The 113781-nt window shown below is 70.1% G+C and carries 101 protein-coding genes, 4 tRNA genes and 3 pseudogenes; 58 read left to right on the top strand and 50 right to left on the bottom strand.

All coding sequences use genetic code 11. The annotated features are described in order from the left end of the window. Positions 1-401: 401 nt before the first annotated feature. Positions 402-917 carry a GNAT family N-acetyltransferase gene (locus ACFY12_RS12960; RefSeq protein WP_390715840.1) on the bottom strand — a complete coding sequence of 172 codons (516 nt, stop codon included), beginning with the start codon at positions 915-917 and terminating at the stop codon, positions 402-404. Between the two features lie 317 nt (positions 918-1234). Between ACFY12_RS12960 and ACFY12_RS12955 the strand changes: the two genes are divergently transcribed. The 3 genes and pseudogenes from ACFY12_RS12955 to ACFY12_RS12945 all read left to right on the top strand — a co-directional run bounded on the left by ACFY12_RS12955 (position 1235) and on the right by ACFY12_RS12945 (position 3400). Further along, positions 1235-2587, top strand: coding sequence for a helix-turn-helix domain-containing protein (locus ACFY12_RS12955; protein WP_390715839.1), 1353 nt, complete (start codon positions 1235-1237; stop codon positions 2585-2587). A 43-nt stretch (positions 2588-2630) separates the two neighbouring features. Further along, positions 2631-2813, top strand: a pseudogene (locus tag ACFY12_RS12950) (flavoprotein); the annotation flags it as partial. 83 nt (positions 2814-2896) lie between these two features. Next, positions 2897-3400, top strand: coding sequence for a hypothetical protein (locus tag ACFY12_RS12945; protein WP_390715838.1), 504 nt, complete (start codon positions 2897-2899; stop codon positions 3398-3400). Positions 3401-3846: 446 nt separating this feature from the next. On the opposite strand, the gene ACFY12_RS12940 is transcribed toward ACFY12_RS12945, so the two are convergent. From ACFY12_RS12940 to ACFY12_RS12905, 8 genes and pseudogenes are all read right to left on the bottom strand, one after another. Next, positions 3847-4449 carry a DUF2867 domain-containing protein gene (locus tag ACFY12_RS12940; RefSeq protein WP_390716262.1) on the bottom strand — a complete coding sequence of 201 codons (603 nt, stop codon included), beginning with the start codon at positions 4447-4449 and terminating at the stop codon, positions 3847-3849. 1309 nt (positions 4450-5758) lie between these two features. Then, complete coding sequence (locus ACFY12_RS12935; RefSeq protein WP_390715837.1) at positions 5759-6337, bottom strand: hypothetical protein; 579 nt, start codon at positions 6335-6337, stop codon at positions 5759-5761. 156 nt (positions 6338-6493) lie between these two features. After that, positions 6494-7090: a hypothetical protein gene (locus ACFY12_RS12930; protein WP_390715836.1), complete on the bottom strand. Its 597-nt coding sequence runs from the start codon at positions 7088-7090 to the stop codon at positions 6494-6496. Between the two features lie 128 nt (positions 7091-7218). Continuing rightward, positions 7219-7419 (bottom strand): annotated as a pseudogene (locus ACFY12_RS12925) (IS630 family transposase); the annotation flags it as partial. Positions 7420-7492: 73 nt separating this feature from the next. Beyond that, positions 7493-8219: pseudogene (locus tag ACFY12_RS12920) on the bottom strand (dienelactone hydrolase family protein). 286 nt (positions 8220-8505) lie between these two features. Beyond that, on the bottom strand, positions 8506-8916 hold the full coding sequence (locus ACFY12_RS12915; protein ID WP_390715835.1) for a DUF3995 domain-containing protein: 411 nt from the start codon (positions 8914-8916) through the stop codon (positions 8506-8508). Positions 8917-9160: 244 nt separating this feature from the next. Next, positions 9161-9802 (bottom strand): GNAT family N-acetyltransferase, encoded by a 642-nt coding sequence (locus tag ACFY12_RS12910; protein ID WP_390715834.1) that lies wholly within the window; start codon positions 9800-9802, stop codon positions 9161-9163. Positions 9803-10862: 1060 nt separating this feature from the next. Continuing rightward, positions 10863-11618, bottom strand: coding sequence for a helix-turn-helix domain-containing protein (locus ACFY12_RS12905; RefSeq protein ID WP_390715833.1), 756 nt, complete (start codon positions 11616-11618; stop codon positions 10863-10865). Between the two features lie 222 nt (positions 11619-11840). Between ACFY12_RS12905 and ACFY12_RS12900 the strand changes: the two genes are divergently transcribed. Together ACFY12_RS12900 and ACFY12_RS12895 are read left to right on the top strand one after the other, a co-directional pair. Then, a complete protein-coding gene (locus ACFY12_RS12900) occupies positions 11841-12509 on the top strand; it encodes a DUF4097 family beta strand repeat-containing protein (RefSeq protein ID WP_390715832.1) in 669 nt (222 codons plus the stop codon). Between the two features lie 128 nt (positions 12510-12637). Next, positions 12638-13777, top strand: a complete 1140-nt coding sequence (locus ACFY12_RS12895; RefSeq protein ID WP_390715831.1) for a serine hydrolase domain-containing protein — start codon at positions 12638-12640, stop codon at positions 13775-13777. Positions 13778-15318: 1541 nt separating this feature from the next. Here ACFY12_RS12895 and ACFY12_RS12890 read toward each other — a convergent pair. From ACFY12_RS12890 to ACFY12_RS12870, 5 genes are all read right to left on the bottom strand, one after another. Next, a complete protein-coding gene (locus tag ACFY12_RS12890; protein WP_390715830.1) occupies positions 15319-16272 on the bottom strand; it encodes an ornithine cyclodeaminase family protein in 954 nt (317 codons plus the stop codon). Then, positions 16269-17402 carry an aminotransferase class I/II-fold pyridoxal phosphate-dependent enzyme gene (locus ACFY12_RS12885; protein WP_390715829.1) on the bottom strand — a complete coding sequence of 378 codons (1134 nt, stop codon included), beginning with the start codon at positions 17400-17402 and terminating at the stop codon, positions 16269-16271. The genes ACFY12_RS12890 and ACFY12_RS12885 overlap by 4 nt, the downstream gene beginning before the upstream one ends. A 5-nt stretch (positions 17403-17407) precedes the next feature. Continuing rightward, entirely contained in the window at positions 17408-18052 is a 645-nt protein-coding gene (locus tag ACFY12_RS12880; protein ID WP_390715828.1) for a transcriptional regulator, read from the bottom strand. A gap of 256 nt (positions 18053-18308) precedes the next feature. Then, positions 18309-18956, bottom strand: coding sequence for a response regulator (locus tag ACFY12_RS12875; protein ID WP_390715827.1), 648 nt, complete (start codon positions 18954-18956; stop codon positions 18309-18311). Further along, positions 18953-20092: a sensor histidine kinase gene (locus ACFY12_RS12870; protein WP_390715826.1), complete on the bottom strand. Its 1140-nt coding sequence runs from the start codon at positions 20090-20092 to the stop codon at positions 18953-18955. The genes ACFY12_RS12875 and ACFY12_RS12870 overlap by 4 nt, the downstream gene beginning before the upstream one ends. A gap of 133 nt (positions 20093-20225) precedes the next feature. On the opposite strand from ACFY12_RS12870, the gene ACFY12_RS12865 reads away from it, so the two are divergent. The 4 genes from ACFY12_RS12865 to ACFY12_RS12850 all read left to right on the top strand — a co-directional run bounded on the left by ACFY12_RS12865 (position 20226) and on the right by ACFY12_RS12850 (position 22980). Beyond that, the gene (locus ACFY12_RS12865) at positions 20226-20957 is read left to right on the top strand and encodes a class I SAM-dependent methyltransferase (protein WP_390715825.1); all 732 of its coding nucleotides are present in this window, start codon (positions 20226-20228) and stop codon (positions 20955-20957) included. Further along, positions 20954-21703 carry a DedA family protein gene (locus ACFY12_RS12860; RefSeq protein ID WP_390715824.1) on the top strand — a complete coding sequence of 250 codons (750 nt, stop codon included), beginning with the start codon at positions 20954-20956 and terminating at the stop codon, positions 21701-21703. Before ACFY12_RS12865 ends, ACFY12_RS12860 begins: the two co-directional genes overlap by 4 nt. Before the next feature lie 163 nt (positions 21704-21866). Continuing rightward, positions 21867-22631 carry a DUF2306 domain-containing protein gene (locus tag ACFY12_RS12855; RefSeq protein ID WP_390715823.1) on the top strand — a complete coding sequence of 255 codons (765 nt, stop codon included), beginning with the start codon at positions 21867-21869 and terminating at the stop codon, positions 22629-22631. Beyond that, positions 22558-22980 (top strand): TetR/AcrR family transcriptional regulator, encoded by a 423-nt coding sequence (locus ACFY12_RS12850; protein ID WP_390716261.1) that lies wholly within the window; start codon positions 22558-22560, stop codon positions 22978-22980. The genes ACFY12_RS12855 and ACFY12_RS12850 overlap by 74 nt, the downstream gene beginning before the upstream one ends. Here ACFY12_RS12850 and ACFY12_RS12845 read toward each other — a convergent pair. From ACFY12_RS12845 to ACFY12_RS12825, 5 genes are all read right to left on the bottom strand, one after another. After that, complete coding sequence (locus ACFY12_RS12845) at positions 22977-23999, bottom strand: protein-L-isoaspartate O-methyltransferase (protein WP_390715822.1); 1023 nt, start codon at positions 23997-23999, stop codon at positions 22977-22979. The two genes, ACFY12_RS12850 and ACFY12_RS12845, sit on opposite strands and share 4 nt — an antisense overlap. Next, complete coding sequence (locus ACFY12_RS12840; protein ID WP_390716260.1) at positions 23996-24490, bottom strand: lasso peptide biosynthesis B2 protein; 495 nt, start codon at positions 24488-24490, stop codon at positions 23996-23998. Before ACFY12_RS12840 ends, ACFY12_RS12845 begins: the two co-directional genes overlap by 4 nt. 5 nt (positions 24491-24495) lie before the next feature. After that, positions 24496-24786, bottom strand: coding sequence for a PqqD family peptide modification chaperone (locus ACFY12_RS12835; RefSeq protein ID WP_390715821.1), 291 nt, complete (start codon positions 24784-24786; stop codon positions 24496-24498). Next, the gene (locus ACFY12_RS12830; protein WP_390716259.1) at positions 24770-26608 is read right to left on the bottom strand and encodes an albusnodin/ikarugamycin family macrolactam cyclase; all 1839 of its coding nucleotides are present in this window, start codon (positions 26606-26608) and stop codon (positions 24770-24772) included. Before ACFY12_RS12830 ends, ACFY12_RS12835 begins: the two co-directional genes overlap by 17 nt. A gap of 164 nt (positions 26609-26772) precedes the next feature. After that, positions 26773-26892 (bottom strand): lasso RiPP family leader peptide-containing protein, encoded by a 120-nt coding sequence (locus tag ACFY12_RS12825; protein ID WP_390715820.1) that lies wholly within the window; start codon positions 26890-26892, stop codon positions 26773-26775. Positions 26893-27034: 142 nt separating this feature from the next. Between ACFY12_RS12825 and ACFY12_RS12820 the strand changes: the two genes are divergently transcribed. Further along, positions 27035-28309, top strand: coding sequence for a tetratricopeptide repeat protein (locus tag ACFY12_RS12820; RefSeq protein ID WP_390715819.1), 1275 nt, complete (start codon positions 27035-27037; stop codon positions 28307-28309). Positions 28310-28408: 99 nt separating this feature from the next. On the opposite strand, the gene ACFY12_RS12815 is transcribed toward ACFY12_RS12820, so the two are convergent. From ACFY12_RS12815 to ACFY12_RS12800, 4 genes are all read right to left on the bottom strand, one after another. Then, entirely contained in the window at positions 28409-30118 is a 1710-nt protein-coding gene (locus tag ACFY12_RS12815) for a relaxase/mobilization nuclease domain-containing protein (RefSeq protein ID WP_390715818.1), read from the bottom strand. Then, positions 30118-30804 carry a MobC family plasmid mobilization relaxosome protein gene (locus ACFY12_RS12810; RefSeq protein WP_390715817.1) on the bottom strand — a complete coding sequence of 229 codons (687 nt, stop codon included), beginning with the start codon at positions 30802-30804 and terminating at the stop codon, positions 30118-30120. Before ACFY12_RS12810 ends, ACFY12_RS12815 begins: the two co-directional genes overlap by 1 nt. 101 nt (positions 30805-30905) lie before the next feature. Then, on the bottom strand, positions 30906-31838 hold the full coding sequence (locus ACFY12_RS12805) for a DUF2637 domain-containing protein (RefSeq protein ID WP_390715816.1): 933 nt from the start codon (positions 31836-31838) through the stop codon (positions 30906-30908). Positions 31839-32136: 298 nt separating this feature from the next. Further along, entirely contained in the window at positions 32137-33690 is a 1554-nt protein-coding gene (locus ACFY12_RS12800; protein WP_390715815.1) for a DnaB-like helicase N-terminal domain-containing protein, read from the bottom strand. A gap of 298 nt (positions 33691-33988) precedes the next feature. Between ACFY12_RS12800 and ACFY12_RS12795 the strand changes: the two genes are divergently transcribed. The 3 genes from ACFY12_RS12795 to ACFY12_RS12785 all read left to right on the top strand — a co-directional run bounded on the left by ACFY12_RS12795 (position 33989) and on the right by ACFY12_RS12785 (position 36183). Beyond that, positions 33989-34651 carry a helix-turn-helix domain-containing protein gene (locus ACFY12_RS12795; RefSeq protein ID WP_390715814.1) on the top strand — a complete coding sequence of 221 codons (663 nt, stop codon included), beginning with the start codon at positions 33989-33991 and terminating at the stop codon, positions 34649-34651. 132 nt (positions 34652-34783) lie between these two features. Then, positions 34784-35026, top strand: coding sequence for a helix-turn-helix domain-containing protein (locus ACFY12_RS12790; RefSeq protein WP_390715813.1), 243 nt, complete (start codon positions 34784-34786; stop codon positions 35024-35026). Next, a complete protein-coding gene (locus tag ACFY12_RS12785; RefSeq protein WP_390715812.1) occupies positions 35026-36183 on the top strand; it encodes a tyrosine-type recombinase/integrase in 1158 nt (385 codons plus the stop codon). Before ACFY12_RS12790 ends, ACFY12_RS12785 begins: the two co-directional genes overlap by 1 nt. Before the next feature lie 404 nt (positions 36184-36587). Here the strand turns inward: ACFY12_RS12785 and ACFY12_RS12780 are convergent. Further along, a tRNA-Gly gene (locus tag ACFY12_RS12780) sits at positions 36588-36661 on the bottom strand. A 300-nt stretch (positions 36662-36961) separates the two neighbouring features. Between ACFY12_RS12780 and ACFY12_RS12775 the strand changes: the two genes are divergently transcribed. The 4 genes from ACFY12_RS12775 (at position 36962) to ACFY12_RS12760 (ending at position 40369) form a co-directional block, all read left to right on the top strand. Further along, positions 36962-37159 (top strand): hypothetical protein, encoded by a 198-nt coding sequence (locus ACFY12_RS12775; RefSeq protein WP_390715811.1) that lies wholly within the window; start codon positions 36962-36964, stop codon positions 37157-37159. 172 nt (positions 37160-37331) lie between these two features. Beyond that, complete coding sequence (gene dcd / locus ACFY12_RS12770; RefSeq protein ID WP_390715810.1) at positions 37332-37907, top strand: dCTP deaminase; 576 nt, start codon at positions 37332-37334, stop codon at positions 37905-37907. A 133-nt stretch (positions 37908-38040) separates the two neighbouring features. Further along, positions 38041-38538, top strand: coding sequence for a phosphoribosyltransferase (locus tag ACFY12_RS12765; protein ID WP_066928737.1), 498 nt, complete (start codon positions 38041-38043; stop codon positions 38536-38538). A gap of 247 nt (positions 38539-38785) precedes the next feature. Next, the gene (locus tag ACFY12_RS12760; protein WP_390715809.1) at positions 38786-40369 is read left to right on the top strand and encodes a ricin-type beta-trefoil lectin domain protein; all 1584 of its coding nucleotides are present in this window, start codon (positions 38786-38788) and stop codon (positions 40367-40369) included. A 224-nt stretch (positions 40370-40593) separates the two neighbouring features. Here the strand turns inward: ACFY12_RS12760 and ACFY12_RS12755 are convergent, their stop codons facing one another. Beyond that, positions 40594-41616: a Yip1 family protein gene (locus ACFY12_RS12755; RefSeq protein ID WP_390715808.1), complete on the bottom strand. Its 1023-nt coding sequence runs from the start codon at positions 41614-41616 to the stop codon at positions 40594-40596. Between the two features lie 100 nt (positions 41617-41716). Next, entirely contained in the window at positions 41717-44008 is a 2292-nt protein-coding gene (locus tag ACFY12_RS12750) for a (Fe-S)-binding protein (protein WP_390715807.1), read from the bottom strand. A 298-nt stretch (positions 44009-44306) separates the two neighbouring features. Here ACFY12_RS12750 and dnaK point away from each other — a divergent pair, with 298 nt between their 5' ends. Genes dnaK through ACFY12_RS12730 form a run of 4 tightly spaced genes read left to right on the top strand, consistent with a single transcriptional unit; the run spans position 44307 to position 48509 of the window. Further along, the gene (dnaK, locus tag ACFY12_RS12745) at positions 44307-46175 is read left to right on the top strand and encodes a molecular chaperone DnaK (RefSeq protein ID WP_390715806.1); all 1869 of its coding nucleotides are present in this window, start codon (positions 44307-44309) and stop codon (positions 46173-46175) included. Continuing rightward, entirely contained in the window at positions 46172-46843 is a 672-nt protein-coding gene (gene grpE / locus ACFY12_RS12740; protein ID WP_390715805.1) for a nucleotide exchange factor GrpE, read from the top strand. The genes dnaK and grpE overlap by 4 nt, the downstream gene beginning before the upstream one ends. 45 nt (positions 46844-46888) lie before the next feature. Continuing rightward, a complete protein-coding gene (gene dnaJ / locus ACFY12_RS12735) occupies positions 46889-48052 on the top strand; it encodes a molecular chaperone DnaJ (protein ID WP_390715804.1) in 1164 nt (387 codons plus the stop codon). A gap of 1 nt (position 48053) precedes the next feature. Continuing rightward, positions 48054-48509 (top strand): heat shock protein transcriptional repressor HspR, encoded by a 456-nt coding sequence (locus tag ACFY12_RS12730; protein ID WP_390715803.1) that lies wholly within the window; start codon positions 48054-48056, stop codon positions 48507-48509. A 110-nt stretch (positions 48510-48619) separates the two neighbouring features. Here the strand turns inward: ACFY12_RS12730 and ACFY12_RS12725 are convergent, their stop codons facing one another. The 3 genes from ACFY12_RS12725 to ACFY12_RS12715 all read right to left on the bottom strand — a co-directional run bounded on the left by ACFY12_RS12725 (position 48620) and on the right by ACFY12_RS12715 (position 50174). Beyond that, a complete protein-coding gene (locus ACFY12_RS12725) occupies positions 48620-49024 on the bottom strand; it encodes a hypothetical protein (RefSeq protein WP_390715802.1) in 405 nt (134 codons plus the stop codon). A gap of 131 nt (positions 49025-49155) precedes the next feature. Beyond that, positions 49156-49560: a pyridoxamine 5'-phosphate oxidase family protein gene (locus tag ACFY12_RS12720; protein WP_390715801.1), complete on the bottom strand. Its 405-nt coding sequence runs from the start codon at positions 49558-49560 to the stop codon at positions 49156-49158. A 29-nt stretch (positions 49561-49589) separates the two neighbouring features. Continuing rightward, complete coding sequence (locus ACFY12_RS12715) at positions 49590-50174, bottom strand: Uma2 family endonuclease (RefSeq protein WP_390715800.1); 585 nt, start codon at positions 50172-50174, stop codon at positions 49590-49592. Between the two features lie 206 nt (positions 50175-50380). On the opposite strand from ACFY12_RS12715, the gene clpB reads away from it, so the two are divergent. Beyond that, positions 50381-53020 carry an ATP-dependent chaperone ClpB gene (gene clpB / locus ACFY12_RS12710; protein ID WP_390715799.1) on the top strand — a complete coding sequence of 880 codons (2640 nt, stop codon included), beginning with the start codon at positions 50381-50383 and terminating at the stop codon, positions 53018-53020. A gap of 152 nt (positions 53021-53172) precedes the next feature. Next, a complete protein-coding gene (locus ACFY12_RS12705; RefSeq protein ID WP_390715798.1) occupies positions 53173-53709 on the top strand; it encodes a YbjN domain-containing protein in 537 nt (178 codons plus the stop codon). Between the two features lie 166 nt (positions 53710-53875). On the opposite strand, the gene ACFY12_RS12700 is transcribed toward ACFY12_RS12705, so the two are convergent. Then, complete coding sequence (locus tag ACFY12_RS12700) at positions 53876-55060, bottom strand: pyridoxal phosphate-dependent aminotransferase (protein WP_390715797.1); 1185 nt, start codon at positions 55058-55060, stop codon at positions 53876-53878. Positions 55061-55240: 180 nt separating this feature from the next. On the opposite strand from ACFY12_RS12700, the gene ACFY12_RS12695 reads away from it, so the two are divergent. From ACFY12_RS12695 to ACFY12_RS12630, 14 genes are all read left to right on the top strand, one after another. After that, positions 55241-55594: a hypothetical protein gene (locus ACFY12_RS12695; RefSeq protein ID WP_390715796.1), complete on the top strand. Its 354-nt coding sequence runs from the start codon at positions 55241-55243 to the stop codon at positions 55592-55594. A 396-nt stretch (positions 55595-55990) separates the two neighbouring features. Further along, positions 55991-56512: a DUF2617 family protein gene (locus tag ACFY12_RS12690; protein ID WP_390715795.1), complete on the top strand. Its 522-nt coding sequence runs from the start codon at positions 55991-55993 to the stop codon at positions 56510-56512. A 350-nt stretch (positions 56513-56862) separates the two neighbouring features. Further along, on the top strand, positions 56863-58473 hold the full coding sequence (locus ACFY12_RS12685; RefSeq protein WP_390715794.1) for a polyamine aminopropyltransferase: 1611 nt from the start codon (positions 56863-56865) through the stop codon (positions 58471-58473). Positions 58474-58625: 152 nt separating this feature from the next. Then, on the top strand, positions 58626-59468 hold the full coding sequence (locus ACFY12_RS12680; RefSeq protein WP_390715793.1) for an SRPBCC domain-containing protein: 843 nt from the start codon (positions 58626-58628) through the stop codon (positions 59466-59468). A 169-nt stretch (positions 59469-59637) separates the two neighbouring features. Continuing rightward, positions 59638-60498 (top strand): aldose 1-epimerase, encoded by an 861-nt coding sequence (locus tag ACFY12_RS12675; RefSeq protein WP_390716258.1) that lies wholly within the window; start codon positions 59638-59640, stop codon positions 60496-60498. A 20-nt stretch (positions 60499-60518) separates the two neighbouring features. Beyond that, positions 60519-61061 carry an orotate phosphoribosyltransferase gene (gene pyrE / locus ACFY12_RS12670; RefSeq protein WP_390715792.1) on the top strand — a complete coding sequence of 181 codons (543 nt, stop codon included), beginning with the start codon at positions 60519-60521 and terminating at the stop codon, positions 61059-61061. A 217-nt stretch (positions 61062-61278) separates the two neighbouring features. Continuing rightward, complete coding sequence (fbaA, locus tag ACFY12_RS12665) at positions 61279-62301, top strand: class II fructose-bisphosphate aldolase (protein ID WP_390715791.1); 1023 nt, start codon at positions 61279-61281, stop codon at positions 62299-62301. Between the two features lie 107 nt (positions 62302-62408). Beyond that, a complete protein-coding gene (locus ACFY12_RS12660) occupies positions 62409-62822 on the top strand; it encodes a DUF3151 domain-containing protein (protein WP_390715790.1) in 414 nt (137 codons plus the stop codon). Positions 62823-63045: 223 nt separating this feature from the next. Continuing rightward, positions 63046-63918 carry a tryptophan 2,3-dioxygenase family protein gene (locus ACFY12_RS12655; RefSeq protein ID WP_390715789.1) on the top strand — a complete coding sequence of 291 codons (873 nt, stop codon included), beginning with the start codon at positions 63046-63048 and terminating at the stop codon, positions 63916-63918. Next, positions 63911-65227 carry a kynureninase gene (gene kynU / locus ACFY12_RS12650; RefSeq protein ID WP_390715788.1) on the top strand — a complete coding sequence of 439 codons (1317 nt, stop codon included), beginning with the start codon at positions 63911-63913 and terminating at the stop codon, positions 65225-65227. The genes ACFY12_RS12655 and kynU overlap by 8 nt, the downstream gene beginning before the upstream one ends. Then, complete coding sequence (locus ACFY12_RS12645; RefSeq protein WP_390715787.1) at positions 65224-66129, top strand: alpha/beta hydrolase family protein; 906 nt, start codon at positions 65224-65226, stop codon at positions 66127-66129. Before kynU ends, ACFY12_RS12645 begins: the two co-directional genes overlap by 4 nt. 178 nt (positions 66130-66307) lie before the next feature. Continuing rightward, positions 66308-67627, top strand: coding sequence for a sensor histidine kinase (locus ACFY12_RS12640; protein ID WP_390716257.1), 1320 nt, complete (start codon positions 66308-66310; stop codon positions 67625-67627). Continuing rightward, positions 67624-68280, top strand: a complete 657-nt coding sequence (locus ACFY12_RS12635) for a response regulator (RefSeq protein WP_390715786.1) — start codon at positions 67624-67626, stop codon at positions 68278-68280. Before ACFY12_RS12640 ends, ACFY12_RS12635 begins: the two co-directional genes overlap by 4 nt. Positions 68281-68453: 173 nt before the next feature. Continuing rightward, on the top strand, positions 68454-69032 hold the full coding sequence (locus ACFY12_RS12630; RefSeq protein ID WP_390715785.1) for a GbsR/MarR family transcriptional regulator: 579 nt from the start codon (positions 68454-68456) through the stop codon (positions 69030-69032). On the opposite strand, the gene ACFY12_RS12625 is transcribed toward ACFY12_RS12630, so the two are convergent. Next, complete coding sequence (locus ACFY12_RS12625; protein WP_390715784.1) at positions 69011-70246, bottom strand: hypothetical protein; 1236 nt, start codon at positions 70244-70246, stop codon at positions 69011-69013. The genes ACFY12_RS12630 and ACFY12_RS12625 overlap by 22 nt on opposite strands. Positions 70247-70483: 237 nt before the next feature. On the opposite strand from ACFY12_RS12625, the gene ACFY12_RS12620 reads away from it, so the two are divergent. Continuing rightward, complete coding sequence (locus ACFY12_RS12620) at positions 70484-71770, top strand: adenylosuccinate synthase (RefSeq protein WP_390715783.1); 1287 nt, start codon at positions 70484-70486, stop codon at positions 71768-71770. A 151-nt stretch (positions 71771-71921) separates the two neighbouring features. Here the strand turns inward: ACFY12_RS12620 and ACFY12_RS12615 are convergent, their stop codons facing one another. Then, positions 71922-73622: a serine/threonine-protein kinase gene (locus tag ACFY12_RS12615; RefSeq protein WP_390716256.1), complete on the bottom strand. Its 1701-nt coding sequence runs from the start codon at positions 73620-73622 to the stop codon at positions 71922-71924. 220 nt (positions 73623-73842) lie between these two features. On the opposite strand from ACFY12_RS12615, the gene ACFY12_RS12610 reads away from it, so the two are divergent. Beyond that, positions 73843-74415 carry a Uma2 family endonuclease gene (locus tag ACFY12_RS12610; protein ID WP_390715782.1) on the top strand — a complete coding sequence of 191 codons (573 nt, stop codon included), beginning with the start codon at positions 73843-73845 and terminating at the stop codon, positions 74413-74415. Positions 74416-74419: 4 nt separating this feature from the next. Here ACFY12_RS12610 and ACFY12_RS12605 read toward each other — a convergent pair whose 3' ends face one another. The 5 genes from ACFY12_RS12605 to ACFY12_RS12585 all read right to left on the bottom strand — a co-directional run bounded on the left by ACFY12_RS12605 (position 74420) and on the right by ACFY12_RS12585 (position 77590). After that, entirely contained in the window at positions 74420-74887 is a 468-nt protein-coding gene (locus ACFY12_RS12605; protein ID WP_390715781.1) for a hypothetical protein, read from the bottom strand. Between the two features lie 144 nt (positions 74888-75031). Next, the gene (locus tag ACFY12_RS12600) at positions 75032-75334 is read right to left on the bottom strand and encodes a hypothetical protein (RefSeq protein ID WP_390715780.1); all 303 of its coding nucleotides are present in this window, start codon (positions 75332-75334) and stop codon (positions 75032-75034) included. Between the two features lie 62 nt (positions 75335-75396). Beyond that, complete coding sequence (locus tag ACFY12_RS12595; RefSeq protein WP_390715779.1) at positions 75397-76230, bottom strand: helix-turn-helix domain-containing protein; 834 nt, start codon at positions 76228-76230, stop codon at positions 75397-75399. 315 nt (positions 76231-76545) lie between these two features. Next, on the bottom strand, positions 76546-76761 hold the full coding sequence (locus ACFY12_RS12590) for a DUF397 domain-containing protein (RefSeq protein WP_390715778.1): 216 nt from the start codon (positions 76759-76761) through the stop codon (positions 76546-76548). Then, positions 76751-77590, bottom strand: coding sequence for a helix-turn-helix domain-containing protein (locus tag ACFY12_RS12585; protein ID WP_390715777.1), 840 nt, complete (start codon positions 77588-77590; stop codon positions 76751-76753). The genes ACFY12_RS12590 and ACFY12_RS12585 overlap by 11 nt, the downstream gene beginning before the upstream one ends. 346 nt (positions 77591-77936) lie before the next feature. Here ACFY12_RS12585 and ACFY12_RS12580 point away from each other — a divergent pair, with 346 nt between their 5' ends. The 3 genes from ACFY12_RS12580 (at position 77937) to ACFY12_RS12570 (ending at position 79427) form a co-directional block, all read left to right on the top strand. Continuing rightward, positions 77937-78107, top strand: coding sequence for a hypothetical protein (locus ACFY12_RS12580; protein ID WP_390715776.1), 171 nt, complete (start codon positions 77937-77939; stop codon positions 78105-78107). Positions 78108-78127: 20 nt separating this feature from the next. Beyond that, positions 78128-78331: a hypothetical protein gene (locus ACFY12_RS12575; protein ID WP_390715775.1), complete on the top strand. Its 204-nt coding sequence runs from the start codon at positions 78128-78130 to the stop codon at positions 78329-78331. Positions 78332-79007: 676 nt separating this feature from the next. Further along, complete coding sequence (locus ACFY12_RS12570) at positions 79008-79427, top strand: hypothetical protein (protein ID WP_390715774.1); 420 nt, start codon at positions 79008-79010, stop codon at positions 79425-79427. A gap of 565 nt (positions 79428-79992) precedes the next feature. Here ACFY12_RS12570 and ACFY12_RS12565 read toward each other — a convergent pair. Next, a complete protein-coding gene (locus tag ACFY12_RS12565; protein ID WP_390715773.1) occupies positions 79993-80388 on the bottom strand; it encodes a hypothetical protein in 396 nt (131 codons plus the stop codon). Positions 80389-80526: 138 nt separating this feature from the next. Further along, positions 80527-83955: a hypothetical protein gene (locus ACFY12_RS12560; protein ID WP_390715772.1), complete on the bottom strand. Its 3429-nt coding sequence runs from the start codon at positions 83953-83955 to the stop codon at positions 80527-80529. A 449-nt stretch (positions 83956-84404) separates the two neighbouring features. Between ACFY12_RS12560 and ACFY12_RS12555 the strand changes: the two genes are divergently transcribed. The 5 genes from ACFY12_RS12555 (at position 84405) to ACFY12_RS12535 (ending at position 90330) form a co-directional block, all read left to right on the top strand. Continuing rightward, a complete protein-coding gene (locus ACFY12_RS12555; RefSeq protein ID WP_390715771.1) occupies positions 84405-84923 on the top strand; it encodes a hypothetical protein in 519 nt (172 codons plus the stop codon). 19 nt (positions 84924-84942) lie between these two features. Continuing rightward, positions 84943-87123: a trypsin-like serine protease gene (locus ACFY12_RS12550; RefSeq protein WP_390715770.1), complete on the top strand. Its 2181-nt coding sequence runs from the start codon at positions 84943-84945 to the stop codon at positions 87121-87123. A 182-nt stretch (positions 87124-87305) separates the two neighbouring features. Continuing rightward, positions 87306-88676, top strand: a complete 1371-nt coding sequence (locus tag ACFY12_RS12545; RefSeq protein ID WP_390715769.1) for an aspartate aminotransferase family protein — start codon at positions 87306-87308, stop codon at positions 88674-88676. A gap of 151 nt (positions 88677-88827) precedes the next feature. Then, positions 88828-89496: a GntR family transcriptional regulator gene (locus ACFY12_RS12540; RefSeq protein ID WP_390715768.1), complete on the top strand. Its 669-nt coding sequence runs from the start codon at positions 88828-88830 to the stop codon at positions 89494-89496. A gap of 183 nt (positions 89497-89679) precedes the next feature. After that, on the top strand, positions 89680-90330 hold the full coding sequence (locus ACFY12_RS12535) for a hypothetical protein (RefSeq protein WP_390715767.1): 651 nt from the start codon (positions 89680-89682) through the stop codon (positions 90328-90330). A 2-nt stretch (positions 90331-90332) separates the two neighbouring features. Here the strand turns inward: ACFY12_RS12535 and ACFY12_RS12530 are convergent, their stop codons facing one another. Then, positions 90333-91094: an SLATT domain-containing protein gene (locus ACFY12_RS12530; protein WP_390715766.1), complete on the bottom strand. Its 762-nt coding sequence runs from the start codon at positions 91092-91094 to the stop codon at positions 90333-90335. 507 nt (positions 91095-91601) lie between these two features. Between ACFY12_RS12530 and purD the strand changes: the two genes are divergently transcribed. From purD to ACFY12_RS12510, 4 genes are all read left to right on the top strand, one after another. Continuing rightward, positions 91602-92870 carry a phosphoribosylamine--glycine ligase gene (gene purD, locus ACFY12_RS12525; protein WP_390715765.1) on the top strand — a complete coding sequence of 423 codons (1269 nt, stop codon included), beginning with the start codon at positions 91602-91604 and terminating at the stop codon, positions 92868-92870. A 490-nt stretch (positions 92871-93360) separates the two neighbouring features. After that, positions 93361-95223 (top strand): hypothetical protein, encoded by a 1863-nt coding sequence (locus ACFY12_RS12520; RefSeq protein WP_390715764.1) that lies wholly within the window; start codon positions 93361-93363, stop codon positions 95221-95223. A 291-nt stretch (positions 95224-95514) separates the two neighbouring features. Next, on the top strand, positions 95515-96993 hold the full coding sequence (locus ACFY12_RS12515) for a N,N-dimethylformamidase beta subunit family domain-containing protein (protein ID WP_390715763.1): 1479 nt from the start codon (positions 95515-95517) through the stop codon (positions 96991-96993). A 310-nt stretch (positions 96994-97303) separates the two neighbouring features. After that, complete coding sequence (locus ACFY12_RS12510; RefSeq protein WP_390715762.1) at positions 97304-98203, top strand: phosphoribosylaminoimidazolesuccinocarboxamide synthase; 900 nt, start codon at positions 97304-97306, stop codon at positions 98201-98203. 54 nt (positions 98204-98257) lie between these two features. On the opposite strand, the gene ACFY12_RS12505 is transcribed toward ACFY12_RS12510, so the two are convergent. The 8 genes from ACFY12_RS12505 to ACFY12_RS12470 form a co-directional block, all read right to left on the bottom strand. Then, a tRNA-Gly gene (locus tag ACFY12_RS12505) sits at positions 98258-98330 on the bottom strand. A 53-nt stretch (positions 98331-98383) separates the two neighbouring features. Further along, entirely contained in the window at positions 98384-98986 is a 603-nt protein-coding gene (locus ACFY12_RS12500) for a response regulator (RefSeq protein WP_390716255.1), read from the bottom strand. A gap of 23 nt (positions 98987-99009) precedes the next feature. Next, positions 99010-100263, bottom strand: a complete 1254-nt coding sequence (locus ACFY12_RS12495; protein ID WP_390715761.1) for a histidine kinase — start codon at positions 100261-100263, stop codon at positions 99010-99012. A gap of 110 nt (positions 100264-100373) precedes the next feature. Then, positions 100374-101192, bottom strand: a complete 819-nt coding sequence (locus ACFY12_RS12490) for an ABC transporter permease (protein WP_390715760.1) — start codon at positions 101190-101192, stop codon at positions 100374-100376. 8 nt (positions 101193-101200) lie between these two features. Next, positions 101201-102265, bottom strand: coding sequence for an ABC transporter ATP-binding protein (locus ACFY12_RS12485; protein WP_390715759.1), 1065 nt, complete (start codon positions 102263-102265; stop codon positions 101201-101203). A gap of 159 nt (positions 102266-102424) precedes the next feature. Then, positions 102425-102497, bottom strand: a tRNA-Gly gene (locus tag ACFY12_RS12480). Positions 102498-102572: 75 nt separating this feature from the next. Next, positions 102573-102644: transfer RNA gene (locus ACFY12_RS12475), tRNA-Gly, on the bottom strand. 119 nt (positions 102645-102763) lie between these two features. After that, entirely contained in the window at positions 102764-103084 is a 321-nt protein-coding gene (locus tag ACFY12_RS12470) for an Lsr2 family protein (protein WP_390716254.1), read from the bottom strand. A gap of 298 nt (positions 103085-103382) precedes the next feature. Here ACFY12_RS12470 and purS point away from each other — a divergent pair, with 298 nt between their 5' ends. The 6 genes from purS to purM all read left to right on the top strand — a co-directional run bounded on the left by purS (position 103383) and on the right by purM (position 110347). Beyond that, a complete protein-coding gene (purS, locus tag ACFY12_RS12465; protein ID WP_390715758.1) occupies positions 103383-103646 on the top strand; it encodes a phosphoribosylformylglycinamidine synthase subunit PurS in 264 nt (87 codons plus the stop codon). Beyond that, the gene (purQ, locus tag ACFY12_RS12460) at positions 103643-104323 is read left to right on the top strand and encodes a phosphoribosylformylglycinamidine synthase subunit PurQ (RefSeq protein ID WP_390715757.1); all 681 of its coding nucleotides are present in this window, start codon (positions 103643-103645) and stop codon (positions 104321-104323) included. Before purS ends, purQ begins: the two co-directional genes overlap by 4 nt. Then, a complete protein-coding gene (purL, locus tag ACFY12_RS12455; RefSeq protein WP_390715756.1) occupies positions 104320-106587 on the top strand; it encodes a phosphoribosylformylglycinamidine synthase subunit PurL in 2268 nt (755 codons plus the stop codon). The genes purQ and purL overlap by 4 nt, the downstream gene beginning before the upstream one ends. Positions 106588-106853: 266 nt before the next feature. After that, the gene (locus ACFY12_RS12450; protein WP_390715755.1) at positions 106854-107432 is read left to right on the top strand and encodes a sterol carrier family protein; all 579 of its coding nucleotides are present in this window, start codon (positions 106854-106856) and stop codon (positions 107430-107432) included. 247 nt (positions 107433-107679) lie between these two features. After that, positions 107680-109239 carry an amidophosphoribosyltransferase gene (purF, locus tag ACFY12_RS12445; protein WP_390715754.1) on the top strand — a complete coding sequence of 520 codons (1560 nt, stop codon included), beginning with the start codon at positions 107680-107682 and terminating at the stop codon, positions 109237-109239. Positions 109240-109273: 34 nt separating this feature from the next. Continuing rightward, entirely contained in the window at positions 109274-110347 is a 1074-nt protein-coding gene (gene purM, locus ACFY12_RS12440; RefSeq protein WP_390715753.1) for a phosphoribosylformylglycinamidine cyclo-ligase, read from the top strand. A 207-nt stretch (positions 110348-110554) separates the two neighbouring features. Here the strand turns inward: purM and ACFY12_RS12435 are convergent, their stop codons facing one another. Continuing rightward, complete coding sequence (locus tag ACFY12_RS12435) at positions 110555-110809, bottom strand: DUF3073 domain-containing protein (protein WP_390715752.1); 255 nt, start codon at positions 110807-110809, stop codon at positions 110555-110557. Positions 110810-111230: 421 nt separating this feature from the next. Beyond that, the gene (locus ACFY12_RS12430; protein WP_390715751.1) at positions 111231-112388 is read right to left on the bottom strand and encodes a Leu/Phe/Val dehydrogenase; all 1158 of its coding nucleotides are present in this window, start codon (positions 112386-112388) and stop codon (positions 111231-111233) included. 236 nt (positions 112389-112624) lie between these two features. On the opposite strand from ACFY12_RS12430, the gene ACFY12_RS12425 reads away from it, so the two are divergent. After that, a complete protein-coding gene (locus tag ACFY12_RS12425; protein ID WP_390715750.1) occupies positions 112625-113461 on the top strand; it encodes a hypothetical protein in 837 nt (278 codons plus the stop codon). Positions 113462-113781: the final 320 nt, after the last annotated feature.

Genomic DNA, 113781 nt, shown 5'->3' with positions numbered 1-113781 from the left:
GACCACGGACCGGACTGTGCGATCCACGAAGCGAAGGAAGACTTCCGCGCACCACGAGGTGCCCATCGGCGGCATCTCCGATGGGCACCCCATGTGCGGCCCGGCCGCGATGGCTCGCTGGTTACCGGCCGCTCAACTACAAGATCGCTACGGACCTCGGGGAGCGCCAATCACCCTGGCGGGCAAGGGAGTCAGGGGGGAGCGGAGCCCTGAGGTGCGTCGAGCCTCAGGTGTCGACGAGAAGGCCGGCCCAGGGCGACGAGGTGCGGTGCGTCCACAGCCCACCGCTGCTCCTTGGCGTGCTGCGCAAGCTCGGCTTTCGCGGCCGTGCCCGGAGACGCGGGAGTGGGCGGCGAACCGCTTCCCACTCCCGCGCCTTCCCACTCCCGCGCCCTCAGGGATTACTGCCGGACCAGATCCGTCTTCGTGGCTCGGAACCGGGCCAGGTCGTCCTCGGAGGCAACCCGCTGGAAGCCGGCCTTCTCCAGCACTCGGACCGACGGCGGGTTGGACAGTTCCACGTTGGCGTACACCGTGTGAACGCCTGGCGCGGTGAGCGCGAATTCCGTCAGAGCCCGGGTGGCCTCGGGGGCGTAACCGCGTCCGCGACGGGTGGCCACGATTCCATAGCCGATTTCGAGTTCGCCGCCGGCAGGCGGCCAGAACAGACCGATAGAGCCGACCACCAGGCCGCTGTCGCGCTCGATGATCAGACGGTGACCGTACTCGCCGAGCCAACCGGCGTGCTCGGCGAAGAGGCCGACGACGAACTGGTCGCCTTCCGCGGGGAAGTCTTCGGCCCAGTGGGCGAGCCGGGTCCCGTGCAGTACGGCATCGGCCTCAGTGGTGGACCACGACCGCAGGATGAGGCGGTCGGTGAACAGATCTGCGTCGGTCGGTGCGAGGAAAGAAGACACGTGACACTCCTGGTCGTTGGTACGACCCGGACCACGCTCTAACAGTGCGCGGACCGGACAAGGGCATGCTGAAGACGGCCGACGGCAGCCATATTCATCAACCTCCCTTGCCGCATCGTGATCACGCGTCTCTCGCGCCAGGCGACGTTATCCACGACTCCATAGGCACGACAACTTCTTTTTCGCTGTCTCTCCCAGTCCGGCCATGCGGGCAGGCCGTCATGGAGGTTGCCGGTGCGCAACACGGCCCGCGACGCGTCCCGTCAGAGCCCAGCCGCAGAACTACCGGCCGAGGTCGCCCAACGCCGTTACCGCCCATGCATGACGCTCTCAACCGTCGCGACGCGGGAGCGATTGTTCGGCTCGTCCGCCGGGCGAGCGGTGTCACGCTGGCCGAGCTCGGTGAGGCCGTCGGCTACACCGCCGCATCCCTCTCACGGATGGAGCGTGGAAAGCAGCCGATGCGCGACGTCGCCCTGCTCAGACATGTTGCCGAGCTGTTGGACATCCCGCCGCACCTTCTGGGGCTCGCACCTCGACACGACAGATCGATGCCCGAGCCGAACGCCCTTCAGCGCCTGCCGGGTGCGACTAGGGTGAATCCAGTGCCGTCTGGCGAGGAGGGTGAAGATCCGGTGCGTCGACGCAATCTCCTGGCCGGCCTGGCAGGGGCCGCAACCGGGGCGGTCTTCGGCCCCGCTGCGGCCGCCGCTCAAGTGCCCGCGCGGCCCAGCCTGTCCGGCCTGGAAGACCTGCTGCTGCACAAGCAGCCGAAATCCCACCTTGGACCGGATCCCACCCCTGCCACGGTCGCCGCAGCGGTGGATTCCGCTCGCCGCGACTTCAGCACCTGCCGTTACGACGCAGTCGCCCGCGCCCTCCCCGCTCATATCGCGCTTGGCCAGGCGCTCAGCACTGCTGGGCACCCTGAACAGGCAGCGGCTGCCGTCGCCGCGCTGTACAGCGTCGCTGCCCGCCTGTGCATCAAGCTCGGCGAGGACGGGCTGGCCGCCGTCACCGCCGATCGCGCTCTGACGGCAGCTCTGCATGGTGCGGACGCGCTGACGGTTGCCGAGGCACGACGTATGGTCTCCAGCGCCTGGCGCCGCCAGGGGCACTACGCACGCGCCACCGACGTCGCCGTCACCGCCGCTCAGGAGATGGCTGTCTCCCGCGACGGGGGCGACACCGAACGCCTCTCTGTGCAGGGCAACCTGTACGCCACAGCTGCCTACACCGCCGCGAAACAGGGCGACCGGCATACCGCCCGCGCCCTGATCGCCGAGGCCGAAGGAACCGCCGGCCGACTCGGACACGACGCGCTCCTGCATGGCACCACCTTCGGGCCCAGCCAGGTGCTCCTGCACCAGATCTCGATCAGCTACCTTCTCGGCGACGCCGGACAGGCCATCGAGCACGCCCGCCGCGTCGACGTCACCCAGCTGCCGACCACCGAACGGCAGGCCCGCTATTGGATCGACGTTGCTCGGGCTTTCGATCAGTGGGGCAAGCCTGACCGCTGCTACCGCGCGTTGCTGGCTGCCGAACAAGCCGCTCCCCAGGAGGTGCGCCGCCGCTCGGTGCACACCATGACCTCCGGCCTTCTGCGACACGACCGCTCTCTCCCCGGCGTACGAGCCTTTGTTTCTCGCGTCGGTGCTGCCACCTGAAACCACGCTTGCATCACTTCAGCTGTTGACTGGGAGTCCCTGCGTGAGTGATCAGCCTGACCAGCAGACCAAGGAGCTGTTCCTGCACGTCGTCGAGTGCGCGTCCGGAATCGCCGGCGACGTCGGCAAGCTGATCACGGCTGCGCAGGAGGCGAACTGGGACGTGGGTGTCAGCGCCACCCCACAGGGCCTCGGCTTCATAGACACGACGGCGATCGAGGCGCAGGCCGATCGTACCAATCCGAAGACCGGTGGGGTCTTCGTGCGCCCATCAAGGTCAGTGCGCGCCGCATTCCCCTGGGAGATCTCGTGAGCAGCAGCAAACCGGCGTGGTCCGAGCGTGAGCTGCCGGCGTTCTTCAGGCAATGGCGCACTGACTGGAAGGACGAAGACCTCTCACCGGACAACTACCTTGACTTCGAGGGCGGCCTGCGTTTCGTCCTGGCCGCAGCCTGGCTGTTCTGCCCTGAGACGGTCGAGTACCGCGGCTGCGTGTTCCTCAAGGAGCACTTCAATCAGGGCGCTATCGACGACTGGTTCACGAACCTGGAGGGCGATCGGCGCCGTATCGAAGTTGTCGCCAATCACGTCGAGTTGTGGGCTACTTTCAGCAACACCCCTTTGATGGGTGACGATCAACTCGGGGAGGAACTGCCCCAACTCGCGCTGGCCCTAGGGGAGTGTTGGCAGGGAGTCCTGTCCGCGCGCTACCCCGACCGGGAGATCACCGTCGAGGTGAGCGACGAGGAGGACGGCTCCTACGGGCCGACTGTGACCTTCTGGACATCCCCGGCCACCTCGGCCTTCGGCTAGTACTACGGGTCGGTTCCTCCCGTGAACTGCTACGGGTCGCTTCCTCCTGTGAACTGCGCAGTCTCAGCGCGTGAGGACGCATCTCAGCACGTGAGGACGCACCGGGGCGGCGTAGACCTGGGGCTCCGTGTCCTGCCCCGCTGGCCTCGCGCGGCCGAGGTCAAGGTGGCCTCCATCGCCGCAGCTGCCCATAGTGCGGATCAGGTCATCACACGGTTCGTATCGACGCCGTCTCGCCGAGCGGCCGGTGTTCAGCGGGCGTTACAGCGGCCTCGCGGCAGATGCCCGCGCCTACCCGGTGGGCCGCGCCCTCGCCCCCGCGGCGCGGGTACCCCGCGAACCGCTGGTGTCCTCCCCTTCTGCGTCCCGTCTGTGTCCCGTCTGTGTCCCGTGTCCCGTGTCGGTGGGTGGGGCCCGTGGCCGTCATATGTCGCCCGCCGGAAGGGCTAGATCGCGGGTGAGGGGTCTTGGGGAGGGTTGGCACGCCACTCGGCTGCGATGCCTCGCATCAGCGGCGGGTACACGAGCAGGTGCCGGAACGGCGCGATCGCGGCCATGTAAGCCCGCCCGAACAGGCCGTTCGGCTTTACCAGCACGGCCATCTGGCCACGGTGGCCGCCGGCTCCGTCCGGGACCCAGCTCAGGTGCATCACCCCGTGCATGGTCCGGTTGCTCATCTCCGACGCCCACTCGTTGCCCGTCAGGTAGACCGAGCGGAAGGGCAGGTGGTCGAATTCCGGCCCGTACGGACCGTCGCGCAGATCGGCGGGCAGCCGGTCGCGCAGCGTCGGCACCCGGGAGCCGACGCCGGAGTCGGGGTTGTCCCAGCCGAGCAGCTTCCCCAGTTTCCAGCGGATCGCGAAGAGCGCGCGGGCGACCCAGGACGGGTTGTCCGCCGTGTCGCCGCCGGTGGTCTGCCGCACCAGGTGCGGGAAGTCGTCAGGGCCTCCCGGCGTCGGCAGCGCCCACACGTCGTAGAGGCGGAAGTCGTGCGCCATCTCGTGGATCAGCCAGGGGCGGGAGGTGTGCGCGGTGTTCGGGAGTTTCATTCGTGGACCTCCATCTGCTTGCTCAGTGATGTGTGACGACGAGGGTGTGTGCGTGCCGTGTCGGCGGGTGGGGACTTCGTGTTGGTCGGTCGCGGTGGCGCAGACGGGGCGGGTGCGTGCGGAGTAGGAGCGGGCTGCGGTGAGGAGGCCGAAGCCCAGGCCGCCGAATGCCATTCCGCCGAAGGCTGCCAGCCAGAGGGTGCCGGAGGGAGTGCCGCCCAGTGCCGGGTCGGGTTGCGGGGCCGGCACCACGCCGAGGGCGGCGAGCGGGGCGTAGAGCAGGAGGAAGGCGCCGTACACCGACAGGCCGAGTGCGGTCAGCCAGGCCGGGACGAGGGGGAGCAGTCGTGGTACTCGGCGCCCGGAGAGGAGCAGGGTCCAGCGAGGGAACACCTGTCCCCAGGGGTACATCAGCCCGGCCAGGAGGAAGAATCCGAGCTCGGCGGCCAGTACGGTCACATCGATGCCGACCTCGGCGAGCGCCTTGGACACCTCGGAGCCTCCGGAGTTCGACTCCTGCCACTTCTCGGCCGTGATGCCGAGTGCGTCACCGCCCAGCGTCCAGATGGTTTTGGCTCCGGCCCACGGGAGCACGCCACACATCAGCAGATAGGCCGTCCTCCTGGTGCGGCGGGTGGCGGTCGAGGCGCCGGGGTGGACGAGCGGGGCGTCGTGGCCGCCGGTGTGCCGGTGGCCGCAGCGGGGGCAGGCGTCGGCCAGTCGTCGGCGGTACGACAGACCGACGAGGACGAGGCACGAGGTGAGGGCCGTGCTCAGCAGCGCATGGGCCAGGCCGGTGGCGCTCTCCAGCCCCGAGCCGGTCACCAAGGGGACGAAATAGATGGGCAGGACGGTCATCCCCAGTGCGAAGACCGGGGTGGTCAGGATGAGCGCGCACACCACTGCCGTGCGGCCTGGTCGGCCGAGCTGTCGCCGGGTTGCCCAGCAGGCAGCCGCGGCGACGACGGCCAGAGAGGCCAGGATCAGCTGGGCGAGGGCTGCGTACGGGGCGGGCAGGGGGAAGGGGAGGGTGGTTCCGTTCCCGGCCCGGGCGGCCTCGGCGGCGGCGTACACCGTGCACCAGGCCATGGCGGCAGCAGGCGCCCACTCCGGCCACCGCCGAAACCACCGGGTCACCGGGTCACCGGGTCCACCGGGTCCACCGGCATGTCGGGGCAAGGACGACCGTGCGTCCTTGCGCCTCTGCGTCGTTGTGGGGAGGGCCACCGTGACCTCCGGCTCCATGGTCTCGATATTTCACGGGCTTGAGCGCGTCTCGTCGAACCGAGACAGACATCTGCGACCGCTGTCAGGGCGCTGAGCGGTGAACCCCGCTCTGGGCCGGTCGGCAGCGCCGGACGTAATAGGCGTAGGTCAGCGCCAGCACCATCGGCCCCCACAGCATCGCCGGGCTGATGGACAGCCTTGCCAGCAGCTCCCACCAGCCGTTGGAGTACCCCAGAGCATGGAACCCGGGCACGTGGAGCCAGGCGAGCAGTCCGCTGCCCCACAGTGCTGTGGCGGCCAACCCGCCGAGTGTGGCCGGGATGATCGCCGCGAGCGGCGGGATGCGTTTGCCCCCGATGACCGGAAGCCATCCGGGTGCGGTCTCGCCCCATCCCCGGACCAGGCCGAAGCAGAGCAGCGCCAAGGCCTCCGTCAGCACACTGAGTCCGAAGACATAGGGGACGCCCCAGGGCCACGGCATGGGTGACGCATTCGGATCGATCGTGCCCATGGTGAAGTTGAACGCGAAGGGCAGCCGCCACAGACAGTGCGGTAGCAGGACGAAGGGGATCGCATGGGCGGTGACGACCGCCCACCTGGGAACGGGGCGTTCGGTGTCGTGCGAAGCCGTGGCCGGGCGTTGCCCGTTGAGCGCTGTCATGAACCTCAGCGTCTTCGATCCCCGGAGCGGTGCCGTCGCTCCAGAGGCTGACATGCCTCCCCCAAGAGACGGAGCGCCTGTCAGCAGACGCGATCGTCACATGCCCTCGTACCTCTTCGATTTCGATGGCAACCGGCTCAGAGGGACGAAACAAGCTCAAGCTGCGGCAGGCAGGTCCTCCGCCGCGCGACGGCGCTTTGCGTACGCGACGGTCAGCACGGCCAGCAGCGGCCCCCAAAGGATCAGCGGTGTGTAGCAGACGTAGAACGAGACGGCTTCCCAGCCGCCGGCCTCGCTCGGGGAGTCGCCGGGCAGGTCGTCGCCTCGGATCGTGGTGCCCATGATCTGGGTGACGAGGGCCAGGACGGTCCACAGGAAGGTAAGGACCGTGGACCCGATGGCGGCCGGGATGACCGCCGCCTTCGTCGGGACCCGGCGGCCGCGCAGGAACGGTATCCAGCGCGGGAACACCTCGCCCCAACGGGCGATCAGCCCGATCGCGGTGAACGCGAGGACTTCGGAGAGGACCGACAGGAAGACGATGTACGCCCGTTCGCCGAACCCGATCCCGTCGTCGAACGCGGCCGGGAGCCGCCAGAGGCTGGAGGGCAGGACGGTGAACGGCACAGCGCAGGCGACGAGTTGCATCCGCCGGGACACTCCGGCGACGGGCTCGTGGGCCGCCCGCCATGCGGCGCGGAGTCGTCGGGGGCGGGCGGCTGCGGGCTCTTCGATCTGTAGGAGCGGTTGCATGTGCGATCCTCGGGTTCCGGTCAGCTGAGGGCTGGTTCGTTTGCTTATGAAGATCGTCGACAGTGGGGCGCCGTGAATCGCTCCGCAGGCTGAACTGGCTCCGCCGTAGGGCTGATGGAGCGGTGCGCCCGAAGGGTGACGGCGCTGGTGAACGTCACCTTGGCGATCTTCGCCACGCTCATGCCCTGGGCTGACAGCAGCAGCACCATCTGCGCCCGCCGCCAGGTCATCACCGACCCGGTGCCCCCGCGGACGATCCGCAGCAGCCGCCTGCCCTCATCGTCGTCGATCTTCCGCACCCACACCCGCACCCGCACCCGCTCGGCCATGCCGAACAGTCCGGACCGAGCGCGCCGGCCGGGAAGGAGTTCCGGGCCGGCGCGCCGAGTACGGGATCTCGTGTCAGCTCAGATGCCGGGCGAAGAACCGCAGCGAGCTGTCCACTTCGAACGACGGCACATCCCCGTGCTTGCCAGGGTTGGCGTGCAGCGTCTTCTCAGCCGAGGCCAGGGCGTCGAACAACGCCAGGCACTGGTCCCGCGGCACCATCTGATCGTCCCACTGGACCAGGAACTGCACCGGCACGGTGATCCGCCCGGCGTCCTCGGCCAGCCCGTGCACGCCGAGCAGGCCCAGCACCGCCGCGCGAATCCGTGGTTCTGCGGCGATAAGCGGGATGCCGAGCCCGCAGCCCATCGACATGCCGCAGTAGCCCACGGGGCCGACGCCGACCTGGTCGAGGCGCTGGACCGCGGTCAGGACCGCTTGCCAGTCCGCGACGGCCTGAGGGGCCAGATAGCTGTGCATTCCGGCGACCAGCGCGCCCGGATTCTCACCGGCGGCCATGCCGGCCCGCATCCCGGCCGCGATCCGGCCGAACTCCTCGTCCTTGGGCCGGTCTCCGTGGTTGGGCGCGTCGATCGCGACGACCGCGAAACCCTCGGCGGCGTAGCGGCGCGCGGGACACGATGCCGGGGGCCGTCTTGTGCTGCCCGCCACCGTGGCCCAGCAGAATCAGGGGACGAGTGCCGCAGGCGTCTTCCGGCGTCCACAGCACGCCGGGGATCTCGTCGAGGGTGAAGAACTGTTCGGTGACGCCGTCCGACGACGTCTGGGAGGTGAAGCGCATCAGCGTTCCAAGCCTTTCGGGATGCCTTGTGCGGGCGCTCCCTAGGCCATGCAAAGGAGGGAGCCCCGACTGGTCACAGCGTTGATCGGACTCACCTCCTCGAATGTGCAGTGGTGCACGGCGACGCCGAAAGTATCACGAACATCATCACCCGCACCTCGCCAGGGCGAACGCGGCCTGATGCGGCACCAGGGCGCTTCTGATGGCTCGGATCAGGAACCTCTTTCGAACCGACTGCCCGACAACGCAGCAGCGGGTGTGCCGGGAGGGACTTTCGATACACGCCCTAACGCCTGCTCGCGGCTACCGCGACAATTCCACTCAGGACGCCGAGTACCACACACAACGGTGAGTACAGGAAAGTGTTCAACCGCTGGAATTCGATGGCGGCTCCGGAGTTCATGAAGTATCCGCCCAGGCCACGGCCGAGCAGAACCACCGTCAGGCCGTACATACCCACCAGCCGCAGCCGGCCCGGGCCGATCCCCGGGATGGACTCATTGACCATAAGGGTGAGCACAGCGCCACCGATCAGTGCCAGACCCACCAGAACGGTGCTCGGTGCCGGCGGCATCTTGTCATCATCGACGCCGCCAATCGTCCTGGAAAACGTCACCGCATCGCTCATCGGCCAAGGGGAGAACGCCCAGATGAAGTGCAACAGGCCAATAGCCACGAGGGTAATCGTCAACGCCATGGGGACCACAGTGCGGACCATGCTCAGTGCTCCAATCCCGTACTCAGTGCTCCAATCCCGTGCCGACGCGTACGGATCCAGTATGGCAACGGCCCCCTTCTCCATGGCAGTTGACCCATCACGCGCGAGACCTATGCGGTCAGATGCAGTCAGCGCACCAGTACGGACACGCTCCAAGACTCCTATCCGGCCAAGGAAGGCATTCCCCGCGGCGTCTTCGGACCCTGACCTGCAGGAGACGACCCTAGGACGCGATGAGCAGTGCCTCCGCGCCCACCGGCCGGAATCCAGCTGCCTGGAAGGCGCGCACGCTGCGGGCGTTGCCTGCGGCCTGCTGTGACCAGACCGACTGCCCGGGAGGAACGAGGTGCCGGGCGGCAGTGGCCAGTGCCCGGCCCAGGCCCCGATGGCGTACGTCCTCGTCCACTTCGATCGCCGTCTCCCAACGGCCGGCCACGCCCCGGCCGAGGACGACCACTCCTCCGTCAGTGGCCCAGACGCGGACGTGGTCCCGGCGCTTGCGCGCCCGGTACACGCGCGGGTGGTTCGGGTCGGTGAGTTCTCGCAGCTCCAGCGGGGGGTCGCCGGGCAGGGAGCTCGCCACGGTGAGCAGGTCGATGGTGTCGGCCGACCGGCCCGTGCGGGCCAGGAACGAGGCCAGGAAGCGGGGGTTCATCGTGGCCGCCAGCTCGTCGCAGTCAAGGGACGCGAGCGTGCTGCGCACCCATTGCGGGTCCTCGTCGGTGAACACCACGGAATGTGCGGTGAACGCGATCACTCCGGCGTCGCGGTGGCTCGGCTGCGGTACCACGGTCGTGCCGCCGTCGGGCGGTGGAAAGTGCCCGTGTGTCACCGCGTCCAGAATGTCGGCCAACGTCTGGGACATGGACACTCCTCTCCTCTCCTTGGCCTCAGGCCAGTACGGGAACGTGGGCGGCCGGGCGTGGTGGCCGGGCGTGGGTGGCGGGTGGCCAGGTGCGGGTAACGGACGATGGAGCGGGCGACCTGTTCCCTGCCCCAGGCGACGCGGCTGTCGGCCAGAAGCCCATCGGTCCGGGGGCAACAAGGAGGGGACCCCACTTGGGCCACGTCGAGGTCGAGGCCCGGACCTGCCCTTTCCTTTCCTTTCCTTGACGTCGCGCGGCCTCCCTTTGATTCTCCAGTCCGCCTGATCTGCCCACATCAACTAGCGGGATGATCGCAGTCGGCCATACGGGGGAGGCGGCGCGGCCCTTCTCCATCGCCCAAGGGGACAGCGGTCGCGCGAGAATCCGCAGAAACCGGCTGTTCAAGTACCGCGGGCGACGCCCTGTTGCGCCGGACCTGGTCGGGTGGGTGAGGGCGAGTGGTGCGCCGCCGCTGAGCCGACCCCGGACCCCCGGCTGCCGTCGCTCGGGGGCGTCCGTCACCCTTCGGCAAGATCTGTACGCGCCTCGGCGCACGCCAATACCGTTGGCAGCCAGGTGGGTTGAGAAAAGTCGGCGTCACGAGGCGTCGATCCGAGGGCCGGTCGGCGGCCCTCAAGAGGTCTGGACAACAACCAAGGCCCAGGTCGCTGACCTGGGCCTTAACTATGGAGCGGGTGACGGGAATCGAACCCGCGCTCTGAGCTTGGGAATCAGGGGGCTTTTGGGTGCCGAAAGGCGGTCTGGCCAGCGAAGACGCCGTGGCTGGGACGGGCGTGCCGGGTTGAATCTCTGGCCCTTGCTGACCGCGGTTTACCGGTCTATCTGGCACGGCACTGGCACGGTGGGCGATGTGGCCCCGGAACGGAAGGATTCCCGCAGGGCCGGCTCGCTACGCGCCACGGGCACTGCTGCTGACGGTACGGGGATCGCTTGCGTGAAGGGATGCCGCGCCGAATGAGCATCGCCCGTTCGCGATGGGGCCGGCTCAGGTGGAAGGGTCCGGCGGGCACCACTGGCTGTGACCATCAAGACGACTGTCTATCCGCGATCTGAACGTGGCGTGGCGGTGCCGCCTGAGGTCGCTTCGGCTTTCGGGTGGAGGACGTCGCGGGCCTGCTCCGCGGCGCGGGTCATGCTCTCGTTGACGAAGTCGAGGAAGCGGGCGACGCCTTCGAGGCGGGCGGCAGCCGGGGTGTCGGGGCCGAGGATGCTGACGCCCTGCCGTGCGGTCTCGATGACCAGGGCGTTGGACCGGGCGCTGGCGATCATCCCCTGGTACCAGACGTCGTCGTCGACGATGTAGCGGTCGCGGCGGCGTTCGTCGCGTTCCCGGCGGACGAGGCCCTGGCGCTCGAGGAGCGTGATCGCTTTGGAGATGGACGCCGGGCTGACCTGGAGGCGCTGGACGAGTTCGGACGCGGTGAGGCTGCCCGCGTCGGTGGTGTAGAGGCAGGTCAGCACCCGGGACGTCATCTTGGGCAGGCCCGATTGCATGATGACGGTGGTGAGCGTCTCCTCGTACTCGCGCACGGCCTCGGCGTCGCGTCCGTCGGCCTGCACGGGCGCCTCCTGCCCCCGGGGCGCGGCCTGCCTGCGCCGGCGGGCGCGGCGTTCGGTGGCGCGGTGGGCCAGGTCGGCGCGGTAGGCGGTGGGGCCGCCGTTCCGCATGACCTCACGCGTGATCGTGGAGGTCGGACGGTCGAGCTGTCTGGCGATCTCCGCGTAAGCGAGGCCGTCGGCCAGCCCCAGCGCGATCTGCCGGCGTTCCTGCTGGGTGAGTCTGCCTCCCGGCATCGTGACCTCCTGCGTGCTCCTTGGTGCCTCCAACATAGCGTTCACTTTCAATCTATTGCAACGGCCTGCTTGGCTCTCGTTGCATTGAATCCGGGACTATTGCAACGATATTCCTGACTTCACCTGCGCTGATGGTGATTTGACGCATCAAAGTTGTTGCCGAGATTTGGAATGCAACGTAGCGTTTCTAGTATCCGAAACAACAAGTCGCAGGAGAACACGATGCAGAAGTTCGACACCCCCGCCCCGGTCTTAGCCGTGCTCGACATCCCCGCGGGACCCATCCGGTTCCTCGCCGCCGACCGAGCCGACACCACGGTCGAGGTCCTGCCCGCGGACGCCTCGAAGGGGCGCGATGTGAAGGCGGCGGAGCGGACCACGGTCGAGTACGGCGACGGCGTCCTGCGGATCGCGGCCTTGCCGACGGAGAACCGGATCCTCGGCAACCCCGGGTCCGTCAAGGTGACCGTCCAGCTGCCCGCCGGCTCCTGCATCGAGGCGAAGGCGGCCAGCGCCGCATTCCGGGGCTTCGGGCGGCTCGGCGACGTCGCCTTCGAGGGTGCGCACGGCTCGGTCAAGCTCGACGAGGCCGAAAGCGCCCGCCTCACCCTCGCCGCCGGCGACATCTCGGTCGGCCGCCTGGGCGGCCCTGCGGAGATCAGCACCCAGAAGGGCGACCTCCACATCGCCGAGGCCGTGCACGGCACGGTCGTGCTGCGCACCGAGGCCGGCGGGATCACGGTCGGCGCCGCCCGCGGAGTCTCCGCCTCCCTGGACGCCGGCACCGCCTACGGCCGGATCCACAACGCGCTCAAGAACACCGACGGCGCCGCCGGCCTGAACATCCACGCGACCACCGCCTACGGCGACATCACCGCCCGCAGCCTCTGACCGCAGCGCCACGGGCATCCCGCACAGCGAACGCAGCACGGCCACCGCCCTGACGCGCTCGCCCTCGGCGGCCGGCACGAACTCACCGCAACAGCCATCCACCCACGCAACCGACAAGGAGCACAGCCATGTCCCTTACCCTCACTGGGCAGGACCGCCCGGAACTGCAGAAGGCCATCGAGGAGATCGTCGATTCCGGCTTCGCCGGGGTGCAACTGCGCGTGCACGATGAGCAGGGCGAATGGGTCGGCAGCGCCGGAGTGCGCAAGCTGGGCGAGAACGCCAAGCCGCCGACCGACGGGCACTTCCGGATCGGCAGCACCACCAAGACCTTCACCGCGACCGTGGTGCTGCAACTGGTGGCCGAGGGCAAGATCGGGCTGGACAGCCCGGCGGATGACTACCTGCCCCGGTTCGGGCTGGACCGGCGGATCACGGTGCGGATGCTGCTGCAACACACCAGCGGGCTGTTCAACCACACCGGCGAGTACTACGAGGACGGGACGGTCGTGCCAGGGATCCCCTGGCAGGGCCAGGAATGGGTGGACAACCAGTTCCACACCTACCCGCCGGAGGAACTGGTACGGCTGGCGTTGTCCAAGTCGGCGCGGTTTGAGCCGGGGACGGACTGGAGCTACTCCAACACCAACTACGTGCTGGCCAAGTTGCTGGTCGAGGAGGTCACCGGCCGCTCGCTGGCCGAGGAGATGCGGCGGCTGATCCTGCGGCCGCTGGGACTGTCGGGCACCGTGGTGCCGGGCACCTCGCCGGAGATCCCCGATCCGCACACCCACGGCTACTACCGGTACGAGCACGCCGGCCAGTGGAAGGTGGTCGACGTCACCCGCTTCAACGTCTCCTGGGTCTCCGCCGCCGGTGACATGATCTCGACCACCGAGGACCTCCACACGTTCATCTCCGCGCTGATGAGCGGCAAGCTCCTGCCGGACTCGCTGCTGGCCGAGATGCGCACACCGCACCCCAAGAGCGGCGACCACCGCTACGGCCTGGGCCTGTTCCTGCAGGAGACGGACGGCGGCGGCACCATCTTCCACCACAACGGCGGCTTCGCTGGCTGGGCGGCACTGATGTACAGCACGCCCGACGGCAGTAAGACCCTCACCGCCTCCCTGACCACCGGGGACGCCGAGCTCGACTTCGCCGCCACGGCCGCGGCATTCCAGAAGGCGCATCAAAGGCTCGTCAAGGAGGTGTTCCGCAGCGGGCAGGCCGAGCGGGCTCACGAGGCGGCCGAGTCGGCTCAGTAGACGCGGCCGAGCATTCCGAACCGGGCCACGCCAAGCTCGCTGAGCTCGGCGTGGCCGGTCCACATGCGCGGACCCGCACGCGCCCGCGGCCAGCCCGGAGTCCGCCGAGCAGCTCAAGTCGCTGCTCGCCAAGGGGGCGCTCGTCGGCTGCACGTTCACCGTCGAGGACTGCCACGCGGCCGTCAAGGAGCTGTCCGCGGGGGGGGGGGGACCTTCCTCCAGGAGCCGCAGCCGAAGCCGTGGGGTATTTCCGCGACCTTCCGCGACGACTCCGGGACCTGTCACGAGCTCCTGCAGCCGCACAACTAGCGAACGCGCCGGCGGAGAGACCCCTGATCACCCCCGTGGGGTGGGCAAATGCAGCTCACACATTGCTGGCGACCGGGAGGTTGGCATCGCTCTCCCGGTCGCCGGCGCGGCATCCGCTCCCCGGCCTTCTTCTGCGGCCCCGCGGGACCAACCGCACCTCGGCCCGGTCGGCTGGCCGGCCTGCAGGCGCCATCGCCAGCCAACGCCGAAGCTCAGCCTCGCCGACTCAAGCGCCCCTCTGCCAACTGAGGTGTTCACTCACGCAGTTGGACCAGGCTTCGTTGTCTGGCTCAGCCGCGACAGCGATAGGGGGCGTTCGCAAGTGCATCGTTGCAGACCATTCAGCGGTGCGTGACGCAGGTCACATAAATTGCGTCTCGCGATTCGAGATGACGGCGGATCAAATCGCTCAGGAGGGTCTTGCGGATGCCAACTCGGTGCGTTAATCGGCCCCTTATGGCACGCATCTGGCACGCGGCCCGAAAATGGTCTAGACAACAACTAAGCCCCAGGTCGCTGACCTGGGGCTTTTGTATGGAGCGGGTGACGGGAATCGAACCCGCGCTCTGAGCTTGGGAATCAGGGGGGCTTTTGGTGTGTCGACGCAGGTCAGCGCAATGTTGCGCTGCCGGGTGCGGCCTTCTGAATGTGAAGTCTGTACCTCGGTTGCCCGTGACTGACCGTCTCTACTGGTGCGGCAGTGGTGTGAGGCGGACAAATGCCGCTGTGGCTCGGCTGCTGGGGGTTTCGTGTGGATCATCGAGCGGACCAGAGGAAGATGGGCGGTCTCCGGCGGTTCCCCGAGGGAATGAGCCGCTGTTCCTTGGAGGAACGCCTGTCGTGTTCCCTCAAGGAACGGGCCTTCGGCATCCCGTGTTGGCTGGCCTGGGTCGGCGTTCTGACGGCCTCAGCAACACCAGTCAGTCGCCGAACAGGCTGCCTTGGACGTACTGGACGACAAGCGCCTTCGGTCGGAACGGACCCAGCAGCATGAACGTCTTGGTGTGGGCCGCGATGTTGCCTGCGAAGAGGTGGACGGCACGGTCAGGGGTGAAGATCGAGGAGTGTCAGCGCTCTCGCAGTTTGTCCGCCGGCTTCCCCGTCGGCCAGCCAGCCGCGCAGGACGGTCAGGGACCGCGATTGGGGCTGTCGGCGAGGATCATTCCGGCCGCTGCGCTCCGTGCCGGCCCTGGGCTCCGCTGACAGTCACCGCCCCGTCCGGCTTTGGGCATTCAGGGCAGGAGTCGGCCGAGGACGGCTGAGGCGAGTGCCGCGTCGAGTGCTCCGATACCGGTGAGGTCGGCGGCGGTGATCGCGGTGTCCGGTCGGTCGACGGATGCTTTGAGGAGGAGGCCGGCCGGGATGTCGCTGTCGCGGGTGGTGGCGCCGGCGCGGACGGCGTGGCCGAAGTCGCCGTGGTCGAGGCACTGGGCGTGGTCGTCGGTGGCGATGAGCTCGGCGCGGTGGAAGAGCGCCGGTGGGAGCTCGTTCTTGTGCGGCATGTCCGTGCCGATGCCGGTCACGTGCGCTCCCTCGCGTACGTGGGCGGCGTTCAGGACGGGGGCTGTTGCCGGGGTTGTGGTGATGATGATGTCGGCGGTGGCCGCCTGTTGTGCCGAAGCGGGGCGGGCGGGCAGGCCGTGTGCGGTGAGGTCGTTGCACAGGGCGGCGGCTTTGTGCTGGTTGCGGCCGTGGACGAGCACCGTGCCGAGTGGGCGGAGTTTGGCCAGCCAGGTCGCCTGGAGGCGGGCCTGTTCGCCGGTGCCGTAGACGGCGAGGGTGGTGGCGTCGGGCCGGGCCATGACGTGGGTGATGAGCGCGCCCGCGGCGGCGGTGCGCCAGGCGGTCAGCAGGCCGCGGTCGTCCAGGAGCGCGCGGATCTGTCCCGTGTGGGCGCTGACGACGCAGACCAGGCCGTGGTTGGTCGGAAGGTCGAGGGCGGGGTTGCGGTAGAAGCCGGTGGCGATCTTGACGGTGAAGTCGGTGGTGCCGGTGATCCAGCCGGCTTTGACATGGCAGTCCCCGCCGGCTTCGGGGAAGTCCATGTGCAGCGGCGGCGGCACGCTGGTGCGGCCTTCCGCGTGAGCGATCAGGGCATCGCGGATGGTGTCGAGGACCAGTTGTGGGGCGACGGCTTTCTTGATGGCGGCCGGATCGAAGACGGGAAGGGCCATCTGCGGGCTCATCGGCGCGCTCGCATCCACTCGGCGAAGGCGGCCAGGCCCTCCTCCGGATCGCGGCGGCCGATGCCGATGCGGAACCGGTCGGTGGGGGTGGCAGTGAGTTCGGAGCTGTAGATGCTGGCGGGCAGCAGCAGGACGCCGGCTTCCTCCACCAGACGGGTGCAGAACTCCTCCACCCCGTCGGCGCCGAGGTAGCGGGGGTAGGCGACGCATCCGCCGTCCGGCGCCTGCCACTCGAAGTCCTCTGTGAACTCGGCGAAGAACTCCTCGAAGGCCGGCAGGTTGGCCGCGATCAGGGCCCGGTTGCGGGCCAGGATCGTGGTGCGGGCCTTCAGCGCGATGCGGGCCAGGACCTCGCTGGGCGCGGAGTTGCAGATGGTGGTGTAGTGCTTGGCCCGCTCCAGGCGCGAGCGCAACGCACGGTCGCGGCAGGTGATCCAGCCGATGCGCAGCCCGGGCAGGCCGAGCGACTTCGAGGTCACGTTCAGGGACAGTGCGCGCTCGGAGAGGTCGGCGGCCTGCGGCAGGGTGCGGGCGGGGTCGCGCTCGAGGCCGCGGTAGACCTCGTCGCTGAACAGGTGGATGCCGCGCTCGTCGCACAGGCGCGCCAGGGCAGTGAAGTCGGCGGTGTCGATGACCTTGCCGGTGGGGTTGTTGGGGAAGTTCACCGACACGACCCGGGTGTTGGGTTGGATGGCCGCCGCCACCTGGCCGAGGTCCAGGGCCCAGTCGTCGTCCGGGTCGAGGGCCACGCCGGTGACCTCGCACAGCGCCAGCGGCACGGTCTCGGCGGCCTGGTAGTTCGGGGTCACCACCACCGCGTGGTCGCCCGCGTCGAGCAGGACGTTCATCGCCAGGTAGAGGGCTTCCTCGGCGCCCGCGAAGCAGATGACGTCGTCGGCGTCGGCGTGCTCGTAGGTCTGCGCGATCACCTCGCGCAGGGCCGGATCGCCGAAGGTCTCGGTGTAGCCCAGGGACAGGTTCTCGAAGGCGTCGCGGTCCTTGTCGTCGGCCAGTGCGAGCAGATCGCTCAGTGCCATGGTCTGGACGTCGGAGGCGGTCAGGTGGTGGCGGGCGGTGAACTCCCAGCGGGAGAAGTACGTCTCCAGGCGGAAGTCGGGCAGCCGGGTCATGGTTGTCAGTCCTTTGCGCTTGATGCTCTGAGCTCGGCCATCAGGCCGTAGACGGTGGACCGGGACACCCGCAGCGCCCCGGCGACCACCGGCGCGGCGCGGCGCACCGCGAACACCCCGGCCTCCTCCAGCCGGCCGAGGACGGCCAAACGGTCTTGACGGGTCAGGCGTTCGACGGGGCGGCCCGTTTCGCGGACGTAAGCGCCGATCACCTGCTGGATCCGCTCGGACCAGTCCTGCTCGAACAGCGGCTCGGGGCGCTGCACGGTCGGCGCGCCGAAGGCGGACAGGACGGCGGCGGCCTGTTCCAGTGGCGTGCGGTCGAGATTGACGCACAACACGACCGACGGCCGGTCCTGCGCATCCCGCAGGACTGCGCTCACCGACGACAGTCGGCGGCCGTCCGCGAGCAGTTTCTCGTACGGGCCGTACACGTCCTGCGCCGACGGGTCGAGCTCGTCCAGCTCGCCGAGCAGCGACGGGTCCCCCGGGCCACGGGAGGACATCGGGTTCCAGATCTCCAGCACCCGATCGGTGTCCGGATCGTGCAGGACGACCTCGGCGTACGGACCGAGCAGCAGGGCGACGGCCTGGCACGCCGGCGCCCACATCCGCACCCGAGGGTCCCGGCCCACTTTCACATTCCCCATGCCTGGACTGTACGTCCAGCTTGGACACAAAGTCCAGACACCGTCGGCGCGGAGCACCCCTCGACGCGGGACGCTAGGCAGGGCGCGTCCGGCTCCGTATGGGTGTCGCACGACCAAGTCGGCGATGTTCCAGGCGACTTGGGGTTGCTGATCTCAGCTCTTCATCACCGACGACATCGAGTCGGGGCCCGACGGTTCGGTCGCGCTGGAGCACTGCGCGTCCCGCACAGCGACGACGACGGTGAGGACGTGTAACTCAGGCGAGATCGGCGTCGCGGGCCAGGAGGGCGGCTTGGACGCGGTTGGTGACGTCGAGGGTGGTGAGGATGCGGCTGACGTGGGCTTTGACGGTGGACTCGCGCATGTGGAGACGGGTGGCGATGTCGGCGTTGGTGTCGCCCTGGGCGAGCAGGGCCAGCACGTCGCGCTCGCGGGGAGTCAGGCCCTCCAGGCGGGTGCGCGCGGCGGTGCTCTGCGGGCGGGCGGCCTGGTGGTAGCGGTCGATGAGGCGGCGCGCGGCGCTGGGGTGGAGCATCGCCGAACCGGCGGCGACCAGGTGGACGGCGCGTAGGATCTCGGCCGGGTCGGTGTCTTTGAGCAGGAAGCCGTCGGCTCCGGCCGCCAGGGCGTTGTAGACGTATTCGTCGAGGTCGAAGGTGGTCAGGCTGATCACTTTCGGGGGGTCGGGCAGGGCGCGTAGCCGGGTGGTGGCGGTGATGCCGTCCATGCGGGGCATGCGGACGTCGACCAGGGCGACGTCGATGCGGTGTGCGGTGGCCAGTTCGATGGCGTGCAGGCCGTCGGATGCCTGGGCGACGACCTCGATGCTGTCGTCGCCGTCGAGCAGGTCAGCCAGTCCGAGGCGGACCAGGGCGTCGTCGTCGACGATCATGACGCGGATCATGCGCGGGAGCCGTTCTGCTCAGGGGCGGGCGGGTGCGGGATGCGGGCCGCCAGCCGCCAGGCGCCGGCCCCGTCGGCTCCGGCGGTCAGGTCACCGCCGAGGGCGGTGACCCGCTCCCGCAGTCCCACCAGGCCGAAGCCGGAGTCCACCACGCCCGTGGCCGGGGTACCGGGGGCGTTGGTGACCTCCACGAGGGTGGCGGGCGGACCGTAGTCGAGGCGGATGCGGACCGGTGCGCCCTGTGCGTGCTTGCGGGCGTTGGACAGGGCTTCCTGGACCATGTGGTAGACGGCGAGCCGGTGTGTGGTGGGGGCCCGCTCGGGACGTCCGTCCGTGTGGATCTCGACTTGCTGTCCGGCCTCGCGTGCCTGCTGGATGAGTTCGTCCACCTCACGTAGGACGGGTGGGGCAGGCGTGGTGTCGGGTTCGGTGTGGTGCAGGGCGCCGAGCACGTCGCGCAGGTCGGCCAGAGCGTCGGTGGAGGCGGTCCGCAACAGGGCCAGGCGGTCGGCGACCGTCTCGGGCAGGGTGTCGGCCTTGGTGGCAAGGACGCCGGTGTGCAGCGCGATCAGACTCAGGCGGTGGGCGAGCACGTCGTGCATCTCCGCGGCGATCTGGGACCGCTCGGCCGCCCGGGCGGCTTCCTCACGCAGCTCCCGCTCGATGCGCAGGTGTTCCACCTGGGCATTGAGCGCCTCCACCAGGCGTCGGTTGCTGCCCAGCCACAGCCCGCACACCACGGCCAGCAGCAGGAACAGCGGGGAGCCGTACGACTGAGTCATCTGGAGCGAGATCTTGGGATCCGTGAACTGGTTGGCGGCCAGCGCGATCACCCCGCACCCGACCGCGATCCAGGCACGGCGGCGCGCGGCGAGATCGGCAAGGGTGAGCAGCAGCAGCGGCAGCATCGACAGCCCCCACACCGCGGCCGCAGCCGTGACCAGTACAGGGGCGACGAACCACGGCACCCGTCGACCCAGCAGGGCCAGTCCGCACAGCGCGGCTGCTGCGCTGGGCACGCTCAGGAGAGTCCCGCCGGAGATGTAGGCGCCGTTCACCACGGCCAGCACGGTCAGCAGAGCCATCAGGATCGGCCGCCCGTACGCCAGCCACAGGGGCCGTTCTTTCCTGCTCATCTGCCGGATCCTAACTGCGCTGCGGACATCGGCTCCTTAGCCGACCCGCCACCCCGTCCCCCTACTTTCGTAGGGGGACGGGGTCGCACATCGGCGGACTCGCGGACGCTCGCCGCTTCCTAGCTTCGAAGCCATGGACGACTGGACCACCTCCCACGACCGTGTCCTCGCGCAGCGCCATGCCGAGGGCTGGATGTTCCTCATCGAGGCCGCCCGGGACATGCGCACCACCGGCGCCGTCGCGCCCAGCGGCAGGGCATTGGCCCGCGCGGCCACCGATCCCGTACGCCGCCAGGCACCGCGGCCCCTGACCGTCCTGGAGGCCGGGGCGGGCACCGGAGCCGTCACCCGTGCCCTCGTCCCGCTGATCACGCCCGGCAGCCGGCTCGATGTCGTCGACGCCAACCCGCGCTTCGCCGACCGGCTGCGCCACCTCGTGCACACCCACCCGCACCTGGCCGGCAAACCCGAGCAGGTCCGCGTTCACCAGCAGTACGTCGAGGAACTTGACACCGACTGCCGCTACGACGTGATCATCTCCGGCCTGCCGCTGACGAACTTCACCCCCGGTCAAGTCGAGACGATCATGGAGCGGTACATGGAGCTGCTCCACCCCGGCGGCACCCTGACCTACTTCGCTTACCTCGGTACCCGCCGGGCACGCACGCTCGTCTCCTCCCGCCGCGCAGCACGCCGCCACCAAGCCGTCGACGACGTCATGACCGGCTACCAGCGCCGATACGCCACCGGCTGCCGGACGGTGTGGGCCAACCTCCCCCCGGCCAAGGTGTGGCAGCTCCAGCGCCCCGCACAACCGGCCCCGGCGCCCCGTACGAGCCGCACTCTCCTGGGCGCCGGCCGATGACCGCCCTGGCCACCGCCCTCGGCGGCGTGCCCGACGCCGTCGGCTACCTGATCCTCACCGCCGCTGTCCTGGCGGAGTCCGTCCTGCTGATCGGCGCGTTCATCCCCACCCTCACCCTGATGCTGACCGCCGGCGCACTGGCCAGCACCGGGCAGCTGCACCTGCTCCTCGTCATCGCTGTTGCCGCCGGTGCGGTGGTGACCGGCGACTTCCTCGCCCACCGGACCGGACTCCAGCTGGGTACCCGTCTGCGTACCGCCGGCATCGGCCGCCGCATCCCCACCACCGCCTGGCGGCGCGCTGAGGAGCTCATGGCCCGGCGGGGCGGCCAGGCGGTGCTGATCGCACGGTTCGTCCCCGTGCTCCGCACCCTCACTCCTCACCTGGCCGGCGCCACCCGCCTGCCCTACCGGCGCATCGCCCCTTACAGCGCGCTCGCCGCTCCCGTGTGGGCCGCAGCCGAAGCAAGCGCCGGCTACACGGCCGCCGCCTCCCTGCAACCCGTACTCACCTTCGGTGCCCCTGTCGTTGCCGGTCTGCTCGGCGTGGCCGCCGCGGTGGCGCTGTGGTGGAGGGCGCGCGGGAAAGCCGGGAGTGAGAGGGACGTCAAGCCGGCTACCTCCTTCGCCACATCGCCCCGGGGCATGTCTTCCGCCGGCAACACCAGCTCGACGCCCACACCAGCGGGCAACCAGGCCAACTCGACACCATGGCCAACCTGGCCCACCCCCTCCCCATCCCCGTGATCTGCGAACTCCCCGGCGTACCAGGACAGGACGAACCCCTCCCTTTGGCCGGGCTGCACGGGCGATCAGCCCGGCCAATGCTCCCGAGCACGCACTCCCCAATCTCGACAGCACCCAGATCGATCGTTCCGCATCCTCGCCTTTCGCACGGAAAGACTCCGACGTGACCACCACACCGACAGCAACGCCGCCCAGGACCAAGAACCAGCCCCGTCGCAGCTCCCGGCTCAACTGGACCGTGATGACGCTGCTCTCACTCGCCGTCGCGGGCTACTTCGTCGGCCAGTACGCGACCGGCAGCCTGCAGTCGCTCAGCGCCCGGCACGTCGGACTGGCGAACAACTACGCGCACCGCCCGCTGCCGGTCCAGATCGCCTTCTACACCCACATCGTCTCGGCGGGCCTGGCACTGGCGATCGGCCCGTTCCAGTTCGTACGGGCGCTCCGGCGGCGGCGTCCTGGACTCCACCGCTGGGTCGGCCGGCTCTACCTGGCCTCCATCGGCTTCGCCGCGACCGCCGGCTTCGTGATGTCGTTCTTCAGTACCACCGGGATGGTGGGCTTCTTCGGCTTCGGCAGCCTGGCGGTGCTGTGGGCGTGGACCTCCTACCGCGGCTACCGCGCGATCCGCGAACGCGACATCCCCAGCCACCGGGCGTGGATGATCCGCAGCTTCGCGCTGACCTTCGCCGCCCCCACCCTCAGGCTCTGGCAAGGGCTGCTCATCGGTGCACAGGTCCTGTCCGGAAGCCACGCCGACGGCCAGCAGATGTTCGCCAACGCCAACGCCGCCGTCCCGTTCCTGTGTTGGCTGCCCAACATCGTCGTCGCCGAACTCATGATCCGGCGCCGCAATCTCCCCGGCCTGCGCTTCTCCCCCTCGCCCGGGCAACGGCGGACCGCCCCGGCCCCCGAAGCCTCTGCCTGACCCACCGTGCGCCAAGGAAGGAGCTCGACGCAGCCGCACACCCCACCACGGCGACCTTCGCGCCGCGCTCGTCGCGGCGGGGGCGGAGCTGGCCCGCAAGGGCGGACCCGACGCGATCGTGCTGCGGGAGATCACCCGGAACGTCGGCGTGGCACCCAACGCCGTGTACGCGCACTTCGCGACACTGGCCGAGTTGAAGATCGCCGTGTCCCAGCACGCTCTGCGGGACATGGCAGCCGCGATGTCAGCCGAAGCCGACCGCCAGCCCGACGCCTGTGGTGCCGGGTCCGGTGAGCGGGGCCTGGCCAGGACCTTCTCGATGACGAGCTGGCCTGGCTACCCGACTTAGACGGTTAGACGGAGGTTCCAGCCGGTCAGGCCGGGCTCGTCGTGGCTTACGAGGGAGGGGGTGTACGTCTCGGGGGCCGGGCGGCCGGCGTTCTCCCAGGCGTTGAGCCAGTCGCGTAGGACGGCCAGGGACGGGGAGTCGGCGGCGTCGGCGACGATGGTGCCGTCCTGCTGGAGGACGGCGGCCGTGGTGGGTGTGGAGTGGCCGATGGCCCACAGGTCCGGGTTGATCCCGGCCATCGTCAGCTGCGGGTTGGCAAGGGATGCGGCGAAGGTCCGCCAGGACGGCCAGTCGACTTCCTCCCCGCTGTACGGCTCGGTGTGCGCGTCCTTCAGCAGCCGCCCCAGCGCGGTGCGGGCGCCGGTATGGAGGCGGTCGTCCTGCTCGCGCCAGGCGATGGAGATCCATGAGGGGGAAGGGATGTGGTTCTCCCAGTCCACCCAGCGGCCGGGCAGGTCCAGGTCGGTCTTCGGGGAGGCGGTCGCCTCGATGTAGCCGCCGGTGAACACCTGCTCCACGGTCGGCTCGCCGCCTTGGATGCGGATCTTGGCGACCACGGTCATGTTGGGCACGGCTGCGATGGGTAGCGGCGCGACGATCAGCCCGCCGTCGATGACCTGGTCCACCCACGCCTTGGACAGCAGCGGCGGGGTGCACCAGGCCACCAGCCGGTCGTACGGAGCGCGTTCGGGGAAGCCGGCGTTGCCGTCCGCGACGTGACAGCGCACGTTGTCGATTCCGCGTTCGTGATGGATGAGGTTGGCCCACTTCACGAGGTAGGTGTCGATGTCGAGGCTGGTGACCGTGCCGGTGGGGCCGACGAGCTGGGCGAGGAGGGCGCCGGAGTAGCCGGAGCCGGTGCCGAACTCCGCGACGTTCATCCCCGGCTGGACCTCCAGCGTGGTCAGCTCACGGTGGATGGCCTTGGGGTTGGAGCGGTGCGGAGTGGTTCCGCGGCCTTCGTGGTGGGTGTAGTGGCGTTCGGGGATGGTCTGGGCGACGTCGGCGACGGCGATCACTGTTCACTCCTTCGAGGGGAGGGGCATTCATACGCGACAACCGCTTGGGGCGGCTGATGGATACGCGCCCGGCGCCCCGGAATCGTCATGCCGGTGAGGTAGTGCCATCCGGCCACGGTGTACTCACCCACCGGACCGTGGCCGGGCAGTTCGGCCCAGGCGTGGTACTCGACCGGCGGTGGGGAGAAGCGGGCGCCGATGCACCAGGTGAGGCGTCGCCCGAGCAGGGCTGCGGCGAGCACGGCGCCGAGGGAGGTTTCCATGCAGGCGGCGCGTCCGGGCCACCATCTGGCGGTGTGCCGTACGGCGCCGACCAGCGCTTCGGCTCGTGCCGGGGCGAGCGGGCGTCGGCCGGCCCGGGTGACGAGGCGGGCGGCGCGGACGGTGTGGCGGAAGGGCAGCCGCAGCAGGACGAGCGCCAGGGTGAGGCCCGCGGCTGCCGCCAGACGCTTGGGGAAGGTGCCGGTGCGGACCGTGGAGTACGCCTCCATGCTGGTCACCGGCACCACCTCCACCAACGCCGGGTCGGCCCCTGGCCGTCGTGGGCGAGGCCCTTGGCAGTGAGACTGTTTGCGACGGTGCGGATGTCAGTGGTGGCCTGCTCGGTCCCGATGCCGTACCGCTGGGCGAAGCGGTCGGCCGCCTGCTCGGTCGGGCAGGACAGCAGGAGCATCACCGCGGCGGCTGCCGTCGGGGTGAGCTGGGTCCAGCGTCCGGTGCGCTCGTCGAGGATGGCGCCACCTTGGTCGGTGAGGATCGGGTGGGCACGTTCACGCAGCTGCCACACGGGGCTTCACCTCCTCCCACCAGTCCTTGGGCGCGAAGGCCAGTTGCCGCAGCCACACCTCGGCGGTGACCACCAGGTGGAGGGCGCCCTGGGCGGTGGGCTGTCCGGTGGCGGCCCGTGCGAGCGCTGCGGCGACGGGGTATTCGGTGACCAGCCCCAGCGCGGCCAGCCGGGAGGAGGGCCCCAGTAGGTCCTTGAGGAGCCGGGCGTGGTCGCGCAGGCCCGCGTAGGCGAGGGCGTTGAACCCGCCCTTCGTCGTCCGGGCCAGTACGAAGTCCGGCAGCAGGCCGGTTTTGGTGAAGGCCGCTGCCAGCAGTGGCTTGTACTGTGCGGGCTCTCCGCGTCGGTCGGCAGGGACGGCGAGGCAGGCTCGGATCACCTCGTTGTCCAGGTACGGGGCGGCCAGCTCGATGCCGTGCTCGGCGAGTGCGAGCGTCCGCCAGCCGGCCGTGTTCGCGGCGACCCGGGCCAGGTCTTGCCGGTCGTTCCAGTCCGCCAGCCGCGCGGGGGCGTCGGTGAGCTCTTCGGCGGCTTGGTCGAGGGCAGCGGCGAGGCGACGGCGTACGTCGGGGGCCATCCAGTCCGCTGAGGCCAGCAGCGGTGTCCAGGAGATCGGCCGCTGGGCTTGGGGGAGCCAGTCTCGTGCGGGGCGGCGCAGTTCGGCCGCCGTCCGCATCCAGGACCCAGCAAGATCCGTACGGGCAGCGTCCTTGACCCGGGCGAGGACGGTGAAGGCGGAAGTGTGCCGCAGCCGGGCGTGCACGACTGCGTGGCTGAGGGCCCGGCGGTGCTGGCGCTCGCGCAGGAGGTCCGCGAGGTAGGAGGAGGGGGCGGACAGTACCGCGTCGCCCGCTGCCCCGGTGAAGTGCACCCCCGGCGCCGAAGTCTGCTCGGCGACTGTGCCGAGCACGGCCCGTTTGATGGAGGCGGTGACCACATAGGGGTTGGGTGCGTCGGTGACCGGCAGCGCTGTCAGGTCGCCCAGCCCTGCGTAGTACACCGCCTCGGCGGTACCGGGCACCGTATGGTGCACCAGGCCCGGGACCGTGTCCGCGGTGCGGTGTGCGTAGGCGAGGTCGTCGTCACGCAGGCGCTCGTCGGCGTAGGTCACCGCGGTCACCGGGGTGTGCTGGGCGGCCAGGCACGCGAGTGTGGTGGAGTCCAGACCCGCCAGGTCCGCGCTCACGGGCCGGTCGTCGATGCGGGTGGCGACTGCCTCGGCGAGCGCGGCCCGCACAATCGGGGCCGCTTGCCGCAGCGCGACGGGTGGATACGCGGCCGGCTCGTACCGTTCGACCGTGGCGCCGTCGGGTTCGATCAGCAGCAGGTGCCCGCCCGGCACCCGCCGCACCGAGCGGAACAGGCTGCGGTCGGCGAACACGTCGGGCTGGCTGAAGGCCAGATGAGCGGCGAGTGCGGTCACGTCGACCGGCGCCCCGTCCAGTGCTGCCAGCGCGGAAGCCGCGGTCGACCACCACGTTCCGGCCGCGTCGGTGCGGTAGTAGACCGGGTGCTGGCCGGCCAGGTCGCCGATCACGGCCAGGGTTTCGCCGCTGCGAGCGACCACGAGGTAGGAGCCGGGCCAGCGGGTCAGCGCTCGCCACTTTCGCGCCTGCACCACGGGCAGTGCGCATTCCAGTTGGTGGTCGTCGGCGCCGCATTCGCCGATCACGGCCAGGGCCGCCGGGCCCTGGCCGACGGAACGGACCTGGGCTTTCGGCCACCCGGTGGTCCATGTCGATTCCAGGCCGGGCACAGCCCGGCCCCTGGCGGGCCGCCGGTCGTTCCCAGTGCTGCCGTACCATCCCGCGCTCCACCTCATCATCGCCCTCTCCTCGTCCGTGTGCGTATGTGTGCGACAAGGCGAAGGCGCCGGGCCGCGGTTCTCGTGCCCCAGCACGAGAACGACGTTGGCCCGGCGCCTCCTTTAAGTGCCGGGGCCAGCCGTGGCGCTGAATTCCCTGCCCGGCCCCGGCAGTCCGCGGGCTAGTGCTTGTACTCGGTGTCGTCGGCGGTGTCGAAGGGCTGGGTGCCCAGCGTCACCGTCACGACGTCGCCGGCATCCAGCACGACGGGCGCCTCGTAGACCTCGGTGGTGTGCTCCATGACGAATTCCCTTCACTCGCCGCCCGGCTCTCTCCGCCGGGCTACGACGAACAGTCAACGCGCAGACGCACAGCGTGGGCAGCTGCCACAATGTCTGCCAGCTGTAGGCCAGTTGTGAACCAGGACCGACGATCGGCCGGACATGACTATCGGGGAGCGCATCCGCGCGGCACGCGAAGCAAAGCGCCCCAGATGCAGCCAGCAACGGCTCGCAGACGAGCTGTCGGTGGCTCGCTGGGGAAAAGCAGGGTTTCTCGACCGGCAGCAGGTCTACCGGTGGGAGACCGGACGACGGGTGCCCAAGGAGTGGTTGCCGTTCATCGAACAGGTGCTGCACCTTGATCTGTCCGAGGACAATGAGGCCCCGTTCGCCGATACCGTGACCTCAGTCATGCGCTTGGGAGGCACCGACGTGGACCGACGGCAGTTTCTCGCGGCATCCGCTGCCGTTGGCCTGGCTGCGCTCGACCTGCCCGACGCTGAGGCAGTCACCCGCCGTGCGAACCGCCCCGGCCCCGTCGCGGTGGGCATGGGCGAAGTCTCCGCGGTCCGCACCATGACCACCACACTCGGCGATGCCGCCTCCGAACTTGGCGGCGGACACGCCCGTCACTTGGCCGTTCGATACCTGACCCTCGATGTCCGGCGATGGCTGGATGGCCGCTACACCGAGAAGGTCGGCCGCGAGCTGTTCGCTGCCACCAGCGAGCTGGTGCACTTGATCGGCTGGATGGCCCGGGACGAGGGCAACCAGGGGCTGAGCCAGCAGTACAACGTGCACAGCTTCAAGCTCGCCGCCGAGGCCGGCGAGAACGAGCTCGCCGCCACCGCCCTGCGGGGCATGGCGGACCAGGCCATCGACCTCGGTCACGTAGCGACGGCCGTACGGCTCGCCGAGGCGTGCGAACAGCGCGGCCGGAAGTTGAAGAACCCCAAGGCGCTGGCGTACTACCGCAACACGCTCGCCCGCGCTGCTGCCGCGGACGGTGACCGCACAACCGCCGCACGACTGCTGACCTCCTCGCAGGCAGCGATCGAGCACGCCCCGCCCCGGCCCGGCCAGTCGTGGGCAAGCCACTACAGCCACGGCCGGTGGGCGCATGAGTCCGGGATGATCCACGCCAAGCTGGGCGACTACGCCGCGGCGGAGGAGCACTTGCACCTGGCCATGGAGATCCATGGTCTCGACCGCAAGCGGACCCGGGCGATCGTGCTCGCAGACCTCGGCCAGGTCCAGCTCAAGCGCGGCAACACCGCCCAGGCCCTGGCCACCTGGAACGACTTCCTGACCTGTGCCGACGGCGTTCAGTCGGTCCGCATCAACGACGGCCTGACCAACATCGCCGCCCGCCTGACGAGTATCCACGACGTCCCTGCCGCCCAGGAGCTCAGCGAGCGCATCGCGACTCGCGCGTGAACGTGGACACAAGCGACCGTCGCTGAGTCGGACGGCGGTGGCGATGGTGCTCGGCCGGGGGCCCGGCGGAACGGACTGGCTCAGGCCACGGGACCAGCCTCAGCGACGCCGACCCTGCGTCCTGGCCAGGCCGGACTGGTGCGGGAAATGTGGCTCGGGTTGGGCATGGCGTGCAGTTCGGATGCCAGTGGTGCTGCGGGCTTGGGCGGCCAGGGCCAGGGCCTGGGCGCTGGGGGCCGGCCTTGCGCTGAGGCGTTGGACGCGCCAGGCGAGGGTCCGGGCTGGTGAATAGGTGTCGTCCAGTGTCCGCTGGCCGGCTGTCTGTTGGAGGAGCCTGGCGGGCTGATGCCCTGCGGCTTCCGCCTCCGCGAGCGCGGTGGCCAGTGCGCCCCATGTGGGGTCGTCGAGGACCCGCTGTGCGTGGGCGGGGACGGCCTCCCATATCTGGCGGGCGAACTCGTCGACCACCTGTTGGGGCGGCTTGCGCTGGGCCATGGCAACCAGGGGAGCGGCGGCCGCCTGGTTATACGCGGCCTGCAAGTAGGTCAGGGTCTGGCGTGCAGCGATGACCTGCTGGTTGTGCTGGCGTTGTTGATGCCAGCGGGCAGCGGCGAGTACGACGAGTACGGCCGCGTCGAGGAACATCGCGAGGACAGCGCCGTCGCCCGTGACGGGATGAGAGCGCATGGCGCGGACGGCTCCGCGCAGGGCACGTGCGTGCTGGTCACTGTTCCGAATCCGGGAGCGGGTGGCGCGCTCGAAGGCGATAGCGGCTTGTTGGAGCTGGGGCCGGATGTCCTTGGGAGCGAGGCGGGGCAGTGCGTCGAGGGCTTCTCCGAAGGCGGCGAGGTGGGCCTGGGCGGCCTCGTCGTCGCCTTGGTCGAGGTGGTGGGGGATGCGTTCGGCGGCTGCGGTGGCCTGGTGCCAGGGGTTGGGCCTGCGCCGACCTGTTTGCTGGGGTTCGGTGGCGGTCAGGCGCTGTTGGATCTTGGGGAGGGACAGGTCGGGGGCGAGTTCGGAGCCGGAGAACCAGATGGGTTCGCCTGCGGCGTTGGTGTCGCCTTCTAGGGCGGCCTTGTAGCCGCGCAGGTCGCCGGAGGGGAAGTGCTGGACCTCGATGCGGACGCTGCCCAGGTCGGTGAGCAGGCGGAGGAACTCCTCGGTGCTGGCGGCGACCGCCACGGCGGTACGGACAGTGGTGCGCAGGCGTTCGCGGGCAGTCTGCGGCTGTCCTACACGGCGGGCCTTTTCCTGTTCGGCGCGGGTGGGCCGCTTGGCTGCGGTGCGGTCGCCGCGGACGACCTGGAACAGTCCGTATTCCTTCTCGATGGCGGCGAGTTCCTTGTCGGCGGTGAGGTAGTCGTTCCAGTGGCGGGCGGTGCGCAGGTCGCCTCGGACTGTGGTGGCGGCGATGTGGATGTGGTCGGGGGCGTGGCGTACGGCGACCCAGCGGCAGCCGTCCGGGTCGCCTTCGGGTGCGATGCCGGTGGCCGCGACGATGCGGCGGGCGATGTCGGCCCACTCCTCGTCGCTGAGGATGCGGTCGGTCTTGGCAGCGCGGATCGAGCAGTGCCACATGTGCTTCTCGGGCGCGCGACCGAGCCGCCGGGCCTGCTTGACGTGCAGGTCGAGGTCCGCCACGAGGAGCTTCTTGGTGGCGTCGAAGTCGTCGGCGCGGCCGGGGTCGGGGGCGAAGCCGTCCCAGGAGGCGACCAGGTGCGGGTCGGTGTGGTCCTTGGCCTTCTTGGTGTCGAACAGGTACCGGATCAGGCCCGCGGTGTCCTTGCCGCTGCTGATCTTCGCGATCATCAGGCCGCCTTCCTGGCGACGGCCTGGTTTGCCGCCGCCGCGATGTGGCCGACCGTGGTGCCGACGGCGGTCAGGGTCCGCTCGGCCTGAGCCAGGGTGGCGGTATCCCCAGGGTGTGGATTGCCGCCGGAGTTGAGCTTCTTGGCGATCTGGTTGACGTTGTGGCCGATCTTGGCGACCTGCTGACGCAGGGCGTTGAGCTCGTCGATGTAGTCGTCGAGCTCGGTGCGCTGACCGGCCAGGGTGAGGTCGCCGTGGACGTGGCCCAGTGCGACGACGGCGACGTAGTGGGCGCCACTGACGTGCAGCGACTTGGCCTTGGCAAGGATGGCGGCCTTCTCCTCGACGCTGTAGCGGGCATCGACACGCTTTTCGCGCCGGCCGTTGGGGTCGGGCTTGCGGCGGCGGGCGACGCGGTGCAGGGCGGCTTCGTCGGCGGCACGCGACAGCGGCACAGCAACAGCAGCGTCGTCGACAACGTCGGTGGCAGCGGCTTCGACGGCGCCGGCGGCGGGCTGGTTCTCCCCGGGCACCCCCTGGTGCCCGCCTGCCTCCGCCACCCCCGGGGCGGAGGCTTCCCCGCTGAACCGGCCTGTGGACGGTCCAGCGGGATACCTTGCTGCGTCTGTGGCGTCAGCGGGCATCTGCTCCTGGGGAGTGGCGAGTTCGTGGTCCGAGCCGTACATGGGGAGTGTCTCCGTGGTGGGTGATGGTGTGCGGGAGCGGGAGCGAGGGGGCCTACCGAAAGTGGTTCCGGTACGGCATTCGAGCGTCGTGCCCTGTTCCGCTAGCTTCTGGTGGTGGTGTCGTCCGGGGCCTGAACGCCACCACCCTCGGGCTTGAGGGCATCAAGGACCGCTGTGATCCGGTGGTTGGCGGCCTTGCGTTCGAGCCTGTTGAGCTCTGCTCGCATGGTCTTGACGGAGGCCGTTCCGGTGCGGTTGACGAGGTTTTGGACGATGGCCTGCAGCTCAGCGTCGGTCAGGTCGGGCTTACGTCCTGTGGAGCCACCCTTCTGCTGCCGCTTGAGGTTTGGCTTCAGCGGTGGCTTCCCGTCTTGTTCCGGTCGTTCCGGAACGGTGTCGACCGGATCCTCGTTCCGTTGGCCGCTGGGGGCAGGGTCGTCTTCTGGTTCGGGGTGACGTGCCGGATGCGTTTGGTCATGGGAACGCGGGCGGGTACCGGATTCCGGTTCCGCCAGCTTTCCGGATGTGACGGCCGTTAGATCGATGGGGTCGATGGAAGTAGAGACCGGTGGTTCCTGCGCCTGACCGGAGACGGGGTCCGGACGGTCGACGGTCCGGTCGACGAGCTGGTGGATCTGGCGCATGAGGACGCCGAAGGCCAGCAGCGCGGCGGTTGGGGGAACCGCGGCGACCACGTAGTCGAGCAAGGGCACGCTGCTGGCGTTGCCAGCACCGCTGACCCCGGCCACGTTGAGCGCAATCGACCCGACCGACCCGGTCGCGGTCAGCGCGATGGCCCACCAGTCGGTGACCCGGCGCAGGCCCGCGCGGAGCATCAGCAGCTCGCCCGCGACGATGAACGCGTCCAGGGTCGAGGGCCAGGCCCAGCGGCGGACAGGGGAGCTGCCGAGCCCATGTACTCCGGCGACCTCGGCGAGGTGCGCGTACGAGAGCCAGAAACCGCCTGCCGTGAGGGCGACGATGACGGCGCCTGCCGCGATGAGCGCGTACCGCTCGGCAGCGTGCTTGGTCATCACTTCCCACCCTTAGCTGTGACGTGCAAGGCGCCGGCACGTGCCTGTACGAAATCGTGGGTGTGCAGGTGCGGGGCGGTGAGCAAGGGGAGTTCTCCAGGGGCTTGGGAGGCGGGGCGCTTACGCTGCCCCCTCTCCAAGGAGGGGGGCAGCGCGTAAGCGCTAGGCGTCGGAGGCGCCGTACGGTGCCGCGTACGCGTTTGACCTGCACTTTTGCTGGGTTCGTACGCGTCGTGGGCGATGCGTGGGCGGTCGGAGGGCTGGCAGGCGCGTACGGCGCCGTGTACGCGGCTCGCGGTCAGGAAACGGCGCTGATGTGGCGGGTGGTGGCCGTCCAGCGGGTGGCCTGGCCGCCACCTGCTCCGCCGCCGGTCCCGTTCTCCTGGCCGGCTTGCCCGGCTTTGGCGAGCGCCTCAAGGCGCCGCCGGGCTTTGGCCACGTCCGCTGGCCTGGGGTTGTGCTCGCCGGTGATCTGCACGGCCAGCTGACGGGCGGTGAGCCCGTGTGGGCCGGCCTGGCGCAGCAGGGTGAGCGGATCGAGGCTGGTGTCGACGCGGGAGATGCCACGGGGGTGGTCGTGGATGATCGGCATGGGGCCGATCTCGCCGTTGACCATCTTGAGGTGGTGGAGCTGCACCACCGGGTCGCCGGATGCGCCATTAAGGAAGAGCACGCTGCCCGCCCCTGCGGTGAACCACGCCGAGCCGTAGACCTGGTCCAGGACCGGGCGCTGATTGCGGGAGGCGTCTTGGCCCTGCTTGCGCTGGTGGTGCAGCTCCAGCAGCTCGACGCCGTCACGCAGCAGCTGCTGACGGGCGTTGTTGTAGGCGAGGCCGGCCTCGTCGTCGGTGAGCTTGCCGACCACGTCCTTGAGGCTGTCGATCACCACGGTGTCCGCGCCGTGCTCGGCCGCCAGCTCGGCGAGCAGATGAGGCTCGGCGTTCAGGGACGCGGGGAGCGGGCCCGACCAGAAGACCAGGCGTCGGCGCAGGATTTCCGCATCAGCGGGGTTCACGACCCGGACGAAGGCGCGGGCGAGCTGCCGGGGCCGGTCGGCCGCGATGTAGAGCACCTTCTCACCCTGCTGGACCGGCATGTCCAGGACCTGGTTGAGCAGGCCGAGGCGGGCCAGGACGATCTGCTGGGCGATCGTGGACTTCCCGACGCCGGGCGGGCCGACCAGCATCAGGCTCTCGCCCGAGGCCCAGGCCGCGTTCCCCACCTCGCCCCAGACGGGCGTGGTGTCGGCGGACGTGTCGGTGACGAAGGCCCAGCCGTCTGTGGCGAAGCGGTTCAACCGCCCGCCCGAGCTGCGTCGGGAGCGATCGGCGATCTCCTGCACCGAGGCGTTGAGCACGGCGCGGACCTCCTCGGGGTCCGCGCCCTCTGCCGTGGCGCCCTGCATCACGCGCACCGCCGCGGTCTGCAGGGCGCGCAGATCGGCTTGCTGGCGCACGATGTCGGCGTAGTACTCGGCGCCCGAGCCCACAGAAGCGGACGAGGCGAGCTCGTGCAGATACCCGGCCCCGCCGACCCGGACGAGATTGCCGGTGCGCTTCAGCTGATGGCCGAGCGCGATGGGGTCGGTGGGAGCCCCCTGCCGCCGCAATTCCAGCAGCGCGTGCCAGATCGTGGTGTGCGCGGGCTGGAAGAAGTCGCCCGGCTCCAGGACCTGGCGGACCCGGTCGATGACCTCGCTCTGGAACAGGCACGCCCCGAGTACCGCCATCTCGGCCTGCTGGTTCCGTGGCATGCCCGGCGCCGCGTCGGCACCCGGCCCCGACGGGCCGGGGCGGGAGAAAAGCGCAGACAGGGGTGCGTCGCTCGGTCCTGTGCCCGTAGGCTTGGACATGGATTCCCTCCACTGGAGTGCATACGGCCCTGGCAGGCCGCACTCCGGTTGATCGCTTGATGGGTGGTCATTCAGGGAGCCGTTTGTGGCCCTCGGTGCGCTAACACCGGGGGCTGCTCCCGTTTTCAGGGGCGTCACCGCAGGTAGTGGCGCCACCATCCCCGCAGGGGAACAGGAACACTACACACCCTGTGCGCACAGTCAAGCCTCAAGTTTGGATGCTGGCGACACAATAAATGTGTGACAGTTACGCACATCACGCTTGATCCTGTGCGGAAGGTGTGGTTACGTGGTGGGTATGACGGAGAAGGACTGGCGAGGACGGTTGGCTGAGCGCGTGGCGGAGGCCGTGCGCCGCTACCGCAAGGAACGCGGGATGAGCGCCCAGGCGCTCGCTGATGCGTGCGCCGAGATCGGCTACGAGATCCCGCGTACCGTGATCGCCAACCTGGAGAACGGTCGGCGTGCGAGCGTGGAGATCGCCGATCTGCTGGTGCTCGCCAAGGCACTGAAGGTGCCCCCGATCGCGTTGCTGATGCCGGTCGGTGTCGCCGGCACGATCGAGGTGCTCCCCGGCCAGGAAGCGTCGATCTGGGATGCGGTGACGTGGTTCACGGCGGAGGTCCCGCTTGGCGATGATCCGCCGGAGGGCACCATCGAGGCGAAGCTCTACGAGTTCCGCCTCCACGCACAGGTGCTCAGCGCGGCGCAGAAAGCGGTCGAATTCGCAGACGGCACCCGTCGCACCCTCAGCATGGTCCATGATCCGGAGCAGCGGGCTGCCAACGAAGAGATGCAGCAGAAGCTGGACGATTACACCCGGCACCAACTCACGGACCTTCGGGCCCAACGCAACGACATGCGTAAAGCCGGTCTTGTGCCCCCGGCCCTACCCGAGGATCTGGCCTACGTCGACTTCCACGTCGACGAAAAGGGAGACATCTACCCCTTGGCACGCTGACGGGCCAACCCGCTTCCCTCGCAACGGTGTTAGCGCGCCGCGAGGTGAGCGCCCCCTTTTTTTTTTGAATGACCACCCATCAAACGATCACGCCGCAGGAGTGCCAGCTCCCTCGCGGCGGTGAGGATACGTATGCCTTCCTCCAGCGCGTCCGAGCGCTATCTGACTGTCGCCGAGGTCGCCGAAATCCTTGGCACCACCGAACGGTTCCCTCGCCGGCTGATAGCCGAGCGCCGCATCGCCTTCGTCAAGGTCGGCACGCACGTCCGCATCGCGCGCAGTGCCCTCGATGCCTACATCGAGGCGAACACGGTGCCCAGCATCACCCCGCGCCGCAGCCGCCTGCGCCGAGCCGACCTGCGGAGGGCAGCCTGATGGCGCGGAAGCAGAAGCCGACCCGACGCCGCTTCGGCGCGATACGCCAGTACCGCTCCGGCCGCTGGACCGCCAGCTACCACGACCCGTCCGGCAAGCTCCACCGCTCACCAGATACCTTCGGGACCAAGTCCGACGCGGCCGTCTGGCTCTCCCAGATCGAGGCGGACATCACCAGGGGAGACTGGCTCGACCCCGACGCCGGAGCGGTGAACTTCGAGGAGTACGCCCTGCGTTGGATCGAGGAGCGCGGCGTTCGCCCGACCACAGACGAGCTGTACCGGCGCCTACTGCGCCTGCACATCCTGCCCACCTTCGGCCACCGCGACGTCGACGAGATCACCCCGCCCAGGGTCCGCACCTGGCGCACCGAACGCCTCGCGGCCACCGGTGCCACCACGGTCGCCAAGTCCTACCGCCTGCTGAAGGCGATCATGCAGACAGCGGTCGACGATGAACTGATCCGCCGCAACCCGTGCCGCATCCCCGGCGCTGGCAAGGAAGATGCCGACGAGCGCCCCACTGCCACCGTCGAGCAGGTCGATGCCCTCGCCGACGCGATGGGACCGCGCTGGCGTCTGATGGTCTACTTCGGTGCGTACGGACCGATGCGGCCGGAGGAGCAGGCCCCGCTCCGCCGCCCCGACATCAGCCTGGAGCCCCTGGCCGCCCGCATCACGGAGGCCGCGCCCGAGCTGACCACCGGCCGCCGTGTCGTCGGCGACCCCAAGTCCGCCGCGGGCAAGCGCACCGTGTACCTGCCGGCCTTCCTTTATATAGAGGTGAAGCGACACCTCGAATGGTTTGCCGAGGAAGGCCCGGAAGGGCTGCTCTTCGTCGGAGAACGCGGCGCCCCGTTCCGGCGGTCCACCTTCGGCCGCAAGTGGCGCAAGGCTCGTACCAAGGTGGGGCTGCCTGACAACTTCCGCTTCTACGACCTGCGTCACACCGGCCACACGCTGTCGACGCAGTCCGGCGCCACGCTCAAGGACACGATGGTTCGTGCCGGTCAGTCCACGGCGAAGGCCGCGCTGATCTACCAGCATTCCGACGACGAACGCCAGCAGGAGGTCGCCGACGGCATCGATGCGAAGGTCCGCGATGCACGTCAGAAGACCCAGGCCAAGGCGAAGGAGAAGGAGACGCGCGCCAGCTAGTGGTGCACGAGTGGTGCACCCCGCCTGAACCACCCAACCGAGCCGCCCGGGACGCCGATTCAGTTACACATCGGCTGCTCCTGGGCGGCTTCGTGCTGCCCGCGGCCGAGGCACGTCTAACGCGGGACGACAAGAGGAAGGCGCCCCTGGCCTGCAGATTTAGCCGCTCCGCCAGGTCGCAGGGCATCTTCATCAGCCGTTCCCTGCAAGGCGGTTGGCGTGACCGAGGTCACGTTAGATCGATCTCAAGATTCGAGATCCAATTGGTGCTGTAGTTCGATTAGCGGCTCAAGGCTGTTGCGGATGTCGCCTCTTGGGGGCCTAGTGGTGCGTTAGTGGTGCGGCACCCCGAAATTGGACTAGGCAACAAACAAGGCCCAGGTCGCTGACCTGGGCCTTCGCTGTGGAGCGGGTGACGGGAATCGAACCCGCGCTCTGAGCTTGGGAAGCTCATGTTCTACCATTAAACTACACCCGCGTAATCCCGTCTCGTTCGAGAGCGGAACATCGTCGCACACTCTACCTCATCGCCGCCCCGCGGTGCATTTGGCATGTCCGGGGGCGCCTGTGGGGCATGTGAGGCCTGTGGGGGCCTGGGGAGTCGTTCGAGGGGGTGATCGCGGGGGCTGTCGAGGGGTGGCCGAGGGGTGATCGGGGGGATGGTCGCGGTTTCCCCGGGGTGGGGTTCGGGGGTGGGATGTGGGTGCGGGGTACGGGAGTTGGGGCGTACGGTGGGGTGTCGGAGTGCCGGGTGTAGTGGCGCCCAGTTCATCCCCTAATGTGGCTTTTGTTGTCACGTAGTTGGGAGAGGGACTTGAAGGAGCGCACCGTCGTACGTTGTGCCGAGGGCCACGTGTTCAGCACCGCTTCGTTCCCGATGCAGACCACTGACCGGCTTGGTCCGGGGCGCCTGCTGCGCTGCCCGCGTTGTGCTCGGTTGAGGCATGCGGTGCCCGTGGAGCACGCGAAGCGGTAGCGATCTTGAGTGATCTGGGAAGTGCGGTAGCGATCTTGGAAGTGGAGGAAAGTGGAGAAGTAGAGAAGTAGAGAAGTAGGAGAGAAGACAGGGGAGCGGGGAGTGGGCCGGGGCTGGTGGGGTCGGGCCGTTTCGTGCGGTGGGGGTGGCGCGGGCGCGTATCCTCGTGTGCGTGCTTCTCTCAGACAAGGACATCCGGGCCGAGATCGATGCTGGTCGGGTGCGTATCGACCCCTATGACGAGTCGATGGTGCAGCCGTCCAGTGTGGACGTGCGCCTCGACCGGTTCTTCCGGGTGTTCGAGAATCACCGCTACCCGCACATCGACCCCGCCGTCGAGCAGCCCGATCTGACCCGTGAGGTCGTTCCGGTGGGCGATGAGCCGTTCATCCTGCACCCGGGCGAGTTCGTGCTGGCCTCGACGTACGAGGTCATCAGCCTGCCGGATGACATCGCGTCGCGGCTGGAGGGCAAGAGCTCGCTGGGGCGGCTGGGGCTGCTGACGCACTCGACCGCCGGGTTCATCGATCCGGGGTTCAGCGGGCATGTGACGCTGGAGCTCAGCAATGTCGCCACGCTGCCGATCAAGCTGTGGCCGGGCATGAAGATCGGGCAGCTGTGCATGTTCCGGCTGACCTCGCCGGCCGAGCACCCGTACGGCAGTGAGCGGTACGGCTCTCGCTACCAGGGGCAGCGCGGCCCGACGCCGTCCCGGTCGTTCCGGAATTTTCACCGTACGCAGGTGTGAGGCGTAGGGAGAAGTGATCCCCGGGCGGGCGTCGGCGTGTGACGCGGGCTGGGTGAGAGGCTGCGCGTTCCGAGGTGGACGTGTGGGCAGGGGGCTGTACAAGGCGTGAAGACACAGAAGGTCTGAGAGATTCGTGAGTGACGTGCGGGAGAACCTGACCTACGAGCGGTTCGGCGGAGCGATCCGTGAGCTGGCGCAGACGATCGCGGATGACGGGTACGAGCCCGACATCGTGCTGTCGATCGCGCGCGGCGGTGTGTTCGTGGCGGGCGGGCTGGCGTACGCGCTGGACTGCAAGAACATCCACCTTGTGAACGTCGAGTTCTACACCGGGGTGGGGACCACTCTGGAGATGCCGGTCATGCTGGCGCCGGTGCCGAATGCGATCGATTTCAGTGACAAGAAGGTCTTGATCGCCGATGATGTCGCCGACACGGGCAAGACGCTGAAGCTGGTGCACGACTTCTGTGTGGGGACCGTGGCCGAGGTCCGCAGCGCGGTGATCTATGAGAAGTCGCACTCGCTGGTGAAGTGCGAGTACGTCTGGAAGCGCACGGACGAGTGGATCAACTTCCCGTGGTCGGTGGAGCCGCCTGTCGTGCGTCGTGAGGGTCAGGTGCTCGACGCCTGAGGTGGGATGCCTGAGGTGTGACGCCTCAGGTGTGATGTCTGAAGTGGGTTTGGGGTAAGGGAGTTGGCCTTTTGGGGCCGGCTCCCTTTCCGGTTTTCGGGGGGCGTTTCGGCGGTTTCGTGTGGGCTGGTTCACACGTGTTTCGGCCAATCGTGTTGCTGGTGTTCCGCCGGTGCTTACTTGCGAGTAAAACCCGCGGTAACAGACGTCGTTAACAGACGTAACGGCATGCCGGACGGGAGGCGCCATGGCGGGTACGAGACGTGGGCGGCGGGTGAGAGCGGGGATCGCGGCCCTGGCCGCCGGTCTGACGGTGGTGTTCACGGCGGCGGCGGGCGCACCGGGCGAGGCGGGTGCGCCGGACCGGGCGGACAGGGCGGGCGGGGCGGGGGCATCGAGTGCCGCCGGGGCGGCGAGTGTGAGTGTCAAGCCGCTGTCGCCCCAGCTGGAGAAGGTCCGGGCCAAGGAGGCCGTCGCGCTCTACGGGGATCCGGCCGAGCGGCCGCTCGCGGCGCGGAAGACCTCGTTGATCTCGCTGGGCGACAGTGAGATCTCCGGGGAGGGCGTCGGGACGTACGAGCCGGGGACCGACGGGCCCGGCAACTGGTGCCACCGGTCACCGGACTCGGCGATCCACCGCACCGGGATCGCGGCGGAGGTGACGTACAACGTCGCCTGCTCGGGTGCGTACAGCGGGAACATCGTGATCGGCGGCAGCAAGCAGTACGCCGATGAGCTGGTGCAGAGCGACAACTTGGCGGTCAAGGCGCGTAATACGCGGCTGAAGATGGTGCTGCTGGTCGTCGGCGCCAATGACGATCTGCAGTTCGGGCCGGTGATGACGGACTGTGTGAAGCGCTGGTTCCTGTTGCAGGGGACGTGCCGGCCCGGGTACGAGCCGGGGTGGCAGGGGCGCGTGGACAGGCTGGTGCCCAAGGTCGAACGGACGGTGCGGGATCTGCGGACCGTGATGCGGGACGCGGGGTACGCGGATGGCGACTACCGGCTGGTGGTGATGTCGTATCCGAGTCCGATCGGGCCGGACATCAAGGACAATCCAGGCTATCCGGGGAAGCTGCCGGGCGGGTGCACGGGCTACACCTCGGATGCGGCTTGGGGACGTGATGCCGCGGTACCGCTCTTCGAGCGGGGCGTACGGAAGGCCGCGCGGGAGACCGGGGCGAGCTACCTCGACGCGTCCCGCCTGTTCCACGGGCATGAGGTGTGCATGGAGGACACCTGGGCCCGCGGGCTGTGGGTGAATGTCGCCAACCCCTTCCCGCCGGACGAGAATTCGGTCCGGCAGTCGTTCCACCCGAACCGGCGCGGGCACGGCGCGTTCGCGTCCTGTCTGACCCAGCTGTACGCGGCGCCGGGGCTGCGGGAGGCGTCCTGTGCCGATCCGGCGAGCACCGGGCGGCCGAAGCTGTACCCGGGGGCCTGGGACGACGCGTACCGGCCGCTGAAGAACGCCGGTACCGGCAGCTGCCTGGACGCGACCGGCGGCGCGAGCCGGAACGGCACGGTGGTCGGCGGCTGGGAGTGCACCGGGCAGCGCCACCAGGACTGGTGGTACGACGGTGACCAGCGGTCGGTGCATGTGGGGCTGACGCAGGACCGGTGCCTGGACGTGCCCGGCGGGCGGTACCAGGCCGGTGCCGGGCTGGTGCTGTGGAACTGCTCGGGCGCGGCCAACCAGCAGTTCGTACGGGCCGACGGCGGAGCGATCCGGCCGGCGGCCGCGCCGTCGCTGTGCCTGACGCTGGGCGGGGCGAAGGAGCCGCTCCGGTTGCAGGGGTGCGATGGGTCGGCGGGGCAGAGGTTTGCCTGAGGGGCAGAGGTTCGTCTGAGGGGCAGAGGCTCGTCTGAGGATCTGTAGCCCATAGCCCGTCGCCCGTAAAGCTTTGGAGCTGTTGGGCCGTACGGCGAAGGGGCCCGCTCCGGAGGCAGGTGCTCCGGAGCGGGCCCCTTGTGCGCGGCGTGGCCGGGAGGGTCGTACGGCCGGGCAGTGCGGTCAGTCGTACGGGGCGTACGGCCGGGCGTACGGCCTGCGGCCTACAGCGTGCCGAGTTTGAGCAGGCCCAGCAGGGCGACCAGCTGGATCGCGGAGGCGCCGAGGGCCTTGGGCCACGGCAGGTCGTGCGACTTGCTGACCATGGAGGTCAGCAGGTAGCCGCAGGCGAGCCAGGTCAGCCAGCCCAGGACCTGGACCAGGGTGGAGTCACCGCCGAGGAACATCGCGAACAGCAGCCGGGGCGCGTCCGAGATGCTCATGATCAGCATGGACAGGCCGATGGTCGGCTGCCAGGCGCCGTCACCGCCGAGCTGGCGGGCCAGGGTGTGGGTGACCGCGCCCAGGATCAGACTGCCGATGATGAACATCACGGCCGTGATCAGCACCCACGGAATGCTGTTGGAGAGCGTGGCGTTCAGCACGTCCTCGCGGGCCTTGTCGAAGCCGAAGACCGCGAGCAGGCCGTAGACGAAGGTGACGGTCAGCGCCGGGCCCCACAGGGCGTGGTCGCGCATCTGCCAGAACGTGGCGTCCGGGCGCAGCGCGATTCCGGGGAGCAGCTGCTTCCAGTGCAGCCGGGGGCCGGACGGCGGTGCGGAGGCCTCGCCGGCGCGGTAGGTGCCGCCGGGTGCGTAGTCGCCGCCGTCGGGGCCGCCGCCGTACGGGCCGGGGTGCGGGCCGTGGGCGTCCGGGGCCTCGCCGACGCTGAACTGCTGTGTGCTGCCGGGGTTGTTGTCGTGCGCGTACGGAGCGTAGGACTGCTGCGGGGGCTGGTAGCCGCCGTCGCCGAAGTACTCGGGCTCGTCGTACGACCGTGGATGTCCCTGTGGCGCCTGCTGCCACTGGCCGTGCGGCGGTGGGGGCTGGTGCTGCTGCCCGTACGGTGCGTGCTGTCCGTACGGCGCCTGCTGCGCCTGGTGCCCCTGCTGTCCGTTATGCGCGGGGCGGGCATCCCGTCCGCGACCCATCCTGAATCCAGCCACGCCTTTGAAAGTACCTGGTCGGCGGGGAACGAGGGGCCGGAGTCGAGGGAGCGGGGGACCTTTGCTGCCTACCTGTGACACTCCGCCTGCATATGACACTCCGCGGTTCCGCTGCGGGAGTGCAGCGGAACCGCGGAGTGGAGGGAGCGGAGGAAACGGAAGGGTTACTTCACCGGAGGGGTCACTTCACCGGCTCGGGCTCGGGAGCGCTCTCCGGCTCCTCCTCGCCCGACGGGTCGACCGGCGTCTTGACCGAGTCCAGCAGCAGCTGGGCCACGTCGACGACCTGGATGGACTCCTTCGCCTTCCCCTCGTTCTTCTTGCCGTTGACGGAGTCCGTCAGCATGACGAGGCAGAACGGGCAGGCCGTCGAGACGATGTCCGGGTTGAGGGAGAGGGCCTCGTCGACGCGCTCGTTGTTGATGCGCTTGCCGATGCGCTCTTCCATCCACATCCGGGCGCCGCCGGCGCCGCAGCAGAAGCCGCGCTCCTTGTGGCGGTGCATCTCCTCGTTCCGCAGGCCCGGCACCTTGGCGATGATCTCGCGCGGGGGCGTGTAGACCTTGTTGTGGCGGCCGAGGTAGCAGGGATCGTGGTAGGTGATCAGGCCTTCCACCGGGGTGACGGGGATCAGCTTGCCCTCGTCGATGAGGTGTTGCAGCAGCTGGGTGTGGTGGATGACCTCGTACTCGCCGCCGAGCTGCGGGTACTCGTTCGCGATCGTGTTGAAGCAGTGCGGGCAGGTGGCGACGATCTTCTTCGACGACTTCGGCTTCTTGGCCGACTCGTCCGAGCCCGCGGCGGAGCCGCCGTCGTCATCAGTCTCGCCGAAGGCGGCGTTGAGCATTGCGACGTTCTCGGCGCCGAGCTGCTGGAAGAGGAATTCGTTGCCGAGGCGGCGCGGGGAGTCACCCGTGCACTTCTCGTCGCCGCCCATGATCGCGAACTTGACGCCCGCGATGTGCAGCAGCTCCGCGAAGGCCTTCGTCGTCTTCTTGGCGCGGTCCTCCAGGGCGCCGGCGCAGCCGACCCAGTAGAGGTAGTCGACCTCGGTGAGGTCCTCGACGTCCTTGCCGACGACCGGGACCTCGAAGTCGACCTCCTTGGTCCAGGCGAGGCGCTGCTTCTTGGCCAGGCCCCAGGGGTTGCCCTTCTTCTCCAGGTTCTTGAGCATCGTGCCCGCCTCGGACGGGAACGAGGACTCGATCATGACCTGGTAGCGGCGCATGTCGACGATGTGGTCGATGTGCTCGATGTCGACCGGGCACTGCTCGACGCAGGCGCCGCAGGTGGTGCAGGACCACAGGACGTCGGGGTCGATGACGCCGTTCTCGGCCAGCGTGCCGATCAGGGGGCGCTCGGCCTCGGCGAGGGCGGAGGCGGGAACGTCCGCGAGCTGCTCCGCCGTCGCCTTCTCCGTACCCTCCATGTCCTTGCCACCGCCCGCGAGCAGGTACGGCGCCTTGGCGTGCGCGTGGTCGCGCAGCGACATGATCAGCAGCTTCGGGGAGAGCGGCTTACCGGTGTTCCAGGCGGGGCACTGCGACTGGCAGCGGCCGCACTCGGTGCAGGTGGAGAAGTCGAGCAGGCCCTTCCAGGAGAACTCCTCGATCTTCGATACGCCGAACTGGTCGTCCTCGCCCGGGTCCTCGAAGTCGATCGGCTTGCCGCCGGAGGTCATCGGCTGGAGCGCGCCGAGCGCCACATCGCCGTCCGCCTCGCGCTTGAACCAGATGTTGGGGAAGGCCAGGAAGCGGTGCCAGGCCACGCCCATGTCGGTCTTCAGAGCGACCGTGATCATCCAGATGAAGGAGGTCGCGATCTTCAGGCCGGCGAAGAAGTACGTGAGGTTCTGGAGGGTGGAGAGGTCCATCCCCGACAGCCAGGAGACCACGGGGTACGAGAGGAAGAACGAGGCCTCGTAGCCGTCCACGTGGTGCTGGGCGCCCTCCAGCGCGTGCAGCACGAAGATGCAGACGCCGACGATGAGGATGACGGCCTCGACGAAGTACGCCTGGCCGATGTTGGAGCCCGCGAAGCGGGACTTGCGGCCCGGCTTGCCCGGCCGGTTCAGCTGCCGGATGACGATGAGGGTCAGGATGCCGAGCGCCGTCATCGTGCCGAGGAACTCGACGAAGACGTTGTACGGGGCCCAGTCGCCGATGACCGGCAGGAGCCAGTCGGCCTTGAAGACCTGCCCGACGGCGTTGACGATCGTCAGCAGCAGGGAGAAGAAGCCCACCGCCACGAACCAGTGCGCCACACCGACCACGCCCCAGCGGTTCATCCGCGTGTGGCCGAGGAACTCCCTGACCACGGTGACGGTGCGCTGCGCGGGGTCGTCGGTCCGCGTCCCGGCAGGTACGGACTGGCCGAGCCGCATGAAGCGGTAGAGCTGCAGGATGGCACGGCCGAACAGCGCGATGCCGACCGCCATGAGGACCAGCGACACGATGATCGCGGCGAGTTGCATTGGGGGCTCCTCGAACCTGCGAGAGCGGGAAATCTGAGCGGAACTACTGAGACTACTAGGCAGTAACTTTTTGGTCTGCCGCTGAGATTACCCATTCTCCTCCGCGCCATGAAGCCGCGCGGCCGGTGATCTGTATCGCGAAGGCAACCCTGAGTCCGGCCCGTACGTCTTCGGCTGCGAGCGGGTGACGGTAAGGGCGATATAAAAGTTGAGTGGCCTTGACTCAGGTCTGTTGACAGGTTTCAGTCCGTACTGCACTCTTGAGCCTGTTCCACTCAAGTCAGCTGGAGGAATCGAAATGGCACGTGCGGTCGGCATCGACCTGGGCACGACAAACTCCGTCGTCAGCGTTCTGGAGGGCGGCGAGCCCACCGTCATCACCAACGCCGAGGGCGCCAGGACCACGCCGTCCGTCGTCGCCTTCGCCAAGAACGGTGAGGTGCTCGTCGGCGAGGTCGCGAAGCGTCAGGCGGTCACCAACGTCGACAGGACCATCCGGTCGGTCAAGCGCCACATGGGCACCGACTGGAAGGTGGGGATCGACGACAAGAACTTCAACCCGCAGCAGATCTCCGCGTTCATCCTGCAGAAGCTGAAGCGGGACGCCGAGGCGTACCTGGGCGAGAAGGTCACGGACGCGGTCATCACCGTCCCGGCCTACTTCAACGACTCCGAGCGCCAGGCCACCAAGGAGGCCGGTGAGATCGCGGGCCTCAACGTCCTGCGCATCGTCAACGAGCCCACCGCGGCCGCCCTGGCCTACGGCCTGGAGAAGGACGACCAGACCATCCTGGTCTTCGACCTCGGTGGCGGCACCTTCGACGTCTCGCTGCTGGAGATCGGCGACGGCGTCGTCGAGGTGAAGGCCACCAACGGTGACAACCACCTCGGTGGTGACGACTGGGACCAGCGCGTCGTCGACTACCTGGTCAAGCAGTTCGCCAACGGCCACGGCGTCGACCTGTCCAAGGACAAGATGGCGCTGCAGCGCCTGCGCGAGGCCGCCGAGAAGGCGAAGATCGAGCTCTCGTCCTCGACCGAGACCACGATCAACCTGCCGTACATCACCGCGTCGGCCGAGGGCCCGCTGCACCTGGACGAGAAGCTCACCCGCTCGCAGTTCCAGCAGCTGACCGCTGACCTCCTGGAGCGCTGCAAGACCCCGTTCCACAACGTCATCAAGGACGCTGGCATCCAGCTGTCCGAGATCGACCACGTGGTCCTGGTCGGCGGTTCGACCCGTATGCCGGCCGTCGCCGAGCTCGTCAAGGAGCTGACCGGCGGCAAGGACGCCAACAAGGGCGTCAACCCGGACGAGGTCGTCGCCATCGGCGCCACCCTCCAGGCCGGTGTCCTCAAGGGCGAGGTCAAGGACGTCCTCCTGCTGGACGTCACCCCGCTGTCCCTCGGTATCGAGACCAAGGGCGGCATCATGACCAAGCTGATCGAGCGGAACACGACCATCCCGACCAAGCGGTCCGAGATCTTCACCACCGCCGAGGACAACCAGCCGTCCGTGCAGATCCAGGTCTACCAGGGCGAGCGCGAGATCGCGGCGTACAACAAGAAGCTCGGGATGTTCGAGCTGACCGGTCTGCCGCCGGCCCCGCGCGGTGTCCCGCAGATCGAGGTCTCCTTCGACATCGACGCCAACGGCATCATGCACGTGACCGCCAAGGACCTGGGCACGGGCAAGGAGCAGAAGATGACCGTCACCGGCGGCTCCTCGCTGCCGCAGGACGAGGTCAACCGGATGCGCGAGGAGGCGGAGAAGTACGCGGAGGAGGACCACCAGCGCCGCGAGGCCGCCGAGGCCCGTAACCAGGGCGAGCAGCTCGTCTACCAGACCGAGAAGTTCCTCAAGGACAACGAGGACAAGGTCCCCGGCGAGGTGAAGACCGAGGTCGAGACCGCCGTCACCGAGCTGAAGGAGAAGCTCAAGGGCGACGACACGGCCGAGATCCGCACCGCCGCCGAGAAGGTCGCCGCGATCTCCCAGAAGCTGGGCCAGGCCATGTACGCCGACGCCCAGGGCGCGGGTGGTGCCGAGGGCGCCGCGGGTGCCGCCGGTGCCGCGGGCGCTCAGGCCAAGGCCGAGGACGACGTCGTCGACGCCGAGATCGTCGACGACGAGAAGCCGAAGGACGCCAAGGGTGGTGCCGCGTGACGGAGGAGACCCCGGGCTTCGACGAGAGGCCCGACGTCCCCTCTGACGCCGCACAGCCCGCAGACGATGTGGCGCAGGGCGCCGGGTCCGCCGACAAGGCGGGCCCGGCCCCGGCCGGGGACGACATGACCGACGTAGGACTCCAGGCGCAGCTGGACCAGGTGCGGAAGGCGCTCAGCGAGCGCACCGCGGACCTCCAGCGGCTCCAGGCGGAGTACCAGAACTACCGCCGTCGGGTGGAACGGGACCGGGTCACGGTCAAGGAGATCGCCGCGGCGAACCTCCTGTCCGAGCTCCTGCCGACCCTCGACGACATCGGCCGGGCGCGGGAGCACGACGAACTGGTCGGCGGCTTCAAGTCGGTGGCCGAGGCGCTGGAGACCGTGGTCGCCAAGCTCGGTCTGCAGCAGTTCGGCAAGGAGGGCGAGCCCTTCGACCCGACGATCCACGAGGCGCTGATGCACTCGTACGCACCGGACGTCACGGAGACCACGTGCGTCGCGATCCTGCAGCCCGGGTATCGCATCGGTGAGCGAACGATCCGCCCCGCGCGGGTCGCCGTCGCCGAGCCGCAGCCCGGCGCCAAGGCCGCATCCGACGAGGACGCCAAGGGTGCCAAGGGCGCCAAGGCGTCCGACGAGGAGAGCGGTGGCCCGGACGAGGGCTGACGTGAGCACGAACGGGAAGACCGCACGGAAGGAGGGACGTCGGGGATGAGCACCAAGGACTTCGTCGAGAAGGACTACTACAAGGTCCTCGGCGTCCCCAAGGACGCCACCGAAGCGGAGATCAAGAAGGCGTACCGCAAGCTGGCCCGGGAGAACCACCCGGACGCCAACAAGGGCGACGCCAAGGCCGAGGAGCGCTTCAAGGAGATCTCCGAGGCCAACGACGTCCTGGGCGACCCCAAGCGCCGCAAGGAGTACGACGAGGCCCGGGCGCTGTTCGGCAACGGCGGCTTCCGGCCCGGCCCCGGCGGGGGCGGCAGCTTCAACTTCGACCTGGGCGACCTCTTCGGAGGGGGCGCGGGTCAGGGTGGCGGCGGCTTCGGCGGCGGCCTCGGGGACGTCTTCGGCGGCCTGTTCAACCGCGGTGGCGGGACGCGTACCCACGCGCGCCGCGGCCAGGACATCGAGTCCGAGGTGACGCTCAGCTTCACCGAGGCGGTCGACGGGGCCACGGTCCCGCTGCGGATGTCCAGCCAGGCCCCGTGCAAGGCGTGCTCGGGCACCGGCGACAAGAACGGCACGCCGCGGGTCTGCCCGACCTGCGTCGGCACCGGCCAGGTCAGCCGGGGCGGGGGCGGCGGCTTCTCGCTGACCGACCCGTGCGCGGACTGCAAGGGCCGGGGCCTGATCGCCCAGGACCCGTGCGACGTCTGCAAGGGCAGCGGGCGCGCCACCAGCGCCCGCACGATGCAGGTCCGCATCCCCGCGGGCGTCTCCGACGGGCAGCGCATCCGGCTGCGCGGCAAGGGCGCTCCGGGCGAGCAGGGCGGCCCGGCCGGCGATCTGTACGTCGTCGTGCACGTCGACGCCCACCCGGTCTTCGGCCGCAAGGGCGACAACCTCACCGTCACGGTGCCGGTCACCTTCCCGGAGGCCGCACTGGGCGGCGAGGTGAAGGTGCCGACGCTGGGCGGCCCGCCGGTGACGCTGAAGCTGCCGGCCGGTACGCCCAACGGACGCACCATGCGGGCCCGCGGCAAGGGCGCGGCCCGTAAGGACGGCACCCGGGGTGACCTGCTGGTCACCATAGAGGTGATCGTTCCCAAGGACCTCGGCGACAAGGCGAAGCAGGCGCTGGAGTCCTATCGCGAGGCGACCGCGGGCCCGGACCCGCGGGCGGAGCTGTTCCAGGCCGCGAAGGGAGCTTGAGATGGACAGCCGGGGCGGGCAGCGTCGTAACCCGTATGAACTGACCGATGAGTCGCCGGTGTACGTCATCTCCGTCGCGGCTCAGCTCTCCGGCCTGCATCCGCAGACCCTGCGGCAGTACGACCGCCTGGGCCTGGTCTCCCCCGACCGCACCGCCGGCCGGGGCCGCCGCTACTCGGCCCGTGACATCGAACTGCTCCGTACCGTGCAGCAGTTGTCGCAGGAAGAGGGCATCAACCTCGCCGGCATCAAGCGCATCATCGAGCTGGAGAACCAGGTCGCGGCGCTTCAGCAGCGGATCGCCGAACTCCAGGGCGCCCTGGAGGGCGCGGCCAGCACGATGCGGCAGCGGGAGGCGGCGGTGCACGCCTCGTACCGGCGTGACCTGGTGCCGTATCAGGACGTGCAGCAGAGCAGCGCGCTGGTGGTGTGGCGGCCGAAGCGGCCGGAGCAGTAGCGGTACGCGGTAGCGATGCGTCGTAGCGATACGGCGAAGGGCCGGGGTGCATCACCCCGGCCCTTCGCCGTACGCCACACGCGGTCTGTCCGTCATGCCGCACATCCCGCTCAGCGGCCGCTGTACCCGGCCGTGGGCATCGACAGGCGGCGGTGTACCTGGGACTTCATCGCGAGCGTGTAGACCGGCTCGTCGAGGTCGGCGGTCTCCAGCCGTACGCCGGCCGCCGCGCACCGCTCGGTGAACTCGTCGGCGCCGTCGATGGCGGCCTCCAGCGCCCGGCGGTTGGGTGCCACGAACACGTCCACCAGGCCCCGTGCCACATCACCCCACAGCGCGCCGTGGCCGGCGGGCAGCCGGTGCAGGCTGAGCCGGCAGGTCAGGCGGTAGTCACGGGCTGCCGCCCACTGCTGGCACATGTCGTGCTGGCTGCGGTCATCTACCAGGAACGGATCCTCGTCCAGCTCGGACAGCGGCATCAGGCAGGCGATCGCCGTCACTCGGACCGAGTTCATCGTGCCCTCCGGGGCGTGGCGACGGTGGGGGCGACGATACCGCCGAGGGCGGCCCGGGTGGAGGGGCTGAATGGAGGGCTGTGTTGAGGGCTGTGGGGAGGGCTGTGGGGAGGGGCTGCGATGAGCGGCTGTCAGGCCCGTCCCATGGCTTTGGTCACCGCGATCTCGATCATGACCCGGTCGGGGTTGGGCGACGGCATCCGTCCGTAACGCTCGGCGTAGCGCCGCACCGCGTCGGCGACCGACTCCGCGTCGGTACGCACCCGGGCGATGCCCTCCAGCGTCGCCCAGCGGCCCTTGTCGACCTGGCACACGGCCACGGTGGCGCCGTCCGCCCCGGCGGCGAGGACGTTCTTGACCTTGACGCTGTCCTTGCGGGTGATGATCCGCGCGATGCGCTGCCCGGCGTCGTAGGTGACGCCCACGGGCACGACGTGCGGCGTCCCGTCCGCGCGCAGGGTGGTGAACGTCGGCATCAGGTACTCGCCCCAGAAGGCGAGGTACTCGGGGGTGAGGGCGGAGAGGTCGTGGGCCATGGGGGCCAGGGTAGGCGGGCGGGCCGGGATCAGACGAAGTCGCTGGTGTCGAGGTCGAAGGAGAAGGGGGCGGGGAGGGGGACGGGTTTGCCGAAGGCCGCGGTGTACTGCACCTGGTAGTCGCCGTCGGATGGCTCGCGGAGAAGCGTCGTGGTGGCTCGTTCGCGGTCGATCAGCAGGTAGAGCGGGACGCCTCCGAGAGCGTAGGTACGGCGCTTGGCGATCCGGTCCAGGTCGGGCCGGTGGCCGGTGATCTCGGCGACCAGCTTGAGCTCCCGGTCGGGCCTCCACCATGGTGGGGCGCCCCGGAATTCCCGGCGGCCGACGACGGTCAGGTCGGGGATCACGTGGTTGTCGGGGTGCGGGCCGTACGACGGCAGGATCAGGCCCTTGTGGCCGGAGATGCCGATCCAGGAGCACTGCCGCACCAGTTGCCGGGTGAGTCGGCTCCAGCAGTGCTCATGCCTGCCGGCCGGAGGCGTCGTCACCACGATCTCGCCCTCGATGAGCTGAGCTCTGACCCCTTCGGGCGTGACCGCGTCCAGCTCATGGAAGATCTCCAGCAGGATCGCGGACTGGGCGTCGGTGTCGTACGTCGTGAGCTCGGCGGGCATGGCCCCCAGCCTGTCGCGGGGCCGCCCGCTCGGCGGCAGAAGCGGCAAGGTTCACCCTCAGGGGACACCGCAGCCGCAGCATCTTGAGTGGAATAGACTCAACTTATCGCACGTTGGCATGAGCAGGGTTTGAGCAGCTTTTGCCAGACTGATCGCAGGCACGAGCACCAGGCACAGGAGCCGGGTACGAGGAGGATCGCGAGGACGTGGACGCCGAGCTGACCAACAAGAGCCGGGAGGCGCTCAGCGCCGCCAATGACCGGGCGATCGCGGCCGGGCATGCGGACATGACGTCCGCGCATCTCCTGCTCGCCCTGCTGGCCGGGCAGGACAACGAGAACATCATGGACCTGCTGGCCGCCGTGGAGGCGGACGCCGCCGCGCTGCGCGGCGGTGCCGAGCGCCAGCTCGCCGGGCTGCCCAGCGTGCAGGGGTCCACGGTCGCCCCGCCCCAGCCGGACCGCGAGCTGCTCGCCGCGATCGCGGAGGCCGCCCAGCGCGCCAAGGAGCTGGGCGACGCCTACCTCTCCACCGAGCATCTGCTGATCGGGATCGCCGCCAAGGGCGGACACACCGGTGAGCTGCTTCAGGAGCAGGGCGCCTCGGCCAAGAAGCTGCTGGCCGCCTTCGAGGCGAGCCGCGGCGGGCAGCGGGTGACCAACCCCGACCCGGAGGGCACGTACAAGGCGCTGGAGAAGTTCGGTACGGACTTCACGGCGGCGGCCCGCGAGGGCAAGCTCGACCCGGTCATCGGGCGGGACCAGGAGATCCGGCGGGTGGTGCAGGTGCTGTCCCGCCGTACGAAGAACAACCCGGTGCTGATCGGCGAGCCGGGCGTCGGCAAGACGGCTGTCGTGGAGGGGCTGGCGCAGCGGATCGTCAAGGGCGATGTGCCCGAGTCGCTGCGGAACAAGCGGCTGGTGGCGCTGGATCTGGGCGCGATGGTCGCGGGCGCGAAGTACCGCGGTGAGTTCGAGGAGCGGCTGAAGACCGTCCTGGCGGAGATCAAGGCCAGTGAGGGCCAGATCATCACGTTCATCGACGAGCTGCACACGGTCGTGGGCGCGGGCGCCGGCGGGGACTCGGCCATGGACGCCGGCAACATGCTCAAGCCGATGCTGGCCCGCGGTGAGCTGCGGATGGTCGGTGCGACGACGCTGGACGAGTACCGCGAGCGGATCGAGAAGGACCCGGCGCTGGAGCGGCGCTTCCAGCAGGTGCTGGTCGCCGAGCCGACCGTGGAGGACACGGTGGCCATCCTGCGCGGGCTCAAGGGCCGCTACGAGGCCCACCACAAGGTGCAGATCGCGGACTCCGCGCTGGTCGCCGCGGCCGCCCTCTCCGACCGGTACATCACCTCCCGCTTCCTGCCCGACAAGGCCATCGACCTGGTCGACGAGGCCGCGTCCCGGCTGCGGATGGAGATCGACTCCTCGCCCGTCGAGATCGACGAGCTCCAGCGGGCGGTGGACCGGCTGAAGATGGAGGAGCTGGCGCTGAAGAGCGAGACCGACGCCGGTTCCGTGGCGCGCCTGGAGAAGCTGCGCAAGGACCTCGCCGACAAGGAGGAGGAGCTGCGCGGTCTGACTGCCCGGTGGGAGAAGGAGAAGCAGGGCCTCAACCGGGTCGGCGAGCTGAAGGAGCGGCTCGACGAGCTGCGCGGGCAGGCCGAGCGGGCCCAGCGCGACGGCGACTTCGACGCCGCCTCCAAGCTGCTCTACGGCGAGATCCCGGGCGTCGAGCGGGAGCTCGAAGCGGCGGCCGCCGCCGAGGCCGAGCAGGAGGCGTCCAAGGAGTCCATGGTCAAGGAGGAGGTCGGGCCGGATGACATCGCGGATGTGGTCGGCTCCTGGACCGGTATCCCGGCCGGCCGGCTGCTGGAGGGCGAGACGCAGAAACTGCTGCGCATGGAGGACGAGATCGGCAAGCGGCTGATCGGCCAGACCGAGGCCGTACGGGCGGTGTCGGACGCGGTACGGCGTACCCGCGCCGGGATCGCCGACCCCGACCGGCCCACCGGCTCGTTCCTCTTCCTCGGCCCGACCGGTGTCGGCAAGACCGAGCTGGCCAAGGCGCTGGCGGACTTCCTCTTCGACGACGAGCGGGCCATGGTCCGGATCGACATGTCGGAGTACGGCGAGAAGCACAGCGTCGCCCGGCTGGTCGGCGCGCCGCCCGGCTACGTCGGCTACGAGGAGGGCGGCCAGCTGACTGAGGCGGTCCGCCGCCGCCCGTACAGCGTGGTGCTGCTCGACGAGGTGGAGAAGGCGCACACCGAGGTCTTCGACATCCTGCTCCAGGTCCTCGACGACGGCCGGCTCACCGACGGCCAGGGCCGGACGGTGGACTTCCGCAACACCATCCTCATCCTCACCTCCAACCTCGGTTCGGCCTTCCTGATGGACCCGCTCCTCAAGGAGGACCAGAAGAGGGAGAAGGTGCTGGAGACGGTCCGTGCGTCCTTCCGGCCCGAGTTCCTCAACCGGCTCGACGACGTGGTGGTCTTCCACCCGCTCGGTACCGACCAGCTCCAGCGGATCGCCCGTATCCAGCTGGACCACCTCCAGCGCCGCCTCGCCGACCGCCGGCTGACGCTGGACGTCACCGACCGCGCCCTGACCTGGCTCGCCTGGCTCGGCCAGGAGCCGGCCGCCGACGCCCCCGCGCCCGACCTGTCGTACGGTGCCCGCCCGCTGCGCCGCCTGGTCCAGACGGCCATCGGCGATCAGCTCGCCCGCGCCATCCTGGCGGGCTCGGTGCTGGACGGGGACACCGTACGGGTGGATGTGGACGGGGGCGGCGACGGGCTGTCCGTCCAGGCGGTCCGGGAGGGCGCGGCGGCCTGAGCGGAGACGGGCGACCCGTACCGCGACCGGACCCCGTCCCCCCCGCCGTCCCCCCTGCCATCCCTCCCGCCGTCCCCCGCCGTGCCCCGGGCTTGCCAGGACGGGGCGGATGTGGGGGAGGATGGCAGGGACCATACGAAGGGAATTCCACGGTGAGCATCGACCCGTCCTCGATTCCGAATTTCGGGGGCCAGCCCGAACCCGAGCCGTCGGGGCCCGAGGGCCCCGTCCTGCCCGACCAGGACCTGGTCAAGCAGCTCCTCGACCAGATGGAGCTGAAGTACGTAGTCGACGAGGAGGGTGACCTCGCCGCCCCGTGGGAGAAGTTCCGCACGTACTTCATGTTCCGCGGCGAGGAGGAGCAGCAGATCTTCTCCGTCCGCACGTTCTACGACCGCGCCCACGGCATCGACGACAAGCCGAAGCTGCTGGAGGCGATCGACGACTGGAACCGCCGGACGCTGTGGCCCAAGGCCTACACCCACACCCATGACGACGGTACGGTCCGTCTGATCGGTGAGGCATCGATGCTGATCGGCACCGGTGTCGCGCTCGAGCACTTTGTGTCGAGCACGGTCAGCTGGGTCCGCGCCTCGATCGAATTCGACAACTGGATCGTCGAGCAGCTCGGTCTGGAGGCCGAGATCGACGGCGACTCCGACGAGAAGCCGGGTGACGACGAGGCCTGAGGCCGGTCGTCCCACACCCACTCGGCTGCGCGGGCCCCTGGAGCGATGGCTCCGTGGGCCCGCGTTCTCATGCCTGCGCCTGCGGTCTCATGACCTGGGCCCGCGTTCTCATGCCCGGTGCGGGGAACGCCCGGCGCGGAAGCGCTGCCCGGCCGCCGTCATACCGTCACGCCGACAGCGCCTTCAGCCGTCCCGCCGCCTCCGCCAGTACCTCCACGCTCTTGCAGAAGGCGAAGCGCACGAAGGGCGCGCCCTGCTCCTTGTGGTCGTAGAACACGGCGTTGGGGATGGCGACGACGCCGGCGCGCTCGGGCAGAGCGCGGCAGAAGGCGAAGCCGTCGCTCTCCCCGAGGGGGCGGATGTCGGTGGTGATGAAGTACGTGCCGGAAGGGCGGAAGACCTTCAGGCCGGCGTCGGCCAGGCCGTCGGCCAGGACGTCGCGCTTGGTGCGCAGATCGTCACGGAGGCCGGTGTAGTAGGCGTCGGGGAGCGCGAGCGCCTCGGCGACGGCGTACTGGAAGGGCCCGGCGGAGACGTAGGTGAGGAACTGCTTGGCCGAGCGGACCGCGCCGACCAGTTCGGCCGGCCCGGTGACCCAGCCGACCTTCCAGCCGGTGAAGGAGAACGTCTTGCCCGCCGAGCTGATGGTGACGGTGCGCTCGCGCATCCCCGGGAAGGACGCGAGGGGCAGGTGCTCGCCCTCGAAGACCAGGTGTTCGTAGACCTCGTCCGTGACGACGAGGAGGTTGCGCTCCACCGCCAGTTCGGCGACGGCCGTCAGCTCGTCGCGGCTGAGGACGGTGCCGGTGGGGTTGTGCGGGGTGTTGAGGAGGATCAGCCGGGTGTCGTCGGTGACCGCGTCGCGCAGTTCGTCGAGGTCGAGGCGGTAGCTGCCGGACTCCGGCTGGGCGCGCAGGGTCACCGGGACGCGGCGGCCGCCCGCCATCGCGATGGTCGCGGCGTACGAGTCGTAGTACGGCTCCAGCGCGATGACCTCGTCGCCCGGCTCCAGCAGCGCCAGCATCGAGGCGGCGATGGCTTCGGTGGCGCCCGCGGTGACCAGGACCTCGCTGTCGGGGTCGTACGAGAGGCCGAGGTGGCCGTAGTGGCGCTCCTGGTGGGCGGCGACGGCGGTGCGGAGTTCGGGGACGCCCGGGCCGGGCGGGTACTGGTTGCCGCGGCCGTCGCGCAGTGCGCGCACCGCTGCCTCCCTCACCTCCTCGGGACCGTCGGCGTCGGGGAAGCCCTGGCCGAGGTTGATGGAGCCGGTGCGTACGGCGAGTGCCGACATTTCGGCGAAGATCGTGGTGCCGAATTCGGCGAGGCGGCGATTGAGCAGCGGTCGGTCCATACCTGTCATCCTCCGCCGAACCTCTGGAGTTCCTCAACTGTGCTTTGAGACTCGGGAGGCTCGGGCATCAGCCCCGAACACAGGACGGAGCCGCCCGCCGGACGAGGCGTCAGCGGCGCCGGACGGGGCGGTGCCTCGCTTCGGGGGATGCTTCGGGGGACGAGAAGGAGTGTGGGGCAGATGTGGATTGTGTGGTTCCTGGTGATCTACGGGGGTGTGCTCGGGCTGGTGGCCCTGGTCTCGCGTCGCGGCTCCGGCAAGGCCGGCAAGGCCGGCAAGGCCGGCAAGGTCGGCAAGACCGGCAAGACCAGCAAGACCGGCAAGAGCCGTCGACGGGGCGGGAGCAGCTACGGCAGTTCTGATTCCGGTTCTGGTGGCGGCAGTTGGTGGGTCGGCGGCGGTGACTCCGGTTCGAGCGGCGGTCACCACGGCGGCCATCACGGCGGCCACTCGTGCGGCGGCGGTCACTCGTGCGGCGGTGGCGGCGGGTGCGGCGGTGGCGGTGGCGGCGGGGGCTGCGGCGGGGGTAGCTGACCAAGGTTGCGGCGGGGGTGGCCGACCGGGGCCGGAGCCGGTGCGGAACCCGTCCGCGAACCCGTCCGCGAACCCGCTCGTGACCCCCTCAACTGCACACATGCGGTTGGCTCTTGCCGCTCCGCATATGCGCCCGGCGGGCTTGGTGGAAACGCCAACAGCCGCCGGGCGTAAGGTTGTTGAACAGATGAGCTGCATGGCCCTCTAGCGGATGGAAACCCGGAGAAGTTGGGTAAAAACGCTATGAGCGGGCGGGCTTTCATGATTCCCTCTTAACAGAGAATTCCCCACATTCTCCGATCCCACGTGGGCACGAGCCGGCAGGCAGACGAACATTCCTGATCCTTTACGGGCGGGCCGGCCCACCATTCCACTGCGTGCTTGCGGAGCCGACCCATGCTCACCACTCTGAAGACGGCGTACACCGATACCCGTGCATCCGATCTGGCCTGGGCGCTGGGCAGGGAACCCCTGCCGGCCCTCGCCGTGCTCGATCTCCAACTCCACGGCGCACAAGTGCAGTTGAGGCTGCTCGGCGCCTCCCACCAGGTGCTCCTCGAGGAGGAGCACGGCACGTGTTCCGAGACGGTCGCCTGTATGCCGGGCAGCAGCACCCCGCTGCCGCTCGGCGTGGCGAAACGGCTGGGTGACTGGGAGTACGAGTTCGCCGCGCATGTCGAGACCTTGTCGCGCGGCTCGTTCGCGGGCCGCGCCCAGGAGCTGCTGGCCCTGGTCGCCGAGCATCCGTACGGCCTGGCCGGTACCTTCCCCGGCTCGCCGCACGCGTTCACCGCGATGCTGGCCCAGCGCCGGCAGGGGCAGGTGCGTTGGCGAACCTGGCATGCGTATCCGCAGGAGGGTCGCCTGGTGGCCACCCGTACGCGGGTGGGCGTACGCGCGGCGGTCGCGGCCGTCTAGTAGGTAACCGGCCGGAATGCCGGACCGGTTGGTGGTGTCCGTTGATGGTTGATGGTGCCGGTTGGTGGTGCCCGTTGGCGGTTGGTGGTGCCCGTTGGTGTGTCGATCGGTGGTGCCGGCCGGAAGGAGGGGCGCGAGGATGTGGGGTGTGGCGGGCGCGAGGAGTGCGCGCCTGGGGTGTGGATGGGTGCGGGGGCGTGCGTGCGCCGGTGAACGCGCCGGTCGCTCGGCGCGGCCGTCACCACCGCCCCCTTGCGCCTCGACATCCCTCCAACTGACGCGTGTAGCCCGGAGAGAGCACTCGTGTGGGTGACGTAACGGAACGGAAGCGTCACGTAGCGTTCCTTTGCATGATCGATCCGCCAGAGTCCGCTCTCGCCGGAGCCCTCGGGCCGCCGGAGGCCAGAACACCGGCGCGGCTGCCCGTACCGGCCGGGCTCGGCCGGCTGCTGGTCCTCACCGTGGTCTTCATCTGCGCCGCCTGCGGCCTGGTGTACGAGCTGGAGCTGGTCGCGCTGGCCACGTACCTGGCCGGTGACTCGGTCACCCAGTCGTCCGTCGTGCTGTCCGTCATGATCTTCGCGATGGGCGTCGGCGCGCTGCTCGCCAAACGGCTGCGCTGCCGGGCGGTGGTCGGCTTCGGCGCGGTCGAGGCCGGCCTCGCGCTGGTCGGCGGCTGCTCCGCGATGGCGCTCTACGCCTGCTTCGCCTGGTTCGGCCAGACCCGCGCCGCGCTCGTCGGCTTCTCGCTGACCATCGGCACGCTGATCGGCGCCGAGGTGCCGTTGCTGATGACACTGATCCAGCGGGTCCGCCGGCAGGACGCGGGGTGTGCGGTCGCCGACCTCTTCGCCGCCGACTACGTCGGCGCGCTCGTCGGCGGTCTGGCCTTCCCCTTCCTCCTCCTTCCCGCCCTCGGCCAGCTGACCGGCGCGCTGGTCACCGGCGCGGTCAACGCGACCGCCGGCGGCGCCCTGGTGCTCTGGCTCTTCCGCCGCGACCTGACCGTCCGCACCCACCGCCGCCTCCTCATCGTCAACGTCCTGGTCCTCGTCCTGCTGGCCCTGGGTGTCCTGCTGGCCACGCCGTTCGAACGGGCCGCCCGGCGCGCGGTGTACGGCTCGTCCGCGCGGGTCGCGGTGCAGACCGGCATCCAGGAAGTGGTGATGACCGGCGGTGTGGATGCCGGAACCGGTGCGGGACATGGGAGGAAAGGTTCCGGCCGGCCGCTGGAGCTCTACCTGGACGGCCGACTGAGGGTCAGCGCGGACACCGAATCCCGCTACCACGAGGCGCTGGTGCACCCGGCGATGGCCGACGGCCCGCGCGCCCGCGTGCTGGTCCTCGGCGGCGGCGACGGCCTCGCCGTACGCGAGGTCCTCCGCCACCCCGCCGTCCGCTCGGTCACGGTCGTCGAACTCGACCCCGGTGTCGTGCAGTTGGCGCGCACCGACCCCGGCCTCTCCCGCCTCAACCGCCACTCGCTCGGCGATCCGCGGGTACGGGTGACCACCGCCGACGCCTTCGACTGGCTGCGGCAGCAGGCCGGCCGGGGCCGGCCCCCGGCCCGCTACGACGTCATCGTCTGCGACCTCCCCGGCCCGGGCCTGACCGCCAGCACCAAGCTCTACTCACACGAGTTCTACGGCCTGGCGGCGCGGCTGCTGGCCGACGGCGGGCGGCTGGTGGTCGACGCCCAATCACCGGCCGCGCGGACGTACTGGACGGTGGACGCGACGGTGCGATCGGCCGGCCTGACGACCGTCCCCTACCGGCTGCCGGGCCACTGGGGTTTCGTCCTGGCCGCCCGGCAGCCCCCGCGCTTCGGGCTGGCACCCGACACGCCCCCGCTGACCGGCCTCACCGCCGACGAACTCCAGGCCGGCCGCCGCGAAGCGGCCCGCACCCGGATGCCGGGACTGCCGGTGTCGACCCTCATGCATCCGCGCTATCAGGACTAGCAGGACTAGCAGGACTAGGGCGCTGTCAGAGCCTGTCGCGGAGAGACCGGCCCTGGTCCCCGCCCCGGTGCACGGGGCGCTCCCGACCCGCCCGCAGAAAGTCGTGCGTGCACTGTCACGGCTCCGGGGGCGGCTGGGTAGGCTCCCATGCCATGGAGCATGAGGTGTACGTTCCGTTCCCCGTCGGGACCGTGCGGCAGGCGCTCGCCGAGCCGGAACGGGTGGCGCGCTGTGTCCCGGGAGTCCAGCTCGACGCCGACGCGGCCCCGCACTGCCCCGAGGGCCGGCTGCGGCTGCGTATCGGAAGCTCCACCATCACCTACCGCGGCTCGCTGACCGTCAGCGACGCCACGGACTCCGAGGTGACCGTCGAGGCGAAGGGCATCGAGGCGCGCGGCGACGGGTCGGTCGCGCTGACCCTGACCGTCCGCCTCTCCCCGGCCACCGCGCCCGGCCCCGGTACGGCCCTGGTGTGCGCCGGCACGGTCCACAGTGACGGCCGGCTCGCCGAGGCCCCGCACCAGTCCGCCGAGACCGCGGGCCGCCGACTGCTCGACCGCTTCGCGGAGAACCTGGCGGACGACCTGCGTGCGCAGCCGCCGACCACGGGGTCCACCGGCTCGACCGAGCCGACCGAGCCGATCGACCTGACTGCGCCGACCGAGCCGACCGAGCCGACCGAGCCTGCGGTCTTCGGCACCGACGTCCCGTCGCCGTCCCTGGATCCGCTCAGTGACGAGGACGCGTACGGGGCCGCTGCCTACGGGGGCGACGCGGACGGTGACGCCCCCGCGGAGGCGGCCCACGCCCGGCGCACGATGATCGGCCGCAGTGCGGAGGAGGTCGACCACGCCCCGCCCCGGGGACGCTACGCACCGGTCCCGGCCCCCCAGACGGCCTCCACCTCCGCCGCCCTCCGCTGGGCGGCGCCGGCGGCGGCGGTGGTCCTGGCGTCAGCGGTGGTCGTGGGGCGCGTTCTCCGCCGCCGCCGTTGAGCCCGGCGAGCCGGTGGCCGGTCAGTGAGCCGGCGGCCGGCGGCTGCCCGGTGAGCCGGTGGCCAGCGGCTAGTGTCATGGCGTGAGCACCGACAGTTCCGACAGAGACACGCACGCGGCCACCACCGACACACAAGCGGCCACCACCGACACACAAGCGGCCACCGCCATCCGGCTCGCCGCAGGCCCGGCCGAGCTGACCGTCGAGCCGGAGAACGGCTGCCGGATCGGCAGCCTCCGGATCGGCGGCACGGAAGTCCTCCGGCAGGGCGAGCGGTACGGCTGTTTCCCGATGGTCCCGTGGTGCGGCCGGATCGAGCACGGTCGGTTCCGCAACGGCGGGACAGTGCACCGGATGCCCGTCAACGCACCGCCGCACGCCATCCACGGCACCGGCCGTGACCTCCACTGGCGCACGGCACGTTCCGGTCCCAGGGAGGCGGTGTTCACCTATGAGCTCGCCGATCCGGCGGCCCCGTGGCCGTATCCGGGGCGGGTCACCCAGCTCGTCGAGCTGGCCGAGGACGGCGGGTCGCTCACCCTCACGATGGGCGTGGAGACGGTCGCCGACTCGTTCCCGGCGCAGGCCGGCTGGCACCCCTGGTTCCTGCGGAACCTCGGCGAGGGCGGTGCGGACGCACGGGAGAGCGGCGCGGACGTACGGGAGGGCGGTGCGGACGAGCGGCAGGGCGGTGCGGACGTACGGATCGACTTCGTGCCGGAGTGGCAGGAGGAGCGGGGCGACGACCACCTTCCGACGGGCCGGCGGATCACGCCGAAGCCCGGTCCGTGGGACGACTGCTTCGGTATGCCGCACGGGGTGGATGTCACCCTCACCTGGCCGGGCCGGCTGGAGCTGAGGGTCACCAGCCGCGCCGAGTGGGTCGTGATCTACGACGAGCAGGAGGCCGCCGTCTGTGTCGAGCCGCAGTCCGGCCCGCCGAACGGGCTCAACACCCTGCCGCGTCTGGTCACCCCTATCGACCCCCTGGAGATCTCCACCACCTGGAGCTGGCGGAGCCTTGCGTAGCAGCGCATAAGCTCAGGGGCATGAGTGACGACTTGCGCGACGATCTGCTGCAGCAGATCAAGGACAAGGCCGTGGTGCACGGCAAGGTGACGCTTTCCTCCGGCAAGGAGGCCGACTACTACATCGACCTGCGCCGGATCACCCTGGACGGCGAGGCCGCGCCGCTGGTCGGGCAGCTGATGCTGGACATCACCGCCGACCTGGACTACGACGCGGTGGGCGGCCTGACGCTGGGCGCCGACCCGGTCGCGACCTCGATGCTGCATGCTTCCGCCGCGCGCGGCGGGCGGCTGGACGCCTTCGTCGTCCGCAAGGCGCAGAAGACGCACGGTATGCAGCGCCGTATCGAGGGCGCGGACATCAAGGGCCGCCGGGTGCTGGTCGTCGAGGACACCTCCACCACCGGTGGCTCGCCGCTGACCGCCGTCGAGGCGGCGCGTGAGGCGGGTGCCGAGGTCGTCGCGGTCGCGACCATCGTCGACCGGGGCGCCGCCTCGGCGATCGCCGAAGCCGGTCTGCCCTATATCACGGGCTACCAGCTCGAGGACCTCGGCCTGGCCTGAGCCGTGCCCGGAGGTCGTGGCGGTCCGTACGGGACGCTCTGACCTGCACCTTCGCCGAGGGGTGGCTGGTTTCACGTGAAACAGCCGCCCCTCGGCGCGGTAGGGCGTACGGGCGATGTGGAGCTGGCGGCCGAGTCTGGGAAGATGGGCCCGGCGAAGTCCTCGCCCCCTGGTCAGGGCCAAGAACGCACACCCCGCACACACAAGGAGCGGACAGATGCCCATCGCAACCCCCGACGTCTACAACGAGATGCTGGACCGGGCGAAGGCAGGCAAGTTCGCCTACCCGGCCATCAACGTCACGTCGACGCAGACGCTGCACGCCGCGCTGCGGGGCTTCGCCGAGGCCGAGAGCGACGGCATCATCCAGATCTCCACCGGTGGTGCGGAGTTCCTGGGCGGCCAGTACAACAAGGACATGGTGACCGGCGCGGTCGCGCTCGCCGAGTTCGCGCACGTCGTCGCCGCGAAGTACGACATCACCGTCGCGCTGCACACCGACCACTGCCCCAAGGACAAGCTCGACGGCTACGTCCGCCCGCTGCTCGACGTCTCCGCCGAGCGCGTGGCCAAGGGCCAGAACCCGCTCTTCCAGTCCCACATGTGGGACGGCTCCGCCGAGACTCTCGCCGACAACCTCGCCATCGGCCAGGAGCTCCTCGAGAAGGCCCGTGCCGCCAAGATCATCCTTGAGGTCGAGATCACCCCGACCGGCGGCGAGGAGGACGGCGTCACCCACGAGATCAACGACGAGCTCTACACCACGGTGGACGACGCGCTGCGCACCGCCGAGGCGCTGGGCCTGGGCGAGAAGGGCCGCTACCTGCTCGCCGCCTCCTTCGGCAACGTCCACGGCGTCTACAAGCCGGGCAATGTCGTGCTCCGTCCCGAGCTGCTGAAGGACCTCCAGGAGGGCGTCGGCGCCAAGTACGGCAAGGCCGCCCCGTTCGACTTCGTCTTCCACGGCGGCTCCGGTTCCACCGAGCAGGAGATCGCCACCGCGCTGGAGAACGGCGTGGTCAAGATGAACCTGGACACCGACACCCAGTACGCCTTCACCCGCCCGGTCGCGGACCACATGTTCCGCAACTACGACGGTGTCCTGAAGGTCGACGGCGAGGTCGGCAACAAGAAGACCTACGACCCGCGCAGCTGGGGCAAGCTGGCCGAGGCCGGTATGGCCAAGCGGGTCACGGAGGCCTGCGCCAACCTCCGCTCCACGGGCACCAGGATCAAGTAGTCCGCCCGTCCGCAGACCCTCGGTGGGGGTGTACGTAAGTGGTCCACTGCGTGTAGGTGGTCGCTTACGTACACCCCCACCGGCTTTTCGGAAGGAATACTTGCGGCATGCCCATTCACGAGAACCTCCTGGGGGGACCGCCCCCCACCCACCTCCCCGACGACCCGGAGCCGCGTGAGCTGCTCGCCGCCGGTACCGCGCCGTCCGATGTCGCCGCGAAGAACCCGACGTCCTCCCTGGCCTGGGCGCAGCTCGCGGACGACGCGTTCGCGCAGGGCCGGGTCGTCGAGTCGTACGCGTACGCCCGTACCGGCTACCACCGGGGCCTGGACTCGCTGCGCCGGGCCGGCTGGAAGGGGCACGGCCCCGTGCCGTGGGAGCACGAGCCCAACCGCGGCTTCCTGCGGGCGCTGCACGCCCTTGCCCGCGCCGCCCAGGCGATCGGGGAGCAGGAGGAGTACGACCGCTGCACGACCTTCCTGCGCGACTCCTCGCCGACTGCGGCGGACACCCTGTCCTGAGCTCTTGAGTGAGGGGGTGGCCTCCTGAGCTAGGGGGACGGCCTCTCCTGAGTGAGCGGGCGGCTCGTGCCCGGATGCGGGATCTGGCCCGCCTGGCCCACCGGTCGGGCGGGCCTTGCCTTGTTCGGGGACCATTGCGGAAGATGCCGGTTGGGGACCGGGGCCCCCGTGCCGGCATGGCAGGGGCGGACCGCTACCCGGAGTACGTTTCGAGGAGACAGCGATGTCCCACGAGGTAACCGGCGGGGCTCACGACCCTGAGACCCCGAACCTCGACTTCGCGGGTACGACCCCGTACGAGGACTATGTCCAGGCCGAGGTCCTCACCCACCTCCAGCACCCGCTCTCCGACGATCCCGGAGAGATGGTCTTCCTGGTCACGACGCAGGTGATGGAGCTGTGGTTCACGGTCATCGTCCATGAGTGGCGTACCGCCGCGGAGGCGCTGCGCCGCGACGACCTGACGGTGGCGATGGCGGCGCTGCAGCGCTCCACATACGAGCTGGAGGCGCTGAACGCGGCCTGGAAGCCGCTCGCCAGGCTGACTCCGGCGCAGTTCAACGCGTACCGCAGCGCGCTCGGCGAGGGCTCCGGGTTCCAGTCCGCGATGTACCGGCGGCTGGAGTTCCTGCTCGGTGAGAAGTCCTCGTCGATGCTGGTGCCGCACCGCGGTGCCCCCCGGGAGCACGCCGAGTTGGAGAAGGCCCTCCAGGAGCCGAGCCTGTGGGACGAGGTGCTGCGCCTGCTTGCGCGGCGCGGCTACGCCGTCCCCGAGGAGGTCCTCCGGCGGGACCCGGCGCTGCGTTACGAGCCGCATCCGGCGGTGGAGGAGGTCTGGGCCGAGATCTACGCCGGCGGGCAGGAGTCCGGTGGGCAGGAGCCTGGCGGGCAGGAGTCCGAACTGGTCCGGCTGGGCGAGGCGCTGACCGACGTCGCCGAGCTGGTGTGGCGCTGGCGGAACGACCATCTGGTCGCGACCCGGCGGGCCATGGGGGCGAAAATGGGAACGGGTGGTTCTGCTGGTGTGGCCTGGCTGGAGAAGCGGGCCCGCAAGAACGTTTTTCCCGAGCTGTGGACGGCGCGCAGCCATGTCTGACATGCCTGAGAACCGGAGGTTTTCCGGTCCGAGCGAGGGTGCCGCGCGTGAGGGCGCCCTGGGTGAGGGCGCCCTGGGTGAGGGGCGTGAACTGGCGGCGCGCGCACGGCAGTTGGACGCCGAGGACGCGCTGGCTCCGCTCCGGGACCGCTTCGTCCTCGACGACACGGTCTACCTCGACGGCAATTCGCTGGGTGCGCTGCCCCGCGCGGTCCCCGGCCGGATAGCCGACGTGATCGCCCGGGAGTGGGGCGAGCTGCGGATCCGCTCCTGGACCGAATCCGGCTGGTGGACCGCGCCCGAGCGGATCGGCGACAAGATCGCCCCGCTGATCGGGGCGGCCCCCGGCCGGGTGGTGGTCGGCGATTCGACCAGCGTCAACATCTTCAAGGCCGTGGTCGGCGGCGTACGGATGGCGGGCAAGGGCTGCACGGAGATCCTGGTCGACGCCACGACCTTCCCCACCGACGGCTATATCGCCCGCTCGGCGGCCCGGATGACCGGCCTGGCGGTGCGGCCGGTGGAGCCGGCCGGGATCGCCGAGGAGGTCACCGAGCGCACCGCGCTGGCGCTGGTCAACCACGTCGACTACCGCACCGGCGAGCTCAACGACCTGCCCGGTATCACCACGGCGCTGCACTCCGCGGGGGCGCTCGCCGTCTGGGACCTGTGCCACAGCGCGGGCGCGCTGCCGGTCGGCCTCGACGCGCACCAGGTCGACCTCGCCGTCGGGTGCACGTACAAGTACCTCAACGGCGGCCCGGGGGCGCCCGCGTACCTGTACGTCCGCGAGAGCCTCCAGGAGCGGTTCGAATCGCCGCTGCCCGGCTGGAACTCGCACACCGACCCGTTCGCGATGGACCCCGCCTACGCCCCCGCGGGCGGCATCCTGCGCGGCCGCGTCGGCACCCCGGACATCCTGTCGCTGCTCGCGCTGGAAGCGGCGCTGGAGGCCTGGGACGGGGTCGCCGTCGAGGACGTGCGCGCCAAGAGCCTGGCCCTGACCGACTTCTTCCTGGAGTGCGTGGGCGCGTACGTACCGTCCGGGCGGGTCCGGCCGCTCACGCCGCTGGACCACCGGCGGCGGGGCAGCCAGGTGTCGCTGGTGTGCTCCGGAGCGGGTGAGGTGATGGACGAGCTGATCCGGCGCGGGGTGGTCGGCGACTTCCGCCACCCGGACGTGCTGCGCTTCGGCTTCACGCCGCTCTACACCTCCTTCGCGGACGCCGAGCGGGCGGCGTGGGTGCTCGGTGAGGTGCTGGGCGCGCTGCCCGGGGGCGACCCGCCGGAAACGTCGGGGGCCGGATGACGAACGCCGCGGACGAGGAGGCGGTGCTGCTGGGGCTCCCCCCTGTGGCGCCGGCCCGCACGGTGGCGTACGGGCCGCATCCGGATCAGATCGTCGATCTGTACGGGCCGGATGGGTCGTACGGGCCGTACGGGCCGGATGGGCCGTCGACGGGTACGCGTAGGGGCGCGGGCACGGGTACGGGCGCGGCTACGGGTACGGGTACGGGTACGGGCGCGGCGCTGACCGGCCCGCTGATCGTGCTCGTGCACGGCGGCTTCTGGCGGGCGGCCTACGACCGCCGGCACCTGTCGCCGCTCGCCGCCCTGCTGGCCGGGCGGGGCCTGCCGGTGGCGCTCGCCGAGTACCGCAGGGTCGGTGCGGGCGGTGGCGCCCCGCAGACCTTCGAGGATGTGGCGGCGGCGATCGGGACGGCGGTGCGCGAGGCTCCGCACGCCGCGGGCTCCGCGGGCTCCGGGGGCTCCGGCCCGGCCCCGGTCCTGGTCGGCCACTCGGCGGGCGGCCAGCTCGCGCTGCTCGCCGCGGCCCGCCCCGGCACCCCGGTGACCCGGGTGATCGCCGTCGCGCCGGTCGCCGACCTGACCCGGGCCCATGAACTGGGCCTGGGCGCGGGCGCGGTCGCCGACCTCCTGGGCGACGGCCCCGGCCTGCCGGAACGCCTCGCCGCGGCCGACCCGGCCCGCCACCCGCCCCCCGTCGGCATCCCCGTCACGATCCTGCACGGCACCGACGACCCCGATGTCCCGCTCGACATCTCCCGCCGCTACGCCGCCGCGCACCCCGCCACGACGGAGCTCCGGGAGCTGCCCGGTGTGGGGCATTTCGCACCCATCACCCCCGGCACGGCCAGCTGCGATGCGCTGGCCGCCCTGCTGTGCCCGGTACGGGATACCCCCGAGTAGTACTGGTCCCGGTACGGAATCCCCCAGCTCCCGTACGGGATACCCCCGAGTAGTACTTGAGACGGACCCCCGCAGATCCTCATTGGAGGGGACGCCGGCGGTCCGGTCTCTGCTTACCGTTGACAGCGTGAACCAGAAGACCCAGCCGCAGGGCAGCACCCTGCACTCGGAGGCGCGGATGGCCCACGGTGCGCTGTACCGACTGCGCCAGGACCTGTTCGTCGACGCCTTCGCCTTCCGCCCGATGCCGCCGCTGGAGGACGCCAAGGTGGCCCGCTGGGTGCCCTGGCTGCCGGAGCGGATACGGCACTGGGCGCGGTGGCTGCCGCACTTCCTGGTCGGCTTCTTCTCCGTGTGCGTCTTCCTGGCGTCCTTCACCACGGGCTACGGCATGGGGCCGGTGCGCGGCGTCCTGGTCGGCGGCTTCTCCCTGCTGGTCGCCGCCCCGCCGGCGCTCACCCTTTTCCGGCCGGTGGGCGCCTACTGGTTGTCGCTGGGGGCGTTCGTGGTGTCGGCCATGGCCGACGCGCTCTTCTCCGAGTACCCCAGTCCCTTCAGCGGCAGCACCTTCCTCACGCTGCTGGCCGTGATGACGCTGGTGGTGCTGCGCACCCGGCCCCGGCTGGCGGTGGAGATGTGGCTGGTCACCTTTGTGGTGGGGGCCGGGGCGATGGTGATCACCAGGCACGGCTCGGGCGAGCTGGCGCCGGTGATGGCCTTCAGCGGCATGGTGCTGATCTGTGCCGCCGCCATCCGCGCCTGGCGGGAGGAGCGTCAGCACGTCGTCGAGACCCAGACCGTCACCGCCGAGGAGCGTTCCCGGCGCACGCTCCTGGAGGAGCGCGCCACCATCGCCCGTGAGCTGCACGATGTGGTCGCCCACCACATGTCCGTCATCGCCATCCAGGCCGAGGCCGCCCCGTACCGGGTCAAGGACACCCCGCCCGAGCTCGCCACGTCGTTCGCGACGATCCGCGAGAACGCCGTCGCCGCGCTCACCGAGCTGCGCCGCATCCTCGGCGTGGTCCGTTCCGAGGACCCGGACGCGTTCGCCGACACCAACCCGGAGGCGCCGCAGCCGACACTCGCCAGCCTCGACTCGCTGCTGGACAGCGTCCGCGGGGCCGGACTGACCGTCGAGGCCGTGACCACCGGTTCCCCCCGTCCGCTGCCGCAGGGCGTCGAGCTCTCCGCGTACCGGATCGTCCAGGAGGCGCTGAGCAACGCCCTGCGGCACGCGCCCGGCGCCGACGCCCGGGTGGAGATCTCCTACGTGCTGGGCGGGCTCGGCCTGCGGATCGTCAACGGCGCGCCGAGCCGCCTGGCCAAGCCGTCCCCGGGCGCGGGGCACGGTGTGCTGGGGATGCGCGAGCGGGTGCAGATGCTGGGCGGCGAGATGACCGCCGACCACACCGAGGACGGCGGCTTCGAGGTCGCCGCGTTCATTCCCGTGTCGTCCGCGGCCGGGGAGACCACTACCGGGGGGAGCCGGCTGTGATCCGGGTACTGATCGTCGACGACCAGGTCATGGTCCGTGAAGGCTTCTCCGTCCTCCTCAACGCCATGCCGGACATCGAGGTCGTCGGCGAGGCCGTCGACGGCCGTCAGGCGGTGCAGAAGGTTGCGGTGCTCAAGCCCGATGTCGTCCTGATGGACATCCGGATGCCGGAGATGAACGGCCTGGAGGCGACCCGGGAGATCGTCGCGGCCGACGTGGACGCCAAGGTCCTGGTCCTGACCACCTTCGATCTCGACGAGTACGTGTACCAGGCGCTGCGTGCCGGGGCCAGCGGCTTCCTGCTCAAGGACGCCTCGGCGGGCCAGCTCGCCGAGGGCGTCCGGATCGTCGCCTCCGGGGAGGCGCTGCTCGCCCCCACCGTGACCAAGCGGCTGATCGTCGAGTTCTCCCGGCTGGGCACCCCCCGCGCGCCCGCCCAGGAGCGCATCGCCGACCTCACGGAACGCGAGACCGAGGTCCTGGTCCTGGTGGCCCAGGGGCTGTCGAACGGTGAGATCGCGGAGCATCTCGTCGTCGCCGAATCCACGGTGAAGACGCATGTCAGCCGCATCCTGGTGAAGCTGGGCCTGCGGGACCGGACCCAGGCGGCGGTCTTCGCCTACGAGGCGCGGCTGGTGACACCGGGCGGGTGAGGGGCGATGCGCGGGGGCTGTCCACAGGCTGTGGACGGAGGTCGTGGGCTGCGCGTGGGCGCGGTGGTTCGCAATGTTGTGAAGTTAAGGAACCGCGTAAAGGAACCACGTAAAGTTGAGTCGCGGGGCAGGGGACAGGACCGAGGCCCGTGATCACTGGGGGCGTGGCGGACATGAACGAGCAGCGACAGCACGGGCCCGGCGACGGCCACGGGCACGGTGACACCGCCGGCGGCCGGGACGACGCGACCGGCCCCGACGCAACCAGCCCCGAGGCGATCTCGACTTTCATCGAGCGCTTCGCCGCCCAGCTGGTCGAGGGCGGGATGGCCCGGATGCCGGCCCGTGTCTTCGCCTGCCTGCTCTCCTCCGATTCCGGCGTGCTGACCTCGGCCGAGCTGGGAGAGCGCCTCCGGATCAGCCCCGCCGCGGTCTCCGGCGCGGTCCGCTACCTCTCCCAGGTCGACATGGTCAGCCGGGAGCGCGAGCCCGGCTCCCGCCGCGACCGCTACCGCGTCCACAGCGACCAGTGGTACGAGGCCATGACCCGCCGCGAGGCCGTGCTGAGCCGCTGGGAGAGCACCCTGCGCGAGGGGGTGGAGGGTTTCGGCAAGGACTCCCCGGCCGGGCGCAGGCTCCACGAGACCGTGGTCTTCTTCGAGTTCCTCCAGAAGGAGCTGCCCGCACTGCTCGACCGCTGGCGCGACCACCGCGACGAACTGCGCGCCGGCTACGAGAACGCCGACGGCTGAGTGGGCTCCCGAACTCCCTGATCCCGGGGCAGCTGGAGCTGCCAGGCCCCCGGCTGCACGGTCCAGGTGCGGGTCCGGACCGGCCCGCCGACCACCGCGTCCGCCCGGTAGTGGAAGTCCGCGCCGGAGACCGTGACCGCCCGCGCCCGGGCCCGTACCGGCCGCTCCTCGCCCGGCCAGTGCACCACGACCTCGGCCAGCCGCCCGTCGCGTCCGTCACACCCCTCGCGTCCCTCACACCCGTTACGCCCATCGCACCCGTTACGGCCATCACACCCGTCATGCCCGCCGTGCCCGTCCCGGCCGGCCCCGACCGGCATCACCGACACCCCGCGCACCGGCCGGTCCAGATCCGCCAGCACCACCCCGTCCGCCTCGATCCGCAGCCGTTGGTCCGTCACCCGCCCGCGCCGTCCGCCCCCGCCCTCGGCTCCGCTCTGGCGGGGGTACCCCCACCGCCCGGCCGCCGGCGCCAGCAGCGACAGCGCCGTACGGGCGGTCCGTGCGGCCGGCCGCCACCACGGCCGGTGCCCTCCGTCGAGCCTGGCCGCACCGGCCGAACCGGCCGCCGACCCGCCACGGCCACCCCGCCCGCCGAACAGATCCCCCGCGTCCCCCGCGCCTCCCGCATCCCCCGAGCCTCCCGGCCCTTCCGTGCCCTCCGGCCCCAGCTCATCCGCCGGTCCCGCCGCCCCGGGCACCACCGCACCGTTCCGCGGCCGCCGTCCCCCGCCCCGGTTGCTCCGGCCGCTCCCGCCGCTTCCGCCGCGTTCGTACCCGCCCTCACCGCCGCCACGGCCATCACTTCCGCACGGAATCCGCACCCCGCCCAGCACAATCCCGCCGCTGTCGTCCGCGAGCAGATCCATCGGCCGCGGCCCGCCGTCCAGCACGGTCCGCGCGGCGGTCACCGCGTCCGTCGGCACCCCCAGCGTCCGGCTCAGCGCCACCGACGCCGGTGCGCCCACCGGAACCACCGACACCGGCACCTCCGCCAGCTCCCGCTCCTTGTGCAGCAGGCCCACGACCCGCAGCAGCGCACGGTCGTCGCCGATCACCACCGGCCGCCGCTGCCCCCGCCGCGCCAGGATCCGCGCGAATTCCTCGGGCCCCTCCGGGAGGCAGATTTTCGCCCCCGCACCCGCACACAGAACATCCTTCGCAATCCGTACGGACTCGCCGTCCGTACTGCGGGCAAGCGGATCGATGACCACAAGCAGGGGGTACCCCGCAGCGGAGTCCACGGGGGAGCGCCCAGAAGGCTGCGCCGACACCTCGGTCCTTCCTCAGGTAGCATCTCGGTGCAAGAGCCCCTTGCGCTATTGCGCCAGGGGCTTCGTCTATTCCGGGGCACCGGTTCAACGGATCTTGGCGATGACGGACGCGTGGACACGCACGCCGACGCCATCCACGCACGTTGGACATGCCCCGCCCGGAAGGGGTGTACGCCTGTGCCCGCACTTGTGCTGCTCGGTGCTCAGTGGGGTGATGAGGGCAAGGGAAAGGCCACCGACCTGCTCGGTGGATCCGTGGACTACGTGGTGCGCTACCAGGGCGGCAACAACGCCGGCCACACGGTGGTCGTGGGCGACCAGAAGTACGCCCTCCACCTCCTCCCTTCCGGAATCCTCTCGCCGGGGTGCACCCCGGTCATCGGCAACGGCGTCGTCGTCGACCCCGCGGTCCTGCTCTCCGAGCTGAGCGGACTCAACGAACGCGGCGTCGACACGTCCAAGCTGCTGCTCAGCGGTAACGCGCACCTGATCACCTCGTACCACACAACGGTCGACAAGGTGACGGAACGCTTCCTGGGCAAGCGGAAGATCGGTACCACCGGCCGGGGCATCGGCCCGACCTACGCCGACAAGATCAACCGCGTCGGTATCCGCGTCCAGGACCTCTACGACGAGTCGATCCTCGCCCAGAAGGTCGAAGCGGCTCTCGACGTCAAGAACCAGCTGCTCACCAAGCTCTACAACCGCCGCGCCATCGAGGCCGGCCAGGTCATCGAGGAGCTGCTGGGCTACGCCGAGAAGATCAAGCCGTTCGTCGCCGACACGACCCTGATCCTCAACAACGCGCTCGACGACGACAAGGTCGTGCTCTTCGAGGGCGGGCAGGGCACCCTGCTCGACATCGACCACGGTACGTACCCCTTCGTCACCTCCTCGAACCCGACCGCCGGCGGTGCCTGCACCGGCACGGGCGTCGGCCCGACGAAGATCAGCCGCGTCATCGGCATCCTCAAGGCCTACACGACGCGCGTCGGCGCGGGCCCGTTCCCGACCGAGCTGTTCGACGCGGACGGCGAGGCGCTGCGCACCATCGGCGGCGAGCGCGGCGTCACCACCGGCCGTGACCGCCGCTGCGGCTGGTTCGACGCGGTCATCGCCCGCTACGCCACCCGCGTGAACGGCCTGACCGACTTCTTCCTCACCAAGCTCGACGTCCTCACCGGCTGGGAGCAGATCCCCGTCTGCGTCGCCTACGAGATCGACGGGCAGCGCGTCGAGGAGCTCCCGTACTCGCAGTCCGACTTCCACCACGCGAAGCCGGTCTACGAGATGCTGCCCGGCTGGTCCGAGGACATCACCCAGGCCAAGTCCTTCTCCGACCTGCCGAAGAACGCCCAGGCGTACGTCAAGGCACTGGAGGAGATGTCCGGCGCCCCGATCTCCGCGATCGGCGTCGGCCCCGGCCGCGACGAGACGATCGAGATCAACTCGTTCCTGTCATAGGGTCGTAGGTCCTAGTCGGATCGCCGGTCCTGTCGTAGGACCCGTGCCCCAGGGGCCCGCCCACCGTCATCGCGACGAGGGGCGGGCCCCTGCGCATACCGCCTCGGACGAGCTAGCTGGGCGCCCGGAGCGGAACCACGGGGAACGCCCGTCAACCCGAAGGGCCGTCGTCCGCCCTGCGGTACGACAGTGCGCTCCCGCCGTCGGTGGTGCGGCGCAGCGTGCCGCCGATCAGCTCCAGGATGCTGGACTCGCCGGAGCGGCAGGTGTCGGGCGGGCCCGAGAGGACGGTGGACGGGCCGAGCCGTACCGGTGGGCCGGCGCTCTTCAGCGACGCCGCGAATTCGCAGCGGTAGGTGGAGCCGGTGGCCGTCATCGTGAGGACGGTGTCCCCGCTCTTCCCCTGGGTGAGGGTGAGACGCCGTACATCGGTGCCGTCGTCGCCGACGGTCGTCTCCCAGGTGCCCAGGTAGCCCGCCGGGATCCCGCCGTCCGCCGCGGGTTGGGCCGACGCCTGACCACCCGCGCCGCCGTCCTCCGCCGTCCGCACGCCGCTGCCGCTGTCGGTCAGCAGGGTGTACGCGGTGACCGCACCGGCCCCGGCGAGCGCGAGGGCGACGACGGTGAGCAGCGTGGTACCGGCACGTCGGCGGCGGGACCGCGGGGCGCGAGGGGCGCCGGCAGCGGCCGCCTGGGCAGCGGACGGCCGGTGGGTGGGGGCCGGGGTGGGGCTGGTGGGGGAGACGGCGGTGGGCGGTGCGTGCAGCGCGTGCAGACCGGGCTTCCCGGCGGGTTGCCCAGGGGGAAGCCCGGCGGGTTGCTCCGCCTCCAGCAGCTCCACGGCGTGCCGCCCCAGCCTGGCGATCAACGCACCCGGCAGCCACGGCTCGCCGTCCGCTCCTGCCGCCTCGGCTCCTGCTGTCCCGGCTCCTGCTGTCCCGGTCCCTGCTGTCCCGGTCCCTGCTGTCCCGGTCCCTGCCGTCCCGGCCCCCGCCGCCCCGTCCCCTGCCCACCGGCCGTCCCCGCCCTCCGCCAGGGCCACCAGCTCATCCGGCGTGGGCCGCTGCCGGGGATCCTTGGCCAGACACCGGGAGACCAGGTCGTACAGCCCCTCGGGCAGCGCCGAGAGGTCGGGCTCCTCCTGGGCGACGCGGTACATCAGCGCATGCGCCGCGCTGTCCGCCGTCCCGAACGGCTGCCGCCCGGTCGCCGCGTACGTCAGCACCGAGCCCAGGGAGAAGACGTCGCAGGCCGGGGTGAGCGGTTCACCGCGCACCTGCTCGGGCGCCATGAAGCCGGGCGAGCCCACCGCCGCGCTGGTGTCGGTCACGCCGGCGCCGGTCACCCCCTCCAGAGCCCGCGCGATCCCGAAGTCGATGACCCGGGGTCCGTCGATGGTGATCAGCACGTTGGACGGCTTGAGATCGCGGTGGATGATCCCGGCGGCGTGGATCGACCGCAGCGCACGCGCCAGCCCGGCCGCCAGGATCCGCACCGTGCGCTCGGGCAACGGAGTGCCGCCACTGCTGCCTATATTGCCGCCGACGACCTGCTGGAGCGACGGGCCGGCGATATAGCCCGTGGCGAGCCAAGGGGTCTCGGCCTCGGTGTCCGCGTCCAGGACGGGCGCGGTCCACTCCCCGCCGACCTGCTGCGCGGCCCGCACCTCCCGCCGGAAGCGCGCCCGGAACTCCTCCTCATCGGCCAGCTCCGGCCGCACCAGCTTGACCGCGACCGTCCGCCCCCGGTCGGAACGGGCCAGGAACACCCTCCCCATCCCGCCTTCACCGAGCCGCCCGAGCAGCCGGTACCCGCCGATCCACTGCGGGTCCCACGGCCCCAGCGGCTTCAGCCCCACCGGCCGCCTCGCCTCTCCGCCCCGTCCTACCTGTCCCGCCTGTTCCACAATCCGTCGCCCTTTGCCCCGATTTCCCCGCTATTCCCGGTATCCCCATGCTCCGCGCCGAGGATACCGAGGGGCGGTCGGTCACGCGTACGGGTGGCCTGATGCGGATTGTCGTACGGGTCCGCCCGCCCCGGGCAACACTGGCTCCTGCCTGGAAGGGGGCAACATGACGGATATGGCCGAGTCCACGTCTCACATGTTGGTGGAGGACTTCGAGGAGATCGCCGCAGCCGCACCCGAGACCGTCACGTTGGAGTTCATCGACGGACGGATCGAGGAAAAGTGTCCGGGGGACGGAGATCACTCGACGATCATCATGTGGCTGACCAAGCAGTACATGCAGGCCCGCCCGGAGTTGCACCTCTGCACGACCAGAGGCCTGAAGGTCGGGGTGGACGGTGAAGGCCGAGCCCGGCCGGACGGTGTTCTGGCACCGTCGGGGCACTTCGCCGGGCACGGTGAGTGGTCCGACCCCGAGGGGGTCCTGATGACCGTCGAGGTCACGCCGCATGACTGCGGACGCGACCGGCACCCGAAGCGCGCCGCCTACGCGGCTGCGGGCATTCCCGTCTACCTCCTCGTCGACCGCGACATCGGCGCGGTCGTCATCCATCGCAACCCCGCCCCCGGTGGCTGCTACCGCGACACCCACCTGGCCCCCTTCGGCGAGGTGGTCACCCTCCCCGACCCGGCAGGCATCACTCTCGACACCGAGGACTTGAAGGACTACATCCGCTGACGACCTACCGCAGCGGACACTCCAGTTCCGGCACGGCCCGATTCGGGGAGCAGCACACCAGGGCCAGCGACAGGTACGAGGGCCGTTCGAGATAGAAGCCGTGAGACACGTCCCCACCCCAATCGAGCCGTTCGGCGGAGGAGTTGACCAGTATCGCGAGGTACGTACTGTCGCGGTCCGCTTCGGAGGCGAACCGAGGTGCGTGCTCGGCAAGTTGTTCCCCGAGCCACTCCGCCGCCCTCTTCGGCTCCTCCCAGGTGCCGCGTACCAGCTTCCTGGGCTTGATCAGCCAGTACGCCGTTTCCAGCGGCGGAAGATCCACGACCGGGAACTCCGCCTTCACTTCCTTGTACCGCTGGATCAGCTCCGGCCTGCCGTCGGCCGGGGGCGGATCGGGGTGTACGGGCCGCCTGAGCGCCTCGTCATCGAACCGTTGCTTCGGTCCCGTCCACAGATAGCCATGGTGGTGCAATCGTCTTTCCCCTTCGGGGGAGTACGGAGGAGAGGAATGCCGTCCGGCTGGTCTCTGCCTTGTGGAGGGGACGGAGACCAGTCGGAGGCTTAGGGCCGCTAGCCGGCATGTCGAAGTGGGCCTGGGAGTGCCTGAGATGCGGTCTCAGGCGGAAGAGGGGAGCTTGGACGCCACCGTCACGCCCGGCCCAGCGTGCTTGTGAAACATTTCGTGCATGATCGAGCGCGAAACACCGATCGCTTCCGTCAAACGCTCGCTCAGTAGCTCTGCTTCCGAGGGCAACAGGGCCATTTCCGTATCGGCAACATGCTTGCCATTCCGCGTAATCCACATGGGAACGCGAACGTTGCCGTCCTCGTCCATGTACGTCTTGCGGGTCGGGATCGGGTCGAGGCGCCAACCCTTCGGCGTGGACTGGCCATTTGGGCTGCTCTGATCATACGGCATAGAGGGATTCTCGGCCTGTCAGCATGGAGGTGCCAGCAATATTCGCGTTGTAGGGTAGACGATCAAGAACGGTAGGCGACGGCCCATTCTTCGAGCGTAACCCTGGCCTCTTCATCAGTCTGCGCATGGCGCTCGTACAGGTCGAACACTTCAAGGTGCTCGCTGATATCCCGGGCGTCCTGGTACACGATGAGCCCTGTGAAAGTCTCGACGGTTGCCAGTCGTTTGTCGTAAACCGTGAATGTGTTCATCGGCCCTCGCCCGGCAGACGCTCCCAGTGGGATGACACCGATGCGCACGTTGGGGAGCTGAGATATCGAGATGAGATGGTCGATCTGTACGGCCATCGCCGCACGTGGGACCACAGCCCATCTCACGGCCTGCTCGGTGAGCAGGAATGTGAACCGTTTCGCGTTGTCGTACAGGACCGCTTGCCGCTCCAGTTTCCTGGCCACCGTCTTGGAGATGTCCACCGGCGAGTGGTCAAGGCTGGCCCTGATGTACTCAGGAGTGGCCAGGAGTCCCGTCACCATCGCTGGCAGAAAATAGCGGAGTATCGTGGCCCCCGCTTCGAGGCTGGCCAATTCCGCTTGCCGCTTTTCCAGGCCCCTGCGACACGATGCCCGACTACTCTGCCACTCTGTATTGGCAAGTCGTGCGAGGGCGGCTACTTCCGCTATGAGTTCCGGGGGTGCGTCAAGGGCTCCAAGAATCAACTCAACATCGACAAGGCCTGGTGTGATTCGGCCAGTCTCAATGTTGCTGAGCTTTGTTTGGGACATGTTGCAACGCTGAGCGAGCCAGACCTGTGTACGGCCGGCTCGCTTGCGCATGGTGCGGAGCATTTCCGCCAGGTCAGCTTTTGACTGGCCCAGGCGGCCAGGGTTAAACGTCAAGGACAATCACGTACTTCTCGAAATGGACGGTGCGCCCCAAGGCGATTCGCTTCCACCCCCGATAGAGAGCAGAGCCACCCTCGTAGGCTTCGCAATTCAGGAGCGCGGCCGACCTCCCTCAGGGCATGTGTGAGCCTGTTGGCTGTTTGCCATGACGGTACGGAGTCCGGCATGGGCCGTCCATGCGGGCACGTCAATATTCGCGTTGTCGGGTAGATGATCACGAGGGGGCCCCAGGAGCCGCTGACGTCATGCAGTGCGACAGCCCCGGACGGGTGTTCCGTCCGGGGCTGTACGTGTGTGCGGGGTCGCTGCTCAAGCGGTCGGGAAGTCGCCGGCCTTTACGTCAGCGATGAACGAGGCCCAGGCTCCCGCCTGGAAGACCAGGGCGGGGCCGTGGGGGGCCTTGGAATCACGGACGGGGACTATGCCGGGGAGGTCGTCGGCGACCTCGACGCAGCTGCCGCCCTCTCCGTCGCTGTAGCTGCTCTTGCGCCACATCACAGTGCTCAGGTCGTACTCAGCCTTCATGCGCGTACTCCTCCGCCACCGACTCGATCAGGGCCAAGGATGCTTCCGGCGAGAGCGCGGTGGCCCTGACGAGATCGTAACGAAGCTCGCATTGGGTGACCCGCGCCGGATCGTCAAGCAGATTGCCCGTCTTAGGGGCCTCGATGTAGGCCACGGGCGGGCCCTCCTCGAAGGTCATGAGATTCAGCATGCCGGTCAGCGCGGGCACCGCGTCCAGGGGAAGCACCTGGATGACGATGCGGCGGCGCCGCACCAAGTCGACGATGTGCTGGAGCTGTTCCCGCATGACTGCGGCGCCACCGACCTTGCGCCGTATCACGCTCTCGTCCAGAACCGCCCACAGCAAGGGGTCTGTTGGATGGTCGAGGATGCGTGCCCGTTCGCAGCGCGCAGTCACCAGACGCTCGACCTCTTCCTCCGGTGCGAGGGGCTGGGCGGCCAGAACGACCGCGCGGGCGTAGGCGGGCGTCTGGAGCAGGCCGGGCACGAACATCGGCGCGTACTCCCTGATGGTGACGGCCAGGCCTTCTAGGTGTGCTGCCTCCGTGAAGTAGTCAGCATGCGGCGAGTTATTGATCAGTTCCTCGCACATTCGGGCAAACAAGCCGTCGGTTGTGAGCTCAGCGTCCAGCCGCTCGGCCATATCGAGCTGCGGCTTGCGAATGGCCGCCTCCAGCTGGCCGATGTAGCTGCCGGAGCAGATGACCCGTTCGCCCAGCTGCTGTTGGGTGAGCTTTGCCGCTTCGCGGCGTCGCTTCAGCTCGGAGCCGAAGAATCCCCATCCGGTCTTGTCCTGGCCGAAGCCTCGCTTCCCGCTGCCTTTGGCCATTGATGAACTCCCCCTCGTTACAAGGATGTTTGTTGGACACTCTCCCCTGTTCAGGCGCCTGAGCGCAGCGTAATGCTGGAAGTGCGCAAGGTGATTGCGTATCCGAACGCCAAAGACCCCCGCAGCCGATGTGGACGGCCCGGGGGCATGGCCAACGCTGACAAGGAGCGCCGACATGGCAGAGCTTATGGCTCGCTGCCTTGCTTGGGTGAGGTTTCTGTGCAATTCCCGTCCCCGTCCGGGAGGGCGGCACCGTGCCGGGGGTGGGGGGCATCGGGCAGCGGTCCGGCGGGCGCCGCGCCGGGTTGTGTTCGTACGGCCGTGGGACCCGCCGTACTACCCGGGGGTGCAGCGTCGCCGAGGGGACGAGACGCCGATCGACGGGGATGCCTCGCCCCTGGTGCGCCCGTACCTCGTCGCGTATGAGCAACTTCAGCGGCGCAACGAGCTGTTGCTGGCCACGTTCGGGGTTGACGCCCCGGGCCCGTACGTGATCCACGGCGTGGAGGTGGCGTGATGACCTCCGAGGGAGCTCGTATGCCGAAGCCGTTGCGTATGTGCGTGCGCTGTCAGCGGATCACTGACGACCTCGTCATCGTCAGTGAGGTGCACACCAACAGCGGGCCGGGCTGGAACGTGTACGCCTGCTGGAGGTGCGCGCCTCTGGTCCCGTCGGGGCCGGATCCGATGGAGATCATCGAGGCTGCGGAGCGCCGCCGCCGGGCCCGTACGGACCGTTGATTCCCATGCCCGATCTCACGCCCGACGCGTTGCGGGTTGCCGTCGCCAGGATCGCCCCCAGTGTCGGCACTGGGACGTGTCCGGTGGGTCTGCCATGTCGAGATCTTCGCCTTCCGGCGAAGCTGCATGTGCTGTCCGTGCGCCAATGCCGCACAGTGCGCCGGTCATAGCGAAGGCGATGCTCGCGACGTCAATTCCCCGGTGCACGCTGAAATAGTTTGGTCTGTGCGGGAAGGACGCTACCAGCGAGGACTGTATATGCGCCATGGCGAACTTCGCTTGGATAGGGATTCCTGACGAGGTCAGTTCCGTGAAATCGGATGAATATCACGTACTTTCACAGACCGGGCGTCCTGGTCGTGGGCGGACGTCAGGGCCCAGGTGGTGTCATGTGGCGCCATATCGTCGAAGTGATGACAGGCTCGAAGGGGTAGAGCGGACGCGGGAGTAATGGGCATGGGAGTAACGGACGCGGGAGTAACGGATGCTGGAGTGAGGCATTGCCGTGGGGCGTCGCGACTGGCATTGGGCCTGCGGTCAACGCTGGATAGTTCTTGGTCTTAGGTCATTCACTCTGGGCCCTTGACACGAATGCGCTTGATCGTGCCATCCTGTCCGCCCTGGGTGGAGCACAGCTGCACAGCTGCACAGCGCACCCGAGAGTCAAGGGGGAAATGTGAACAGAGCGGGAAGGCTTCTAGCCGCAGCGGCGATGGCTGCAAGTGCAACTCTCGTTTTCGGTGGGAGCGCTGCATATGCAGGCACAGACGGTCCGCAGGTCGAATCTCCGGACAAAGGGGCTTCCGTCTGGTTCGAGCAGCGCGGTGACAAGCTCCACATCTTCGATCAACTGGAGGATGGTCGCGCCGCCGTGGGCCTCTGGAAAGCCCAGCACCCGAAGGACCCAAACATGAGGGTCTTGTGTGATCCTGTGTGGAATACCAAGGGGCAGGGCTACCAAGTCGACGCCAAGTGCCACTACGACGGGAAGTATCGTGAATTCCCAGAGGGATGGCGCGTTGAATATTATTCCTGCACTGGCAACGCCGCCGACAGGACTATAGGTACCTGCACCATGAGCAACGCCAAGAGCTAAATCACATAATGGCGGGAAGTGCCGCGCGACTACTCAGATCGTGCTGTCGCGCGGCATTTTCGTGTCTGAGCTGGGCGTGAGTCACACAGAGCAGGTTGACGTGGGAAGAGTGGGGTTGAAGTAATGAGGCTTGCTGCAGTTTGGCGTAGGACTCGATTCGCTGCGGTGACAGTAGTGGCTTCTGTCGCTGCGTTGACTTTCGGTAGTTCTCCGGCCTTTGCCGGATCCAGTGTTCTTGTGGAATCGGGTGGAGCCACGCTCCCTTACGCTCAGGGATACTTCAAGCATGAAAATGAAACCGTAAAGGTCTGCGACCGTCGGGGCGAAGGCAAGCGGGCAATTGCGCGCCTTATTTGGAATGACGCAACCGGGTCGCACTACACGTACACGGAAGCAGCGGGTGGGCTTGACACCTGCAAGAAGGATGCCTTCTCGATTCCTGAGGGGACAAGCGTAACGCTCGAGGTCTGCATCAAGCGCGGTCCGGACGGGCCTCAGGAGTCCTGCTCCAGGGGGTACGGGGAAGCCTGATATCCGGCTCGCCGGCTGGGCGGTGTGGTCGAGTTCAGTAGCGGGAACCCGCTGACCACACCGCCACGATTGCCACCAGCATGACGAGACCGGAGCCGAACACCCATGCCAGGGACGGGCCGTGGGCTTTTACCTTGATGTCCGGGTGGGCTTCCTGCTTCGCGATGTCGGCGCCGATCCACTTCTTCACCGGGGCGATCATGACGACGAACATGAGCAGTACCGCGCTGTAGAGGTAGAGGATTTCGGCGAGCAGGTAGCTTTTGGCGGCCGCGTAGGCGAGTGCGGTGATGGCGACCGGGAGCGGGACGAAGGAGACCGACCGCTTCGCCTTGGGCGTGGGCATGGACCAGCGCATCAGGGCGATGTGTGCGGGAGTGACCGCGGCGGCTGTCGCAGCCCAGGCGGCGGTGGGCAGGGAGAGAAACATGGGCCGGTGACCTTTCCGGGCCGGAGGGCGCAGGGGCAAAGGGCACAGTGTGCAGATGCGGTCCTCCGGCCCGGAAGGTATCACCTGGCTGCCGTGAGGTAGTGAGGTAGTCACGGCCACCGTGAGGGAATTACCGGACTACCACGGGGTGATGGCGTCCCAGGCGTCCTTCGCCGTGTCCAGGGCGCCGCCCCAGTCGGTGGTGAAGACGCCGATGACGGGGGAGACGATTTCCTGTTCGAAGCGGGCGGCGAGGACGGACGCGGAGCGGGCTCCTTCGGCGCCCCACTTGATCAGGCCGGATATGCCGCTCATTTTCGTGAAGGGAATGCCGCCGGTGAGGACTCCGATGACGACGCCTCCGGCGGAGGACAGGAATTCCTGGGAGAAGAAGCCCCCGTCGGCGGTGAATCCGGTGATGGTGGCGGACAGGGCGCCGGTGATGAGGGAGACGGTTCCGGCGACGCCGGCGATCGCCTCGCCCAGGGGCGGCGGGACGAACAGGGCACCGGCGGCGACCATGCCGGAGACGGTGCTGATGCCGGAGAGGACGTTGGAGATCTTCTTCCAGTTGTCCTTGTCGGTGACGGCGTCCCACAGGTCGTCGAGGAAGTCGTTGTCGTCGTTGTCGGACGGGTCGACTCCCTTCTCCTTGGCCTTCTTTGCCGCCTCGGCCGCCTTGCGGGCCGCCTCCGCGGCCTCCGCCTTCCGCTTGGTGATGACGATCTTGCGCGCCTCGGTGGCGGCGGCCGCCGCGGCCTTGGCGTCCTTGCCCGCCTGGAGGGCGGAGGCCTGGGCGCTGTTGGCCGATTCCTGGGCGGTGGCCGCGGAGTTGACGGCCTCGCGGGCGGAGGCGGTGGCCTGGTTGGCGGAGTAGTTCGCGCGGCGGGCCGCGCCGCGGGCGGTCGCCGCCGCGGCCTGGGCCTTCTTCGCCGAGGCGGCGGCGTCGGCGGCGGACTTCTCGGCCGCGTCGGCGTTCTCGCGGGCCTCGGTGGCGTGCTTGGCCGCGCGCTCGGAGGAGTCCTTGGCCTTCTTCGCCCAGTCCTTGGCCTCCGCCGCCGCGTCGCGTGCGTCCGCGCCGGCCTTGGACGCCTTGTAGGCGTCGGCCTGCGCCTGGGCCGCGATCTTCGAGGCGTGGGCGAGGGAGGACCGGATGGCGGCGACGTGGGTGGCCGCGTCGTGGTCGATCTGGGCGGTGCGGTGCGCGATGTGGGCGACGAAGTCGCGCCGCATCCAGGTGGGGCCTTCCAGGGCCACCTGGGCGGCCGCCTTCACGTAGGCGCCGCCGGTGTTGAGGATGGCGAAGGTGGCGACCTGGTCGTCCTCGCGCATCGCCGGGGCGTACTTGGTGGCGAAGAAGTCCTGCAGGGCCTTCGCGCTGCCGTCCGCCAGCGCGGTCTCGGCCGCCGCCTTGACCGCCTTGCCCGGAGTGTTGCCGAGGATGCGGAAGATGGCGACGCGGTTGTCGGTTGCCGCGGCCTCGATCACCCCGGTGTTGAGGAAGTTGGTGACGGCCTTCGGGTCGTCACCGGTCAGGGCCTTGTGGGCGGCCTCCGCGACGTCGGGGGTGGAGATGGTGGAGAGGTAGAGGACGGTTTCGCGGTCGTCCTGCCCCTGGGCGATCCCGCGGTCGGTGTCGATCCAGGCGAGGATGTCCTCGTCGGTGCCGGCGAGGGCGAATTCGGCGGCCTCCCGCGTCCAGGTGCCCTGGGAGGACAGCAGGCTGAGGGCCGCCTTGCGTCCGGAGGCGGCCGCCGTGGCCGTATCACCGGCCTTGAGGGCCTTCTCCGCCGCGGCGATGGCGTCGCGGGTCTCGCTGTCCAGGGCGTCGGCCTGGGTGCGGTGCCTGCGGGCCGCCTCCAGGTCCTCCTTCTCGGCCTGGGCGAGCAGGCGGGCCTCGTCGATGCCCTGCGCGGTCTCCTCGGCGAGCTGCTTCGCCTCCGCTTCCCGCGCCTCCTGCTCCACCTTCCGGGCCTTTTCCACCGTCTTGGAGGCGGTGTCGGCGGCCTGCACGGCCTGCTCGGCGTACTTGGTGGACCTGTTGGCGTAGTCGACGGCCTGTCCGGCGTACTTGGCCGCCTCCTCGGCCGCCGCGGCCGACTTCTCGGCGTGGTCGGCGGCATCGTTGGCCGCGTCCCGTGCCTGCCGTGCGGCCTGGGCGGCGGAGGCGGCGAGGGACTGGGCGGCGTCCGCGGCGCGGGTGGCGCGGGCGGCCTCCGCGTTGGCGATGCTCGCCTCGCGGCGGGCCTTGGCCGCCTCGCTCTGCGCGGCACCGGCGGCGGTGGCGGCCTGTGCGGCGGCGTTGGCGGCGGAGGCGGCGTTGCGGGAGGCGGAGGCCGCGGCGGCACCGGCGGACGAGGCCTGGGAGGCGGCCTCGGCGGCGTGGTCGGCGGCCTTCGCGGCCGTACGGGCCTGGGACGCCGCGTTCCGCGCGCCTTCGGCGGCCAGGCGGGCGGCCTTGGCCTGGGAGGCGTCCTTGGACGCGGCGATGGCGGCGTTGTAGGCGCGGGTGGCGGCGTATCCGGCGGTCGCGGCGGCCTGGGCGGCGGCGGAGGCGGCCCAGGCGGCGCGGCGGGCGGCCGACTGGGCGGCGGCGGAGGCGCGGATGGCGGTGCGGGCGGCGTTCGCCGCTCCCTGCGCCGCTCCGGCGGCCTTGCGGGCCGCCTTACCGGACTTGGCGACGTCGTCCCGGGCGGCGTCGGCTTCCTTCGCCGCCTGCTGGGCCGCTTCCTTTGCCTTCTCCGCCGCCGTCTTCGCCTTCTCCGAGGCGTCGAGGGCCTGGTTGGTGCGGAGTTTGGCCCGCTTCCCCTGGCGTTCGACGATGGCGACGAGCTGGTCGATGGTCGCCGTCTCCTGGTCGCGGGCGCGCGCGATGTGCTGTCCGGTCTCCAGGAACCAGTGGACGGTGCCGGGGGTGCCTTCGTTCAGGGCGCGTTCGGCGTACTTCTTCACCTCCGGGGAGGCGGTGGCGAGGATTTTGAAGACCTCGGCGCGTTCGTCCTCGTTGCGGGCGGCGAACTGGCCGGTGGCGAGGAACGCGGTCAGGGCTTCGTTGGTGCCCTTGTCCAGCGCCGCCTGGGCCTCCCGCTGCACGCCCTTGTCGCCGTCGGCGAGGATGCTGAAGGTGAGGACGCGCAGGTCTTCGAGCTCGGCGGTCCGGTAGCCGCCGTCGAGGAAGGCGGCGACGGCCGCGTCCCCGGCGTTGAGCGCCTCGGTGACCTCGCGGCGGGTGCCCTTTCCGGCGCGGGAGAGGGACTTCATGACGGCGACGCGGTTGTCCTCGGCGATCGCCCCGGCGAGCTCGTCCTTGAGGAAGCGGTCGATGTCCTCGGGGGTGCCGGTCAGCGCGGCGGCGGCCGCCTTCTTGACGGCCTTTCCGCCCGCCTTCCACGCCGTGACGACCTTGGCGCGGGGGGTGTCGGGCAGGGTCTCCGGGTGGGGGAGGCCGGCATCGGGGAGGGTGTCGGCCAGGGCCCGGGTGCCAGTGACCAGGGGTATGGCGGTGGCAGCGGTGGTGGCGGCGATGGTGCCGAGGATGCGCCGCCGACTCCAGAACGTGGTCTCCAACGTGGTCCTTTGTTTGACGCCCGGCGGTGGCGCGCGGGTGGCGGCGGGCCGCCAGACGGTGTTCGCGTGGCGTGCTGCTGTGCATGCGCCATGCCCGGTGCATGCCATGGGCGTTGGGTGAGTCCTGGGCTCCTGGGCTCCTGATGGGCTCCTGAGCAGGGACACGACACATACGACCGGAGACCATATGCAAGTAAAGGGCGTTTTCGCTATGTGTTTACGCCGTTTAAACACCATGAGAAACGCCACAAGCCCCTTGCATGGTGGTGTGATTGAGAATATCCGTATTTTCCGGGTTGGTGAACTGCACGCGCATTGTTTGAATTCAGCATCTCCGCGCCTGCCTCCGCGCACGGCTCCAGCGCGACTCACGTCGGTAGCGCGACTCACGTCGGTTCCGGACGCGGCCAGGCCGGGGCATCAACCACCTTTCACGCAAGGAACATTGCATGAATCTCGCACGGCGGATCATCGCCACCGGTGCGGCCGCGGCGGCAGGCATGGCCGCGGTCGTCGCCCTCGCCTCGCAGGACGCCACGCCGCCCCCCGTCGCACCCACGTCCACGGTGGCCGTGGCGGACGGTCAGCCGGGCTACGCGGTCGAGGACTTCGCCTACCCGGGTGCGGACAAGATCAAGGAAAATGTCGGCATTGTCCTCAAGCGGGGCGACGGCCACCTCACCCTCGCCAAGTGCGACTCGGCGAACGGGCTGATGGAGGTCTACACGCGGAAGAACGGCAAGATCTGCTTCCGCGCCACCGGCACCTCCGGCCACCTCACCGCCGAAATACCCGCCGTCTACGGGATCAAGGGCACGGCCGAGCAGGCGGCCGATGTCACCCTGAAGGCACCGGACGCCAAGACGCAGCAGGTGGAGATCGGCAAGGGCGAGTACAAGCCGGTCGGCGAGTCCACCGACCCCGAGGGACGCGATCACGTCCTCGTCGAGATCCGCACCAGCAAGTAGACCGGGAGAACCACACGTCATGCGCGCAACTCTCAAGCGGCGCACCGGATTCGCCGCCCTCGTCGCGGCGGCTGCGATAGGTGCCCCGGCGATCTCCGCCCACGCCGTCACCGGCGACGCCGAGAAGGACAACACCCGCGGGTTCACCGCCCGCCTGGACATCGGCAACGGGACGAAGGCCTGCACCGGTGCCCTGATCGACCCGCAGTGGCTGGTGACCGCCGCGTCCTGCTTCGCCGACAACCCGGCGCAGTCGATCAAGATCCCGGCGGGTGCGCCGAAGGCGAGGACGACGGCGACGATCGGCCGTACCGACCTCACCACCACCGCCGGATCGGTGCGGGACGTGGTCCAGCTCGTCCCGCACGAGGACCGGGACATCGTCCTGGCCAAGCTGTCCGCCCCCGTCACCAACGTGCGCCCGGCGCAGGCGGCCACGGCGGCGCCCAAGGCCGGGGACAAGCTCACCTTCACCGGCTACGGCCGTACGAAGGACGAGTGGGCGCCGCTCAAGGCCCACAACGGCACCTTCGGCATGCAGAACCCCGCCGGCGGCACCGTCGAGGGCCAGGGCGAGAACGGCGCCGCCGTCTGCGCCGGTGACGCGGGCGGCCCCCTGTTCACCACCTCCGGCGACCAGTCCGTCGTCGCGGCCGTCGCCTCCCGCTCCGACCAGGGCGGATGCTTCGGCATAGACCCCGCGAACACCTCGACGCGGATGGTCGGCACCCGCGTCGACGACCTCGCCGCCTGGATCAACTCCGCGGTCAGCGCCGCCCCGTTCGTCGACTTCAACGGTGACGGCGTCGAGGACAACGCGATCGCCGACCGCCACGCCACGGTCGCCGGGAAGACGAAGGCGGGCGCCGTCCACATCGTCTACGGCGGGGGCAAGGGCACCCAGCAGGTCGACCAGAACCAGTCGTTCGTGCCCGGCGGGGCGGAGGCCGACGACATGTTCGGCTCCTCCCTCGCCACCGTCGACTACAACCAGGACGGCTACACCGACCTCGTCGTCGGCATCCCGGACGAGGACATCGGCTCGGCGAAGAACGCCGGCATGGTCACCCTCGTCTACGGCTCCCCCGACGGCCTGGGCAAGGGCAAGGCGTCGGAGAACTTCGAGCAGGGCAAGGGCAACGGGGAACTGGCGAAGTCGGTTCCGGAAGCCGACGACTACTTCGGCCACAGCCTCACCGCCGGAGTCGCCGAGAGCGGCTACCCGTACATCGCCATCGGTGTTCCCGGCGAGGACATCGGCAAGGTGTCCGACGCCGGCGGCTTCTTCTTCCTCTCCGGTGGCACCAGCTTCTCCTTGGGCCAGGACAATGACGGCGTCCCCGGCGCGGCGGAGGCCGGTGACAACGTCGGCTGGTCCATGGCCGGTGACGACCGCCACCTGGTCGTCGGCACGCCGTACGAGGACATCGAGGCGCGCAAGGACGCCGGTGCCGCCTATGTGTTCAAGCTCCCGGCGCAGGCCGGGCAGAAGCCGGTGTACACGCACGGCGTCACCGAGAGCGCGGCCGGCGGCGCCACGGCCGGGGCCCGGTTCGGCGAGTCCGTCTCCGTGGTGTCCTACCTCACCTCGTCCGGCGCCCGTGAGTCGGTCTTCGCCGTCGGCGCCCCGGGCGACACGGTCAACAAGCGTGCGGGTGCCGGGTCGGTGACCACCTTCCGTATCGACAGCGCGGGCAAGGTCACCAAGCAGGACCTCCTGTACCAGGGCAAGGACGGCATCGTCGGCGGCGCGGAGACCGACGACCACTTCGGCCAGACCGTCGCGGCCGTCAACACCGCCCCGAACAAGGCCGGCAGCCGGGAGACGGTGCGCCTGGCCGTCGGCGCGCCGGACGAGGCGCTGGAGGACGTGACCAACGCGGGTGCGGTGCACATCATCCCGCTGATCGGCGGCAACCCGGGCGACGGCGATGTGTGGGTGCAGGAGGGGCCGGACAACGCCGCCGGCATCCCCACCCCGTTCGCCAAGGACCGTCGCTTCGGCCGGGTCCTGGCCGTGACCGGTACCCACCTCAACGTCGGCGTGCCGGGGCCCGGGTCGGGCATCGCCTACAGCGTGCCGTGGGCGAACCTCTACGGCGGTCCGAAGCAGCCGGTGACGGTGTTCCAGCCCGGTAAGGACGGCATCCCGGCCGGTGGCGTCTCCTTCGGGTCCGCGCTGCCTTTCTCTCCCCGCTAGTTCCCTCTCCACCCGCTGGTGCTGCGTCGCCAGTGCTGCGCCTCCGGTGCTGCGTCTCCGGGGCTCCGTGGCTCGTGCCCTCAGCGCGAGCCACGGAGCCCCGACAGACTGCCGGGCAACGTGGCCGAAGCCGTACAGAGTGGCGGTGTCACGGGTCCGCGGCCGCTCCGTACGCTGGCCGTATGACCCCTCAGCTGACCCCCCAGCACGCTGATCCGCAGGCCGGCGCGGCCGTGAAGGCCGTCGACCGCGAGCATGTCTTCCACTCCTGGTCCGCACAGGGCCTGATCGATCCGCTGGCGGTCGCCGGCGCCGAGGGCTCGTACTTCTGGGACTACGACGGCAACCGCTACCTCGACTTCTCCTCCCAGCTGGTCAACACCAACATCGGCCACCAGCACCCCAAGGTCGTCGCCGCGATCCAGGAGCAGGCGGCGAAGCTCTGCACCGTCGCGCCCGGCTTCGCCGTGGACGTACGGTCCGAGGCCGCGCGGCTGATCGCCGAGCGGACGCCCGGCGACCTGAACAAGATCTTCTTCACCAACGGCGGCGCGGAGGCCGTGGAGAACGCGGTCCGGATGGCGCGGCTGCACACCGGCCGTCCCAAGGTGCTGTCCGCCTACCGCTCGTACCACGGCGCCACCGCCGCCGCGATCAACCTCACCGGCGACCCCCGCCGCTGGCCCTCCGACACCGCCTCGGCGGGCGTCGTCCACTTCTGGGGCCCGTTCCTGTACCGCTCGCCGTTCCACGCCGAGAACGAGCAGCAGGAGTGCGAGCGCGCGCTGGCCCACCTGGAGCAGACCATCGCCTTCGAGGGCCCGCAGTTCATCGCGGCGGTCGTTCTCGAAACCGTCCCCGGCACCGCCGGGATCATGGTGCCGCCGCCCGGCTACCTCGCCGGCGTCCGCGAGATCTGCGACCGGTACGGCATCGTCCTCATCCTGGACGAGGTGATGGCGGGCTTCGGACGGACGGGCGCGTGGTTCGCCGCCGACCACTTCGGGGTCACGCCCGACCTGCTGACCTTCGCCAAGGGCGTCAACTCCGGCTACGTCCCGCTGGGCGGTGTGGCGATCAGCGCCGAGATCGCCGCGACCTTCGACCAGCGCCCGTACCCGGGCGGTCTGACGTACTCCGGGCACCCGCTGGCCTGCGCCTCCGCCATCGCGACGATCCAGGCGATGGCCGAGGAGAAGATCGTGGAGAACGCCGCGGAGATCGGCGAGAAGGTCCTCGGGCCGGGGCTGCGGGAGATCGCCGAGCGGCATCCGTCCGTCGGCGAGGTGCGCGGTCTGGGCGTCTTCTGGGCGCTGGAGCTGGTCAGGAACGAGGAGACCCGCGAGCCGCTGGTGCCCTACAACGCCTCCGGCGCCGCCAACGCTCCGATGGCGGAATTCGCCGCGGCCTGCAAGCGCGGCGGCCTGTGGCCGTTCGTGAACATGAACCGGACGCACGCCGTCCCGCCGTGCACGATCACCGCGGCCGAGGCGGCGGAGGGCCTGGCCGCGCTCGACAAGGCGCTGACGGCGGCGGACGAGCACATGGGCTGAGCCATCGGTCGGCCATCGGCTGAGCCGCCTCGTAGCGGCGGTCCGGGTCCTGCCGTCCCACCACGGGCGGCGGCAGCACCCGGCCCTCGCCTATCGTGGGCGGGTGCCGCACCCACGATCGCGGCCGGGGACGTCGAAGGAGACGCACACGATGGCCGCCGGCGGAGGCAGTCCAGTCATACGTCGCAGCACCCTGCGTCAGCAGATCGCCGACGCGCTGCGCGACGAAGTGCTGGCCGGCCGGCTGCCCTCCGGCCACCCCTTCACTGTCAAGGAGATCGCCGACCAGTACGGCGTCTCCGCGACGCCGGTGCGCGAGGCGCTGCTCGACCTCTGTGCCCAGGGCCTGCTCGACGTCGAACAGCACCGCGGCTTCAAGGTGCGCGCCTTCACCGCGGACGACTTCCGCGCCATGGTCCAGGCCCGCACCCTGATCGTCGAGGGGATCTTCCGCAGCGACGCCGAAGGGGCGCTGCGTACCGCCCCCGGCCCGGTGCTGGTCTCCATCCGGCGCCGCGCCGAGGAGGCCGAGCGGGCCGCGCGGGCCGGTGACCTGGACGTGCTGATCGGCTACGACCTGCGGTTCTGGCGCGAGCTGAGCAGCGTCGTGAACAACCCCTACATCAGCGAATTCCTGGACCGGATCCGCGTCCAGACCTGGATGTTCGCGGTCCCCCTGCTGCGCCGCGAAGCCGATCTGCGGGGCCACCTGTGGCAGGGGCACAGCGCGCTGGCGGACGCCCTGCTCCGGCACGATCTCGATACGGCCCAGCGGCTGATCGCGGAGTACAACGAGCACGCCCTCGCGATCCTGGGATAGCCCCCGGCGCTTGGGGGCAGAGGTCGGCCGTCGGACAGTGTTCGACTCGCTCTCGTCGGACGGCGTGGCTGCCACTACGCTGTCCGCCTCGGCCGTAACGGGCCGTATCCGCAGCCGTACGTGCGCACCCGTAGCCGTACGTGGCCGGTGTCTCCGTCCCCGACCGGAAGCGAGCCCTCACTCGTGGCATGTGACCTGTGGCTGGTACCCCTCGTCGATGTGCTGTGCCACAGCCCCGACAACCCGTTCTCCGAAGAGATCGCCGCCTACGACAAGGCTCTGACGGAGGCGGGACTGCCCACCGTCCCGGTCTTCAGCTATATGCCGGGACTGTCCGGCGATGTGGCCCCCGTCGCCGGCTTCGACTACGACGCGCTGCACTTCCTGCGCCGCGCCTACCTGCTGCGGCTCTGCGGCCTGGAGGTGACCCCGGTCGACGAACTGGGCGGCGACTACGAGCAGTTGCTGGAGATGTTCGAGACCACCGCGCGGCAGTCCCACCTGGTGTGGCACTACGACCACGCGGGCGCGTACGTCCCGCTCGACTTCCCGCATCCGCTCGGCAACGACGAACTGCTGGAGGGCGGCGGCCCGCTGGGGTCCTCGCACGGTCTGCTCCGCGAACTCGAACTGGTTGCGCCATGCCTGGGCATCGATCCGGCCAATCCGCCGGCCGCCCCCGCGCCACCGGCCGGTCCCACCTCTCTGGAGGAGCGGGTCGGCGCGCTGCCACTGGACGGCGGTCCGTTCGCCCGGGAGCGCCATGTGTGGCTCGGCCTGCACGCGGCCGCCACCAGGAGTCTGGGGCAGGGGTCCATGATCGTCTTCAGCTGAGCCTATCGGCCATGCTCCGGCGGCCGCTGCCGCGGCATGTTCGGCCGGGTGCGGTGCGGGACCGCGAACCGCCCCGGCGCTCCCGCGTTCTCCGGCCGCGGTGCCGCCCACGACACCGCCGCCTGGGCGGCCTGCGGGGCCGGACCCGCCCCGAACTCGGCCATCCAGTCGGCCGTTTCGGCCCGTACCAGCTCCCCGAGATCCTCGTTGAACCGCCGCAGTGCCCCTAGACAGCGCTCCGCTGCCTCGCTCGCCGTGCCCTCGGCCGGCCCGAGCACCTCGCGGACGCTCTCCGCGGCCCAGTCGAACTGCAGCGCCTCCAGGCGCCGGTGGATCGCCTGGGCGGTCGCCAGATCCCGCATCCAGCCGGTCGTCAGCCCGAAGTACCGGTCGCAGCCCACGCACACCGCCGCCAGCAGCAGCGACAGACAGCCCCAGGGCGCCCCGCCCGCCCAGACCCCGGCCAGATCCAGCAGCGGCAGCACCCCGCCCACCGTGACACCGGCCGCGGCGCCCAGCCGCAGCGCCCGTGCGCCGCGCCGCTTGCCGATCCGGTCGTGCAGGTACCAGTCGGCGGCGCGCAGGGCGCCCTGCTCGGTCCACAGGTACAGCGCGTCCAGCCGGTCGGCCGGCTCTCCCCAGCCGCCGGGCGGAAACGCCCGGCCCGCGAGATCCGGCCGGCCGCGGCGCCGGCTCCCGTGCCGCCGAGTGAGGCCGCCGCCCTCCCGAGGGGGCCCGTCGGGCTGCATTTCCGGCTGACTCACCCGTGCTCCCTCTCTCTGCTCTCTACGCCCTCTGGACATGGATGTGGATGTGGACATGGATGTGGATACGGATATGGATACGCGCCGTTACATATAGATACGCGTGACATAGGGATACGCGTGTGTGCGCGGGATGGATACGTGTGCGCGGGGGGCGGATGGACGCGGCGCAGGGGGTGGCGTGGGGTGGCCTGGCGGTGGCCGTGGTGCGCAGCCCCTTCCTACCGTCGTACGGCCGACCTCGGCCCCAGATCACGTGATTTCCGCCCATAAGTGGTGCGGTGTCCGGTGGCGGACAGCCCGCTCTCTCACCCGAAAGAGTTGCCCCCGCGAGAGCTGCCCGAAAGGCCGCATCGACGGAGGGGCCTGCGGCACCGGCGGAGGATCCCGTCGTATCGGCGGAAGGGTCCGCGGTACCGGTGGCGGATTCCGGCCACCGTGCCGCCTTTGTGTGATCCGGGGAAGGGCGACGTCCGGCCGCTTGGTGCGTTCGTCTAGGCTGCCACCGTGAAGGTCCTCGTCATCGGCGGCGGCGCCCGCGAACACGCCCTGTGCCGCTCTCTGTCCCTCGACCCCCACGTCACCGCGCTGCACTGCGCCCCCGGCAACGCCGGTATCGCCGAGGTGGCCGAATTGCACGGGGTCAACGCCCTCGACGGCCAGGCCGTCGCCGACCTCGCCGCCGGCCTGGAGGCCGATCTGGTCGTCGTCGGCCCCGAGGCCCCGCTGGTGGCGGGTGTCGCGGACGCCGTACGCGAGCGCGGCATCCCGGTCTTCGGCCCCTCGGCCCAGGCCGCCCAGCTTGAGGGCTCCAAGGCGTTCGCCAAGGACGTGATGGCCGCCGCGGCGGTCCCCACGGCGCGCAGCTACGTCTGCGCCACCCCGGAGGAGATCGACCGCGCCCTGGACGCCTTCGGGGCGCCGTACGTCGTCAAGGACGACGGCCTGGCGGCCGGCAAGGGCGTCGTCGTCACCGAGGACGTCGAGGCCGCCCGGGCCCATGCGCTGGCCTGCGACCGCGTGGTGATCGAGGAGTTCCTCGACGGTCCGGAGGTCTCGCTCTTCGCGGTCACCGACGGGGAGACCGTCGTCCCGCTGCAGCCCGCCCAGGACTTCAAGCGCGCCTACGACGGCGACAAGGGGCCGAACACCGGCGGTATGGGCGCGTACAGCCCGCTGCCCTGGGCCGACCCCCAGCTGGTCGAGGAGGTCATGGCCAAGGTCCTGCAGCCCACGGTGGACGAGCTGCGCCGCCGCGGCACCCCGTTCTCCGGGCTGCTCTACGCGGGCCTGGCGATCACCTCACGCGGGGTGCGGGTGATCGAGTTCAACGCCCGCTTCGGCGACCCGGAGACCCAGGTCGTGCTCGCCCGCCTCAGAACCCCGCTCGGCGGTCTGCTGCGCGCCGCCGCCACCGGCGAGCTCGCCGCCCTGCCGCCGCTGCGCTGGAGCGACGATGCCGCTGTGACGGTCGTCATCGCCTCCCACAACTACCCGGGGACGCCGCGCACCGGCGATGTCATCGAGGGGCTGGCCGAGGTCGCCGCGCAGGACGCGCCGGAGGCGTACGTCCTGCACGCCGGCACCAAGCGCGACGAGGCGGGCGCGGTGCGCAGCGCGGGCGGCCGGGTGCTGTCGGTCACCGCCACCGGCGCCGATCTCACCGTCGCCCGCCGGCGCGCCTACCGCGCGGTGGACCGGATCTCCCTGGAGGGGTCCCAGCACCGTACGGACATCGCCGCCAAGGTCGCGGCGGACGTGGCGGCGGGCGCCTGACGCGGCTGCGTACCGGGCGCGGGGCGCCCGGGGACGGTGGCGCGGCCCGGGCGCGGCGGGCGCCTGGGCGCATCTGGGCACATGGTGACGCGGCCTGGGCCACGGCTTTCCGGAGCCCGGGCAAACGGGTTCCGGGCCACACAGGTTCCCGGCTTTGCCCAAAGCCATTCCATCGAGTGACCACACCAGATTCCGGCTGACGAGACCCACACCCCCAACTAGGGTGCGGCGCAAGCGTCCTGCGGTCGCCGTGCCGTTCTGCGGCACGTCTGCCGCGGGGACGTCCGGCAAGTGGCTCACCGGCATTGCGATGTCAGTGGCCAGTGCCACAGTGGTGGTGGGCGAGCTCGCTCGCACCGCACAACGCGCGAAGAACAACGCGCGATGCCACACCGCGCAATGTTCGAAGGCGTCCGTCCCGTGTTCTCTCCGTCCGGCTCCAGCAGGACAGCAGGGGGTGTACAGGCCCGTGGCAAGTCCGGAAACACCCGTGGCAGGTCCGGAAACAGGCGTTCTGGCGGCGCGTGCCCGCGCCCTCGCCGTGCTGCGGATCCGCGGTGCCGCGCTGGCGGTGGCGCTGCTGCCCGCCGCCGTGGCGGTGGTGCTGTCCGCCGGCCGGGCGACCGGCCGGCTCGGCGCGGGCGGCGGCTGGGACCTCGTCCGCTGGGCCGCCGGCGGTCTCGCGGTGGTCAGCCTGCTGCTGGCGGCGCTGGTCACCGGCGTCGTCGCGCGCGCCCGGCCCGCGCTCAGCCCCTCGGTGCCGATCTCCGAGAAGTCGGCCCCCGGCCTCTACCGGCTGGTACGTGACCTGGCCGAGCGGCTGGAGGTGCCCGCGCCGTCCTCGATAGCCCTCACGCCGGACTGCGACAGCTGGCTGGAGGACCGTACGCACCGCTCCCACCGCCCGCCCCATCGCGACCGGCCCGCCCCGGCCGAGGCCCGCCGGGTGGCCCCCGAGGCCCCGGTCCTGGTCATCGGCTCGCCGTTCCTGTGGTGGATGCGGGTCGCCGAACTGCGCGCCCTGCTGGCCCCGGTCGTCGCCGGCACCGGCCCCTCCGCGCATCCGGACATAGCCGCCGCCCGCCGCTTCATCCGTGGCCTGGACGCCGCCGTCGCGGACGCCGCCCGCGCCCGCGGTCTCTTCCGCGGACCGACGCTCCGCTTCGCCGGCCGGGTCGCCCGGATGCTGCTGCGGGCCTGCCGCGAGCACGCCACGATCATGGAGCGGGCCGTCGCGGCCGCCGCCTCCGAGCGCGCTCAGACCGTCGACTACGGCCTGCGGATCGTCGCCCAGGAGCAGGTCGGCCTCGCCTACGCGGGCTGGGACCGGCTGCTGACCCGGGTCGCGCTGCCCGCCTGGCGGATGGGCCGCTGGCCCTCCCGGCTGGACGCCGGTGTGGTCTCCGCGCTCACCGAACTCTCCCGCCGCGACCGCCTCGCCGACGGCTTCGCCGCCCGTCTGGGCGAGCGCCCCGCCTGCGATCTCCTGGAGGAGCCGGGCGCCGTCGACCGGGCGGCCTCCTTGCTGGCCGCCCGCCTCTTCCACGGCGGCCCGCCCGAACCGGGACCCGACTGGTCGCCGGTCGGCTGGCACCAGTACCCGGAGGAGGTCGTCGACCGGAAGTGGCGCCTGGAGGCCGCCCGCCTCCACCGCGTCCTCGACGAGCTTCCGGCGCTGCCCCTGAAGGCCGCCCCCGCCGCGGCGCCGGACCCCGCTCCGGCCGCCCCGCCCCTCTCGTACGCGGGCAGTGCGGCCCGTACGCCTGCCGGCCACCGGCCCGTGGCCCGTCCGCCCGGCGACGGCCACCCCGCCGGCCCTTCGGCCGCCCCCGCGAGCCCCGCGGCCGCCCCCGCCGACCACCACCGCACCGACGAGCCGATGGCGCCGCCCCAGGGCCCCACCCTGGCCCGGGTCATCGACCGGCTCGCCCATGACGAGGGCGCCGGCGACCTGGTCGCCGCCCGCCTGGGCGCCGAGGTCGAGCGGGAGGAGGCGGCGCGCCAGGCCGCCTGCGGCGACCGCACCGCACAGGACGCCGCGCTCGGCGTGGCCTGGGGCGACGGCATGGTCGAGGGCGGTCTCCCGCTATTTCCGCTGCAGCCGCCCCGTACGGGCCGCGAGCTGCTCGCCGACCACGTCACGGCCATGGTCTGCTGCGCCGCCGTCGACACCGCCGGCGCCGTGCCCGGCCTCGACTGGCTGGACGGCCCGGCGCTGCTGGTCGACGGCGCCCGCCGGGCCGACCTGGGCAGCCCCGTGCTCAGCCTGGTCGACGACGGCGACGCGGAACCGCTCCGCGGCTGGCTGACCACGGTCGGCGTGCGCCCCGAGAAGCCGGTCCGGCTGGTGTGACCCGGGTGGTGGGCCGGGCCGCGCGCCGGGGCGTGCGCCCGGCCGCGCGCCGTCGGCATCGCCGGGGCGCGAACAGAAGTGCGGCCCCGTCACCCGCCACCCTTCGATTCCCCGGCTGAATGTTCTCTTCCAGTTCGCTTTTCGGGGGTCAAGGCGCCTAAATTCACAACGAAGGGTGACGGAGCGAGCGCGTAATGTGATGTGCTGGGGGGATGGCCGGGTTCACCCGGCCGGATGCAATACCGGCCCGATCGGCCGCGACCAATGGGGGACGCGGGAGGGGAGCGGAAGGTGGCGACGGAACGGATCAGGCGCTGGGAGTCCGGCGCCCTCGCCCACGCGGTCACGGACCCGTTCGGGCAGGGGCCGCTGCCCTGGCTGCGCGGCAGCGAGGGCTACTTCGACTCCGGCCGCGTCGTCCCCTGGTACGTCGACTCCGTGGCGGCCCAGGGAGATCCGCGGCTGCCTGCTCCCCGCAAGCACAACGGCCCGCGGACCGCCGATGACGTCCGCCGCCAGATCAAGGGCTTCGCCGGCACCGGCGCGGTGGCCCCCGGCGACGCCATCGACTTCCGGGTCTCGGTCGACCCGCCGCAGCCGTTCAGCATCGACGTCTACCGCATCGGCCACTACGCCGGCGCCGGAGCCGCCAAGATCACCACCAGCCCGCGGCTGTCCGGCATCGTCCAGCCGCCCCCGCTGGCCGTCGACCGCACGGTCTCCTGCCACCACTGGTGGCTGTCCTGGCGCCTCCAGGTCCCGACGTACTGGCAACTCGGCGCCTATGTCGCGGTCCTGACCACCGCCGACGGCCACCGCTCCCACATCCCCTTCACGGTCCGCGACGACCACCCCGCCGACCTGCTCCTGCTGCTGCCCGACATCACCTGGCAGGCCTACAACCTCTATCCGGAGGACGGCCGCACCGGCGCCAGCCTCTACCATGCCTGGGACGAAAAGGGCGCCCTGCTCGGCGAACAGGACGCGGCCACCACCGTCTCCTTCGACCGCCCTTACGCCGGAGCCGGCCTGCCCCTGCACGTCGGCCACGCCTACGACTTCATCCGCTGGGCCGAGCGCTACGGCTACGACCTCGCCTACGCCGACGCCCGCGATCTGCACGCCGGCCGGGTCGATCCGTCCCGCTACCGGGGCCTGGTCTTCCCCGGCCACGACGAGTACTGGTCGGCGCCCATGCGCCGTACGGTCGAGCTCGCCCGCGACACCGGCACCTCCCTGGTCTTCCTCTCCGCCAACACCATGTACTGGCAGGTCGAGCTCTCCCCCTCGCCCGCGGGGCCGGACGCCCTGCTCACCTGCCGTAAACGCCAAGGCCCCGGCCGCCCCGTCCTCTGGCGCGAACTGGGCAATCCCGAGCAGCGCCTGATGGGCATCCAGTACGCCGGACGCGTTCCCGAACCGGCCCCCCTGGTCGTCCGCAACGGCGGCCACTGGCTGTGGGAGGCCACCGGCGCCCACGAAGGCGATGAACTCCCCGGCCTGGTCGCCGGCGAGGCCGACCGCTACTTCCCGCGCACCAGCCTCCCCGAACACACCCGCCGCATCCTGCTCGCCCACTCCCCGTACCGCGACGGCGAGGGCGCCCTCCGCCACCAGGAGACCTCCCTCTACCGCGCCCCCAGCGGCGCCCTGGTCTTCGCCTCCGGCACCTTCGCCTGGTCCCCGGCCCTGGACCGCCCGGGCCATGTCGACGAGCGGGTCCAACGGGCCACGGCGAACCTGTTGGACCGCATCTGCAAACGCGACTAGCCGCGCATGGCCGGTTTCCCGCGTTTTTGGCTTTCCCACCGTTACGCCTGCGGCGGGCTGTTGCCGCTGCGCGGGGCTGTACGTCGCGGGGCCGGACCTCCGGACTGTCGTCCTGCGGTCCGGCCCCTCCCTTGGGTGGGTGGGGGAGTCGTCGCTTCTGCCGTCGTCGATGCTGCCGGACGCTCGCCGTGATGCCGCCGGACGCTCGCCGTCGCGGCTGATCGCCGTTGCGGCAGGACCCGCGAGGTGAAGGGCGTTCCGGATGGGGGAGAATCGGAGGGACTCCTGGATCAAACTACGCGGAGGAAGCGTGTCCGGTTTTGTAGAAAAGCCTGAACCTGTGGAGGTCCCGGGGCTCACCCACCTCCACACCGGCAAGGTGCGCGACCTCTACCGGAACGCCGCCGGTGACCTGGTCATGGTCGCCAGCGACCGCATGTCCGCGTACGACTGGGTGCTTCCCACCGAGATTCCCGACAAGGGGCGGGTCCTCACCCAGCTGTCCCTGTGGTGGTTCGAGCAGCTCTCCGACCTCGCGCCCCACCACGTCCTGTCCACCGACGTCCCGGCCGGGGCCCCCGCCGACTGGGCGGGCCGCACCCTGGTCTGCAAGTCGCTGCGGATGGTGCCCGTCGAGTGCGTGGCCCGTGGCTACCTCGCCGGCTCCGGCCTCGTCGAGTACCGCCGGTCCCGTACGGTCTGCGGCCTGCCGCTCCCCGAGGGGCTCACCGACGGTTCCGAACTCCCCACGCCGATCTTCACCCCGGCCACCAAGGCCGCCGTCGGCGATCACGATGAGAACGTCTCCTACGAGGAGGTCGCCGGGCAGGTCGGCGCCGATGTCGCCGGACGGTTGCGGGAGGCCACCCTCGCCCTCTACAGCCGGGCCCGCGACATCGCGCGTGAGCGCGGCCTCATCCTGGCGGACACCAAGTTCGAGTTCGGCTTCGACGGGCAGGCGCTGACCCTGGCCGACGAGGTCCTCACCCCGGACTCCTCGCGCTTCTGGCCCGCCGACCAGTGGGAGCCGGGCCGCCCCCAGCCGTCCTTCGACAAGCAGTTCGTCCGTGACTGGCTCACCTCGCCGGCCTCGGCCTGGGACCGTACGGGCGAGCTGCCGCCGCCCGCGCTCCCCCAGGAGATCGTCGAGCGCACCCGCGCCAAGTACATCGAGGCCTACGAACGCCTCACCGGCGTCAGCTGGTCATAGGCAGCCGCGAAACGAGAAGGACCCCGGCCACCGGCCGGGGTCCTTCCCACCTTGAGCGGACGACGAGGCTCGAACTCGCGACCTCAACCTTGGCAAGGTTGCGCTCTACCAACTGAGCTACGTCCGCATGCCCCGCATCGGGCTCCTGGGATCAGTCGCCACCGCGCGGTGCGGGGTCCACTATAGCCAACCTCGCTCGCGTGCGAGACGCGCCGCCGCATGACGGTTCTCCGCGCCCAGCTTCGCGGTCGCCGACGAGAGGTAGTTCCGTACGGTCCCCGGCGACAGCGCGGCCCGCTCGGCGATCTCCGCGACCGGCGCCCCGGCCTCGGCGAATTCCAGCACCTCCGTCTCCCGGACCGTCAGCGGTGATTCCCCGGCGCTGATCGCGTCCGCCGCCAACTCCTGGTCCACATAGCGGTTTCCCGCCTGGACGGTACGGATGATCTCCGCCAGCCGCTGCGCCGACACGGTCTTCGGGAGGAATCCCCGGACCCCGGCCTCCAGCGCCCTCTTCAGATGACCCGGCCGGCCATGACTCGTGACGATCATGGCCCGGCACTCCGGCAGTTCCTTCCGCAGAGATGTGGCCACCGCCACACCGTCCGCCCCCGGCATCTGCAGATCCAGCACTGCCACATCCGGGCGGTGGGCCCGGGCCATCGCCAGCGCCTCGGGCCCCGAGGCCGCCTCCGCGACCACCAGCAGATCGGCCTCCAGGGAGAGCAACGCCGCCAGCGCTCCCCGGATCAGATGCTCGTCGTCCGCCAGCAGCACCCGGATCACCCCGTCACCTCCTGTGTCACTCACCCCGTCGCCCCCATAGTTGTCATCGGCAGCTCGACCGTCAGCCGGTACGAGCCCTTGCGGACCAGGCCCGAGGTCAGAGTCCCGCCCAGCGGCTGGATCCGCTCCCGCAGGCCCTTCAGGCCGCTGCCGGAGGCGGCACCGGCCGCGGCGGCCCCTTCTTCCCCGGCCCGCGGACCTTCCTCGGCCTCCGGACCGCCCACCCCGTCGTTCTCCATCGTCATGACGAGCATCGAGCGCTCCGGGTCGATGCGGGTCCGCAGCGCACAGGTCCGGACGTCCGCGGCATGCCGCAGGACGTTGGTGGTGCCTTCGCGGACCACCCAGCCGAGCGCCGATTCCACCTCCGCCGGCAGCGGTACGCCCTCCTCGCCTTCTATACGGCAGTCGACCCCGGCCGCGCGCAGGATCGAGCGGGCACCGGCCAACTCCGCCTGCAGATCCGCCTTCCGGTAGCCGCGTACCACCTCCCGTATCTCCCGCTGCGACTCCTGGGCGATCCGCTGCACCTCCGTCATCTGGGCCACCGCCTCCGGCCGCTCCCGCTGCGCCAGCTGGACGGCCAGCTCGCTCTTCAGCGCGATCACCGCCAGGTTCCGTCCCATCACATCGTGCAGATCCCGGCCGAACCGCAGCCGCTCCTCGGCGACCGCGAGCCGCGAGGCGGTGCCGCGCGCCTCGTCCAGCTTCCAGAACACGGAGAGCAGCCAGCCCGTGGGCCGCGCGATCACGAAGCTCCACAGACCCGCGAAGGCCACCATGGCCGCCATTCCCAGCCCACCCAGCCAGGAGCCCGTGAACACGGGCAGCAGGACCCCCGTACCTGCTGCCGTGCCGGCCAGCGCTCCCAGGAACTGCCGCTTGGACACCACCAGGCAGTGGGCCTTGTAGAACGGTGTGAGGGTCGCGGCAATCACCATGAGCACCGTGGCCTGGTGCTCCTCGCTGATTCCACCGACGCAGAGCAGCGCGCACAGTGCGGCCTCGCCGAGCACGGTGATCAGGCCCGAGACGAGCAGCAGTGCACGCGGCGTGGCCCCTCGGTTGAGGTACCGGTCCAGGGCGCGCTTCAACAGGGGGGCGGCCAGTCCGCCCTGCGCCAGACTCAGCCCCGCGGCCACTCCCGCCAGGGTTATCGTCAAGGGGCGGCCCGTCAGGCCGGCGACCGGCACCACTCCGGACAACGTCAGGAACGCCGCTATCCACGGGATGCCGTTGAGCGTCCACCGGAAGTAGGCGTCGACCACACGCATCTCGTTGCGCCGCTTCCATATCGTCCGTACCCGTCCGAACATGTGCTGTCCGCCCCCGTCGTACCGCTCGCGTTACCTCGTGTCGTGTGCCGCCGGGACGCCCTCGGCCGTCAGCGGCGCGGTTCCCAGCGGAACCACCGCTGCACAGCAAACAGTGCGATCCCGCTCCAGGCCAAGCCGGTGAGCAGATGCCCCACCATCTCCTTGGCGCTTCCGCCGCCCGTCCAGCCCGCCCGTATCAGCTCCATCGCCGGGGACATCGGCAGCAGCCCGAGCACATCGCCCAGCACCCCCGGGACGACGCCGAGGGGGACGACCATTCCGGAACCCATCAGCGACACCATCATGAAGGGCAGAACGGCCATCTGAGCCGCCTCGGTCGACTTGGCGAGGCGCGAGGACACCGCCGCGAACCCGACGACCACCACCAGGCCCAGCGCCAGCCCGGCGATCAGGAAGTGCGGCGAGGTGGGGAAGCCGACGTCCAGGAGCGCACCGCCCAGGGCCACGAGGATGACGCACTGCGCCACTCCCAGGAGCACCGAGGGCAGGGCCGTGCCGGCGAGTATCTCCCCGTCCCGCAGCTCTCCCGTGCGCAGCCGCTTGAGGACCAGCTCTTCGCGCCGGGCGACGTAGGCGCCGGTCAGCGTGGAGTAGATGCCGAAGAGCAGGACGTATCCGAGGGTGGCGGGCAGCAGCATCGTGCCGACCGTGAGTCCCACGCTGTCCAGCGGCATATCCGCGACTACCCGTTTCATGGCGAAACCCATGACGAAGGGGATGAACAGCGAGGTGTACAGCGCGGACTTGTTGCGGCCGAGCAGTGTCAACTCCGCCCGCCCCAGGGAGAGAAGACGTGCTGTGGCACCGACCGGTGCCTGCGCTCCGGTGCGTACCGTGGTGCGTACCGTGTCGCTAACGTCCTGCACGCTTGCGCTCATTCCTTCTCCAGCCCCTTCGCAATCTGCAGAAATGCCTCTTCCAGGGATGCCTGCCGGACGTCCAGACCGCCCAGCGCTATCCCCTTCTCCCGCGCCCAGACCAGTACGCCGGTCGCCGTCCGCTGGAGTTCGTCGGTCCACAGCCGGACCGTGTGCCCGTCCGTCTCATTGCTGACCGCGCCCAGCTCCGACAGCGGGGGGAGATCACCGAGGTGGTAGCCCTCGGGCAGCTCGAAGGAGATGCGCGAGGGGTGTGCGGCGACGACATCCGTGACGTGTCCGGCCGCCGCTATCCGCCCCTTGTGCATGATCGCCAGCCGGTCCGCCAGCTCCTCGGCCTCCTCCAGATAGTGCGTGGTCAGCACGATCGTGGCGCCTCTGTCGCGCAGCTCACGGACCAGTTCCCAGGTCTCATGGCGCGCTTCGGTGTCCAGCCCGGTCGTGGGCTCGTCCAGGAACAGCACGTCCGGTTCCCCCAGCAGCGCCAGCGCCAGATCCAGCCGCCGCCGCTCACCACCGGACAGCTGCTTGACCCGTACGTCCTTGCGCTGCGTCAGCCCCACCCAGCTCAGCGCCTCCTCGACCGGCCGCGCCCCGCTGGTGCACCCCGCCCACATCCGGACGGTCTCCGCCGGAGTCAGCTCGGACGGAAAGCCGCCCTCCTGCAGCATCACGCCGATCCGGGGCCGGATCGCGGCCCGCTCACGGAACGGATCGTGCCCCAGGACCCGGACCTGCCCGCCCGTGGGCGCGGCCAGCCCCTCCAGCAGCTCGAGGGTGGAGGTCTTGCCCGCGCCGTTCGTCCCCAGCAGGGCGAACAGCTCCCCGCGTGCGACCGAGAAATCGACCCCCCGCACGGCCTCGAAACCCGACTTCCCGGCCGGCGGGCCCCCTTCGCCCGGCGCGCTCCGCCCCCGCTGCCCCCGTTTACGCGCCGCATGCCCGGCGTTGCCGTACGACCTGCGCAGCCCTGTGACGTCGATCACGGCGGCGCCGGATCCCGTGCCGGACCCCGCCCCGGAGCGCCCCGCACCCCCGATGTTTTTCTCCCCGATGTTCATGACTACAGCGTCCCGCCGGATCATGATTCCGGGCCGTGCGGCCTGTCATCGCAGCTGATGACAAATGTCAGTTGTGATCACCAGGGGGAGCGGCGAGGAAGGTGATGGCTCAGGAATGCAGAAGGCCCCGGTCATGATGACCGGGGCCTTCTCTTTCTGAGCGGACGACGAGGCTCGAACTCGCGACCTCAACCTTGGCAAGGTTGCGCTCTACCAACTGAGCTACGTCCGCAGGCATCCACTCGGCTTTCACCGAGCGGCGCGACAGCTACTCTACCTGATCCAATGGAGTGGTCGAGACTGTCAGAGCGGGTGACAGGGATTGCACACTGCGCCTCCCCCTTGGAAAGGGGGCGCTCTACTACTGAGCTACACCCGCGTGACTCCGTGAGGTCCGGCCTTCCGGCCTCGCCCCTCGGCGTGCTCCAGACTCTAGCTGATCAGTGGGGGTGCTGTGCAACTCCGCTCCGCCCGGCCCGAGCGATGCCGGCAAGTCGGTTAGTGGTTGGCCGCGTTGAAGGCCTCGTAGACCTTCTTGGGGATCCGGCCGCGCGGCGGGACGTCCATCTGGTGCGAACGTGCCCAGGCCCGGACGGCCGCCGGGTCGGGGGTCACCGCGGTCCGGTGGTACGCCTTGCCGGACTTGGCCCGCTTGCGGCCGGCCTCGATGAAGGGAGCGAGGGCGCCGCGCAGTTTCTTCGCATTGGCGGGATTGAGGTCGATCTCGTACGACTTCCCGTCCAAACCGAAGATGACCGTCTCTGCGGCTTCTCCTCCGTCGATGTCATCGGAGAGCGTTACTACTACGCGCTGCGCCACGGATATCGGTCCTTTCATGGAGCTACCCCTTGTTGACATGGGGTGATGCCCCGGATCCGGCTGATTGGGATCAATGCTTTTTCATTTGTACAGCGATGGGCATTGCATTGTGAAGCCCAGTTAATTTCGTCAGCGTGTCTTCCCGCAATCCGGACTCGGGATCTTTTCGATGATTTTCCCTTGGAGTGCTCGGGCCGATACCTGGCCGTGATCGGGGCCGCTGTATATCTATGCGCGTAGATTTTCGAACACGGTACTGTGAGGGAACCGCTTACGCACCACACCACCGGGAGTGCCAGTGGCACGCGTCGTAGTCGACGTCATGCTCAAGCCGGAGATCCTCGACCCCCAGGGCCAGGCGGTGCAGCGTGCACTGCCACGCCTGGGCTTCGAAGGAATCACCGACGTCCGTCAGGGCAAGCGTTTCGAACTCGAGGTGGAGGGCCCGGTCGACGAGGCCGCCCTCGCTCGCATCCACGAGATGGCCGAGACCTTCCTCGCCAATACCGTCATCGAAGACTTCACGGTCCGCGTCGATGAGCCGGCCGGAGCCGGATCATGACCTCGCGCATCGGAGTCATCACCTTCCCCGGCACGCTCGACGACCGCGACACCCAGCGCGTGGTCCGGCTGGCCGGCGCCGAAGCGGTGCCGCTGTGGCACCGGGACAAGGACCTCAAGCAGGTCGACGCCGTCGTGCTGCCCGGCGGTTTCTCCTACGGCGACTACCTGCGGGCCGGGGCCATCTCCCGGTTCTCGCCGGTGATGGAGACCGTGATCGAGCAGGCCAGGGCCGGTATGCCGGTCCTCGGCATCTGCAACGGCTTCCAGGTGCTCACCGAGACCCACCTGCTGCCCGGCGCCATGCTGCGCAACGACGGTCTGCACTTCATCTGCCGCGACCAGAAGCTGCGGGTGGAGAACGCGGACACCGCCTGGACCACCGACTACACGGCCGGCCAGGAGATCTCCGTACCGCTGAAGAACATCGACGGCCGGTACGTCGCCGACGAGCGCACCCTCGACATGCTGGAGGCCGAGGGCCGGGTCGCGTTCCGCTACCTGGACGGCAACCCCAACGGCTCGCTCCGCGACATCGCCGGCATCACCAACGAGGCGGGCAACATCGTCGGCCTCATGCCGCACCCCGAGCACGCCGCCGAGCCGCTGATCGGTACGGGCCGGACCGACGGCCTCGGATTCTTCACCTCGATCCTGAAGAAGTTGGTCAACGCATGACGCTCGACACGGTCAAGCACGCTGAGCAGACGCCCGAGACCGAGCAGCCGTGGGCCGAACTCGGCCTCAAGCAGGACGAGTACGCGCGCATCCGGGAGATCCTCGGCCGCCGTCCTACGGGTGCCGAGCTCGCCATGTACTCGGTCATGTGGTCCGAGCACTGCTCGTACAAGTCGAGCAAGGTGCACCTGAAGCAGTTCGGCGAGAAGGCCCCCAAGAACGACGCCCTGCTCGTCGGCATCGGCGAGAACGCCGGTGTGGTCGACGTCGGTCAGGGCTACGCGGTCACCTTCAAGGTCGAATCGCACAACCACCCCTCGTACATCGAGCCTTACCAGGGCGCGGCCACCGGCGTCGGCGGCATCGTGCGCGACATCCTCGCGATGGGCGCCCGCCCGGTCGCCGTGATGGACCCGCTGCGCTTCGGCGCCGCCGACCACCCCGACACCAAGCGCGTCCTGCCGGGCGTGGTCGCGGGCATCGGCGGCTACGGCAACTGCCTGGGCCTGCCCAACATCGGCGGCGAAGCTGTCTTCGACCCCTGCTACCAGGGAAACCCGCTGGTCAACGCCCTGTGTGTCGGCGTGATGAAGCATGAGGACATCCATCTCGCCAAGGCGTCCGGCGCCGGCAACAAGGTGATCCTCTACGGCGCCCGCACCGGCGGCGACGGCATCGGCGGCGTGTCCGTCCTCGCCTCCGAGACCTTTACGGACCAGGGCCCGACCAAGCGGCCCGCCGTCCAGGTCGGCGACCCCTTCCAGGAGAAGCTGCTCATCGAGTGCACTCTGGAGATCTTCAAGGAGAAGCTGGTCACCGGCATTCAAGACCTCGGCGGCGCCGGCCTGTCCTGCGCCACCAGCGAGCTGGCGAGCGCCGGCTCCGGCGGTATGCGCGTCGAGCTCGACACCGTGCCGCTGCGCGATGCGACCCTCTCGCCCGAGGAGATCCTCATGAGCGAGTCGCAGGAACGCATGTGCGCGATCGTCGAGCCGCGGCACGTCGACCGCTTCATGGAGATCTGCGAGAAGTGGGACGTCATCGCCACCGTCATCGGTGAGGTGACCGACGGCGAACGCCTGGAGATCTTCTGGCACGGCGAGCAGATCGTGGACGTGCCCCCGGGCACCGTCGCCCACGAGGGCCCGACGTACCACCGCCCGTACGCCCGTCCGGACTGGCAGGACGCCCTGCAGGCCGACGACGCGGGCCGGCTGGCTCGCCCCCGGACGGCCGAGGAGCTGCGTGAGCAGGTCCTCACCCTGGTCGCCCACCCGAACCAGGCCGCCAAGTCCTGGATCACCGACCAGTACGACCGCTTCGTGCAGGGCAACACGGTCCTGGCCCAGCCGGAGGACTCCGGGATGGTCCGGATCGACGAGGAGACCAACCTCGGCGTCGCCGTGGCCACCGACGGCAACGGCCGATACGCCAAGCTCGACCCGTACGCGGGTGCGCAGCTGGCGCTGGCCGAGGCGTACCGCAATGTCGCCGCCTCCGGCGCCAAGCCGCTGGCCGTGTCCGACTGCCTGAACTTCGGTTCGCCCGAGGACCCGGCCGTGATGTGGCAGTTCGCCGAGGCCACCCGAGGGCTGGCGGACGCCTGCCAGACCCTCGGCACGCCGGTCACCGGCGGCAATGTCTCCCTCTACAACCAGACGGGAGACACCGCGATCCACCCGACGCCGGTCGTCGCGGTGCTCGGCGTGATCGACGACATCAGCCGCCGCACCCCGATCGCGTTCGCGGACGAGGGCCACCTCCTCTACCTCCTGGGTGACACCCGCGAGGAGCTGGGCGGTTCGGCCTGGTCGCAGGCGGTCCACGACCACCTCGGCGGTCTGCCGCCGAAGGTCGACCTGGAGCGGGAGCGGCTGCTCGCGGAGATCCTCATCTCGGCCTCCCGAGACGGCATGATCGACGCGGCGCACGACCTCTCCGACGGTGGCCTGATCCAGGCCGTGGTCGAATCGTGCCTGCGGGGCGGCAAGGGCGCCCGTCTGGTGGTCCCCGACGGCCTCGACCCGTTCGTGTTCCTCTTCTCCGAGTCGGCGGGCCGCGCCGTCGTCGCCGTCCCGCGCAGCGAGGAGCTCCGCTTCACCGACATGTGCGGTGCGCGGGGGCTGCCGGCCACGCGGATCGGTGTGGTGGACGGTGCTGCGCCCGATTCAGATGCAGTGGTCGAGGTGCAGGGCCAGTTCGCGCTCCCCCTGGCCGAGCTGCGGGAGGCCCACGAGGGCACGATCCCCGCGCTGCTCGCGTAAGTAAGTACGAGGGCACGATCCTTGCGCTGCTCGCGTAAGTAAGTACGGGTACGGCGTACACGCGTAAGGCGTACCTGCTCGCGTAACGACGTGTGTGGCGTACGCGCGTGAAGGCCCTGTACGGCCCCCTCCTCGGGGGCACGTACGGGGCCTGGCCGCGTTCACCTCCGCGTTCGCCTCCGCCACGGTGGAGCGGTCGGCCCCTCACGACTCCCGCCCACGGAGGACGAGTTCGGCCCCGGGGAGGAGCGATTACGCTCGCTGCCATGTCCCCGGCGAAGAAGCGTGCGCGCACCTACGACCCCGACAAGACCCGGGCCGCCGTGCTCGCACAGCTCGGAAACGTACGGGAGGCCGTCCATGGCCTCACTCCCGAGCAGCTCGCCCTGCCCACCCGCGTCGGCGGCCGGACCGTGCGGGAGCTGGCCGGGCAGATCGAGGCCCTCCCGGCCGTCTCCGGCGACCAGCTGGTCGCCCGGTGCGTCGAGCTCGTCGGGTACACCGATGACCTGGCGGCGGCGACCGGTGTGGAGATCCCCTACGACCGCCAGGCGCTGGCCACCGCCACCCGGCTGCTGGCCGATGCGCTGGCGGCCGCGGCGCCCGGCGGATCGGTCGAGGTCCGGGTGCCGCCGTTCGCCGTGGTGCAGTGCGTGGAGGGGCCCCGGCACACCCGCGGCACGCCGCCGAACATCGTCGAGACCGACCCGCTGACCTGGATGCGGCTCGCCACGGGGCGGACGACCTGGGACGAGGCGCTGGACGCGGCGAGCCTCAGCGCCAGCGGGGAACGGGCCGACCTCGGCCCGTACCTCCCGGTGCGGGCCTTCCGGCACAGGCCCTGAAGTACGGGCCCTGAAGCACGGGCCCTGAGGCACAGGCCCTGAAGCACGAGCCCTGAGTCACAAGCCCTGAAGCGCCGGCCCTGAGGCGCAGGCTCTGGAGCACCGGCCCCAAGCCGCCCGGTGTCATGCAAAGGCGCAGCTCAGAGTGCATATGGCTGCCGCGCGGGATGGGCCGTTCATAGGCTCGTCCATATCGCGGGGCATCCCCGGTTCGGATGAATCCTCGACCTGCCCTAGACTCGGGGGCGTGCCACGTGGTGACGGACGACTCAGCCACGACCTGCTCCCCGGCGAGAAGGGCCCCCAGGACGCATGCGGCGTCTTCGGTGTCTGGGCTCCGGGTGAAGAGGTCTCCAAACTCACCTATTTCGGGCTGTACGCGCTGCAGCACCGTGGACAGGAGTCCGCGGGCATCGCAGTGAGCAACGGCTCCCAGATCCTCGTTTTCAAGGACATGGGCCTGGTTTCCCAGGTCTTCGACGAGACTTCCCTCGGCTCCCTCCAGGGCCATATCGCCGTGGGCCATGCCCGCTACTCCACCACCGGTGCCTCGGTGTGGGAGAACGCCCAGCCGACGTTCCGCGCCACCGCGCACGGTTCGATCGCGCTCGGCCACAACGGCAACCTGGTCAACACCGCGGAGCTGGCCGACATGGTCGCCGCGCTGCCCCGTGAGGGCGGCCGGGCCACCCAGGTCGCGGCCACCAACGACACCGACCTGGTGACCGCGCTGCTGGCCGGCCAGGTCGACGAGGACGGCAAGCCGCTGACCGTCGAGGAGGCCGCGCCCCGCGTGCTCCCCAAGGTCAAGGGCGCCTTCTCGCTCTGCTTCATGGACGAGCACACGCTCTACGCCGCCCGCGACCCGCAGGGCATCCGCCCGCTGGTCCTCGGCCGCCTGGAGCGCGGCTGGGTGGTGGCCTCCGAGAGCGCCGCCCTGGACATCGTCGGCGCCAGCTTCATCCGGGAGATCGAGCCCGGCGAACTGGTCGCCATCGACGAGGACGGCCTGCGCAGCAGCCGCTTCGCCGAGGCCCGCCCCAAGGGCTGCGTCTTCGAGTACGTCTACCTCGCCCGTCCGGACACCGACATCGCCGGCCGCAACGTGTACCTCTCCCGTGTGGAGATGGGCCGCAGGCTGGCCGCCGAGGCGCCCGCCGACGCGGACCTGGTGATAGCGACGCCGGAGTCCGGCACCCCGGCCGCCGTCGGATACGCCGAGGCCAGCGGCATCCCGTACGGTTCCGGCCTGGTCAAGAACTCCTACGTCGGTCGGACCTTCATCCAGCCCTCGCAGACCATCCGCCAGCTGGGCATCCGGCTGAAGCTGAACCCGCTGAAGGAAGTCATCCGCGGCAAGCGGCTGGTGGTCGTCGACGACTCGATCGTCCGCGGCAACACCCAGCGCGCCCTGGTGCGGATGCTGCGCGAGGCCGGCGCCGCCGAGGTGCACATCCGGATCTCGTCCCCGCCGATCAAGTGGCCGTGCTTCTTCGGCATCGACTTCGCCACCCGCGCGGAACTGATCGCCAACGGGCTGAGCGTCGAGGAGATCGGCAAGTCGCTGGGCGCCGATTCGCTCGCGTACATCTCCATCGACGGCATGATCGAGGCGACCGCGATCGCCAAGCCGAACCTCTGCCGCGCGTGCTTCGACGGGGAGTACCCGATGGAGCTGCCCGACCCTGAGCTGCTCGGCAAGCACCTCCTGGAGTCGGAGACCACGGCCCGGGCCAAGCCGGACCTGGACGGCGTCCAGACGCTCACGGCCGGGGTCGGCGGCGCCGACGCGCTGCGTCGCCCGTAGAGCTCGTCCACACACGACACGAAAGTTCTCAGCCATGTCCGCTGCAGAGTCAACCGGTGCCAGCTACGCGAGCGCGGGCGTCGACATCGAGGCCGGCGACCGCGCCGTGGACCTGATGAAGGAGTGGGTGAAGAAGGCCACCCGCCCCGAGGTCGTCGGCGGGCTCGGCGGCTTCGCCGGCCTCTTCGACGCCTCCGCCCTCAAGCGCTACGAGCGTCCGCTGCTGGCCTCCGCCACCGACGGCGTCGGCACGAAGGTCGACATCGCCCGGAAGATGGGCGTCTACGACACCATCGGCCACGACCTCGTCGGCATGGTCGTCGACGACCTGGTCGTCTGCGGCGCGGAGCCGCTGTTCATGACCGACTACATCTGTGTCGGCAAGGTCTACCCCGAGCGGGTCGCGGCCATCGTCAAGGGCATCGCCGAGGGCTGTGTGCTGGCCGGCTGCGCGCTGGTCGGCGGGGAGACCGCGGAGCACCCCGGGCTGCTGGGCGCGGACGAGTTCGACGTCGCCGGCGCCGGTACGGGCGTCGTCGAGGCGGACCGGGTGCTGGGCGCGGATCGTATCCGAACGGGCGACGCGGTCATCGCGATGGCGTCCTCCGGACTTCACTCGAACGGGTACTCCCTGGTCCGGCACGTGCTCTTCGACCGGGCGGGGATGGCCCTGGACCAGGAGGTTCCGGAGTTCGGCCGCACCCTCGGCGAGGAGCTGCTGGAGCCCACCAAGATCTACTCGCTGGACTGCCTGGCGCTGACCCGTACGACCGAGGTGCACGCCTTCTCGCACATCACCGGCGGCGGACTGGCGAACAACCTGGCCCGGGTGATCCCGGACGGCCTGCACGCCACCGTCGACCGCTCGACCTGGACGCCGGGGCCGGTGTTCGGCCTGGTCGGCGAGGCCGGCGCGGTCGAGCGCCTGGAGCTGGAGAAGACCCTGAACATGGGCGTCGGCATGGTCGCCGTCGTCCCGCGGGAGTCGGTGGACGTCGCGCTGACCACGCTGGCGGACCGCGGGGTGGACGCCTGGGTCAGCGGTGAGATCGTCGAGCGCGGCGAGCACGCCGAGGCAGTGACCCTGACCGGTGACTACGCGAGCTGAGGTCCCGGTCGTCAGCCGCACCGGCCCGGGCCGGTGCGGCCGCCACACGTGGAGCAGTCACCTCGACAGCGCACGCGGTCACCTGGGCAGCACAGAACCCGGTCCGGGCGATGCCCAGGACCGGGTCCGTGATGCTGTTATGGGTGCCGTGGACGCACAGAACGTCGGGCGCCTAGGGCGCTGCCGGGACGGAGCGTCCGCAGCGCATCAGGCGCGACGTCGCTGCTGGGACGAGTTGCCCTCGTCGTCTTCGTCGTCGTCCTTGTTGTACAGCTCCGCGTACCGTGCGTACGGGTCGTCCTCGTCATCCTCGAACGGCTCTCCGTTCGGCGGCTGCTGGCCCGACGGCGGTTGCGATGCACCCAGCTCGTCAGCCAGTCGTGAGAGATCCGTCCCACCGCTGCTGTACTTCAGCTGGCGGGCGACCTTTGTCTGCTTGGCCTTGGCCCGGCCGCGCCCCATGGGTCGACCCCCTCAATGACGGGGCTCGATGGCCCCAGAGTCTTGACACGCGTTCATGGTTCGGAGCGGTCTCTCCAAACAGAGACCGGCCCGTAGGGCTTTAACGGTACCTGCTTCCGCGGCCATACGGTACGTCGTCCGCATCACCCGCCGCTCGGCACGGCCGGCGAGGTGCCCCGTCCCCGCTGGCCAACTGCGATTTTAACCTGTCCTGTACGCCGACCCGCCGACGGGTGGTGAGGGATGTCTCCCCGACCGCCCGTGGCGGGCCGCGCAAGACCGTGTTTCCGGCCGACCCGGCCGGATCTCCGTAAGCACCGGCGTCTCCCTAAGGGTCGGCCGGATCTCCGCACGGAATCAGGGGCGCCGGGTCAGGAACGGTTCCGACGCGGGAGGGGCTCAGGTCCGACGTGGGAGGGGCTCAGGCGTGCCGCGCCTCCGTCATCCGGTGCTCGGCCAGCCGGTCGGCGGCCGCGGCGGGCGGAATTCCGTCGGCCTTCGCACGAGCGAATATCGCCAGTGTGGTGTCGAAGATCTTCGCCGCCTTGGCCTTGCAGCGGTCGAAGTCGAAGCCGTGGAGCTCGTCGGCCACCTGGATGACACCGCCCGCGTTCACCACGTAATCGGGCGCGTACAGAATGCCGCGGTCGGAGAGATCCTTCTCGACGCCGGGGTGCGCGAGCTGGTTGTTGGCCGCGCCGCAGACCACCTTCGCGGTGAGCACCGGCACCGAGTCGTCGTCGAGCGCGCCGCCCAGCGCGCACGGTGCGTACACGTCCAGTCCCTCGGTGCGGATCAGCGCCTCGGTGTCCGGGACCACGGTGACCTGCGGATGGCCGGCGACGACCCGGGCCACCGACTCGGCGCGGACGTCCGTGATCAGGACCTCGGCGCCGTCCTTCAGAAGGTGCTCGACGAGGAGGTGCCCCACCTTGCCGACGCCCGCGATGCCGACCTTCCGCCCGCGCAGTGTGGGGTCGCCCCAGGCGTGCTGGGCCGAGGCGCGCATGCCCTGGAAGACGCCGTAGGCGGTCAGGATGGAGGAGTCCCCGGCGCCCCCGTTCTCCGGGGAGCGGCCGGTGGTCCACTTGTTCGTCCGGGCGACGACGTCCATGTCCTCGACGTATGTGCCGACGTCGCACGCGGTGACGTAGCGGCCCCCCAGGGAGGCCACGAACCGGCCGTAGGCGAGCAGGAGTTCCTCGGTCTTGAGCAGTGCGGGGTCGCCGATGATCACGCCCTTCCCGCCACCATGGTCAAGCCCCGCGAGCGCGTTCTTGTAGGACATGCCGCGCGACAGGTTCAGGGCGTCCAGCACGGCCTCCTCCTCGGAGGCGTACGCGTGGAAGCGGGTGCCGCCGAGGGCAGGGCCCAGGGCGGTGCTGTGGATCGCGATCACTGCCTTCAGGCCGCTGGCCCGGTCCTGGCAGAGCACCACCTGCTCATGGCCCCCCTGCTCGGACCGGAAGAGGGTGTGCAGCACGCCGCCGTCGGCGCGGTTGGTTCCCCCGTGCTCGAAATGCGCCGGGAAATCGGGGGAGGAGGGTGGACGTACGTCGGTCACGGTGGTGACTCCCATAAGTCGCGAAGGGCGCCCTCCTGCGGGTGGGGGAGGGCCGGTTGACACGAGCGTAAGACCTGTGGGGCCGGTTGATCAGCCAGGTGCGGAGGATCACCCTCTCCCGGGGGAACGGCCGTGGGACGATCTGGTCGTATCGCAGGCCGGCCGGTCCTCGGGCGGGCCTCCACGGAGGCCGGGGAGGCGTATCCGAGGGCGGGATCTCCCGGCGGTGGACTTCCCCGGAAGGAGCGGGCGTGGCGTTGGCGTCGTCGGTGAAAGTCCCGTACATGGCGTACCTACGGGTCTACGAACCGCTGGCAGCGTTCCCCGAGCCGGAGCGCTCCCACTGGGCGCGCTATGCCAAACGGGACGACACCCCCACCGCCCAGGACGAGCAGCGCCGGGCGCTGGCCGATCTGCTGCCCATGCCTCCCGTACCGGTGCCGGTCCATGAGAGCGCGGACGCCTTCATCGCCGTCGTGGACGAGGTGATCTGCGTCTGCCCCTGGCGCACCCGGCTGCGCGGCTGGCAGGCCCTGGACGCACTGGAGGAGCTGCTGCCGCCGCCGGTGCTGGACGCGGCGCTGCCCCCGGTGGTGCGCCGGCAGGCGGCCACCGACTACGAGCGGTGGCGGGAGCGCCATCCGGACGCCCGGCCGTGGATCCGCGGGACGGCCTGGCACATCCCGGTCCGCTGGTTCGTCCTGTTCGACGACGCCGAGCGGGAGTACGTGCCCGGTGACCGGTCGCCCGTGCTGCGTTACCGGACGCCGATGGTCCAGGCCCGGCGCCGGGTCGCGCGGGGGCTGCGTACGCTGCGGAGTTCCCTGGAAGAGGGGCCGCTGATCGACGGCCTGGTAGAGGTGGGGCGCTGGCTCGAGGAATTCCATCCGCGGTCGCTCGTGGAGCTGGACTACGGAGGGCTGGTGCACGCGGTGCCCGGGGAGCAGCTCGCCGAGGACCGTTCCGCCGCCGAGGTGGCGGACGGGCTGGCGGCGCTGCGGGAGGGCGACGGCGAGCGGGCCGGTGCCGCGTACGAGAAGCTTTCCCGGCGGTGGCGCGCGGTGCGGGAACGCCAGTTCGCGAGCTGAGGGCCGCGGATGCCGAAGGTTTCTGGCACGGTGGTCCGGCGTTCGCTTTTCGGTGGTCGGGAGGTAAAGGACGTTGGTCCTTAACCGGGCGATTGCCTCAAGCGTGACCTAAAGCACTGACTTCGGGTCTTGCTAGCAAGGTGCACCCTCGTGCCAAAATAGGACAAGGAGCCCGACATGGGCTCCTTCCGTCCAACTAAGGGCGGATAGATCGGTATTGCGCTCCTTGAGGGGTCTCGTGGGGGCTGGTCACGTTGTGACTGATCGTCACGACGAAGTGACTGTCCGCTATGGCATGGTCCATCGGCATCCGCCGAGGT

This window comes from Streptomyces sp. NPDC001339, assembly GCF_042895955.1.
Classification (GTDB): Bacteria; Actinomycetota; Actinomycetes; order Streptomycetales; family Streptomycetaceae; genus Streptomyces.
This window is presented reverse-complemented; position numbering and strand designations above follow the sequence as displayed.

What these genes read in the sequence shown, in the direction of transcription:
- ACFY12_RS12955 (WP_390715839.1), top strand. Translation starts at nt 1,235, where the DNA reads ATGCATGACGCTCTCAACCGTCGCGACGCGGGAGCGATTGTTCGGCTC.
- ACFY12_RS12940 (WP_390716262.1), bottom strand. Translation starts at nt 4,449, where the DNA reads ATGAAACTCCCGAACACCGCGCACACCTCCCGCCCCTGGCTGATCCAC.
- ACFY12_RS12935 (WP_390715837.1), bottom strand. Translation starts at nt 6,337, where the DNA reads ATGACAGCGCTCAACGGGCAACGCCCGGCCACGGCTTCGCACGACACC.
- ACFY12_RS12930 (WP_390715836.1), bottom strand. Translation starts at nt 7,090, where the DNA reads ATGCAACCGCTCCTACAGATCGAAGAGCCCGCAGCCGCCCGCCCCCGA.
- ACFY12_RS12915 (WP_390715835.1), bottom strand. Translation starts at nt 8,916, where the DNA reads ATGGCGTTGACGATTACCCTCGTGGCTATTGGCCTGTTGCACTTCATC.
- ACFY12_RS12910 (WP_390715834.1), bottom strand. Translation starts at nt 9,802, where the DNA reads ATGTCCCAGACGTTGGCCGACATTCTGGACGCGGTGACACACGGGCAC.
- ACFY12_RS12905 (WP_390715833.1), bottom strand. Translation starts at nt 11,618, where the DNA reads ATGCCGGGAGGCAGACTCACCCAGCAGGAACGCCGGCAGATCGCGCTG.
- ACFY12_RS12900 (WP_390715832.1), top strand. Translation starts at nt 11,841, where the DNA reads ATGCAGAAGTTCGACACCCCCGCCCCGGTCTTAGCCGTGCTCGACATC.
- ACFY12_RS12895 (WP_390715831.1), top strand. Translation starts at nt 12,638, where the DNA reads ATGTCCCTTACCCTCACTGGGCAGGACCGCCCGGAACTGCAGAAGGCC.
- ACFY12_RS12890 (WP_390715830.1), bottom strand. Translation starts at nt 16,272, where the DNA reads ATGAGCCCGCAGATGGCCCTTCCCGTCTTCGATCCGGCCGCCATCAAG.
- ACFY12_RS12885 (WP_390715829.1), bottom strand. Translation starts at nt 17,402, where the DNA reads ATGACCCGGCTGCCCGACTTCCGCCTGGAGACGTACTTCTCCCGCTGG.
- ACFY12_RS12880 (WP_390715828.1), bottom strand. Translation starts at nt 18,052, where the DNA reads ATGGGGAATGTGAAAGTGGGCCGGGACCCTCGGGTGCGGATGTGGGCG.
- ACFY12_RS12875 (WP_390715827.1), bottom strand. Translation starts at nt 18,956, where the DNA reads ATGATCCGCGTCATGATCGTCGACGACGACGCCCTGGTCCGCCTCGGA.
- ACFY12_RS12870 (WP_390715826.1), bottom strand. Translation starts at nt 20,092, where the DNA reads ATGAGCAGGAAAGAACGGCCCCTGTGGCTGGCGTACGGGCGGCCGATC.
- ACFY12_RS12865 (WP_390715825.1), top strand. Translation starts at nt 20,226, where the DNA reads ATGGACGACTGGACCACCTCCCACGACCGTGTCCTCGCGCAGCGCCAT.
- ACFY12_RS12860 (WP_390715824.1), top strand. Translation starts at nt 20,954, where the DNA reads ATGACCGCCCTGGCCACCGCCCTCGGCGGCGTGCCCGACGCCGTCGGC.
- ACFY12_RS12840 (WP_390716260.1), bottom strand. Translation starts at nt 24,490, where the DNA reads ATGGAGGCGTACTCCACGGTCCGCACCGGCACCTTCCCCAAGCGTCTG.
- ACFY12_RS12830 (WP_390716259.1), bottom strand. Translation starts at nt 26,608, where the DNA reads ATGAGGTGGAGCGCGGGATGGTACGGCAGCACTGGGAACGACCGGCGG.
- ACFY12_RS12825 (WP_390715820.1), bottom strand. Translation starts at nt 26,892, where the DNA reads ATGGAGCACACCACCGAGGTCTACGAGGCGCCCGTCGTGCTGGATGCC.
- ACFY12_RS12820 (WP_390715819.1), top strand. Translation starts at nt 27,035, where the DNA reads ATGACTATCGGGGAGCGCATCCGCGCGGCACGCGAAGCAAAGCGCCCC.
- ACFY12_RS12815 (WP_390715818.1), bottom strand. Translation starts at nt 30,118, where the DNA reads ATGATCGCGAAGATCAGCAGCGGCAAGGACACCGCGGGCCTGATCCGG.
- ACFY12_RS12810 (WP_390715817.1), bottom strand. Translation starts at nt 30,804, where the DNA reads ATGTACGGCTCGGACCACGAACTCGCCACTCCCCAGGAGCAGATGCCC.
- ACFY12_RS12805 (WP_390715816.1), bottom strand. Translation starts at nt 31,838, where the DNA reads ATGACCAAGCACGCTGCCGAGCGGTACGCGCTCATCGCGGCAGGCGCC.
- ACFY12_RS12800 (WP_390715815.1), bottom strand. Translation starts at nt 33,690, where the DNA reads ATGTCCAAGCCTACGGGCACAGGACCGAGCGACGCACCCCTGTCTGCG.
- ACFY12_RS12795 (WP_390715814.1), top strand. Translation starts at nt 33,989, where the DNA reads ATGACGGAGAAGGACTGGCGAGGACGGTTGGCTGAGCGCGTGGCGGAG.
- ACFY12_RS12790 (WP_390715813.1), top strand. Translation starts at nt 34,784, where the DNA reads ATGCCTTCCTCCAGCGCGTCCGAGCGCTATCTGACTGTCGCCGAGGTC.
- ACFY12_RS12785 (WP_390715812.1), top strand. Translation starts at nt 35,026, where the DNA reads ATGGCGCGGAAGCAGAAGCCGACCCGACGCCGCTTCGGCGCGATACGC.
- ACFY12_RS12775 (WP_390715811.1), top strand. Translation starts at nt 36,962, where the DNA reads ATGTGGCTTTTGTTGTCACGTAGTTGGGAGAGGGACTTGAAGGAGCGC.
- ACFY12_RS12760 (WP_390715809.1), top strand. Translation starts at nt 38,786, where the DNA reads ATGGCGGGTACGAGACGTGGGCGGCGGGTGAGAGCGGGGATCGCGGCC.
- ACFY12_RS12750 (WP_390715807.1), bottom strand. Translation starts at nt 44,008, where the DNA reads ATGCAACTCGCCGCGATCATCGTGTCGCTGGTCCTCATGGCGGTCGGC.
- dnaK (WP_390715806.1), top strand. Translation starts at nt 44,307, where the DNA reads ATGGCACGTGCGGTCGGCATCGACCTGGGCACGACAAACTCCGTCGTC.
- dnaJ (WP_390715804.1), top strand. Translation starts at nt 46,889, where the DNA reads ATGAGCACCAAGGACTTCGTCGAGAAGGACTACTACAAGGTCCTCGGC.
- ACFY12_RS12730 (WP_390715803.1), top strand. Translation starts at nt 48,054, where the DNA reads ATGGACAGCCGGGGCGGGCAGCGTCGTAACCCGTATGAACTGACCGAT.
- ACFY12_RS12725 (WP_390715802.1), bottom strand. Translation starts at nt 49,024, where the DNA reads ATGAACTCGGTCCGAGTGACGGCGATCGCCTGCCTGATGCCGCTGTCC.
- ACFY12_RS12720 (WP_390715801.1), bottom strand. Translation starts at nt 49,560, where the DNA reads ATGGCCCACGACCTCTCCGCCCTCACCCCCGAGTACCTCGCCTTCTGG.
- ACFY12_RS12715 (WP_390715800.1), bottom strand. Translation starts at nt 50,174, where the DNA reads ATGCCCGCCGAGCTCACGACGTACGACACCGACGCCCAGTCCGCGATC.
- ACFY12_RS12700 (WP_390715797.1), bottom strand. Translation starts at nt 55,060, where the DNA reads ATGGACCGACCGCTGCTCAATCGCCGCCTCGCCGAATTCGGCACCACG.
- ACFY12_RS12695 (WP_390715796.1), top strand. Translation starts at nt 55,241, where the DNA reads ATGTGGATTGTGTGGTTCCTGGTGATCTACGGGGGTGTGCTCGGGCTG.
- ACFY12_RS12690 (WP_390715795.1), top strand. Translation starts at nt 55,991, where the DNA reads ATGCTCACCACTCTGAAGACGGCGTACACCGATACCCGTGCATCCGAT.
- ACFY12_RS12685 (WP_390715794.1), top strand. Translation starts at nt 56,863, where the DNA reads ATGATCGATCCGCCAGAGTCCGCTCTCGCCGGAGCCCTCGGGCCGCCG.
- ACFY12_RS12680 (WP_390715793.1), top strand. Translation starts at nt 58,626, where the DNA reads ATGGAGCATGAGGTGTACGTTCCGTTCCCCGTCGGGACCGTGCGGCAG.
- pyrE (WP_390715792.1), top strand. Translation starts at nt 60,519, where the DNA reads ATGAGTGACGACTTGCGCGACGATCTGCTGCAGCAGATCAAGGACAAG.
- fbaA (WP_390715791.1), top strand. Translation starts at nt 61,279, where the DNA reads ATGCCCATCGCAACCCCCGACGTCTACAACGAGATGCTGGACCGGGCG.
- ACFY12_RS12660 (WP_390715790.1), top strand. Translation starts at nt 62,409, where the DNA reads ATGCCCATTCACGAGAACCTCCTGGGGGGACCGCCCCCCACCCACCTC.
- ACFY12_RS12655 (WP_390715789.1), top strand. Translation starts at nt 63,046, where the DNA reads ATGTCCCACGAGGTAACCGGCGGGGCTCACGACCCTGAGACCCCGAAC.
- kynU (WP_390715788.1), top strand. Translation starts at nt 63,911, where the DNA reads ATGTCTGACATGCCTGAGAACCGGAGGTTTTCCGGTCCGAGCGAGGGT.
- ACFY12_RS12645 (WP_390715787.1), top strand. Translation starts at nt 65,224, where the DNA reads ATGACGAACGCCGCGGACGAGGAGGCGGTGCTGCTGGGGCTCCCCCCT.
- ACFY12_RS12640 (WP_390716257.1), top strand. Translation starts at nt 66,308, where the DNA reads ATGGCCCACGGTGCGCTGTACCGACTGCGCCAGGACCTGTTCGTCGAC.
- ACFY12_RS12630 (WP_390715785.1), top strand. Translation starts at nt 68,454, where the DNA reads ATGAACGAGCAGCGACAGCACGGGCCCGGCGACGGCCACGGGCACGGT.
- ACFY12_RS12610 (WP_390715782.1), top strand. Translation starts at nt 73,843, where the DNA reads ATGACGGATATGGCCGAGTCCACGTCTCACATGTTGGTGGAGGACTTC.
- ACFY12_RS12600 (WP_390715780.1), bottom strand. Translation starts at nt 75,334, where the DNA reads ATGCCGTATGATCAGAGCAGCCCAAATGGCCAGTCCACGCCGAAGGGT.
- ACFY12_RS12590 (WP_390715778.1), bottom strand. Translation starts at nt 76,761, where the DNA reads ATGAAGGCTGAGTACGACCTGAGCACTGTGATGTGGCGCAAGAGCAGC.
- ACFY12_RS12585 (WP_390715777.1), bottom strand. Translation starts at nt 77,590, where the DNA reads ATGGCCAAAGGCAGCGGGAAGCGAGGCTTCGGCCAGGACAAGACCGGA.
- ACFY12_RS12575 (WP_390715775.1), top strand. Translation starts at nt 78,128, where the DNA reads ATGCCGAAGCCGTTGCGTATGTGCGTGCGCTGTCAGCGGATCACTGAC.
- ACFY12_RS12565 (WP_390715773.1), bottom strand. Translation starts at nt 80,388, where the DNA reads ATGTTTCTCTCCCTGCCCACCGCCGCCTGGGCTGCGACAGCCGCCGCG.
- ACFY12_RS12555 (WP_390715771.1), top strand. Translation starts at nt 84,405, where the DNA reads ATGAATCTCGCACGGCGGATCATCGCCACCGGTGCGGCCGCGGCGGCA.
- ACFY12_RS12550 (WP_390715770.1), top strand. Translation starts at nt 84,943, where the DNA reads ATGCGCGCAACTCTCAAGCGGCGCACCGGATTCGCCGCCCTCGTCGCG.
- ACFY12_RS12545 (WP_390715769.1), top strand. Translation starts at nt 87,306, where the DNA reads ATGACCCCTCAGCTGACCCCCCAGCACGCTGATCCGCAGGCCGGCGCG.
- ACFY12_RS12540 (WP_390715768.1), top strand. Translation starts at nt 88,828, where the DNA reads ATGGCCGCCGGCGGAGGCAGTCCAGTCATACGTCGCAGCACCCTGCGT.
- ACFY12_RS12495 (WP_390715761.1), bottom strand. Translation starts at nt 100,263, where the DNA reads ATGCGTGTGGTCGACGCCTACTTCCGGTGGACGCTCAACGGCATCCCG.
- ACFY12_RS12485 (WP_390715759.1), bottom strand. Translation starts at nt 102,265, where the DNA reads ATGAACATCGGGGAGAAAAACATCGGGGGTGCGGGGCGCTCCGGGGCG.
- purQ (WP_390715757.1), top strand. Translation starts at nt 103,643, where the DNA reads ATGACCTCGCGCATCGGAGTCATCACCTTCCCCGGCACGCTCGACGAC.
- purL (WP_390715756.1), top strand. Translation starts at nt 104,320, where the DNA reads ATGACGCTCGACACGGTCAAGCACGCTGAGCAGACGCCCGAGACCGAG.
- ACFY12_RS12450 (WP_390715755.1), top strand. Translation starts at nt 106,854, where the DNA reads ATGTCCCCGGCGAAGAAGCGTGCGCGCACCTACGACCCCGACAAGACC.
- purM (WP_390715753.1), top strand. Translation starts at nt 109,274, where the DNA reads ATGTCCGCTGCAGAGTCAACCGGTGCCAGCTACGCGAGCGCGGGCGTC.
- ACFY12_RS12435 (WP_390715752.1), bottom strand. Translation starts at nt 110,809, where the DNA reads ATGGGGCGCGGCCGGGCCAAGGCCAAGCAGACAAAGGTCGCCCGCCAG.
- ACFY12_RS12430 (WP_390715751.1), bottom strand. Translation starts at nt 112,388, where the DNA reads ATGGGAGTCACCACCGTGACCGACGTACGTCCACCCTCCTCCCCCGAT.